The 115,343-nt window shown below is 61.5% G+C and carries 99 protein-coding genes and 4 pseudogenes (2 of these 103 cut by a window edge); 57 read left to right on the top strand and 46 right to left on the bottom strand.

What is annotated here, in order from left to right:
- The 5 genes from Thiowin_RS08965 to Thiowin_RS08945 all read right to left on the bottom strand — a co-directional run.
- On the bottom strand, nt 1–672 hold the beginning of the coding sequence (locus Thiowin_RS08965; protein WP_328987387.1) for an Hsp70 family protein. It extends 762 nt beyond the left edge of the window; 672 of the gene's 1,434 nt are visible here — the first part of the coding sequence; it begins with the start codon at nt 670–672; its stop codon lies beyond the left edge, outside the window.
- Nucleotides 673–904: 232 nt separating this feature from the next.
- Nucleotides 905–3,313, bottom strand: a complete 2,409-nt coding sequence (topA, locus tag Thiowin_RS08960; RefSeq protein ID WP_328987386.1) for a type I DNA topoisomerase — start codon at nt 3,311–3,313, stop codon at nt 905–907.
- 229 nt (nt 3,314–3,542) lie between these two features.
- Entirely contained in the window at nt 3,543–4,043 is a 501-nt protein-coding gene (locus tag Thiowin_RS08955) for a DUF494 family protein (RefSeq protein WP_328987385.1), read from the bottom strand.
- A gap of 107 nt (nt 4,044–4,150) precedes the next feature.
- Nucleotides 4,151–5,326, bottom strand: a complete 1,176-nt coding sequence (gene dprA / locus Thiowin_RS08950; RefSeq protein WP_328987384.1) for a DNA-processing protein DprA — start codon at nt 5,324–5,326, stop codon at nt 4,151–4,153.
- A gap of 33 nt (nt 5,327–5,359) precedes the next feature.
- Nucleotides 5,360–6,529: a LysM peptidoglycan-binding domain-containing protein gene (locus Thiowin_RS08945; RefSeq protein WP_328987383.1), complete on the bottom strand. Its 1,170-nt coding sequence runs from the start codon at nt 6,527–6,529 to the stop codon at nt 5,360–5,362.
- Between the two features lie 270 nt (nt 6,530–6,799).
- Here Thiowin_RS08945 and def point away from each other — a divergent pair, with 270 nt between their 5' ends.
- The 9 genes from def to egtD all read left to right on the top strand — a co-directional run bounded on the left by def (nt 6,800) and on the right by egtD (nt 17,975).
- Nucleotides 6,800–7,351 carry a peptide deformylase gene (gene def, locus Thiowin_RS08940; protein WP_328987382.1) on the top strand — a complete coding sequence of 184 codons (552 nt, stop codon included), beginning with the start codon at nt 6,800–6,802 and terminating at the stop codon, nt 7,349–7,351.
- A 72-nt stretch (nt 7,352–7,423) separates the two neighbouring features.
- Complete coding sequence (gene fmt / locus Thiowin_RS08935; protein ID WP_328987381.1) at nt 7,424–8,365, top strand: methionyl-tRNA formyltransferase; 942 nt, start codon at nt 7,424–7,426, stop codon at nt 8,363–8,365.
- The gene (gene rsmB, locus Thiowin_RS08930) at nt 8,331–9,743 is read left to right on the top strand and encodes a 16S rRNA (cytosine(967)-C(5))-methyltransferase RsmB (RefSeq protein ID WP_328987380.1); all 1,413 of its coding nucleotides are present in this window, start codon (nt 8,331–8,333) and stop codon (nt 9,741–9,743) included. The genes fmt and rsmB overlap by 35 nt, the downstream gene beginning before the upstream one ends.
- Before the next feature lie 17 nt (nt 9,744–9,760).
- Nucleotides 9,761–10,393, top strand: coding sequence for a DUF4390 domain-containing protein (locus tag Thiowin_RS08925; protein WP_328987379.1), 633 nt, complete (start codon nt 9,761–9,763; stop codon nt 10,391–10,393).
- A gap of 25 nt (nt 10,394–10,418) precedes the next feature.
- Nucleotides 10,419–12,716 carry an ATP-binding protein gene (locus Thiowin_RS08920; protein WP_328987378.1) on the top strand — a complete coding sequence of 766 codons (2,298 nt, stop codon included), beginning with the start codon at nt 10,419–10,421 and terminating at the stop codon, nt 12,714–12,716.
- Nucleotides 12,713–14,083, top strand: coding sequence for a sigma-54-dependent transcriptional regulator (locus Thiowin_RS08915; RefSeq protein WP_328987377.1), 1,371 nt, complete (start codon nt 12,713–12,715; stop codon nt 14,081–14,083). Before Thiowin_RS08920 ends, Thiowin_RS08915 begins: the two co-directional genes overlap by 4 nt.
- Nucleotides 14,080–15,453, top strand: a complete 1,374-nt coding sequence (gene trkA, locus Thiowin_RS08910; protein WP_328987376.1) for a Trk system potassium transporter TrkA — start codon at nt 14,080–14,082, stop codon at nt 15,451–15,453. The genes Thiowin_RS08915 and trkA overlap by 4 nt, the downstream gene beginning before the upstream one ends.
- A gap of 249 nt (nt 15,454–15,702) precedes the next feature.
- Nucleotides 15,703–17,022, top strand: coding sequence for an ergothioneine biosynthesis protein EgtB (egtB, locus tag Thiowin_RS08905; protein ID WP_328987375.1), 1,320 nt, complete (start codon nt 15,703–15,705; stop codon nt 17,020–17,022).
- A complete protein-coding gene (gene egtD, locus Thiowin_RS08900; protein WP_328987374.1) occupies nt 17,019–17,975 on the top strand; it encodes an L-histidine N(alpha)-methyltransferase in 957 nt (318 codons plus the stop codon). The genes egtB and egtD overlap by 4 nt, the downstream gene beginning before the upstream one ends.
- A 402-nt stretch (nt 17,976–18,377) precedes the next feature.
- Here the strand turns inward: egtD and Thiowin_RS08895 are convergent, their stop codons facing one another.
- The gene (locus Thiowin_RS08895) at nt 18,378–19,808 is read right to left on the bottom strand and encodes an integron integrase (RefSeq protein WP_328987373.1); all 1,431 of its coding nucleotides are present in this window, start codon (nt 19,806–19,808) and stop codon (nt 18,378–18,380) included.
- 172 nt (nt 19,809–19,980) lie between these two features.
- On the opposite strand from Thiowin_RS08895, the gene Thiowin_RS08890 reads away from it, so the two are divergent.
- The 3 genes from Thiowin_RS08890 to Thiowin_RS08880 all read left to right on the top strand — a co-directional run bounded on the left by Thiowin_RS08890 (nt 19,981) and on the right by Thiowin_RS08880 (nt 21,919).
- Nucleotides 19,981–20,406, top strand: a complete 426-nt coding sequence (locus Thiowin_RS08890) for a hypothetical protein (RefSeq protein WP_328987372.1) — start codon at nt 19,981–19,983, stop codon at nt 20,404–20,406.
- Between the two features lie 36 nt (nt 20,407–20,442).
- The gene (locus tag Thiowin_RS08885) at nt 20,443–20,817 is read left to right on the top strand and encodes a hypothetical protein (RefSeq protein WP_328987371.1); all 375 of its coding nucleotides are present in this window, start codon (nt 20,443–20,445) and stop codon (nt 20,815–20,817) included.
- Between the two features lie 196 nt (nt 20,818–21,013).
- Nucleotides 21,014–21,919: a hypothetical protein gene (locus Thiowin_RS08880; RefSeq protein ID WP_328987370.1), complete on the top strand. Its 906-nt coding sequence runs from the start codon at nt 21,014–21,016 to the stop codon at nt 21,917–21,919.
- A 2-nt stretch (nt 21,920–21,921) separates the two neighbouring features.
- Here the strand turns inward: Thiowin_RS08880 and Thiowin_RS08875 are convergent, their stop codons facing one another.
- Complete coding sequence (locus Thiowin_RS08875) at nt 21,922–22,212, bottom strand: hypothetical protein (protein ID WP_328987369.1); 291 nt, start codon at nt 22,210–22,212, stop codon at nt 21,922–21,924.
- Nucleotides 22,213–22,459: 247 nt separating this feature from the next.
- Here Thiowin_RS08875 and Thiowin_RS08870 point away from each other — a divergent pair, with 247 nt between their 5' ends.
- The 3 genes from Thiowin_RS08870 (at nt 22,460) to Thiowin_RS08860 (ending at nt 25,573) form a co-directional block, all read left to right on the top strand.
- Nucleotides 22,460–23,308, top strand: coding sequence for a tyrosine-type recombinase/integrase (locus Thiowin_RS08870; protein ID WP_328985567.1), 849 nt, complete (start codon nt 22,460–22,462; stop codon nt 23,306–23,308).
- Complete coding sequence (locus Thiowin_RS08865; protein WP_328987368.1) at nt 23,301–24,458, top strand: IS91 family transposase; 1,158 nt, start codon at nt 23,301–23,303, stop codon at nt 24,456–24,458. Before Thiowin_RS08870 ends, Thiowin_RS08865 begins: the two co-directional genes overlap by 8 nt.
- Nucleotides 24,459–25,288: 830 nt before the next feature.
- A complete protein-coding gene (locus Thiowin_RS08860; protein ID WP_328987367.1) occupies nt 25,289–25,573 on the top strand; it encodes a hypothetical protein in 285 nt (94 codons plus the stop codon).
- Between the two features lie 108 nt (nt 25,574–25,681).
- On the opposite strand, the pseudogene Thiowin_RS08855 reads toward Thiowin_RS08860, so the two are convergent.
- From Thiowin_RS08855 to tnpA, 3 pseudogenes are all read right to left on the bottom strand, one after another.
- Nucleotides 25,682–25,897: pseudogene (locus Thiowin_RS08855) on the bottom strand (transposase); the annotation flags it as partial.
- Between the two features lie 147 nt (nt 25,898–26,044).
- A pseudogene (locus Thiowin_RS08850) lies at nt 26,045–27,216 on the bottom strand (IS3 family transposase); the annotation flags it as partial.
- 83 nt (nt 27,217–27,299) lie between these two features.
- Nucleotides 27,300–27,521, bottom strand: a pseudogene (gene tnpA, locus Thiowin_RS08845) (IS200/IS605 family transposase); the annotation flags it as partial.
- 294 nt (nt 27,522–27,815) lie between these two features.
- Between tnpA and Thiowin_RS08840 the strand changes: the two are divergent.
- From Thiowin_RS08840 to Thiowin_RS08815, 6 genes are all read left to right on the top strand, one after another.
- Nucleotides 27,816–28,943 carry an IS110 family RNA-guided transposase gene (locus Thiowin_RS08840; protein WP_328987366.1) on the top strand — a complete coding sequence of 376 codons (1,128 nt, stop codon included), beginning with the start codon at nt 27,816–27,818 and terminating at the stop codon, nt 28,941–28,943.
- An 807-nt stretch (nt 28,944–29,750) separates the two neighbouring features.
- Nucleotides 29,751–30,167, top strand: a complete 417-nt coding sequence (locus Thiowin_RS08835; RefSeq protein ID WP_328987365.1) for a hypothetical protein — start codon at nt 29,751–29,753, stop codon at nt 30,165–30,167.
- A gap of 1,283 nt (nt 30,168–31,450) precedes the next feature.
- Nucleotides 31,451–32,479, top strand: a complete 1,029-nt coding sequence (gene bchI / locus Thiowin_RS08830; protein WP_328987364.1) for a magnesium chelatase ATPase subunit I — start codon at nt 31,451–31,453, stop codon at nt 32,477–32,479.
- Nucleotides 32,476–34,416, top strand: coding sequence for a magnesium chelatase subunit D (locus tag Thiowin_RS08825; protein ID WP_328987363.1), 1,941 nt, complete (start codon nt 32,476–32,478; stop codon nt 34,414–34,416). Before bchI ends, Thiowin_RS08825 begins: the two co-directional genes overlap by 4 nt.
- Before the next feature lie 46 nt (nt 34,417–34,462).
- Nucleotides 34,463–35,392 (top strand): alpha/beta fold hydrolase BchO, encoded by a 930-nt coding sequence (bchO, locus tag Thiowin_RS08820; RefSeq protein WP_328987362.1) that lies wholly within the window; start codon nt 34,463–34,465, stop codon nt 35,390–35,392.
- A 109-nt stretch (nt 35,393–35,501) separates the two neighbouring features.
- On the top strand, nt 35,502–36,497 hold the full coding sequence (locus tag Thiowin_RS08815; RefSeq protein WP_328987361.1) for an adenosine kinase: 996 nt from the start codon (nt 35,502–35,504) through the stop codon (nt 36,495–36,497).
- A 67-nt stretch (nt 36,498–36,564) separates the two neighbouring features.
- On the opposite strand, the gene blaOXA is transcribed toward Thiowin_RS08815, so the two are convergent.
- Complete coding sequence (gene blaOXA / locus Thiowin_RS08810) at nt 36,565–37,338, bottom strand: class D beta-lactamase (protein WP_328987360.1); 774 nt, start codon at nt 37,336–37,338, stop codon at nt 36,565–36,567.
- 267 nt (nt 37,339–37,605) lie between these two features.
- On the opposite strand from blaOXA, the gene Thiowin_RS08805 reads away from it, so the two are divergent.
- The 8 genes from Thiowin_RS08805 to rnk all read left to right on the top strand — a co-directional run bounded on the left by Thiowin_RS08805 (nt 37,606) and on the right by rnk (nt 50,974).
- Entirely contained in the window at nt 37,606–38,637 is a 1,032-nt protein-coding gene (locus Thiowin_RS08805) for an HD-GYP domain-containing protein (RefSeq protein WP_328987358.1), read from the top strand.
- 49 nt (nt 38,638–38,686) lie between these two features.
- Nucleotides 38,687–40,240 (top strand): ATP-binding response regulator, encoded by a 1,554-nt coding sequence (locus tag Thiowin_RS08800; RefSeq protein ID WP_328987357.1) that lies wholly within the window; start codon nt 38,687–38,689, stop codon nt 40,238–40,240.
- 107 nt (nt 40,241–40,347) lie between these two features.
- A complete protein-coding gene (locus tag Thiowin_RS08795; RefSeq protein ID WP_328987356.1) occupies nt 40,348–40,725 on the top strand; it encodes a response regulator in 378 nt (125 codons plus the stop codon).
- Nucleotides 40,726–40,756: 31 nt separating this feature from the next.
- The gene (locus tag Thiowin_RS08790) at nt 40,757–45,976 is read left to right on the top strand and encodes a PAS domain S-box protein (RefSeq protein WP_328987355.1); all 5,220 of its coding nucleotides are present in this window, start codon (nt 40,757–40,759) and stop codon (nt 45,974–45,976) included.
- An 85-nt stretch (nt 45,977–46,061) separates the two neighbouring features.
- Nucleotides 46,062–46,310: a hypothetical protein gene (locus Thiowin_RS08785; protein WP_328987354.1), complete on the top strand. Its 249-nt coding sequence runs from the start codon at nt 46,062–46,064 to the stop codon at nt 46,308–46,310.
- Nucleotides 46,310–46,735, top strand: coding sequence for a type II toxin-antitoxin system VapC family toxin (locus tag Thiowin_RS08780; protein ID WP_328987353.1), 426 nt, complete (start codon nt 46,310–46,312; stop codon nt 46,733–46,735). Before Thiowin_RS08785 ends, Thiowin_RS08780 begins: the two co-directional genes overlap by 1 nt.
- Complete coding sequence (locus tag Thiowin_RS08775; protein WP_328987352.1) at nt 46,695–50,564, top strand: response regulator; 3,870 nt, start codon at nt 46,695–46,697, stop codon at nt 50,562–50,564. Before Thiowin_RS08780 ends, Thiowin_RS08775 begins: the two co-directional genes overlap by 41 nt.
- Nucleotides 50,561–50,974 (top strand): nucleoside diphosphate kinase regulator, encoded by a 414-nt coding sequence (gene rnk / locus Thiowin_RS08770; RefSeq protein WP_328987351.1) that lies wholly within the window; start codon nt 50,561–50,563, stop codon nt 50,972–50,974. Before Thiowin_RS08775 ends, rnk begins: the two co-directional genes overlap by 4 nt.
- Here the strand turns inward: rnk and Thiowin_RS08765 are convergent.
- The 3 genes from Thiowin_RS08765 to Thiowin_RS08755 form a co-directional block, all read right to left on the bottom strand.
- Nucleotides 50,934–51,371 (bottom strand): PIN domain-containing protein, encoded by a 438-nt coding sequence (locus Thiowin_RS08765; RefSeq protein WP_328987350.1) that lies wholly within the window; start codon nt 51,369–51,371, stop codon nt 50,934–50,936. The genes rnk and Thiowin_RS08765 overlap by 41 nt on opposite strands.
- Nucleotides 51,349–51,576, bottom strand: coding sequence for a hypothetical protein (locus Thiowin_RS08760; protein WP_328987349.1), 228 nt, complete (start codon nt 51,574–51,576; stop codon nt 51,349–51,351). The genes Thiowin_RS08765 and Thiowin_RS08760 overlap by 23 nt, the downstream gene beginning before the upstream one ends.
- A gap of 233 nt (nt 51,577–51,809) precedes the next feature.
- Entirely contained in the window at nt 51,810–54,527 is a 2,718-nt protein-coding gene (locus Thiowin_RS08755; RefSeq protein ID WP_328987348.1) for a diguanylate cyclase, read from the bottom strand.
- Nucleotides 54,528–54,746: 219 nt separating this feature from the next.
- Between Thiowin_RS08755 and Thiowin_RS08750 the strand changes: the two genes are divergently transcribed.
- Nucleotides 54,747–55,049 (top strand): hypothetical protein, encoded by a 303-nt coding sequence (locus tag Thiowin_RS08750; RefSeq protein WP_328987347.1) that lies wholly within the window; start codon nt 54,747–54,749, stop codon nt 55,047–55,049.
- A gap of 75 nt (nt 55,050–55,124) precedes the next feature.
- On the opposite strand, the gene Thiowin_RS08745 is transcribed toward Thiowin_RS08750, so the two are convergent.
- A complete protein-coding gene (locus tag Thiowin_RS08745) occupies nt 55,125–58,616 on the bottom strand; it encodes a response regulator (RefSeq protein ID WP_328987346.1) in 3,492 nt (1,163 codons plus the stop codon).
- Nucleotides 58,617–58,996: 380 nt separating this feature from the next.
- Here Thiowin_RS08745 and Thiowin_RS08740 point away from each other — a divergent pair, with 380 nt between their 5' ends.
- Entirely contained in the window at nt 58,997–59,422 is a 426-nt protein-coding gene (locus Thiowin_RS08740) for a hypothetical protein (RefSeq protein WP_328987345.1), read from the top strand.
- A 64-nt stretch (nt 59,423–59,486) separates the two neighbouring features.
- Here the strand turns inward: Thiowin_RS08740 and Thiowin_RS08735 are convergent, their stop codons facing one another.
- Complete coding sequence (locus tag Thiowin_RS08735; RefSeq protein ID WP_328987344.1) at nt 59,487–60,317, bottom strand: secretin N-terminal domain-containing protein; 831 nt, start codon at nt 60,315–60,317, stop codon at nt 59,487–59,489.
- On the bottom strand, nt 60,314–60,886 hold the full coding sequence (locus tag Thiowin_RS08730; RefSeq protein ID WP_328987343.1) for an NUDIX hydrolase: 573 nt from the start codon (nt 60,884–60,886) through the stop codon (nt 60,314–60,316). The genes Thiowin_RS08735 and Thiowin_RS08730 overlap by 4 nt, the downstream gene beginning before the upstream one ends.
- Nucleotides 60,887–61,110: 224 nt before the next feature.
- On the opposite strand from Thiowin_RS08730, the gene Thiowin_RS08725 reads away from it, so the two are divergent.
- Genes Thiowin_RS08725 through Thiowin_RS08710 form a run of 4 tightly spaced genes read left to right on the top strand, consistent with a single transcriptional unit; the run spans nt 61,111 to nt 66,729 of the window.
- Nucleotides 61,111–62,601, top strand: coding sequence for a DUF2867 domain-containing protein (locus Thiowin_RS08725; protein WP_328987342.1), 1,491 nt, complete (start codon nt 61,111–61,113; stop codon nt 62,599–62,601).
- Nucleotides 62,602–62,645: 44 nt separating this feature from the next.
- Nucleotides 62,646–64,448, top strand: coding sequence for an AAA family ATPase (locus tag Thiowin_RS08720; RefSeq protein ID WP_328987341.1), 1,803 nt, complete (start codon nt 62,646–62,648; stop codon nt 64,446–64,448).
- 10 nt (nt 64,449–64,458) lie between these two features.
- Nucleotides 64,459–64,875, top strand: a complete 417-nt coding sequence (locus tag Thiowin_RS08715) for a hypothetical protein (protein WP_328987340.1) — start codon at nt 64,459–64,461, stop codon at nt 64,873–64,875.
- A 51-nt stretch (nt 64,876–64,926) separates the two neighbouring features.
- Nucleotides 64,927–66,729, top strand: coding sequence for an AAA family ATPase (locus Thiowin_RS08710; protein ID WP_328987339.1), 1,803 nt, complete (start codon nt 64,927–64,929; stop codon nt 66,727–66,729).
- A gap of 6 nt (nt 66,730–66,735) precedes the next feature.
- Here Thiowin_RS08710 and Thiowin_RS08705 read toward each other — a convergent pair whose 3' ends face one another.
- Nucleotides 66,736–68,034: a lytic murein transglycosylase gene (locus Thiowin_RS08705; protein WP_328987338.1), complete on the bottom strand. Its 1,299-nt coding sequence runs from the start codon at nt 68,032–68,034 to the stop codon at nt 66,736–66,738.
- Nucleotides 68,031–68,630 carry a CIA30 family protein gene (locus Thiowin_RS08700; RefSeq protein ID WP_328987337.1) on the bottom strand — a complete coding sequence of 200 codons (600 nt, stop codon included), beginning with the start codon at nt 68,628–68,630 and terminating at the stop codon, nt 68,031–68,033. The genes Thiowin_RS08705 and Thiowin_RS08700 overlap by 4 nt, the downstream gene beginning before the upstream one ends.
- Before the next feature lie 162 nt (nt 68,631–68,792).
- On the opposite strand from Thiowin_RS08700, the gene Thiowin_RS08695 reads away from it, so the two are divergent.
- The 5 genes and pseudogenes from Thiowin_RS08695 to msrB all read left to right on the top strand — a co-directional run bounded on the left by Thiowin_RS08695 (nt 68,793) and on the right by msrB (nt 73,948).
- On the top strand, nt 68,793–69,317 hold the full coding sequence (locus Thiowin_RS08695; RefSeq protein ID WP_328987336.1) for a methyltransferase family protein: 525 nt from the start codon (nt 68,793–68,795) through the stop codon (nt 69,315–69,317).
- A gap of 145 nt (nt 69,318–69,462) precedes the next feature.
- Nucleotides 69,463–72,111: a circularly permuted type 2 ATP-grasp protein gene (locus Thiowin_RS08690; RefSeq protein ID WP_328987335.1), complete on the top strand. Its 2,649-nt coding sequence runs from the start codon at nt 69,463–69,465 to the stop codon at nt 72,109–72,111.
- Nucleotides 72,108–73,001, top strand: a complete 894-nt coding sequence (locus Thiowin_RS08685) for a transglutaminase family protein (RefSeq protein ID WP_328987334.1) — start codon at nt 72,108–72,110, stop codon at nt 72,999–73,001. The genes Thiowin_RS08690 and Thiowin_RS08685 overlap by 4 nt, the downstream gene beginning before the upstream one ends.
- Nucleotides 73,001–73,375, top strand: a pseudogene (locus Thiowin_RS08680) (acyl-CoA thioesterase); the annotation flags it as partial. The gene Thiowin_RS08685 and the pseudogene Thiowin_RS08680, both read left to right, overlap by 1 nt.
- Before the next feature lie 165 nt (nt 73,376–73,540).
- A complete protein-coding gene (gene msrB / locus Thiowin_RS08675) occupies nt 73,541–73,948 on the top strand; it encodes a peptide-methionine (R)-S-oxide reductase MsrB (RefSeq protein ID WP_328988043.1) in 408 nt (135 codons plus the stop codon).
- Between the two features lie 46 nt (nt 73,949–73,994).
- On the opposite strand, the gene Thiowin_RS08670 is transcribed toward msrB, so the two are convergent.
- From Thiowin_RS08670 to Thiowin_RS08615, 12 genes are all read right to left on the bottom strand, one after another.
- Nucleotides 73,995–75,032 carry a type IV pilus twitching motility protein PilT gene (locus Thiowin_RS08670; protein ID WP_328987333.1) on the bottom strand — a complete coding sequence of 346 codons (1,038 nt, stop codon included), beginning with the start codon at nt 75,030–75,032 and terminating at the stop codon, nt 73,995–73,997.
- A gap of 97 nt (nt 75,033–75,129) precedes the next feature.
- Nucleotides 75,130–75,699: a 5-(carboxyamino)imidazole ribonucleotide mutase gene (gene purE / locus Thiowin_RS08665; RefSeq protein ID WP_328987332.1), complete on the bottom strand. Its 570-nt coding sequence runs from the start codon at nt 75,697–75,699 to the stop codon at nt 75,130–75,132.
- Nucleotides 75,696–76,856: a 5-(carboxyamino)imidazole ribonucleotide synthase gene (locus tag Thiowin_RS08660; RefSeq protein ID WP_328987331.1), complete on the bottom strand. Its 1,161-nt coding sequence runs from the start codon at nt 76,854–76,856 to the stop codon at nt 75,696–75,698. The genes purE and Thiowin_RS08660 overlap by 4 nt, the downstream gene beginning before the upstream one ends.
- Before the next feature lie 8 nt (nt 76,857–76,864).
- The gene (locus Thiowin_RS08655; RefSeq protein WP_328987330.1) at nt 76,865–77,935 is read right to left on the bottom strand and encodes a LysR family transcriptional regulator; all 1,071 of its coding nucleotides are present in this window, start codon (nt 77,933–77,935) and stop codon (nt 76,865–76,867) included.
- A 49-nt stretch (nt 77,936–77,984) separates the two neighbouring features.
- Nucleotides 77,985–78,197 (bottom strand): hypothetical protein, encoded by a 213-nt coding sequence (locus tag Thiowin_RS08650; protein WP_328987329.1) that lies wholly within the window; start codon nt 78,195–78,197, stop codon nt 77,985–77,987.
- A 115-nt stretch (nt 78,198–78,312) separates the two neighbouring features.
- Nucleotides 78,313–78,534 carry a hypothetical protein gene (locus tag Thiowin_RS08645; protein ID WP_408034182.1) on the bottom strand — a complete coding sequence of 74 codons (222 nt, stop codon included), beginning with the start codon at nt 78,532–78,534 and terminating at the stop codon, nt 78,313–78,315.
- A gap of 79 nt (nt 78,535–78,613) precedes the next feature.
- Complete coding sequence (locus Thiowin_RS08640) at nt 78,614–79,006, bottom strand: ferritin-like domain-containing protein (protein ID WP_408034181.1); 393 nt, start codon at nt 79,004–79,006, stop codon at nt 78,614–78,616.
- A 288-nt stretch (nt 79,007–79,294) separates the two neighbouring features.
- Nucleotides 79,295–79,600 (bottom strand): BMC domain-containing protein, encoded by a 306-nt coding sequence (locus Thiowin_RS08635; RefSeq protein WP_328987325.1) that lies wholly within the window; start codon nt 79,598–79,600, stop codon nt 79,295–79,297.
- A 75-nt stretch (nt 79,601–79,675) separates the two neighbouring features.
- Entirely contained in the window at nt 79,676–79,981 is a 306-nt protein-coding gene (locus tag Thiowin_RS08630) for a BMC domain-containing protein (RefSeq protein ID WP_328987324.1), read from the bottom strand.
- Nucleotides 79,982–80,037: 56 nt separating this feature from the next.
- Nucleotides 80,038–80,316, bottom strand: coding sequence for a carboxysome peptide B (locus Thiowin_RS08625; RefSeq protein ID WP_328987323.1), 279 nt, complete (start codon nt 80,314–80,316; stop codon nt 80,038–80,040).
- Nucleotides 80,317–80,345: 29 nt separating this feature from the next.
- Complete coding sequence (locus Thiowin_RS08620) at nt 80,346–80,594, bottom strand: carboxysome peptide A (RefSeq protein ID WP_328987322.1); 249 nt, start codon at nt 80,592–80,594, stop codon at nt 80,346–80,348.
- Nucleotides 80,595–80,611: 17 nt separating this feature from the next.
- On the bottom strand, nt 80,612–82,093 hold the full coding sequence (locus Thiowin_RS08615; RefSeq protein ID WP_328987321.1) for a carboxysome shell carbonic anhydrase: 1,482 nt from the start codon (nt 82,091–82,093) through the stop codon (nt 80,612–80,614).
- A 70-nt stretch (nt 82,094–82,163) separates the two neighbouring features.
- Between Thiowin_RS08615 and Thiowin_RS08610 the strand changes: the two genes are divergently transcribed.
- A complete protein-coding gene (locus Thiowin_RS08610; protein WP_328987320.1) occupies nt 82,164–82,319 on the top strand; it encodes a hypothetical protein in 156 nt (51 codons plus the stop codon).
- A gap of 222 nt (nt 82,320–82,541) precedes the next feature.
- Here Thiowin_RS08610 and Thiowin_RS08605 read toward each other — a convergent pair whose 3' ends face one another.
- The 3 genes from Thiowin_RS08605 to Thiowin_RS08595 all read right to left on the bottom strand — a co-directional run bounded on the left by Thiowin_RS08605 (nt 82,542) and on the right by Thiowin_RS08595 (nt 87,417).
- Entirely contained in the window at nt 82,542–85,217 is a 2,676-nt protein-coding gene (locus Thiowin_RS08605; protein WP_328987319.1) for a CsoS2 family carboxysome shell protein, read from the bottom strand.
- 314 nt (nt 85,218–85,531) lie between these two features.
- A complete protein-coding gene (locus Thiowin_RS08600; RefSeq protein ID WP_200280762.1) occupies nt 85,532–85,876 on the bottom strand; it encodes a ribulose bisphosphate carboxylase small subunit in 345 nt (114 codons plus the stop codon).
- Nucleotides 85,877–86,001: 125 nt separating this feature from the next.
- A complete protein-coding gene (locus Thiowin_RS08595) occupies nt 86,002–87,417 on the bottom strand; it encodes a form I ribulose bisphosphate carboxylase large subunit (RefSeq protein WP_328987318.1) in 1,416 nt (471 codons plus the stop codon).
- Between the two features lie 444 nt (nt 87,418–87,861).
- Between Thiowin_RS08595 and Thiowin_RS08590 the strand changes: the two genes are divergently transcribed.
- Together Thiowin_RS08590 and Thiowin_RS08585 are read left to right on the top strand one after the other, a co-directional pair.
- Nucleotides 87,862–88,305 carry a YajD family HNH nuclease gene (locus Thiowin_RS08590; RefSeq protein WP_328987317.1) on the top strand — a complete coding sequence of 148 codons (444 nt, stop codon included), beginning with the start codon at nt 87,862–87,864 and terminating at the stop codon, nt 88,303–88,305.
- 99 nt (nt 88,306–88,404) lie between these two features.
- Entirely contained in the window at nt 88,405–89,751 is a 1,347-nt protein-coding gene (locus Thiowin_RS08585; RefSeq protein ID WP_328987316.1) for a chloride channel protein, read from the top strand.
- Here Thiowin_RS08585 and Thiowin_RS08580 read toward each other — a convergent pair.
- Nucleotides 89,721–90,308 (bottom strand): response regulator, encoded by a 588-nt coding sequence (locus Thiowin_RS08580; RefSeq protein ID WP_328987315.1) that lies wholly within the window; start codon nt 90,306–90,308, stop codon nt 89,721–89,723. The genes Thiowin_RS08585 and Thiowin_RS08580 overlap by 31 nt on opposite strands.
- Before the next feature lie 143 nt (nt 90,309–90,451).
- Here Thiowin_RS08580 and Thiowin_RS08575 point away from each other — a divergent pair, with 143 nt between their 5' ends.
- The 3 genes from Thiowin_RS08575 to Thiowin_RS08565 all read left to right on the top strand — a co-directional run bounded on the left by Thiowin_RS08575 (nt 90,452) and on the right by Thiowin_RS08565 (nt 93,034).
- Entirely contained in the window at nt 90,452–90,688 is a 237-nt protein-coding gene (locus tag Thiowin_RS08575) for a hypothetical protein (protein WP_328987314.1), read from the top strand.
- A gap of 205 nt (nt 90,689–90,893) precedes the next feature.
- Nucleotides 90,894–91,013, top strand: a complete 120-nt coding sequence (locus Thiowin_RS08570) for a winged helix-turn-helix domain-containing protein (RefSeq protein ID WP_328987313.1) — start codon at nt 90,894–90,896, stop codon at nt 91,011–91,013.
- Nucleotides 91,014–92,083: 1,070 nt separating this feature from the next.
- Nucleotides 92,084–93,034, top strand: coding sequence for a L,D-transpeptidase (locus Thiowin_RS08565; RefSeq protein WP_328987312.1), 951 nt, complete (start codon nt 92,084–92,086; stop codon nt 93,032–93,034).
- Nucleotides 93,035–93,079: 45 nt separating this feature from the next.
- On the opposite strand, the gene Thiowin_RS08560 is transcribed toward Thiowin_RS08565, so the two are convergent.
- A complete protein-coding gene (locus Thiowin_RS08560) occupies nt 93,080–93,871 on the bottom strand; it encodes a hypothetical protein (RefSeq protein ID WP_328987311.1) in 792 nt (263 codons plus the stop codon).
- A 182-nt stretch (nt 93,872–94,053) separates the two neighbouring features.
- Between Thiowin_RS08560 and Thiowin_RS08555 the strand changes: the two genes are divergently transcribed.
- Together Thiowin_RS08555 and rlmKL are read left to right on the top strand one after the other, a co-directional pair.
- Nucleotides 94,054–95,025, top strand: coding sequence for a LysR substrate-binding domain-containing protein (locus Thiowin_RS08555; RefSeq protein ID WP_328987310.1), 972 nt, complete (start codon nt 94,054–94,056; stop codon nt 95,023–95,025).
- On the top strand, nt 95,019–97,226 hold the full coding sequence (gene rlmKL, locus Thiowin_RS08550; protein WP_328987309.1) for a bifunctional 23S rRNA (guanine(2069)-N(7))-methyltransferase RlmK/23S rRNA (guanine(2445)-N(2))-methyltransferase RlmL: 2,208 nt from the start codon (nt 95,019–95,021) through the stop codon (nt 97,224–97,226). The genes Thiowin_RS08555 and rlmKL overlap by 7 nt, the downstream gene beginning before the upstream one ends.
- A gap of 26 nt (nt 97,227–97,252) precedes the next feature.
- Here rlmKL and Thiowin_RS08545 read toward each other — a convergent pair whose 3' ends face one another.
- Nucleotides 97,253–97,876: a hypothetical protein gene (locus tag Thiowin_RS08545; RefSeq protein ID WP_328987308.1), complete on the bottom strand. Its 624-nt coding sequence runs from the start codon at nt 97,874–97,876 to the stop codon at nt 97,253–97,255.
- A gap of 291 nt (nt 97,877–98,167) precedes the next feature.
- On the bottom strand, nt 98,168–98,455 hold the full coding sequence (locus Thiowin_RS08540; protein WP_328987307.1) for an encapsulin-associated ferritin-like protein: 288 nt from the start codon (nt 98,453–98,455) through the stop codon (nt 98,168–98,170).
- A gap of 182 nt (nt 98,456–98,637) precedes the next feature.
- Here Thiowin_RS08540 and Thiowin_RS08535 point away from each other — a divergent pair, with 182 nt between their 5' ends.
- Entirely contained in the window at nt 98,638–99,885 is a 1,248-nt protein-coding gene (locus tag Thiowin_RS08535) for a cytochrome-c peroxidase (protein ID WP_328987306.1), read from the top strand.
- Nucleotides 99,886–99,949: 64 nt separating this feature from the next.
- Complete coding sequence (locus Thiowin_RS08530; protein WP_328987305.1) at nt 99,950–100,318, top strand: BolA family protein; 369 nt, start codon at nt 99,950–99,952, stop codon at nt 100,316–100,318.
- 4 nt (nt 100,319–100,322) lie between these two features.
- On the opposite strand, the gene Thiowin_RS08525 is transcribed toward Thiowin_RS08530, so the two are convergent.
- The 6 genes from Thiowin_RS08525 to Thiowin_RS08500 form a co-directional block, all read right to left on the bottom strand.
- A complete protein-coding gene (locus Thiowin_RS08525; RefSeq protein WP_328987304.1) occupies nt 100,323–101,696 on the bottom strand; it encodes an alanine/glycine:cation symporter family protein in 1,374 nt (457 codons plus the stop codon).
- A 61-nt stretch (nt 101,697–101,757) separates the two neighbouring features.
- Entirely contained in the window at nt 101,758–103,083 is a 1,326-nt protein-coding gene (locus Thiowin_RS08520) for a replication-associated recombination protein A (protein WP_328988041.1), read from the bottom strand.
- Nucleotides 103,084–103,128: 45 nt separating this feature from the next.
- Complete coding sequence (locus Thiowin_RS08515; RefSeq protein ID WP_328987303.1) at nt 103,129–103,503, bottom strand: DUF5615 family PIN-like protein; 375 nt, start codon at nt 103,501–103,503, stop codon at nt 103,129–103,131.
- A 14-nt stretch (nt 103,504–103,517) separates the two neighbouring features.
- Nucleotides 103,518–103,748: a DUF433 domain-containing protein gene (locus Thiowin_RS08510; protein ID WP_328987302.1), complete on the bottom strand. Its 231-nt coding sequence runs from the start codon at nt 103,746–103,748 to the stop codon at nt 103,518–103,520.
- A 74-nt stretch (nt 103,749–103,822) separates the two neighbouring features.
- Entirely contained in the window at nt 103,823–104,467 is a 645-nt protein-coding gene (lolA, locus tag Thiowin_RS08505; RefSeq protein WP_328987301.1) for an outer membrane lipoprotein chaperone LolA, read from the bottom strand.
- 138 nt (nt 104,468–104,605) lie between these two features.
- Nucleotides 104,606–107,098, bottom strand: coding sequence for a DNA translocase FtsK (locus tag Thiowin_RS08500; RefSeq protein ID WP_328987300.1), 2,493 nt, complete (start codon nt 107,096–107,098; stop codon nt 104,606–104,608).
- Between the two features lie 313 nt (nt 107,099–107,411).
- On the opposite strand from Thiowin_RS08500, the gene trxB reads away from it, so the two are divergent.
- The 6 genes from trxB (at nt 107,412) to infA (ending at nt 111,908) form a co-directional block, all read left to right on the top strand.
- Nucleotides 107,412–108,377 (top strand): thioredoxin-disulfide reductase, encoded by a 966-nt coding sequence (gene trxB / locus Thiowin_RS08495; RefSeq protein ID WP_328987299.1) that lies wholly within the window; start codon nt 107,412–107,414, stop codon nt 108,375–108,377.
- A gap of 20 nt (nt 108,378–108,397) precedes the next feature.
- Nucleotides 108,398–108,736, top strand: coding sequence for a hypothetical protein (locus Thiowin_RS08490; protein WP_328987298.1), 339 nt, complete (start codon nt 108,398–108,400; stop codon nt 108,734–108,736).
- A gap of 43 nt (nt 108,737–108,779) precedes the next feature.
- Nucleotides 108,780–109,922 carry a GNAT family N-acetyltransferase gene (locus tag Thiowin_RS08485; RefSeq protein ID WP_328987297.1) on the top strand — a complete coding sequence of 381 codons (1,143 nt, stop codon included), beginning with the start codon at nt 108,780–108,782 and terminating at the stop codon, nt 109,920–109,922.
- Nucleotides 109,922–110,689 (top strand): leucyl/phenylalanyl-tRNA--protein transferase, encoded by a 768-nt coding sequence (gene aat / locus Thiowin_RS08480; RefSeq protein WP_328987296.1) that lies wholly within the window; start codon nt 109,922–109,924, stop codon nt 110,687–110,689. Before Thiowin_RS08485 ends, aat begins: the two co-directional genes overlap by 1 nt.
- A complete protein-coding gene (locus Thiowin_RS08475; RefSeq protein WP_328987295.1) occupies nt 110,686–111,426 on the top strand; it encodes an arginyltransferase in 741 nt (246 codons plus the stop codon). Before aat ends, Thiowin_RS08475 begins: the two co-directional genes overlap by 4 nt.
- Before the next feature lie 263 nt (nt 111,427–111,689).
- The gene (gene infA, locus Thiowin_RS08470) at nt 111,690–111,908 is read left to right on the top strand and encodes a translation initiation factor IF-1 (RefSeq protein WP_009148344.1); all 219 of its coding nucleotides are present in this window, start codon (nt 111,690–111,692) and stop codon (nt 111,906–111,908) included.
- 128 nt (nt 111,909–112,036) lie between these two features.
- Here infA and clpA read toward each other — a convergent pair whose 3' ends face one another.
- Both clpA and clpS read right to left on the bottom strand, forming a co-directional pair.
- Nucleotides 112,037–114,301: an ATP-dependent Clp protease ATP-binding subunit ClpA gene (clpA, locus tag Thiowin_RS08465; protein ID WP_328987294.1), complete on the bottom strand. Its 2,265-nt coding sequence runs from the start codon at nt 114,299–114,301 to the stop codon at nt 112,037–112,039.
- Between the two features lie 102 nt (nt 114,302–114,403).
- On the bottom strand, nt 114,404–114,748 hold the full coding sequence (clpS, locus tag Thiowin_RS08460) for an ATP-dependent Clp protease adapter ClpS (protein WP_328987293.1): 345 nt from the start codon (nt 114,746–114,748) through the stop codon (nt 114,404–114,406).
- 566 nt (nt 114,749–115,314) lie between these two features.
- Here clpS and Thiowin_RS08455 point away from each other — a divergent pair.
- A protein-coding gene (locus Thiowin_RS08455; RefSeq protein WP_328988040.1) for a cold-shock protein crosses the window boundary here: on the top strand, nt 115,315–115,343 show its 5' portion. It continues 190 nt past the right edge of the window; only the first 29 of its 219 coding nucleotides appear in the window; the start codon lies at nt 115,315–115,317; the stop codon falls past the right edge of the window.

Genomic DNA, 115,343 nt, shown 5'->3' with positions numbered 1-115,343 from the left:
GATCGCCAGAATGGCTACCACGGTCAGTACATCAGGTTCTAGGCTCTCGGCAACCGTGTCCGTGTTACCTGTGGTTCCCGTCTTATTCCTGGTGCTTTTCCGCGCTCCCCGCGCCTTCGATGAGTTGCGTCCCGATGTGCCCGCGCCGCGGCTCTCCCAGCGCTTCAGTCGCTGTTGACGCGCCTCTTTTGCACGCCCGCGGGCATTCGCGAATAGGGTCGCCAACTGGGACGTGTTGCCGCCGCGTTGAACTTTTCCAGTATCCGGGCACACCAGACGCTCGCCGATACGCACCGCCACCAGGGCCGCGCCCATGGCGACACAGTGCTTGGGATGCATCTTGCGCAGCAGTTTGTCGGAACCGAAGAGTTCCTCCATGGCCTGCTGCACCAGGGGGACCATGCTTGAACCGCCCGCCATCAGGACATAGTCCACATCCTCGGTGTCCAGACTGGCCTCTTTGAGTGCCTTGCGGGTAAGCTCAATGGAGCGCGTGACCAGGGGTTGAATCATCGTCTCGTACAGAGCGCGCGTGACTGTCTCCTCGACATCGACGAGGTAGTCGTCGGCGTCGCGCAGCAGACCGGGAACCACGATGTGGGCGCTATCGGCGGCGCTGAGGGTTTCCTTGGCGCGCTGGGCGGCACGCTCGAGCGCGGCCTGGAAGCGCAACCGGGTTTTTCCGGCTGGGTTTTCAGATCGATACCGTATTCCCTGCCAAGGCTCTGGGTGACTTGGTTGATACGCTCCTACCACCGGATCATCTAAAGCACGCAAGACCCGCCCGATGCGGCCACCGCGAGTGCAGGATGGCCGCGTCTGCCCGCCGCGGTCTCCGACTCCAAGCCTCTCGGTCCAGCCCCTGCCCATTGGCGTGGGTTGGCTTGCGATTGGCGCCAAGCCATCAAGCCTCGGCGATCTCTTTTGCTTGTTTTGCCTCTGATGCCTCTGACGCCCCGGGGGCTGACTCGCCCGCGTGCCCTTCCAGCAGCGACTCATCCGCTGGCGCGACATAGCCGCACTCCTTTTGCGGGCAGGCGAGCTGGGCGCCCTTGGACTTGGTCACCTTGAGGGTTAGCACCGGCCAGCCGCACTGTGGGCAGGGCTGGGCCAGGGGTTCGTTCCAAACCGCGTAGTCGCACTTGGGATAGGTGGAGCAGGAGTAGAACACCTTGCCGCGCCGCGAGCGCTTTTTCTGCAGGCTGCCCTTGTTGCATTTGGGGCAGGCGACCCCGGTCTCCTCGGGTTTTTCCAACGGCTCGATGTGACGGCACTTGGGGTAGCCGCTACAGCCGATGAACTTGCCATAACGCCCGCGTTTGATCTCCAGCGGCGAGCCGCAGTCGGGGCAGCCGCGCCCTTCGACCAGTTCAGGCTCCTTGGCCGCCGCGTCGCCGTCCTGATGCAAATCCCGGGTATAGCTGCAATCCGGGTAATTGGTGCAGCCAACAAACAACCCATTGCGCCCCAGCCGCTTGGACAGCTGGCCACCGCACTCGGGGCATTGTTCGTCCATGGCCTCCTGGGTCACATCGCTGCGCTGGACGTTTTCCTGGGTATCATCCACCCGCTCCTTGAACGCCTTCCAGAACTCTTCGAGCACTGGAATCCAGTCGCCCTCCCCGCGCGAGACGGCGTCGAGCGAATCCTCCAGCCGGGCGGTAAAGTCGTAATCCACATAGGAGGTGAAGTAGGCGGTCAGGAACTTGTTCACCACCCGCCCGACATCGGTCGGCATGAAGCGCTTGCTCTCAAGGGTCACATACTCGCGATCCTGCAGGGTGGAGATAATGGATGCGTAGGTCGAGGGCCGCCCAATGCCGAATTCCTCCAGCGCCTTGACCAGGGAAGCCTCCGAATAACGCGGCGGCGGCTCGGTGAAATGCTGCTCGGGGCGGATGGCGAGCAGATCGACCAACTCGCCAGTCTCGAGCGCCGGCAACATGCGTTCCTCGTCATCCTCGGCCTGCTTACTATCATCCCGGCCCTCGAGATAGACGCGCATGAAGCCAGGCTCGGCCACGGTGGAACCCGTTGCGCGAAAGCGAATCCCGGCCCCCTCCCCCTCGGGTGGATTCGGCCCGTCGGCGCTGAGCATAATGGCCACCTGATTGATCAGCGCATGGGCCATCTGACAGGCCAGGGTGCGCTTCCAGACCAGCTCATAGAGACGAAACTGCTCCTGGCTCAGGTGTGCCCGCACCGCCTTGGGCTCGCGGAAGATGGAGGTCGGGCGCACCGCCTCGTGCGCCTCCTGGGCGTTCTTGGCCTTGGTCTTATAAAGCCGCGGCTTCTCGGGCAGATGCTTGCTGTCATAGCGCTCGGCGACATAGGCGCGGATCTCGTCCAGGGCCTCCTGCGCCAGGTTGACCGAATCGGTGCGCATGTAGGTGATTAGGCCCACGGCCTCGCCACCCAAATCCACGCCTTCATAGAGCTGCTGAGCGACGCGCATGGTGCGCTGCGCGGTAAAGCCAAGCTTGCGCGCGGCCTCCTGCTGCAGGGTGGAGGTAATGAAGGGCGGCGCCGGATTGCGCTTGCGCTGCTTGCGCTCGACCTGATCGACATGCAGCTTGCCCGCGGCCGCCTCGGCGATGCGCCGCTCGGCATCCGCCGCCTGCTCGGCGGTGACAATGCTGAACTGCTCAATCTTCTCGCCGCCAAGCTCAACGAGCTTGGCGCTGAAGGGCTTGTTCTCGGTTTCGCCGTCCTTCGCCACATCGGCATCAATGCTCCAATACTCGCGGCTGACAAAGGCCTCGATGTCGTTCTCGCGTTCGCAGATCAGTCGCAGCGCCGGGCTTTGCACCCGCCCAGCGGACAGACCGCGACGAATTTTCTTCCACAACAGCGGCGAGAGATTAAAGCCCACCAGATAATCGAGCGCGCGCCTTGCCTGCTGGGCGTTGACTAGATCGACCGACAGCTCGCGCGGATTCGCCACCGCATCCTGTACCGCGTTTTTGGTGATCTCATTGAAGACCACCCTGTAGACCGGTCGCTGGCCGATTTGGCGGCGTTTCTTCAGGAGTTCATACAGATGCCAGGAGATGGCCTCGCCTTCGCGGTCTGGGTCGGTCGCGAGATAGAGCGCCTCGGCATTCTTAAGCTTCTTGGCGATGGCCTGGACGTGCTTTTCGTTGCGCTCGATCACCTGGTACTTCATCTCGAAGCCATGCTCGGGATCGACCGCGCCCTCCTTGGGCACCAGATCGCGCACATGGCCGTAGGAGGCCAGTACCTCGAACTCTTTGCCGAGATACTTCTCGATGGTCTTGGCTTTGGCGGGGGATTCAACGATGACCAGATTCATGACGCTTTGGATACGGGCTCAGGCTGGAGCAAAAGGATAGCCGCGCGACGGCGGCTGGTCCTTATCAGGAAAGACGATGCCGGCGCGCGCGTCAAGGGAGGGAAGCAAGATTTTCCACCTTCGCGCGCGGCGCATCGGCCCAGCAACCATGACGCGGCAAGTGTGGACAATAGCGGACAATGTCGGGCAATGGCGGGCAATGGATCAGGCCGCGCCCGCAGCAGGCTGGTCAGTGCAGATAAGCTGGGGCTTCCTCGTAGACCATGTCTTCCATCTGGAAGAAGGCCTGTTCCTGACCAGGGCGATTCATCAGCACCAGCAGGACGATCCACTTGAGTTCCTCGACCGAAACCAGGGCCTGACGGATAGCCAGGGCGCGGTCAATGACCAGCTCGCGGCTGACTGGATCGAGAATGCCGTTTTGTTCAAGAAACATCAGCAGACCACAACCCTCCACATCAAGCTTGCGCTGCTCGGGCTCGGTATAGACGCGTATCGATCCGCCGCTTGCGGGAACCCCATCGCCAGAGCTCATGCGGCTGGCGAGCTCGTCCAGCCAATGCAGTGCTTGCGCAATTTCCATGGTCCCGAAGCCGGCCTGACTGAGTTCCTGTTCGAGCTCATGCTGGTCGATGGGGCCGCTCTCCTCGCCGCTCTCCCCGGCGTTTTCATCACCGGCCATGTAGTTCTCAAACAGATAAATCAGGACGTCAACCATGGTTTCTGACATGCGACCACCTCGCTAATTGGGCTGCTTGGTCATTCTACCGGGAAGGACTACCCGCGGCGACTGAAAAAACTCTGCATCCTAAGATCAATCCAATCTCAGCACCGATCTCAGCACCGGCTAAAGCGGCCCCCGGGATGGGCACTCACCAACCCCTTGAGCTCCAGCAGCAGCAGAGTTGAAGACACCTCCCGCGCCGGCATCTGACTGCGCTGAATAAGCTCATCGGGTGTCATGGGATCATAGCCGAGCAGCTCCAGCAGCCTTTGTTGTTCCGCATCGAGGTGATCGGCACCGGGCATCTGTTCGAGATGACCCGCTGCCGTCACGGGACTGGGAGAGGCGCTGGGAGAGGCATTGGCAAACTCCGTGAGTGGCTTAAGCTGTGGTAGCAATTCCTCAAGCAGCTGGTCGATGCTGTCAACCAGCTTGGCGCCGTCGCGAATGAGCGCATGGCAACCACGCGCCAGCGGATTGTGAATGGAGCCTGGAATCGCAAAGACTTCGCGTCCCTGCTCGACGGCTTGACGCGCCGTGATCAGCGAGCCGCTGCGCGGTGCCGCCTCGGTGACCAATACCCCCAGGCTCAAACCGCTGATAATGCGATTGCGCCGCGGAAAGTGACTGCTGTGCGGCCCCACGCCCGGCGCAAACTCGGTCACCAGGGCACCAGCCTCCATGATGCGGCGGGACAACTCGCGATTGCTCTGGGGGTACACTCGATCCGGCCCGGTTCCTAGCACAGCGATGGTGCGCCCAGTGGTCAACGCCCCTTGATGCGCGGCAGCGTCAATCCCCATGGCCAAGCCGCTGGTAATCACCAAACCCAAGCGGGCCAGCGCAGCCGCGAACTCGCGTGTGGTCTGGGCACCACTTGCGGTTGGATTGCGGCTGCCGACGATGCCCAGCTGGGGCTCACGCAGAAGCCTCTGATCACCGACGCCAAACAATAAAGGTGGCGCGCTGGCAATTTCAGCCAATCTGGGAGGATAAGCGGGGTCCGAGCGCCCGAGCAGCCAGGCATTTTCGGTTTCATCAGCCCAGCGAAGAATCTGATCAACTCGTTGCCAATCTGGCCGCGCGAGCTCGGCGAGGCTGTCCGCCGGCAGGCGCAGATCACGCCACAAGCGCTCACCCGCCGCCAGCGCCGCCTGGGCACTGCCGCAGCGGGACAACAACTGGCCAATGCGCCGCGGGCCAAGCCCCCGGGACTGCACCAGCGCGATCAGGGCGCGCAGCTCAGCGGCCATGGACTCCGCACTGGCGGCGCTCCTAGGCGCCGTCATGCGCAACAAGCAGGCAGCAAGGGAAGGCCGGGCCTATTGCGGCGGCGCCGAAACTGGATTGCCGACATGGATCGCCGCCTTGGCACTCATGATGAGCGCGAAACTCACCCGGGGGAAAGTTCTGAAGACCATTGCCGTTCCCACCGGCCAGAAGGGAACCACATAATCCTCTGTCTTGTTGCGTGCTTCCACATGCAAAGGCAGTGGCGCGTTGTCATCGAGCTTGTTTCGCAGCCAGCCGGTGACCTCCCAATCGCCGTACCAAAAATCCGTTGTTAACGGACTCTGGTTGCGCCAGTTCCATTCGTCCTTGCGCGATTTGACCCTGTCACGCTCGACATGGCCACCTCGGTAGACGCCAAAGACATCGCCGACTTGAACGTCATCCTGGCTGCCACGATCAACCACCACCACATCATACTGTCCAATCTGCGACACCCCATTGAGCACCGAGATAATATGCCCGCTGATCGCATCGCTGACTGGGCGCGGGAGAAAGGCGCGGATAGGCTCCTCTTCCTCGGCTGGACGCAGCCGATCCCCTGGCGTCGTCTGCAGGGCCATCCGGGTGATTTTCAGCGTGGCGGGATCACCGCTTTGCACCAGTTCCGCGCCGCCAACATAGGCGACCTCAAAGCCCAAACGCTCACCGCTTTCATAGTCGCGGAACTCCTCGGACGGGCGCAAAATCTCCCAACGGGTGCCAGGCTCGGCGAAAATACTGCGCACAAAGATGGTATCTCCGACTCCGGCCACGGCACGATCATCAGGAAAACCAACCACATAGGGCGCGGCATTGATTTGCTCCTCATCCGCCACCACAGGGCGCGACAGGAAAGGGCCGATCGCACTCACCGGAATGGTCGGAATGGCGGCATCGAGTTGTTCGGAACGCACCCGCGGCTTGAGCCGGACCACGCGCATTCCACCCTCTACCCGCACCCGCGGCGCGCCCCCATGGTAAGTGACAGTCAGCACATCTCCCGGGTAAATGAAATTCGGGTTGGCAACTCCCGGGTTTTCCTGCCAAATATCACGCCAGCGCCAAGGCGCGTCGAGATAACGCGCGGCAATGCTCCAAAGCGTATCGCCCGGCTGGACGGTATAACGCTCGGGATGATCTGGGCGCAGCTCGACCGCCATGGCGGTCGCGGTGATCGACAAGCCGGCAACCAGCAGCGCGGCTGCCGAGGCAGCCGACATTGAACCCAGTTTTGAGCCCAATCTTGAGCTCAACCCTGAGCCCAATCGGGCACCCAGCAGGGAAGAACGGACCCAAGTCAGCCCGCGATGAACCACTCGCCGAATTTCTCGCAACATGACGCCTCCTGACGCTGTTTGATCGCCCGGCCAGAATCGCGGCCGGAACCTGACTCAATGCCTCGCTTGCCCATTTTCATCATGGTGTATCATGTCGATATTAGTCATTGAGAGCCAATCTTACCAGCTATCTTAAGAAAAGAGTTCAACTCCATGGCGAAACTCGAAATCCTAACCTTTCCCGATGCCCGTTTACGACACCGCGCCGAGCCGGTCGAGCAGGTCGACGCGCGCGTGCGGCGCATTGTCGATGATATGCTCGAAACCATGTATGCCGCGCCCGGAATCGGCCTGGCCGCCATTCAGGTCGGCATTGCCAAGCGCATTGTGGTGATCGATATTTCGGAAAACCACAATCAACCCGTGGTCTTGATCAACCCAGAGATTCTCGGCCGCGAGGGCGAGGAGGAAATGGAAGAAGGCTGCCTGTCGGTGCCTGGCCAGTTCGAGACCGTGCGTCGCGCCGAGCGCGTGCGGGTACGCGCGCTCAACCGCGACGGCGAGCCCTTTGAGCTGGAAACCGGCGGGTTGCTCGCCGTCTGCATTCAGCACGAGGTGGACCACCTCGAGGGCAAGCTGTTTGTCGATTATCTCTCCAGCCTCAAACGCCAGCGCATCCGGCGCAAACTCGAGAAGGATCAGCGCGCTCCGCGCCACGCCCCACCACGCAATGCCGCCACCGCCCGCCAGCAGGCGGTCGTCTGAGCCCTGTGTGATCCCTTATGTGATCCCTCTGTGATTCATGGGCGCCGCTGGCGCCCAAAGCCTATCGACTCCATGCCCTCATCCCACCCACCCCTGCTGTTCGCCGGCACGCCGGAATTCGCCGTGCCCGCGCTCAAGGCCCTGCTTGCCGCCGGCTATCCGATCGCGGCCGTTTACACCCAGCCAGACCGCCCCGCCGGGCGCGGACGCAAGCCGCGGCCAAGCCCGGTCAAAGAGGCAGCGCTCGCTGCCGGATTGACCGTGGAGCAGCCCAGCACGCTAAAAGATCAGACTGTCCTAGAGCACCTGAGCGGCCATGGCGCCGCGCTGATGGTGGTCATTGCCTACGGCCTGCTGCTCCCCCGCGCGGTTCTCGAGGCACCCAGGCTCGGCTGTCTGAACATCCACGCATCCCTGCTGCCGCGCTGGCGCGGGGCCGCCCCCATCCAGCGCGCCATCCTCGCCGGCGACAGCCGCACCGGCGTGGAACTGATGCGGATGGATGCGGGGCTGGACACCGGCCCCATCTTCGCGCGGCGAGAAACCGCCATTGGCCCGACGGACACCGGGCGCAGTCTGCATGACCGTCTCGCCATCCTCGGCGCCGACCTCCTGATCGACAACCTGCCGGCCATTCTCGCGCAACAGCTTCAGCCCCAACCGCAACCGGAAACGGGCGCCTGCTACGCCCATAAGCTCCGCAAGGAGGAGGCGCTGATCGACTGGACCCAAAGCGCGGCTGAAATAGACCGACGCATTCGCGCCTTCAACCCCTGGCCAGTCGCCCAGACCCGCCTGGGCGAAGAGGCCATCCGACTGTGGGCAGCCACGCCAGAGGCGCAACAGGGCGCAAGGGAACCCGGCACCGTTCTAAGCGCCGACAAAACCGGCATCCTGGTGGCGACCGGCGACGGTGCCCTGCGCATCGGCGAGCTTCAGCCAGCAGGCAAGCGCGCCATGTCAGCGGCGGATTTTCTAAATGCCAGGCAGATTCATGGCGCGCGCCTTGGCTAAGCCGACAACCACCAGTACCCGTCCCCGTCGCCCACAGCATCCCGAGCCCGCAACCACCCCGGGGGCGCCAGTGCGGGCCGCGGCTGCCCAGGTCCTGACCCAGGTTCTGGCACAGGGACGCTCGCTGACCGCTGCCCTGGCAGCCCATGAGGAGCATGCGTGCGCCCAGGAGTCGCTGCCAGCGCGCGACCTGCCACTGCTGCGGGAACTCTGCTTTGGCGTCCTGCGCGCCCTGCCGCGCCTCGACGCCCTGATCGACATCCTCTTGCGACATCCGCTCAAAGCGCGCGATCAGGACCTGCGCTGCCTGCTGCGCCTTGGGCTCTATCAGCTCGACGCCCTCGCACTGCCCGAACATGCCGCGGTTTCGGCCACGGTCGGGGCCAGCGCCAACTTGGACAAGCCTTGGGCGCGCGGACTTCTCAACGCCACCCTGAGGCGCTTTGTGCGCGAACGCGCCGAGCTTTGCGCGCGCATCGAACAGGAGGAGACAGCCCGCACCCTCTTCCCCCCCTGGCTGCTCGGGCGCCTGCGCACGGCCTGGCCCGACCATTGGCGAGAGCTGGTCGCGGCCAGCAACGCCCGGGCGCCCATGTTCTTGCGCGTGAACCGCCTGCGCACCACGACGGAAAGCTATCGCGCGCACCTCCACGCGGCAGGCATCGAGGCCTCCCTGCTCGATGGCTACCCAGACGGACTCCAATTGCAGGTCCCCATGCCGGTCAGTCTATTGCCCGGCTTTCGCGAGGGGCTGGTGTCGGTGCAGGATGCCGGGGCTCAGCGAGCCGCGGCCCTGCTTGGCGCTGAACCCGGCCAAAGGGTGCTGGACGCTTGCGCGGCGCCCGGCAACAAGAGCGCGCACCTGCAAGAACTCACCGGCAATCAACTGCAACTCACCGCGCTGGAGAAGGACAAGGCGCGTCTGCAAAGCCTGGCCGCCAACCTAGGGCGCCTGCACTTGCACGCTGACATCCGCCAGGCCGACGCCACCAAGCCTTGCGGCAACTGGGCCGAACAGCGCTATGACCGCATTCTGCTCGACGCGCCCTGCTCCGGCACCGGAGTCATTCGCCGCCATCCGGATATCAAGTGGCTCAGGCGCGATCAGGATATCGCCGCATTGGCCGACACCCAGGCACGGCTGCTCGATACCCTCTGGCCGCTGCTCAAGCCCCAAGGACGGCTGCTCTATGTGACATGTTCCCTGTTACCAGAAGAAAATACGCAGCAAATCGCCGCTTTTTTGACGCGACATCCCGATGCCCGGGAAACTAAAATCCCCGCCGACTGGGGCCTGGAATGCCCATGTGGCCGCCAACTCCCGCCTAGCGCCGATGGCGGTGACGGATTCTTCTTCGCCCAACTGGTCAGGGAATGAAAGACACACAGGCACAAATGCAGACCCCTTTGGCTAGCACCCGCGCGAACCGGAATCGCGCCCGCGCTCGTGGGCAAAAGCGGCCAATCATCCACCTGCTCATCCGAGCGCTTGTCCTGCTAAGCGTCTTCTCCGCGCTCAGCGCGCCTATCCCCGCCAGCGCCGATTTCAAAGTGCTCGAGGCCAGCACCCGGCTCGAGGACGACCATTTCATGCTCGACGCCCGCATTGATTATCGGTTTAGCGACAAGGCGCTCGAAGCACTCAGCAATGGCGTGCCCCTGACCCTGGTCGTGCATGTGCGCGTGCGCCCGGACAAGGCCAGGCTCTGGACCGACAGTCTGGTCGATCAGTCTTTCCGCTACCGCATCCGCTTCAAGCCGCTGTCGGAGTCCTATCTGGTCACCCAACTGCCCGGCACCGACGGGCGCAGCTATGTCAGCCGCGACGCGGCCATTGATGCCCTGGGTGACATCCGCGATCTCCACCTGCTTGATCGCGGCCGCCTGGAGCCTGGCATCGACTACCAGGTACAGATTCGCGTCTCGCTCGATGTCGAACGCCTGCCGCTGCCACTGCGGCCCACGGCCTATCTGCATCCTGCCTGGAAGCAGGCCAGCGACTGGACGCGCTGGCCGCTGCGGCCCTGAACTGGCCGAGCACCCAGTCTCCGCCATGGCCCGCAAGCGCCCACGCCTGATTCCAACCGGCACCATCGGTATCGGCGCCCTGCTGCTGGTGCTGCTGGTGGCGCTCGACCTGATGAGCAACGCGGTCCAGAACTCCGAGAGCCTGAGCCGCATTTTCGTGCCTCTGCTGTTTCTGGTTCTAATCGGGCTCATGGTGCTGGCCGTCACCGTGGTGGTCAGCATTATCCGCTTGATCGGGGGCTATCGCCGCCAAGCCGCAGGCTCGCGTCTGACCGCGCGCATGCTGGCGCTCTTTGCCCTCATCTCCCTGCTGCCGGTCGGGGTGGTTTATTACTACTCCCTCGGCTTTCTGCTGCGCGGCATTGACAGCTGGTTCGATGTCGAGATCGACCAGGCGATGGAGAACGCCATCACGCTCAATCAAGCCTCGCTTGATCTCAACCAGCGGGTGATGATGCGCTATGCGACGCAATTACTCGCCGGCATTGAGGATCGCTCGACCACGGCGCTGACGCTGTCGCTTGGGCAATTACGCCGCCAGGCCGGCGCCCAGGAGCTGACCGTCTTTGATGCCTCGGGCAAGGTCATGGGCACCGCCAATGACGATCCGATCCAGCTGGTGCCGGATCAGCCCGAGCGCAAGCTGATGCAAAGCGTTCGCGCGGGCGAGGACTATGTCGGACTCGAGACGACCCAGGACAATCAACTCCAAATCCGCGTGCTGGTCAACGATCCCCGCGCCCGTCCCCTGATTCTGCAGGCCATTTTCCCCACCTCCGCGCGCATCAGCGAACTAGCCGCGCAGCTCGAGGACGCTTATAACCGCTACACCGAGCTGTCCTATCTGCGCAAATCGCTGAAATTCAGCTTTTCCCTGACGCTCTCCCTGGTGCTGGTGTTCGGCCTGATGGCGGCGCTGCTGGCGGCTTTTCGCACCGCGCGGCGGCTGGTGGCACCCATCGCCGATATCGCGCGTGGGACCCGGGCAGTCGCCTCGGGCGACTACGACCAGCAACTCCCCCTGCCCACGCATGATGATGAACTTGCCTTTCTGGTTTCGTCCTTCAACGCCATGACCCAAAGGGTGGCACAGGCACGCGATGCCGCCGCCCGCAGCCAACAGGAGGTGGAAGAGCAACGCGCCTATCTGCAAACTGTCTTGGGGCGCCTGTCCTCGGGCGTGCTGGCGTTCGATCAGGAACTCCGTCTCACCACCAGCAACCCGGCCGCTCGGCGGATTCTGCGCCTGGGGCCGCCGCTCGAGGACTCGCCATCGCTTGATGAGCTCGAATCCCGGCACCCCTGGCTCGGTCACTGGGCGGAGACCCTGAGACGGCAGTTCACCAAGACGGCCGATTGGCGCGAGCAAGTGACCCTCTTCGGTGGCGAGGGGCGCCAGGTGCTGATGTGCCGCGGCAGCCGGCTGCCGGTCTCTGGCACCGAGGCAAGCGGCTATGTGCTGGTGTTCGACGACATCACCGAACTCATCCGCGCCCAGCGCGATGCCGCCTGGGCCGAAGTGGCGAGACGTCTGGCTCATGAAATCAAGAATCCGCTCACCCCGATCCAGCTCTCGGCCGAGCGCCTGCGCCACAAACTGCTGAAAAAACTCGACGAACAAGATGCCCGCATCGTTGACCGCTCAACCACCACTATCGTGGCACAGGTCGAGGCCATGAAGGCCATGGTGAACGACTTCAGCAGCTACGCGCGTTCCCCAGAGATTCAGCACGAGCCCTTCGAGATCGATGCGCTCATCCGCGATGTCCTCGAACTCTATCGCGGCGGGGCCGCGCCCATTGAGGCACAACTCCAAGCAACGGGGGCGCGCATTCGCGGTGATTCCAAACGCTTGCGACAGGTCATGCACAATCTGCTCAAAAACGCGATCGAGGCACTGGAAACCACCGCGGAGCCTCGGATCATAGTGCGCTCCAGCATTCGCCATGACCTTGAGAATCCCGCCGTCATGATTGATGTCGAGGATAATGGCGAAGGATTTCACCAAGACCTGCTGGAAAACGCCTTCGAGCCCTATGTCACCAGCAAGACCAAGGGCACCGGCCTCGGACTGGCAATCGTCAAGAAGATCATCGAGGAACATGGCGGTATCATTGTGGCGCAGAATACGCCGCAAGGCGCACGAATCCGCGCCCAGATTCCAGTGTGGCGGGAGCCGGGACCGCGCGAGGCCCCGGTCTCAAACGCCAGCCCCAGCGCGGCAACATCCGCCCCCTCCACCCAAAAAGCCGCCGCGCCGGCCCAGTCACCAACACCTGCTTCAATCGCGGCACCACCGCCAACGTCCGCGGAGACACCATGAGCGCGCACCACATTTTTGTTGTCGACGACGAGCCCGATATCCGCGAGACGGTCAAGGACATTCTTGAGGATGAAGGCTTTGTCGTCATCGCCGCCGAGAATGCCGAGGCCGCCCGTCACGCGCTGCGCGAGCGCCGCCCGGACCTCATGCTGCTCGACATCTGGATGCCCGATCTCGACGGCATCAGCCTACTGAAGGAATGGGCCGAGGACGGCGATGGCCTGCCCTGCCCCATCATCATGATGTCCGGCCACGGCACCGTGGAGACGGCGGTCGAGGCCACCCGACTCGGCGCCTATGACTTCCTGGAAAAGCCGCTGTCCATGGCCAAGCTGCTACTCACCGTGGAGCGCGCGCTCGAGGCCGACAAGCTGGTCAAAGAAAACGTCGGTCTGCGCCGACGCACGCCCCTGGTGCACGAGCCTGTCGGACGCTCGGCCGTCATGCAACGCCTGCGCGAGCAGGTCAAGCGCATCGCCCAACACGACACCTGGGTACTCATCACCGGCGAGCCCGGCTCCGGGCGCGAGACCTTCGCGCGCTTCTTGCACTCCCAGAGCGGGCGCAAGGAACGCCCCTTTGTCGATTTGGGTACCTCGGCCCTCACCCGCGGCAATGCCGCGCGCGAACTCTTCGGCAGCGAGGAAAACGGGCGCATTCACTATGGCAGCCTGGAACAGGCCGCGGGTGGCACCCTGCTCCTTGACGAGGTGGCCGACATGGACCTTGAAGCCCAGGGACAGTTGCTCGGCGCGCTCGATACCGGTTCCTTTCTGCGCGTCGCCGGCAGCGAGCCGGTCCCCATCGATGTGCGCATTGTTGCCGCCACTCAACGCGATCTCAAGGAAGATGTCCAGTCCGGCCATTTTCGCGAGGATCTTTTCTATCATCTCAATGTCGTTCCACTACACATCCCACCGCTGCGCGAACATCCGGAAGACATCCCCGACCTGCTCAACCACTATGTCGATTTCTTTGCCGCGCATGAAAAACTCAGCTACCGCCGCTTTAGCGTTGGCGCGCAAAATTTTTTACGCAACTACAGCTGGCCCGGCAATATCCGCGAACTGAAAAACCTAGTTCAGCGGCTACTCATCCTCGGCGCCGGTGATGAAATCACCTTAAGCGAGGTTGAAGCCGCGCTAGGCAACACGCCCGTTGTCTCAGTCCAACCAGTCGAGGGCATGGTCTCCTTCGACCAGCCATTGCGCCAGGCACGCGAGTTGTTCGAGAAAGCCTACCTCGACTACCAACTCGAAAAGCACAACGGCAATGTCAGCAAAATGGCCAAGGAGGCCGGCATGGAGCGCACCCATCTGTACCGTAAACTGCGCTCGCTGGGCATCGAGATCAAGGAGCGGCGGTGAAAATCATCATCCTAGGCGCCGGCCAGGTCGGCAGCTCGGTCGCGGCCAATCTGGTCAACGAAGCGAACGACATCACAGTGGTCGACCTCGACCCCATCCGCCTGCGCGAACTGCAGGATCGCTTCGACCTGCGCACCCTTGAGGGTCATGGCGCCCATCCGGACGTGCTCACGCGCGCCGGCGCGGAGGATGCCGACATGATCATCGCCGTCACCAACAGCGACGAAACCAACATGGTCGCCTGCCAGGTGGCCTATACACTCTTTCACACACCCACCAAGATTGCCCGGGTGCGCGCGCCAAGTTTTTTGGAGCAGGAAAAGCTTTTCGACGGCAGCGCCTTTCCCATCGATGTGCGCATTAGCCCGGAACAGCTGGTCACTGACTATGTGATGCGCTTGATCGAACACCCGGGCGCTCTGCAGGTGACGGATTTCGCCGAGGGGCGCGTGCGCCTGGTCGCGGTACGCGCCTACTACGGAGGCCCACTGGTCGGTCACGAGCTGCGCACGCTGCGCGATCACATGCCGCATATCGAGAGCCGAGTTGCCGCCATCTACCGCCAGGACAGGGCCATTCATCCCGAAGGCGACACAGTGATCGAGGCCGATGACGAGGTCTTTTTCATCGCCGCGCCCAAGCACATCCGCTCGGTGATGAGCGAGCTCAGACGGCTGGAAAAGCCCTACAAACGCCTGATCTTTGCCGGCGGCGGGAACATTGGCACACGGCTCGCACGTGCACTCGAGCCGCACTACCGCGTCAAGGTCATTGAGCGCGACCTCGCCCGCTGCCGCCAGATTGCCGAAACACTAGAGCGCACCATTGTGCTGCATGGCGACGCGGCCGATGAAGAGCTGCTGCTGGAGGAGAACGTCGCCGATACCGATGTATTCTGCGCAGTGACCAACGACGACGAGGCCAATATCCTCTCCGCCATGCTTGCCAAGCGCCTGGGCGCGCGCAAGGCCATGGCGCTGATCAACCGCCCGGCCTATGTGGATCTGGTGCAAAGCGGCCCCATCGACATCGCCATCTCTCCGCAGCAAGCCACCATTGGCAGCCTGCTGCGCCACGTGCGCCGTGGCGACGTGGTCATGGTCCACTCGCTCCGCCGCGGGGTAGCTGAAGGCATCGAGGCCATTGCCCATGGGGACGCCAACTCAAGCAAAGTTGTCGGCCGCCCAATCGAAGACATCCGCCTACCCAAGGGCACCACCATCGGCGCCATCGTGCGCGGTAACCAGGTGCTGATTGCCCACCACGACCTAGTCATCGAATCCGACGATCACGTCATTCTGTTCATTCAGGATCGCCAGCGCGTTCCCGAGGTCGAAAAGCTGTTTCAGGTGGGCGTTACCTTTTTCTAACAGACTTGATCATACGGCGCTGTCAGCCGCGATCGTCCAGCGCAAGAGCCTCGTCTCGGAAGCCCCCCTACATCATCTGCATGACCATCAATGATGCTGGCGCCCACAAACCTGGTCAGTGTCGATTCAACACGGCCCTCGGGGTTGCTTATCGGGTAAAATGCCGCATTTTGTCCTGCTTCAACCAGTCAGCCCGCACCCTTTCGGTGGCGGTCTCTATCAATTTTCCTGGCCGATCAAGAGCTTTTCATGCACACAGTCGCCCATCCCACACGCGAGCAACTCGCGCACTCGTACCTGCTGGTCCGCTCCTTTTCCGAGCAGCTTTGCGAACCCCTGGCCATCGAGGACTACGGACTGCAAACCGCGGTCGAGGCCAGCCCACCGAAATGGCACATTGCCCATGTGTCCTGGTTCTTCGAGAACTTTCTGCTCCGTCCGCTGCTGCCCGGCTATCAGGTGTTTCATGCGCGCTTCGATCACCTGTTCAACTCCTACTACGAGCAGACCGAGAGCGGCTTCTGGCCACGCGCCAAACGCGGACTACTCTCCCGCCCGACAGTGGCGGAGGTCTATGACTATCGCAAGCACGTCGATCAAGCGATGCAAGCATTGATCACTGAGTGCGACGAGAGCGACTGGCCACTGGCGCTGGAGCGCATCCTGATCGGCCTGAATCACGAGCAGCAACATCAAGAACTGCTGCTAACGGACATCAAGCACCACCTGGCCTTAAACCCCCTTCGTCCAGCCTACCGTGCCGATCTCGACATCAGCGCGCCCGAGCAGGCGGTACCCCTGACCTTCACCACCCTCGAGGGTGGCATGACCGAGATTGGTGCCACCGGCGATGGCTTCTCTTACGACAACGAGCACCCACGCCACCAGACTTGGCTCGCGCCCTATCGGCTTGCCAATCGCCTCGTCACCAATAGCGAGTATCTCGAGTTCATCGAGGATGGCGCTTACACCAATCCCGCCATTTGGCTATCCGACGCCTGGACAGTGATCAAGCAACAGGGCTGGCAAGCACCGCTTTACTGGGAAAAAATCGACGGCGCCTGGCACGAGATGACCCTGGCTGGTCTGATATCCCTGCGCCCGGCCCTGCCCGTCTGTCATCTGAGCTACTACGAGGCCGAGGCCTATGCGCGCTGGACCGGCAAACGCCTGCCAAGCGAGGCCGAATGGGAGCATGCCGCGGCCAGCCGGCCAATCGCCGGCGAGTTTGCCGACGCCGGACGTCTGCATCCACGCGCTGCCGATGTGGGCGCGCTCAGCCAGCTCTATGGCGACTGTTGGGAATGGACCGGCTCGGCCTATCTGCCCTATCCCGGCTATCGCCCAGCCGCCGGTGCCATCGGCGAGTACAACGGCAAGTTCATGTGCAATCAGATGGTGCTGCGCGGCGGCTCCTGCGCCACCTCAGGCGATCACCTGCGCCCGAGCTATCGCAACTTTTTCTACCCCCACGAACGTTGGCAGTTCAGCAGTCTACGCCTGGCCGATGGCGTCGATGGAGGCACCACTTCGGACGATCTTGGAACAACCCAAGGAAGGTCGGCATGAATGTCAGCTTTTTCGACGACCATCCCAAACCCGCGGACATTCGCGCCGAGGTCCTGAGGGGACTTGCGCTGCCTGAAAAGCGCATTCCGCCCAAGTTCTTTTACGACGAGCCGGGCTCGCGGCTGTTCGACGCCATCTGCGAGCTGCCCGAGTATTATCCGACGCGCACCGAGATCGGCATTCTGCGCCAATACGGCGGTGAGATGGCCGAGCTGCTCGGTCATGACGTCGTCCTGATCGAGCTAGGCAGCGGCAGCAGCCTGAAAATCCGCACCTTGCTTGAGGCGCTGCGCCCGCGTGTTTACATCCCGGTCGACATCTCGCGCGAGCATCTGCTGCGCTCGGCCGAGAGCCTGGCCGCCGCCTTCCCGGAGATCGAGGTCCGCGCCGCCTGCGCCGACTATTCGCGCCCCTTCCACCTGCCGCTCAGCGAGGCAGATCAGCCGCGCGCGGCCTTCTTTCCCGGCTCCTCGGTCGGCAACTTCGAGCCCGCCGATGCCGAGGCCTTTCTGCGCCGGGTCGGTGACTTCCTGGGGCCCGGCGGTCATTTGCTGATCGGCGTCGATCTGCGCAAGTCCGAGGACATTCTTCATTCCGCCTACAATGACGCGGCCGGGGTGACCGCTGCCTTCAACCTGAATCTGCTCACCCGCATCAACCGCGAACTCGAGGGCAGCTTCGACCCCGCTGCCTTTCACCATAGCGCCTTCTTCAATCCGCACGACAGTCGCATCGAAATGCACCTGGTCAGCAACGCGCCCCAAGACGTCCTGGTCGCGGGTGAAACCTTCCGCTTCAGCGAAGGCGAGAGCATCCATACTGAGTGCTCCTACAAGTACGGCATCGATGATTTTCACGCCCTGGCAAGACGCGCCGGCTTCGAGTCAGTCCGCGTCTGGACCGATGACGCACAACTGTTCAGCGTCCACGGCCTGCGCCGACAGGAGGATTGACGAATCCGCCGCTACTCGGGCGGCACTCAGCAATCAAGCGAAAGACCCAGGATGAGAAAGACGGGCCTCCTCCAGCATGCCCCGCGTTTCAATCAAGCTGACAATCTCGGCGACACCCTTGCCGCTTTTCATATTGGAGAACACAAAAGGCTTGTCCCCACGCTTTCACTTGATGCCATTCTTCCACCCCGATCATGCGCTCGGCCTCCAGCCCCGGGCTTCGGCCAAGGCGGCAGCGCTGACACCGACCAAGAACAGCGCGAGCAGAAAAACCTGGGGCTTGATGAGATTTTTGCTCATGGGTGCGGTTCCTAAAGGACATGAATATCTTGATTGCCGCACCAGCATCATCTCCCTGGCCCCGCCCCGCGCGTGGCTGACCTGAGTTTTCGCGCAAATCCCCTAAAGCAATCCATCCAGCGGACTGCGCACCCCCTGACCACCGCGATTGAGCACATGGGTATAGATCATGGTCGTCGACACATCCGCATGCCCCAACAGCTCCTGCACGGTACGAATGTCATAGCCCGATTCCAACAGATGGGTCGCGAAAGAATGACGCAGGCAATGACAGTTCACCCGCTTCGCGATACCAGCGCGTTCGGCCGCTGCTTTGATCGCCTTCTGTAATCCGTTCTCATGCACATGATGCCGACGCATTTTGCCGCTGCGCGGGTCCACCGACAGCCGACCACTCGGAAACACATATTGCCAAATCCACTCCTTCGGTGCATTCGGCCACTTTTGCGCCAAGGCATCCGGCAAGAACACTTCACCAAAGCCTTGCACCAAATCCTGCTCGTGCAAGTCACGCACCTTCTCCAGTTGCTCCCGCAAGGGCTGCTCGAGTTTCGCCGGCAACGGCACGACTCTATCCTTCTGCCCCTTGCCATCGCGCACCAAAATCTGATGATAGGGAAAGTCAATATCCTGCACCCGCAGTCGCACGCACTCCATCAACCGCATGCCCGTGCCATAGAGCAAAGCCGCCATCAGGTGCTGGGTGCCCCCAATACCAGCCAACAATCGCGCGACCTCGGAGCGTTCCAATACAACCGGCAGCCGTTTCGGTCGCTTGGCGCGGACAAAGTCCGCCATGTCGTCCAGTGATCGCCCCAGCACCTGCTGGTAGAAAAACGCCAAGGCATTCAGCGCCTGGCTCTGCGTACTGGCCGACACATTGCCCCGCACCGCCAAATCCTCGAGGAAGGCCCGCGGGCGACCCGACCCCAGATCAGCCGGATCACGGTTATCACAGAACAGAATAAAGCGGCACACCCAAGCTTCATACGCCTGCTCGGTGCGAATCGAATATTTGCGCCGGCGAATTTCCGCGATCATGCGCTCAAGCAATGTGTGATGGCTTTCACGAACAGCATCCAAAGGCGAGGGCGCATTCTGCTTGCGTTTGAATACATAACCTGACACCTGCTGATCAGCCGTTTTGCCCGCGACCGCGGGAAGCGTCTCGCGCGCGACAGTCGGATGATCCGCGTCCAACGCCCGCGCCGAATCGCGCCAAAACGCCCAATCGACCTGCTCGGCGACAGGCGCCCGCGCCGTATCAAGCAGATTCTGTATAGCATCGACAGTCTGAACAAATTTCCAGTCCTTGAGTCTGCCTAACCGTCCTGCTTCTTCCAAGTAGCCAGTCACATCATCGACAGTGTGTTGCGCTAGTCGCTTTCCCGGAAACGCCTTCAGATAGCGCTCGGCTCGGTGAACGTGCCAGCGAATCGCCGTTTCTTTAATGCCATTTGTCCGCGCCAGATCAATGAAGCGCTCCCAGAAACGATCTTCTGCGTTTAATATTGTTGCTCGGTACTCAGGCATGTGCTAGCCTCGGATTCACAGGCAGAAAGTGTTGGATTTCAGCGTCCACCTCAGCGCTCAAGCTTTAGTCTCTGCACTAGGCCGAATCCATACTACTGGGGCTAGGCAGAATCTGTCTAGCATACCCGACCAACTTTCTGTCTAGTTAACTGTTAGCTGTCAGGAGAGAACTTTGAGTACAGTACTTTGGGCGAATCATCTCCTCAATAATGGTGAGGTAGCATCTGATGAAAGTGACAAGTGGGCGCTGTACAAGCACGCTGACAAGCTGGACAAATTGGCAAGCGTAGCCGGGTTGGAGCCGTTTTCCAGTCTGCTTGATCACACCGACATGCAATTCAACCTCGGTGATGATGAGTTACCCGATGAAATACAATCGACGAACAAATTGATGGCACGCGACGGAGTGTGGAAATCGGCTGAGGATGCGCTCGGGATTCTCAACGGACTTCTTACGGCAATCACAACCGAGAAGCCGAGGTTTGGTGTCCTGAAAAACGATTATGATGCCGTTGTAGCTGAGCTCTCTGAGAGCATTGAATATGCGAAGAAGGCAAGAAAGTTAGGTGTCAAATTCAATTTCTCCGTCGTAATGTGAATTGACAGCGAACAACGCCGAAACGGAATGTATAAAATGAACTTAAATGAAATGCTAGATTTAGCGTTTGAACAATTTATATCAAATACCCTAACTGAAGAGCTGCTCAAATCAATAAAGAGTTCTGTTACTTCAGCGGATGTCGATACACTTATCATAAAGATAGAGTCACTCGACGACCCGAGCGCTTATTGCAAGAATGATCTAGACAGCAAGACTCCTGCTGGTTTCTTTTTATTCTTAGACTTTATTAGCGCTTTGATAATCAACTTTGGCCATTCTGCGATACAAGAAACAGACAAATACAGCAACAGTAAGCATCCTTTTGTTCCTTGGGTCGTGAAGTATGCTAGCGACGAAAGATTCCATAATGAGATCATTTCGAAGTTTAGTAATCTATTTGCGAAGTAATTTTGCTAACGATGGCATCCAGCCGACGCGCGAATAGCGCGCGGCTGATGCTGGCGTTAGGCTGAAACAAGCGGACGCTGAAAACCAACGTCGCCGCAATCCCAAGTACGGATTGCGCTAGATTCATCCGCAAACCCGCAAGGCCCGCGTGCGCCGCAGTTAATGCACTCAACCTGATAGCCTTTGGCGTGCGTCGATGCAGGCTGCGTTGCAGGTCCAAGAATGCGAGTCGCACGAAATCCGCAAAACGGGCAAGCATTCGTTGCTTGTTTTGGCTTCATTACCTTTTTCCTGGTGTCGGCAAAATGGTCAAAAAGAGCCTAACGATTGCATCCAGCCGACGCTCGCTCCCGCTCGCGCGGCTGATGCTGGCGTTAGCGAGACAAAAGGTGAAAAAGACATGTCAAATTTATTCAATGAATACGATGAAATTAAAGTTTACGCCGAGGATTTACACTATGCACTTTGTGATTTGTGCGAAAAAGATGATGAAATTAATTATCTTTATCTTGGATCGCAAATCTTGTTCAGTGATTTAATAGAAAATCCAAGATTGTTGATTATTGGCTCTAATCCCGGCCCAGGATATTTTAATGACACCAGACGCAGGGTTGAGGAGTTTGAGCCACTCGGATGCCTTCAGTATATGGATCGAGATCGACAGGGACGCTTTCTGTGGGGCATAAGAAATCAGTACGCAATAGCCGAGACTACTAGGCGGTGTTTTGAAGATGCTGATCTAATTGATATTTTAGAAAATAGTGTAGTTAAAACAAATTTGTTTTACCCCGCTACTCGTAACGGCGAACTTAGCAAGCTGATTGATTGCGCGCGTAGTTATGGTATTGATATAAATGAAAATATTTCGCGTTCCGAAGATCTAATCTTGGCAATCAATCCCGATGTGATATTAGTAGAAGGAAGTTTTGCCCGTGACAATTTGCCTGGCTTACAAATAGACAGAAGCATCAGCACCAAAGACACCCAGCGTGGCCGCTATAAAGGTATCCCAACAATTGCTTATGCCCGATGGCAGAGAAGTGACGCACGGAACCCCGAAGAATTGACTTACACTTTAAAGGAAGTTTTTGATGCTTGTTAAAGTTATCCTTTAGCAAGCGAACCGCTAACAAGCTGCTTCAGCCGACCGCCCGCTTCGCTATCGCTCAGCAGGCGTCGGCTGAGCTTGTCGTTAGGCTGAAACAAGCGGACGCTGAAAACCAACGTCGCCGCAATCCCAAGTACGGATTGCGCTAGATTCATCCGCAAACCCGCAAGGCCCGCGTGCGCCGCAGTTAATGCACTCAACCTGATAGCCTTTGGCGTGCGTCGATGCAGGCTGCGTTGCAGGTCCAAGAATGCGAGTCGCACGAAATCCGCAAAACGGGCAAGCATTCGTTGCTTGTTTTGGCTTCATTACCTTTTTCCTGGTGTCGGCAAAATGGTCAAAAAGAGCCTAACGATTGCATCCAGCCGACGCTCGCTCCCGCTCGCGCGGCTGATGCTGGCGTTGAACTAATCCGCTCCGCGGAGCTTCCGGACCTACCGGCCCCCAACCCACACCTGCCACTGACAGCGCAATTGCACATTGTCGCCCACACTGAAGATGACCCAATCAGGGTCGTTGACAGAGGGTCTGACGATGACCGCATTACGCCAACGTATGATTGCCGCCATGCAGATGCATGGCTTCTCCCCGCGCACCCACCAGAGCTACCTCGCCGCGGTGCGCGATCTCGCCAAATTTACCCACCGCGCGCCTGACACCTTGATGCCGGATGATGTACAGTGCTACTTCGAGCACTTGGTGCGCGAGCGTGGGCTCGCCCCGGCAAGCGTGCGCCTGTTCTACCATGGCATCCGCTTTTTCTACCTCCAGGTGCTCAACTGGCCGGCGGTGGACCTGGCCGTCACCCTGCCCAAGCGCCCTCAACGCATACCCGAGCTGCTCACGCGCGAAGAGGTGGCGGCCATCCTGCGCGCTTGTGCGGATGTGCGCCATCACATGATGCTCAGCCTGTGCTATGGCTGCGGGCTGCGCCTGAACGAAGTGCTGGCGGTTCGCGTTGGCGATATCGATGGGGAGCGCCGACTGTTGCGCATTGAACAGGGCAAGGGCGCCAAGGACCGCATGGTCCCGCTCTCGCCGACCTTGTTGGCGCAACTGCGTGCCTACTGGCGCGCCTATCGCCCGGGCGCGTGGCTGTTTGCCGGACGCGCCGGGACGCGGCTCGCGCCCACCACGCTGCAGAAAGCCTTCACTCAGGCCAAGCAGCGCGCCGGTGTGCACAAGGTCGGCGGCATCCATGGGCTGCGCCACGCCTATGCCACCCATCAGCTGGCCGCCGGGCTGCCAGTGCAGCGCCTGCAACGCTTGCTCGGGCATCAGAGCATTCACACCACCCTGCGCTATGTGCATTGGCTGCCGAGCGCGCGTGAGGGTGAAGGCATGCTCGATGTCATTGCCCAGTTGGAGGCGGCGCATGGCTAAGTCCGCCTCCCTGCAAGTGCTGGTCAACGCGTGTCTTGACGGCTTGGTCGCGACCCAGACCTTGAGCCCACGGCAGTGGCAGGTGTGTCACCACATCCGCGATTGCCGCACCGCGGTCCTCGGCGGATTCGCCTTGCACTGTGATCAGTGCGATGCCGATGCGCTGTGTTACCACGCCTGTCGCGACCGTCACTGCCCGCGCTGCCAGCGCCAGGCCTCCGAGGCATGGTGCGCGCGTCAGCGCGCGGCCTTGCTGCCGGTGACCTATCACCATCTGGTCTTCACGCTGCCGTCCGCCCTCAATGGCTGGATCGAGGTCCATCCCAAACAGCTCTATGATCTGCTGTTCGAGACGGTCTGGGCCACATTGTCCGCCTTCGGTGCCAACCCCAAGCGCCTGGATGGACAACTGGGAATGACCGCCGTGCTCCATACCTGGGGACAGACGCTCACCCGGCATGTGCATCTGCATTGTTTGGTGCCGGGCGGGGCATTCTCCGCCACCGGTCAGTGGCATCCCGCGAAAAGCACCTACCTATTCCCGGTGCGGGCGCTCTCGCGTCACGTGCGTGGCGGCTTTGTCAGTCGTCTGCGCCAGGCCGTCGCGGCTGGCGAATTGAGCCGGTTAACCGATCCACGCGAGATCGATCGCATGCTCGATACCCTGATGGGCACCGAGTGGGTGGTCTTTTCCAAGCCCTGCCTGGCGCGCGGCGACACCGTCGTCGACTACCTCGGACGCTACAGCCACCGCACCGCGCTGAGCGACAGCCGCCTACTCAGCTTTGATGGCGAGTCCGTTGAACTCAGCTACAAGGACTACCGCGATGGCGACCAGCGCAAAGTCATGACCCTCTCCGGTGAGGAACTGTTGCGCCGCTTTCTGCTCCATGTGTTACCAAAAGGCTTCATGCGCGTGCGTCATTTCGGCTTCCTGGCCAATCGTTGTCGTGCTCAGCGCTTGCCGGCCATCCGCGCGGCGATCGGCGCGGTGCAAGCGCGTCCTGTTGCAATCATGCCAACTGAGCCGGGCACCACCGGGCATCCGCAACCTTCCAAGACCTTTGATGGTTTTCCCTGCCAGAGCTGTCGCGGCGGACGACTGCGGGTGCGCACCGCCTTGGCTCCCAAACGCCGTGATGGAGGATAGTGCGCGCCGATCACTCGTCCCCTCCCTTCACCTGCCATGAGAAACGTTTCGGCCCGATCTCGGGTCCGTGCACGCGCTCGACTCGCGCTCGAGAATCGACTAAACTCAGCGCTAATACACAGCGCATCTTCCCCCAGGGAGGCCACCAAATGACGTATTTCCCCTCCCGCTGCCGCCCGTGCCGCTGCTTCAGCGCCAACACCACCCCCGCACTCCCGGGGTCTGACCAATACAATCCCCTAAGAAGCCAGCTCTCGAGCCTCTGCGCCGGAGAGCCCGTGCCAGGATCGGATTAGTCCAACAGACATTTATCCATCGGGCGCTGAGAGTTCAGCGCATGATCGGACTCACGGCTTAGCGCCCGATGGATAAATGCTTACTAGTTGGATTCATAAAGTGTAAAACGACTCAAATAAACCTTCAAATTGTCCACCCAGACAAATGTCACTGACAAATTCCAAAATGTATGATATCAAAAGCGAAAGCGGTTTCTGGATAACAAGGAGTTAATCCAGAAACCGCTTTCGCTTTTGAGACGAAAGGCATTTTTCAGTGGCGATCCACGGGCGGACGAAAACATTAATACTGACTTTGGTATAGCAAGTCCGCAGAATCCAACGAGTCGCTGAAGCAGAAATCGCCCTCGCTCTCGCTCGGACGATTCTGCTTAGCTCTAACGTTGGGCCAAAGCCACCGCCAACCTAAATCAAGCCTTGCAGTTAATTGCAATCCCAGCTAATAACGGGCAAAGCCCGCCCCAATTCGCGGGACAAGCCTGCCCCCGCGCCGGTGAGCATAACGTTAGGCATAACATAAAAGGAGAAGAGAAAATGCAAACCGTAGAAGCATTTTTTACAAAACTAGTTGAAAATGAAGAGATAAGCGAAAGATGCAATGAGCTTATAGCACAAAAAGATAAAGCTGCTTTGCTGGCTCTTTTAAAAGAGAATGGTGTTACAGAAGAAGACCTAATAGTTGCCAATGAAAAAGTAAAACAGATCGCAAAAAATGATGAACTAAGTGACGAGGCGCTTGAACAGGTGGCAGGAGGAGGGACATTTTACGATTTTGCTAATCTATTAATCGAGACAGGTAACAATATAAACACTAGTTAGTAACAATCCCCCGGCAGAGCCGGGGGCTTTCGAATTCGTGAGCCGCTCAAAGCGGCAAGGGGGTCGCTAACGCGGCCCCTAGTTCATGAGCCGCCTATAGGCGGCCGGTCAGCGCCACAGGTTCAGCTGCTCTAGACGCTGGTCTTCACGCTCTTGATGCTGAATGTAGGCCCGAATCGTCGCCTCATCACGACCAACTGTCGAGACAAAATAGCCCCGTGCCCAAAAATGCATCCCACCAAAGTTGCGCTTTCGCTCACCATAGACTCGCGCTAAATGGATTGCGCTTTTGCCCTTGATGTACCCGACCACCTGCGAGACTGAGGTGGACCCCATGTCAAGGACAGTTTTCCCCCGAATTTAAGTTAGCGCGCCCAGTTCAGTCGCAGCGGATTGGCGCTGCCCCAGTTCTTCGCCAGCGGAGTCGTCGGCGGAGCGTAGCGGAGCCGACGACTCCGCTGGCGGGTGATCGCCAAAGTGATCAGCAACCACGACACCACCTCCTTTGCCGCTCACATGCACATCGTCCGGCGTTCGGTAGCCAAGCCCCTGGTGAGGGCGTTCACCGTTGTAGAAGGGGAAATACGCCGAGAGGCCCATGAACAGCTCTGAGAGCGTCTCATAGCCCTTGGGGTAAATGTCCTCCCATTTGACGCTGCGCCACAGACGCTCGACGAAGACGTTGTCCAGGGCTCTGCCGCGCCCATCCATGCTGATGGCCACCTCGGCGTCACGCAACACCTGGGTGAAGGCGAGGCTGGTAAACTGCGCGCCCTGGTCGGTGTTGAAGATCTCCGGGCGGCCATGGTGGCGCAGCGCATCCTCCAAGCAATCGATGCAAAAGCCCGTGTCCATTGTGTTCGACAATCTCCAAGAAAGGACTCGTCGTGAGTACCAGTCGATGATGGCCACCAGGTAGGCAAATCCATGCGCGAGTCGCACATAGGTGATGTCACTGCTCCAGACGTGGTTGGGCCGTACAATGGCCAGCCCACGCAACAAGTAGGGGTAGATTTTGTGCTCAGGATGCGGCTTGCTTGTATGAGGCCCAGGCAACATGCCGGCTAAACCTAAAACGCCCATGAGACGCTGAACGCGTTTGCGACTGACCGCATAGCCTTGTGCGCGCAGCATCACAACCATGCGTCGACTCCCATAAAATGGTCTCTTGGTGTATTCCGCATCAATCAGCCGCAACAACTTTTGATCCAGTTCGCTCGGCTCGGCAATACGATCATGGCGGTGTGCATACACTCCAGAGCGATGTACGCCAAGCAGCGCACATTGGCGACTGACCGCTAACCCGCCATCATCAAGGCCGCCCATGTCGATCCACCCGCGACGCACGCTCACAGGCTCACCCCGGACTTTTTTTTCAGCCAGTCCAGCTCCATTTTCAACCGCCCGATCTCGCTGTAGAGTCGCTCTTCGTCGCCACTGTCGTCCACTTTCTTGCGCCCGCGCCGGCCTTCGAACAGCTTGCCGGCGTCCGCCACGATGGCTTTCTTCCACTGGCCTACTTGGACCGGATGAACCCCGTGATCCTGCGCAATCTCGTTAGTCGTCTTCACTCCGCGTACCGCTTCCAAGCCTACTTTGGCCTTGAAAGCGGCACTGAAGGTCTTGCGTTGTCTCTCACTCATCTGCTCTCTCCAAGTCTTTACAAGTCTCTTCAGATGAGGCAAAACTAACTTAATTTAGTGTCCTAAAATTGGGGTCCACTATAGACAGCATACTTCGGCGGAATCGAAATCAACATGTGAACATGATCGGACATCAGATGCCCTTCGAGGATCTGACTCTCCTTGCGTTGCGCCAGCCGATGAAACACCTCCCCAAGATGCTTCCGCAGCTGCTTGTAAAGCACCTTCCGTCGATATTTCGGGATAAAAACAATGTGGTATTTGCACTCCCAACGTGAGTGACTTAGGCTCTCGAACTCGTCCATCTGGATTCTCCACAATCGTGTGCTTGGCGGCTCACGCTGCGGAGTCTCCCAGATGGACTCCAGTAAATGTCAAACTTCTGCTGTCACCCCGGCAGAGCCGGGGGATTACCCAACGGATTTAAACGTAATCTGTAGATTGCAGGGGTTTCTATAGAATTAATTAAAGGGGCCAGGTTCGATTTAATTCTGCGGCATTAAATCGTACCAACAAAATCGCCTAACAAATTAAAGAAACTATGTAGGCCATCCAAGTCTAAGCCTCGACATTAACCCCGAGCCACGAGGAGACCGAACATGACCACTGCCGCTGTCCAAACGCCGAAGACCACCCTCTATCTGGCCCTCGAGCTGAGCAACAAGACCTGGAAGCTTTGCTTCAGCAACGGCGAGAAGATCCGGATCAAGACCATCGAAGCGCGGGATCTTCCCGCGTTGCGCGAGCAGATCGAGATCGCCCAGGGGAAGCTTGGACTCAGCGCGGATTGTGTCATTGAAAGCGTTTACGAAGCCGGGCGGGATGGCTTCTGGATTCATCGCATCTTGGAATCCTGGGGGATTCACAGCCGTGTGGTCGACTCGGCCAGCATCCAGGTCAACCGCAAGAAGCGGCGCGTGAAGACCGACCGGGTCGACGTCGAAGCCCTGCTGGTGCAGCTCATGCGTTATCTTGGCGGAGAGAAAAAAGCCCTCGCGGTGGTGAACGTCCCCAGTGCCGAGGCCGAGGATCGGATGCGAGTTGATCGCGAGCGCGAGCGGCTGATCCACGAACGTGGCGCCCACAGCTCACGGATGAAATCCCTGTTCGTCGCCCAAGGACTGGTCATCGAGCGCCTCAACGACTCGCTGATCGAAAACCTCGATCACCTATGCACCGCCACCGGCGAGCCCCTCGGCGCCGACCTCAAAGAAGAGATCCGCCGCGAATATCAGCGCTATTGCTTGGCTGATGAGCAAATCCGCGCCATCGAGCAAGAACAAAAGCGCCGCGTCGAGCAAGCCACCGACGCGGCCTATGAGCAAATCGCGCGCATGCTCGAGCTCAAAGGCATCGGCTGGGTTTCGAGCTGGGTCTTGGTCATGGAATTCTTCAGCTGGCGCGGCTTTCGCAACCGCCAGCAGCTGGCCGCCTGTGCCGGGCTGACCCCCACGCCCTATGCCAGTGGTGATGACCAGCGCGACCAAGGCATCAGCAAGGCTGGCAACCGACGCATCCGTGCCCTCATGGTCGAGCTGTCCTGGCTATGGCTGCGCTACCAGCCCGACAGCGCCCTGAGTCGCTGGTACCGCGAGCGCTTTGCCAAGGGCGGCAAACGCATGCGGCGCATCGGCATCGTCGCCCTGGCGCGCAAGCTGCTCATCGCCCTGTGGCGCTATCTCGAACAGGGCGAGATCCCGGACGGCGCGGTGCTCAAAGCCGGCTAAGGCCCGCCGCCCGCGGAAGACATCCAGTCACCCCCAAACGGCCGAGCACAGCGCCAACGCCCGAGGAGAGAGCAACGCGACGGATCACGGTCAAGGTTGTCGAAAGCGCCCGACAGGCCCCTGGGCTGACCCCTGGTCATGCCGTTTTAAAAGAAGGGGCGCTTTCCTTTTCAATCGGTTTCAGCGGCGAACATCGCATGCAATTTCAGGTGACCGGGCTTCCCGGCACGGATAGAAGGTGGAGCGGATTCGCACAGAATCTGTCGGCTTTCAAACCGAGACAACCCATGGCTGTCATAACGCTCGCAATGCTCATGACACCGAGCAAAACGCGCTGACCAAACGGCCGCCATCGCCAAGGAGAACGAATAAGCTAGTGACGATTCAAAGTGAGTGATCAGGCTATTTGAAAGCGTTTGAACAGCGCCCGACGGCCTTGCCATGCACGAGCGTTTCGATAAACCACGCCCGCCCCTTCGGGGAGAGAGAAGCGCGGCATGGCGGCTGGTCTGCGCAATCATGCAATGCGATAATGAATGTAACATTCTGATTTGCGATGTTGGCGCTGAACAAAATAATCTCTCGAAAAAAGGGCTTGACAAAAACGCCTCATAGAAGGGGCCTGGCTCGGATTGTTTTGGCAAGATCGAAAACTAAACCGATTCTTGGCCCATATAATCCCATATAATCCACTCCTTGGCGAATACATTTAATCCTGAACCAATCACTCCCGGCATCACGCCCATCGCTCGTTAGCCTGATCATTCGGCACGCCAAACTCACAATACAACGCAAGAAGGTGATACCATGTCAGATATCGAAACTTTTGCAAATTTCATCCAGGAATTAGCGGACCGTGAACCTGAGGTTTTTAAGGATTTGGTCGGCGCCACTTCGGACAGGGTGGTCAAGATCGCTGACGCCCGCGGGGTTAGTGTCTCGCGAGAGACCGTTCATGAGTTCGCGCGGATGACAGTCGATCTCTTGGAGCGGCATGACCAGAGCCAGTACGAAATGTCTGATGACGCTCTGCAGCATGTGTCCGGTGGCGTTCTTTCGCTAATCGACTCGGCTGCCGGCGCTATTATCAACACGGCACTCCACACGGCCAACACGGCCCTCAATATCGTGTCAGCTAGTGCGCCCGTCACCGGACCCCTCATAAACGAGTTTGGACCAGCGATCAAGGAGGCTAAAACCTTGATCGTCAACTGGGCCACCTGATCTGATCTGCTCGTTTATCTTGCTGGACCCCAAGACAAAGGGGCACGGCTTGAATTGTTTGGCAGCTCGAAAATAAACCGACCCTGGTCGTTCGCAGTAACAACAGCTAAGTCTTGCGGGTTAAAGTCCCGTCCGAGGAGTTGTCCATACACCTTGACAGGGGGAAAACGGGGACGTACCACATTATAATTGCCTAACACGGTGCTCCAGCCGAAGCCGGTTTCGACCTCGCTCAACCGGCTCGGCTGAGCATGGCGTTGGTCAGAAAGGAAGGTCTAAAAATAAATCGCAACAATGAAACGTAGAATATATACAGACACATCAGTAATTGGTGGTTGCCTCGATGTTGAGTTCGAAGAGGGGTCTCTGTCGTTATTCGATACTTTCAAGTCAGGCTCAACGGTACTCGTTATTTCAAATCTTACAATTGCCGAACTGGAATCGGTGCCCCAAGCTGTTCGTGATGTCTTGCTTTCTGTACCCAGGATTATATCGAATTAATAGAATTTACTGAAGAAGCCAACGATCTAGCAGATACATATTTGCAAGAAGGTGTTGTGCCTAAGAAAAGCCGAGTGGATGCGCAGCACATTGCAACGGCTACAATCAGTCGTGTCGATGTTCTTGTAAGTTGGAATTTCAAGCACATCGTGAAGCTCGAAAGAATACATGGGTATAATTCTGTGAATTTAAGGCTCGGATATCAGATATTAGAGATTCGCACGCCAATAGAGGTCATAGATTATGCAGCTTAAATCTGTTGAATTAATGAGAAATATCAGAGACAGGATGTCACAAGAAACCCAAGGTATGTCATGGACACAAGAGAATGAATATCTTAAGGCGCATAGCGGCACCTTAGATGTCTTGCTTGAAAAGATGCCCAACAAGGCCATCCACCCGACCGCTACAGTCGCTGGCGCTCCTTCCGCGTCGGGTGATGGCTAACGTTCATCCTGCTCCATGCGTTGAATCACATCCGTTGCATCTCTCTCAGCGGCCAACCCTCCTCGGATCTGTGCGCTGCAACTTGACCGCGACAGCACAAGAGCGATAGGGTTTCGGGTTGTTCCGCGCGATGGCAGCGACGCCCCACGCCATTTTGCCGCTGCGCACACACACTCGCTCATCCGCCCGCTTATCGAGAGGATCACGCGCTTGACCATTGCCACCACTTCAGTCCGCGCCGGCCCACATCCGCCGCGCTCCCGCCTTGTCGCTTGTTTTGACTCCCGGCGTGATTCCGGGTTTTCCTCCCCGCTTTCTTTTAGGATGGCCTGAACATGCCTCTTGCCTTTCCGTTTTCGGCCATCGTTGCCCAGGAAGAAATGAAACTCGCGATCCTGATCGCGGCCACTGATCAAAGCATCGGCGGTGTCTTGGTGTTTGGTGATCGCGGCACCGGTAAGTCCACCGCGATTCGCGCGCTTGCTGCCCTGCTGCCGCCGATGCGGGTGATCGACAAATGCACCTATAACTGCGACCCGGAGGCAAATGACGCTGGCCTGTGCGAGTCTTGCCGCACCCGCCGCTCCAAGGATGACATCAAGGTTCGCAAGGCGCCGGTGCCGGTGGTCGATCTGCCACTCGGCGCCACCGAGGACCGCGTCATTGGCGCGCTTGACCTGGAAAGCGCCCTAACCCGCGGCGAGAAAGCCTTTGAGCCCGGCCTGCTGGCGCGCGCGCATCGCGGTTTTCTATATATCGACGAGGTCAACCTGCTGGAGGATCACCTGGTCGACTCCCTGCTCGACGTGGCCGCTTCCGGCGAGAACGTCGTCGAACGCGAGGGTCTGAGCGTGCGTCACCCGGCCAAATTCGTGCTGGTTGGCTCCGGTAACCCGGAAGAAGGCGAGTTGCGCCCGCAGTTGCTTGATCGATTCGGTCTGTCGGTCGAGGTCAAGACACCCCAGGACTTGAAAACCCGGGTTCAGGTGGTGCGCCTGCGCGATGAGTTTGAGCACGATCCCGATGCCTTTATTGCCAAGTGGAAGCGCAAGGATGGCAAGGTACGCAATCAGATTGTCAAGGCCAAGGAACGCCTGGATCAGGTCGAGGTGCCGGATGCCGCCCTGGAGCGCGCCGCCGAACTCTGCATGAAACTCGGCACCGACGGTCTGCGTGGCGAATTGACGCTAATCCGCGCCGCGCGCGCCCTGGCGGCACTGGAGGGCGATGATGCCGTGACTGACGACCACATTCGCCGCGTCGCCCCGCCGGCGCTGCGCCATCGCCTGCGACGCAATGTTCTCGACGACGCCGGCTCCACCACCCGCGTCGAACGGGCCATTCAGGAGCTGTTCGGCTCATGATGCCAACCGCGCGCTCCGAATCTGGCGCGCCCGCCGCGCACCACCCGCACCAGTCAGCGGAACAATCCGCGGCACAGCCAGCATCCCAGCCAGCGCCCCCGCAACGCCCCGATCCGTGGCAAGACGCCTGTATGGCGGCAGCCCTGTTCGCGGTCGATCCGGCAGGCGTTGTAGGGCTCTCGGTGCGCGCCCTGCCCGGCCCGGTGCGGGATCTGTGGCTGGAGATGTTGCGCGACTATCTGCCACCCGAGACACCCCTGCGCCGCATCCCTTTGCACATTGCCGACGGTCGTCTGCTCGGCGGCCTTGATCTGTCCGCCACCCTGCGCGCTGGGCGCCCCATTGCCGAGCGTGGTCTGCTCGCCGAGGTCGACGGCGGTGTCGTGCTGCTAGCCATGGCCGAACGGGTCGCGGGCTCCACCGCCGCCCATCTGTCCGCCGTGCTCGACGCCGGCGAGATTCTGCTGGAACGCGATGGCCTGACCGCGCGCACACCCACCCGCTTCGGCGTGGTGGCTCTGGATGAAGGAGCCGATGACGAAGAGCGGCTGCCCAATACGCTGATTGATCGCTTCAGTCTGCTGATCGACCTCAACCCACTCGCCTGGCGCGACGTGCAGCAACTGCCGCCAGACATGGAGCTGGCCGACATCCTGGCCGCGCGCGAACGCCTGGCGGCCGTCACTGTGGATGATGACGCGCTCGATGCCCTGTGCGGCACCGCGCTGGCGCTGGGCGTTGATTCCTTACGCCCGACGCTGGCCGCCGTGCGCGTCGCCCGCGTTGCCGCCGCGCTGGCCGGCCGCGAACAGCCCGCCCCGGAGGACGTTAGCCTGGCCGCGCGCCTGGTGCTGGCTCCGCGCGCCACGCGCCTGCCCATGCCAGAGCAGCCCGAGGACGAGATGCCGGAGGAACCGCCTCCGCCGGAAGAAAACCAGGATGACAGTGAGCAGGACAAGTCACCCGAGCAGGAGATCGACAAACCGCTCGAGGATCAGGTGCTCGAATCCGCCGAGGCGGCAATACCCGCCAATCTGCTGGCACAGTTGCAACTCGGCGCCCTGCGCGCCCGCTCGCGCACCAGCGGCAAGTCCGGCGCGACCCAGAGCGGCTCCCTGCGCGGTCGCCCGGCCGGCACCCGCCGCGGCGAACCCAGCGCGACGGCCCGCCTGAATGTGATTGAAACCCTGCGCGCCGCCGCACCCTGGCAGCGCATCCGGCGCGCCGAGCGCGAACAGGAGCGTGAGCAAAAATATCGCGCGGTCGACGCGCCAGTGGCCAAGCAATCCAGACGCAAGGGCCGCGCAAGCCCGCCTGTCGCGGCACGACCACGGGTCGAAGTCCGGCTCGACGATTTTCGCGTCACCCGCTACAAGCACCGCTCCGAGACCACGACAATATTCGTGGTCGACGCCTCCGGCTCCGCGGCCCTGCACCGCCTGGCCGAGGCCAAGGGCGCGATCGAATTGCTGCTGGCTGACTGCTATGTGCGCCGTGACCGGGTGGCCATGATCGCCTTCCGTGGCGCCACCGCCGAGGTGCTGCTGCCACCCACCCGCTCGCTGGTGCGCGCCAAGCGCAGCCTGGCCGGTTTGCCTGGCGGTGGCGGCACGCCCTTGGCCATGGCCATAGAGTCGGCGGTGGATCTTGCCGACGGTATTCAAAGGCGCGGCGGCACCCCGGTGGTGGTCTTTTTAACCGACGGTCGCGCCAATGTCGCGCGCGACGGCACCGGTGGCCGAGCACAGGCAGGCGAAGATGCCATGAGCGCCGCGCGCCTGTTCCGCGCCGCGGAACTGACCGCCGTGGTGATAGACGTCTCCCCGCGTCCGCGCACCGAGGCCGAGCAACTCGCGCGCGAGATGGCCGCCGTCTACCTGCCCTTGCCCCACGCGGACGCCAGCGCCTTGTCGAATGCTGTTAAAGCCGTCGTCTGATCCCTTACACTGGCTCCACTGCGGCTTGCAGGCGAGCCTTGATGCCATGACCTCCACTCGCGTTCTAAACGACAAACCCGACTGGGAGCGCGACGCCAAAGCCTGGCCGAATCGCCAGTGCAGCCGTTTTCTCGAAGCAGGCGGCCTGCGCTGGCATGTCCAGATAGCGGGTGAAGGGCCGGCGCTGCTATTGATTCATGGCACGGCGGCCGCCAACCATTCCTGGGGCGCGCTGCTGCCGCTGCTCGCCAAGGACTATTGCGTGATCGCGCCGGACCTGCCCGGACACGGCTTTACCTCGGCGCCTGACTCCGCGCGACTGTCCCTGCCCGGAATGGCGGCGGCCCTGAACGCCCTGCTGCTCGCCCTCCATCAGTCGCCCCAGGTGGCGGTCGGGCATTCCGCCGGCGCGGCCATTCTCGCGCGCATGTGTCTGGATGGCCTCATCAATCCTCGCTTGCTCATCAGCCTCAATGGCGCCCTGCTACCGTTGCGCGGCCTGCCCGGCAAAGTCTTTTCACCCGTGGCCAAGCTGCTGGCGCGTTCATCCTTGGTGCCGCGTATCGTCGGCCATGACGCCAAACGCCAGGGCGCCATCGAGCGCCTGGTGGACAGCACCGGCTCGCATCTGGACGCGCGCGGGGTCGCGCTCTACCGCCTGCTGGTCAGTAGTCCCGGACATGTGGCCGCGGCGCTCAACATGATGGCCAACTGGAATCTGGAGCCACTGGCCCGCGACCTGCCGCGACTGGCGTGCGATCTGCGACTGCTGGTCGGCAGCCGCGACCAAACGGTCCCCCCCTCCGAAGCCGCGCACGTCCGCGCCCTGGTGCCAAGGGCGACCATCCAGCGTCTCGAGGGACTCGGCCACCTGGCGCACGAAGAACAGGCCGAGACAGTTGCCCAGGGCATCTTTCGCGCCATCAAAGACACGTCAGCCACCAACCAACCCAAATCAAACACAAAAAACTCCTAAAACCAAGCATCAAGACAGCTTGATTTCAAACAACCAACTTCTTCACCTCTTAACTTCTTAACTTCTTAACTTCTTCTTCACCTTCAAACATCAAAAAAAGGACTCCTTCATGCCAGCCTACGATCTCTACGCCCTCGGAAACGCTCTTGTCGATATGGAATACAGTGTCACGCCCGAGGATCTGCAACGACTCGACATCGACAAAGGCGTCATGACCCTGGTCGATGAAGCCCACCAACTGCGCATCATGGAACACCTGCACGAACACGATCATCATCGCGGTTCAGGCGGTTCGGCGGCCAACTCCATCATCGCGCTGAGCCAATTCGGCGGCCAGGGATACTATTCCTGCAAGGTCGCCGATGATGAACTGGGGCACTTCTACCTGAAAGACCTGGTCAACGGCGGCATCAGTACCCGCGACGCAAGCTTTCTCGATCAGGGCGACACCGGCCGCTGCGTGGTTCTGGTCACTCCCGATAGCGACCGCACCATGTGCACCTACTTGGGAATCAGTGGCAATCTCTCGGTGCATGAACTCGACACCGACGCCCTGCGCGCATCCAAATGGTTTTACACCGAAGGCTATCTGGTCACATCGGATACGGCCCGGATCGCGGCGATCGAAGCGCGCAAAATTGCCGAGCAAGCTGGGGTGAAAACCGCACTGTCCTTGTCGGATCCAAACATGGTCAACTTCTTTAAGGATGGACTCAGGGAGATGATTGGCGAGAAGCTGGATCTGATCTTCGCCAACGAGTCCGAAGCCATGGGCATGGCCGATACCAATGATCTCAACCAAGCGGTCGATTATCTGAAATCCGTTTCCCGGGAGTTTGCCATCACCCGCGGCCCCGAGGGTGCTCTGGTCTTCGACGGCAAGGACATCATCGACATCGATCCGGTCCCGGTCAAAGCTGTCGACACCGTCGGGGCGGGAGATATGTTCGCCGGCGCCTTTCTTTATGGCCTAACCCAGGGCTGGAGCCACGCCCGCGCCGGTCGTCTGGCCTCGGCCGCCTCGGCCAAGCTAGTGACCAGCCTGGGCCCACGCATTAGCCGCGAGGAATCCCAGGCCATTCTCAAACAGGTCGACACTGCCTGAGGCTGATATCGTCCTTGTGGTGCTGAGTTCCAGCACCTCCACGACGCGTGCGCGTGGAGGGCTCGGATCATTGTATGACTCCCTTTGCATAAAGCGCCTCGCGCGTCAGCTTCTGACGTAGCGACAAATCCTCCTGATCGCGGATATCGATGTTGGTGGCAAAAAACCAAACATTATTCGGCGTTTCGACATAGCCCACATACCAACCGATTGGCGGATCGGCGCGCATGGCCCAGCCGGTCTTGGCCCAGAGTCGATAGCCAGGCCGCTCTTCGACCAGCATGATCTCGCGCAAGGTTGCATAGGCGTGCGGGCTGAAGGGAAGCTCGCGGCGATACATCTTTTGCAGAAAACGCACTTGCTCGACCGCGCTGATCTGTAGCGAACCATCGAGCCAGAATGTTGTTTCATCGAAAGGTTCATGCAATTCGCCAAAAGCGCTCGCGGCCAAATAGCGGCGATAGGTCTCGGCGCCAATGGCGCGCGCAAAATCCTGGTAACACCAAACACAGGAGACCTTGAACGCACTCTCTAGGGTTTGGTCTTGATTCCAATCCGGAAAATCATGAACCTGTCCGTCCCATTCGAGCCGGTCGTCTTTTCCACTAACGACCTTTTCCTCCAGTGCGATGAGCGTGTTGAGAATCTTGAAGGTTGACGCGCAGGGGAATCGCTGTTGGGCACGCGCCTCGTCATGAATATAGCGCTGCTTGCCATCCAGCGATGAAATGACGATAGTGCCTTGGATATCCCGTTCCGCGAAGACCTTAGCGAGACTCGGGTCTTCGGCGCGGGCTGACACGGACAACAACAGAGACGCAACGACGAGAAGATATTTCACGGTTCATCACCACCTGGTTCGTTAACAAAGCCAGATCCCCCGGCATGACCGCGACGAGCACCTGCTTGGAGGCTCGCGCAATCGACGCCTGCCGTCGCCAGGGTTGCCCACCGCCACAAGGCTAACATCTCATGCTGCCTCGGCGCCCGGCAAACGCCAAAATCCGCGGAAACTCCCCAAATCGGTCTCAGAGGCGCGTTATCATGGGCCACCGGCGTCCCGCGCCCGTCGGGCGACGCCCTCTGCTGCCGTTGCGAGAGATTTTCCATGAAACAAAGCATCCTGGTTGTCGATGACGAACCCGCCAACATCGACCTGCTTGTCGACTGTCTGAAGGACGACTACCACATGAAGGCCGCGACCCGGGGCGAGAAGGCGCTGCGCATCGCGCGCGCTTCCGAACAACCGGACATGGTGTTGCTCGACATCATGATGCCGGGCATGGACGGGCTCGAGGTCTGCCGCCAGCTCAAGGAGGACTTCACCACCCGCCACATCCCGGTGATCTTCATCACCGCGAAAATCAGCATCGAGGACGAGATTCGCGGCCTTGCGCTGGGTGCGGTGGACTATATCGTCAAACCCATCAGTCCGCCCATCGTACAGGCGCGGGTGCGCACCCAGCTCGCGCTCTATGATCAAAACCGCGAGCTTGATGCCAAGGTACGCGAGCAAACCGCGCAATTGCACGAGACCCGGCTCGAGATCATCCGCCGCCTCGGGCGCGCGGCGGAATACAAGGACAACGAGACTGGCCTGCACGTCATCCGCATGAGTCACTATGCGCACATTCTCGGGCTCGCGCTTGGCATGGACGAGCGCGATGCCGAGCTGCTGCTCAATGCCGCGCCCATGCACGATATCGGCAAAATCGGCATCCCTGATCGGATTCTGCAAAAGCCCGGCAAACTCGACGCCGAGGAATGGGCCATCATGCGCACCCACGCCCAGATCGGCGCCGATATCATTGGCGACCCGGGCGACTCCGAGTTGCTGGAGATGGCACGGGTGGTGGCCCTGACTCATCATGAGAAATGGGACGGCAGCGGTTATCCGCGCGGGCTGGCTGGCGAGGACATTCCGCGTGTCGGGCGCATCGTGGCCGTGGCGGATGTGTTCGATGCCTTGACCTCGGTACGACCCTACAAGGCCGCTTGGCCGGTGGAAAAAGCCGTGGATCTGCTAAAAAGCGAGGCTGGGCGCCATTTCGACCCGGAGTTGATCCCGCTTTTTCTTCAGGCATTGCCGGAGGTGGAGGCAATTCGCAAACGCTACGCCGAGGCGGGCATGATGGAGTGACTACCACTCACCGCACACCAGGAACTGACAGATAAAACGAATCCCGATCATGGAAAAAGCAAGCCGCATCCTTATCGTCGATGACATGACGAACATGCGCCGCACCCTGCGCTACGCGCTGGAACGCCTCGGCTATGCCGTCGCCGGCGAGGCCGCCGACGGCGTCGAGGCGCTCGGCATGCTGCGCCGCGGCAACGTCGACCTGGTGCTCAGCGACTGGAACATGCCCAACATGGATGGCTTGGCGTTACTCAAAAAGGTACGCGGCCAGCCAGCCACCGCCAGCCTGCCGCTGGTGATGGTGACCGGGGAGCTGGAACGCACCAAGGTGGCCGAGGCAATCAGGGCCGGGGTGACGGATTTCGTCGCCAAGCCCTTTACCTCCGAGACCCTGGCGCAGCGGGTGGAGAGCGCGCTCAAGGGCGCATCCGCCAGCGATACCAAGCCCTTTGCCGACCCGACCCTGGCGCGCATCCGCGTCGCGCGCAAGCGCGACCCCGAGCGGCAGCGCATTATTCTGACCGTGGATGACGAACGCGACAACATCGAAATTGTCGCCGAGGCGCTCAAGCCCGACTACATCGTCAAGGCCGCCATCAATGGTCGCACCGCGCTCAAGGCGGCGCGCGCGGAGACGCCGCCCGATCTCATTCTGCTCGACATCATGATGCCGGAGATGGACGGCATGGCGGTGCTGAAAGCGCTCAAGGCCGATCCGCGCACCACTGATATTCCGGTGATTTTCGTCACCGCCAAGACCCAGAGCGAGGACATCGCCGCCGGCCTCGACGCCGGCGCGGCGGACTATGTCACCAAACCTATCCAACCGTTGGTGCTGCGCGCGCGCATCGCCACGCAACTGCGGCTGAAGGACGCCACCGATACCCTGCGCGAGCAGCTCGACCTGACCGTGGAGCATGTGCGCTTGCAGGAAGACATCGACCGCATGGTGCGGCACGACATCCGCAATCCGCTCACCGCCATCGTCGGCTACACCGAGGAGCTGAACGATCTCGCCTACCTCTCCAGCGTGCAGCGCGATCTGGTGGACAAGATCGAGCAGGCGGCTTACACCGTCAGCGAGCTGGTGAACTTCTCCGTCGAGTTGCTGCGCATCGAGCGCGGCGACTACCAGCCCAAGCTCGCGCCGGTGGATCTCGTCGGCCTGAGCCAGCGCGTGGCGCGCGATCTGCAGCCGCTGGCGCGCAACAAAAGCGTCGACGTGGTATTGCAGGATCAGAGCGAGAAAGTCGTCGTCAAGGCCGAGCGGCTGCTGGTCTACAGCGTGCTGGCCAATCTGATTCGCAACGCCATCGAGGCCGCGCCGGCCAAAAGCAGCGTGCTGGTGCGCTTTGGCCGCGAAGATCAACAGGGCCTGATCAGCGTACTCAACAAGGGCGAGGTGCCGGCGGCCATCCGCCCGCGGCTGTTCGACAAGGGCGTCACCTTCGGCAAGGAAGGCGGCTCCGGTCTCGGCACCTACTGCGCCAAGCTGATGACCGAGGTCCAGGGCGGGCGCATCAGCTTTGTCAGCAGCGCCGAGGACGGCACCTGCTTTACGATGAAATTACCTGCCACGGTAGGGGCGAGGGGCGAGGGATGAGGGGCAAGGGGCGAGCCCTTAGCCCCGCGCCTCTTACCCCCTAACCTCTAACCCCTCGCCTCTAACCCCTAACCCCTAACCCCTAACCCCTCGCCCCTAACCGCCCCATGGATCCCAAACCCAGCATCCTCATCGTCGATGACGAGCCCGCCAACATCGACCTGCTGCGCGCTCAGCTCGGCGCGGGCTATCGCATCCGCGCCGCGACCAGCGGGGCGCGGGCGCTGGCCGCCGCGCGCAAGGCGCCACCACCGGATCTCCTGTTGCTCGACGCCATGATGCCAGAGCTGGATGGCTTCGGCCTGTGCGAACAACTGCGCGCGGACCCCACCACCGCCGCCCTGCCCGTGATTTTCATCAGTGGGTCAGCCGCGCCGGCGGACCGCGCCCGCGCCGCCGCGCTCGGCGCGCGCGACTACCTGACCAAACCGGTCGCCACCGAGACGCTGCTTGCCGCCGTGCAAGCCGCCCTCGCGCCCATTTGACCCGCGCCCCGCCTTCCCGGCACCCATGACCATGCCATCCACCTTGAGTCTGCTGTCCTGGACGCTGGCGCTGGTCGCTGGCGCGCTGCTGCTGATCGCCGCCCGCTGGAAGTGGGCGGACCAGCCGCGCGGCGTCAGCTTAGACGCCACCCCAAACGCCAAAGAGGCGCCAGCACCCGCGCCCCGCAACCGTCGCCGCCCGAATCTCATCGGCCCGGCGCTGGTCGCCCTCTTCCTCGCCCTTGCCTTAATGCTCGCCGAGCAGGGACTCAAGGCCATCGAGCGTGAACTGCGCGAGCGCCTCGGAGACACCCTGGCATCGGTCAACCAGTCGGCCGAGCAGGCCATGCAGCTGTGGATCGAGGCGCGCGTGCGCGAGGCCGCCCATGTCGCCCGGAATCCCGCGCTGCTGCCCTTACTGCGCGATCTCGAGGCGCGCACCGCGGATCCGCGCAGCGCCGCCGAGCAACTGACCAGCGCGCCAGCGCTCGCCGCGCTGCGCCAATTGCTCGCCACCCAGCGCGACCTGATCGGCAGCGATGACTTTCTGCTGCTGCGCCCCAACGGGCTGGTGCTGGCGGCCAGCACCGACAGCCCCATCGGCCAGACCCACGGACTGCCCAATTGCCAGCCGATGGCCTTTACCCGCGCCCTGGCCGGCGCGCCCGTGTTCATCTCGCCGCACAATCTCGATGGCGTCGACCTCGGCGCCGCCTGTGAGCCGGACACCCTGTTCCTGCTCGCCCCCATCAGCGACGCCCAAGGCAACATCCGCGCCCTGCTCGCGCTGCGCCTCGACCCCGCCGCCGCGCTCGCGCGCCTGACCCGCATCGGCCAGATCGGCGCCAGCGGCGAGACCTATGCCTTCGACCGCCGCGGCCAGTTGCTGACGCCGACTCGCCTCGATCCCGCCGGGCTGGAGCGCGCACAGGGTCAACCCGGCGCCCGCGTCGCCGACCCCGGCGGCAACCTGCCCGCCGGTCATCGCCCCACCCGCGCTCCGGCAGACTGGCCGCTGACACGCATGGCCCAAGCGGCCACCGCCGGCGAGAACGGCATGGATACCCAGGGCTACCGTGACTATCGCGGCGTGCCCGTCATCGGCGCCTGGACCTGGTCGCGAGAGCTAGGCCTCGGGCTGGCGACCGAGATGGATCTGGCCGAGGCGCTGGAGCCCTATCGTGCCCTGCGCGGGCCCTTGCTTGGCGCCCTGCTCGGGGTCATTGTGCTGGCGCTCGGACTGACCGGCGCTTTGCTGTCCTTCGGTCGCCGCGCGCGCGTGCGCCTCGATCAACTGATCGAAGCACGCACCCGTGACCTGCGCAAATACGTTCAGGCCGTGGAGCAAAACCCGCTGTGCATTGTGGTAACCGACCGCGACGGCGCCATCGAGCACGTCAACCCCACTTTCACCGAGATCACGGGTTTCAGCGTCGACGAGGCCCTCGGCGAGAATCCGCGCCTGCTCAAAAGCGACCGCACCCCGCGCGAAACCTACAAGGATCTCTGGGCCACCATCCTCGCCGGCGACACCTGGCACGGCGAGCTGTGCAACCGCAAGAAAAACGGCGAGCACTACTGGATCAGCCTGTCCATCGCGCCGGTCAAGGACACCCACGGGCAGATCACCCATTTCGTCGGCATCGCCCAGGATCTGACCATCACCAAGCAGGCCGAGCTGGCGCTGCGCGAGGCCGAGGTGGCGCGCAATCTGGCGCTGGACGCCGCCGCTGTCGGCTTGTGGAGCGGGGACTTGCTCACCGACACCTGGCGCTGGGACGCGCGCGTCGCCCGGCTGCTCGGTCTAAGCGAAGACGAACCGGCCTCGGTGGAGCGCTGGATCGCCACCCTACATCCGGAGGATCGCGCGCGCGTCATGGCCGCCTTCGAGCCGGCGGTGCGCGGTCTGCAAACCCTGGAGATCGAGTATCGCGTCTGCTGGCCCGATGGCAGCGAGCACTTTTTGGTGGCCCGTGGCAAAACCGTGAGCGACGACCAGGGCCAGCCACTGCGCATTGATGGCGTGGTCTATGATCGCACCGAGCTGCGCCGCGCCGAGGCCGAGATCGCCGCCGCCCGCGAGCACAACGCACTGATTCTCGACTCCGCCGGCGAGGGCATCATGGGCATCGACCCCGCCGGCAACATCAGCTTCTGCAACCGCGCCGCCGGCGAGCTGCTCGGCTACCGGCGCGACGAACTCATCGGCCAGCCGCTGCACGCGAGCATTCACGCCCAGCAGCCGGATGGGACCGAGTTCCGCGAAGCCGACTGCCCGATGACCCACACGCTGCACGACGGCCAGCGCCGTCAGATCGAGGAAGACACCCTGTGGCGCAAGGACGGCTCGCCGCTGCTGGTCGAATACATCGTGGTGCCCATGCGCAAGGGTGGCGAGCAAATCGGCGCGGTGCTGGTGTTCAAGGACATCGCCGAGCGGGTGCGCGCCCAGAACGCCTTGCTCGCCGAGCGCCAGCAGTTGCAGGAAATTCTCGATTCCAGTCCGCTGAGCGTCGCCATCACCGTGCAAGGCGTTATTCGCTTCGCCAACCCGAGCTTCCGCGAGACCTTCTCCCTCAAGGTTGGGGATCGCACGCTCCAGGTCTACGCCAACCCCGAGGAGCGCGCCGAGATGCTCGCGCGCATGGAGCGCGATGGCCGGGTCGAGAACTTCGACCTGCAAATCCGCCGCCGCGATGGCAGCCCCGGTTACATGCTCGCCAGCTTCGTCAAGCTCGACTATGAGGGCGAGTCCGGCATCCTTGGCTGGCTGCTCGATATCAGCGAGCGCCGCGCCGCCCAGGAGGCACTGGCCCAGGCGCGCGACGCCGCCGAGGAAGCCACCCGCGCGAAGTCGAACTTCCTCGCCAACATGAGCCACGAGATTCGCACCCCGATGAACGCCATCATGGGCATGTCGCATCTCGCCCTGCAAACCGAGTTGACCGAGCGGCAACGCAAGTACATCGAGATGGTCAACCGCTCCGCCGAGGCGCTGCTGGGAATCATCAACGACATTCTGGATTTCTCCAAGATCGAGGCCGGCAAGCTCGACATGGAAGCCACCAACTTCCGCCTGGAAGATGTCCTCGACAACCTCGCCAATCTGGTCGGCCTGAAAGCCGAGGAAAAAGGCTTGGAGCTGCTGTTCGAGCTACCCGCCGAGCTGCCCACGGCGCTGATTGGCGACGCTCTGCGCTTGGGGCAAATTCTGATCAATCTCGGCAACAACGCGGTCAAGTTCACCGAACCCGGTGGTGAAATCCTGGTGCGGGTCGCGGTCGCGGAAGAGGGCGCCGACACTGTGACGCTGCATTTCTCGGTGCGCGACACCGGCATTGGACTCACGCCGGAACAACAACAGCGGCTGTTTCAGTCCTTCACCCAGGCCGACAGCTCCACCACCCGCAAGTATGGCGGCAGCGGCCTGGGGCTGGCCATCAGCAAACGCCTCACCGACCTGATGGGCGGGGACATCTGGGTGGACAGCGCGCCCGGCGCCGGCAGTACCTTCCATTTCACCGCCCGCTTCGGCAAGCAACGCGGCGTGCGCTCGCAGCGGCGCATCAAGGCCGAGGCCATCGAGGCGCTGCGGGTGCTGGTGGTCGACGACAACCAAAGCGCGCGCGAGGTGCTTGAGGCCATGCTCAGTGCCTTCGGCTTCCAGGTCGCCCAAGCCGCGAACGGCGCCGCGGCCATCGCCCAACTCGAACAGGCCGATAGCGCCGCGCCCTTCGACCTGGTGCTGATGGACTGGAAAATGCCCGACATGGACGGCATCGAAACCGCCCGCAGCATTCAAAATGACCAGCTGATCGCCCACGCCCCCACCGTCATCATGGTCACCGCCTATGGCCGCGACCAGGCCCAGCGCGCCGCCGATGGTCTGGAACTCGCCGGTTTTCTCACCAAGCCGGTCACCCCATCGAGCTTGCTCGACGCCATCCTGATCGCCATGGGCCGCGAGGCGATCAGCGACACGCGCGAGGCGAATAGCGAGGGAACCGCCGCCGAGGCCCTGATCAAACTGCGCGGCGCGCACATCCTGCTGGTCGAGGACAACGCCATCAATCAGGAACTGGCGCTGGAACTCCTCACCACCAATGGCATGACCGCCGCCGTCGCCAACAACGGCCAGGAAGCGCTCGAACTCTTGCGCCAACAAGGCTTCGACGGCGTGCTGATGGACTGCCAAATGCCCATCATGGACGGCTATCAGGCCACCCGCGCCATCCGCGAGAATCCCCAATGGCGCGACCTGCCGGTGCTGGCCATGACCGCCAATGTGATGGCCGGCGATCGCGAGAAGGCCATCGCCGCCGGCATGAACGACCACATCGGCAAGCCGGTGAAGGTGCGCGAAATGCTCGCGACCATGGCGCGCTGGATTGCTGTCGAGAAGATAGAAAATAGCAAAGAGGAATTCGGAACGCGGGAAGAGGTCATCGACAAACGCGACCAGCCATTGGCAAGTCGCCATGGGCAAGAAAAAGCGCCACAGACGACCGCGGCCGCGTCTTCGCTCACCCCTCGTCCCTCGTCCCTCGCCCCTCGCCCCTCGTCCCTCGCCCCTCGCCCCTCGTCCCTTGCCTCTCTCCCCGGCATCGACACCCAAGCCGGCCTGGCCACCGCGCAGGGCAACGAGGCGCTTTACCGCCGTCTGCTCGGGCGCTTCCGCGACAGCCAGAGCGACTTCGCCGATCAATTCGCCGCCGCCCTGGCGGCGCGCGAGCAAGACCCGGACGCCGCCACCCGTTGCGCCCACACACTCAAGGGCGTGGCCGCCAACATCGGCGCCGAGGGTGTGCGCCACGCCGCCGCCGCGCTGGAGGCCGCCTGCCGCGATGGCGAGTCGCCCGCGATCATCGACAGCCAGCTCCAGGCCACCCTCGCCGCCCTCGCGCCCGTCCTCGCCGGACTCGCCCAGCTCGAACAACCCGCGTCAGCCACGGCGGGCACGGGCACCGGCACCGGCACGGAAATAGGATCACCACAGACCATCGACCCGACCGCCCTGACACCCGAGCTGACCCGCCTGCGCGCCCTGCTCGAAGACGACGACACCGAGGCCACCGAGGTCATCGCCGCCCTGTCCAACCAACTCGGCGCCCACCCCTTGGCCCAAGCCCTGCACCCCGTCGCCAAGGCCGTCGACGCCTACGACTTCGAAGCCGCGCTCGAGGCGCTGGATCAGTTGGAAAGCGCCTTGGCTGCGCGCGTGGATCAACGCGAAGAGATAAAGGCTTTGTGACACAGAAATTCGGCGCTCAATCTGGTCATGACCGACCAAAACCGACTACCATCCACAGACCAAGCAACGATTATTTGGCATAACAATGGCAATTCAAACCATCGAAGCCGCCATCGACGAGAACGGTCGTGTATTTTTTCCGCGTCCCGTGCGAATCAAAGGTGTGCACCGCGCATTGGTCACCATCCTTGACGAACCGCCACGCCCGATAAGGAAAGAAGAAGAAACGGAATCCGCCGCAACGTCGGATGCACTTTTTGGCATCTGGAAGGATCATCCCGACATCTCGGAGATCGACGACTATGTGCGCCAACTGCGCAACGGGCGCTTCTGATGCTCATTGATACCGATGTTTTGATCTGGTACATGCGTGGCGATCCAACCGCCTACCAGCGGATTGAAGCCTTACAGCCAAAAATCCAGCTCTCCGCCGTGACGCAAATGGAATTGCTCCAGGGAATGCGCGACAAAGCAGAATTGCGTGCTTTCGAGGCGACAACGCGGCGCTGGCAAGCGCGGTTGATACCGATCAGCGAGTCGATCTCTGATCGCGCCGTCCGACTTGTTCGCGATTATGCGCTCAGCCATGGAATGCGATTGGGGGATGCGTTGATCGCCGCAACGGCGCTGGCGCTGAATGAGCCCCTTCTTACAGCCAATGACAAGCACTACCGCATGATTAATGGACTGTCATTGCAGCACTTCAGAGCCAGCTCCAATGAGCAACGTGAACATCCAAGCGACATCCATCCCAAGTAGTCCCGCAGGGCATTGCAACCTGTCCCGCGCCTTGCTCGGCCTGCTACTCCTCGCCCTCCCAGCCCAGGCTCAGGACGAACGCCAAGTCCTGCGCGTGGTCGGCGACGAGAACTACCCACCCTATCTCTTTCTCGATGCCCAGGGCGAGGAGGACGGCTATCTGGTCGATGTCTGGCGGCTGTGGGAGGAAGCAACCGGCATCGGGGTCGAGCTGATCGCCACCCAGTGGGACCAGGCCCAGCGCCTGCTGCTTGATGGCGAGGCCGATGTGATCGAGAACATCTTCGCCACCCCGGGACGGGAGCCGCTGTATGACTTCTCCGCGCCCTACGCCAGCCTGCCGGTGTCCATTTATCGCGATAGCTCCATCGGCGGGCTGACGCGGGTTGAATCCCTGCATGGCTTTCAGGTTGGGGTGATGCGCGGCGATGCCTGCGTGGAATGGCTACAGACCCAGGGCATCGACACCCTGGTGCTTTATGCCGACTACAAGTCCGTGATCGAAGCGGCCAAGGCGCAGGAGATCAAGGTCTTCTGCATGGACGAGTCTCCGGCCAATTTTTATCTTTACCAGCTCGATGCCCATCGCGATCTGATCAAGGCCTTTGACCTCTACCAAGGCCAGTTTCGCCGCGCCGTGCGCGAGGGCGAGGTCGCCACCCTGCGCCTGGTCGAGCAGGGCATGGCTGCCATTCCGGCGACGGCGCTTCAGGCACTGGAGCGTAAATGGCTCAAGCCGCCGGTCGCCATCGGCGATCTCGGCCCCTATCTAGCGCGGGCGGCAGCGGTCTTGGGTGTGCTCGCGATTTTGATCGCCTTGTGGATTATCTCCTTGCGTCGCGCCCTGGCCCGGCACTCCGCCGCGCAGTCCGCCGCGCAACAGAAAATTGACGCCGAGCGAGCCAGCCATCGCCAGCAGCTCGAAACACTGGTCGCCGCGCGCACCGCGGAGCTGCAAAAGGCCAACGACGAGCTGAGCTATACCCAGTTCGCCATGGATCGCGCTGGCATTGGCAGCACCTGGAACAATGCCGAGACCGGCGCCTTCCTCTACGCCAACGACGAGGCCTGTCGTCAGCTTGGCTACACGCGTGATGAACTCATGCCGCTCAGCGTCAGCGCCATTAACCCGCTGCTGACCCCCGAGGAGTTTCAACAGATCGCCGCCAATCTGCGGGAAAGCCGCACCAGCCTGCGACTGGAAACCCAGCATCGACGCAAGGACGGCAGCACCTATCCGGCGGCGGTGACCGTCTATCTTCACCAGGTGGGCGATCAGGAATGGTTCATCGCCTTTTTCGAGGACATCAGCGAGCGCAAGGCGGCCGAGGCCGAGTTGCTGATCGCGCGCGACGCCGCCGAGGAGGCGACCCGCGCCAAGTCGGACTTCCTCGCCAACATGAGCCACGAGATCCGCACGCCGATGAACGCCATCATGGGCATGTCGCATCTCGCGCTGCAAACCAAGCTGAGCGAGCGCCAGCGCAATTACATCGAGAAGGTGCATCGCTCCGCCGAGGCGCTGCTCGGCATCATCAACGACATTCTGGATTTCTCCAAGATCGAGGCCGGCAAGCTCGACATGGAGTGCGCGGATTTTCGCCTTGAGGACGTGCTCGACAACCTCACCAATCTGGTCGGACTCAAGGCCGAGGAGAAAGGCCTGGAGCTGCTGTTGGACCTCCCACCCGATCTGCCCACGGCGCTGGTCGGTGATGCCCTGCGCCTGGGGCAAATTTTAATTAACCTCGGCAACAACGCGGTGAAGTTCACCGAGTCGGGCGGGGAGATTCTGGTGCGAGCGGGCGTGCTGGAAGACGGCACGGACGCGGTCACATTGCATTTCTCGGTGCGCGACACCGGCATCGGCCTGTCGCCCGAGCAACAACAGCGGTTATTCCAATCCTTCACCCAGGGTGATAGCTCCACCACGCGCAAATACGGCGGCAGCGGTCTCGGGCTCGCCATCAGCAAGCGCCTCACCGAGATGATGGGCGGGGACATTTGGGTCGAAAGCGCGCTCGGCGCCGGCAGCACCTTTCATTTCACCGCCCGCTTCGGCAAACAACGCGGCCTGCGCTCGCAACGCCGCCTGAGCCGAACCGGCGACTTCGATGAGCTGCAAGCCCTGCGCGTCCTGGTAGTGGACGACAACAAAACCGCGCGCGAGGTGCTCCAAGCCATGCTCGGCGCCTTCGGCTTCCAGGTCGCCCAGGCCGCCAGCGGAGCCGAGGCCATCGACCGGCTCGAACAGCCCGACGGCGACACCCCCTTCGACCTGGTGCTGATGGACTGGAAAATGCCCGGCATGGACGGCCTCGACACCGCCCGCGCCATTGCCCGCGACCGCCTGATCGTCAAGGCGCCGACGGTGATTATGGTCACCGCCTATGGCCGCGATGAGGCCCAGCGCGCCGCCGATGACCTCGACCTGGCCGGCTTCCTGACCAAGCCGGTCACGCCATCGAGCCTGCTCGACGCCATCCTCATCGCCATGGGCCGCGAAGCCATCAGCGACAGCCGCGACACTGAGCGCGAGGAAGCCACCGCCGAGGCCATCGCCCAGTTGCGCGGCGCCCACATCCTGCTGGTCGAGGACAATGCCATCAATCAAGAATTGGCCTTGGAACTCCTCACCACCAACGGCATGACCGCCGCCGTCGCCAACAACGGCCAGGAAGCGCTTGAACTGTTGCGGCAAGACGCCTTCGACGCCGTGCTCATGGACTGCCAAATGCCCATCATGGACGGCTACCAGGCCACCCACGCCATCCGCGAGAATCCCCAATGGCGCGACCTGCCGGTGCTGGCCATGACCGCCAATGTGATGACCGGCGACCGCGAGAAGGCACTGGCCGCCGGCATGAACGACCACATCGGCAAGCCGGTCAAGGTGCGCGAAATGCTGGCGACCATGGCGCGCTGGATTGCTGTCGAGAAGATAGAAGATAGCAAAGAGGAATTAGGAACGCGGGCAGAAGTCGTCGACAAGCGCGACCAGCCATTGGCAAGTCGCCATGGGCAAGAAAAAGCGCCACAGACGGCCACGACCACGGCCTCGTCTTCGCTCGCCCCTCGCCCCTCGTCCCTTGCCCCTCGCCCCTCGTCCCTCGCCCCTCGCTCCTCGTCCCTTGCCTCTCTCCCCGGCATCGATACCCAGGTCGGCCTGGCCACCGCGCAGGGCAACGAGGCGCTCTACCGCCGTCTGCTCGGACGCTTTCGCGACAGCCAGCGCGACTTCGCCGATCAATTCGCCGCCGCGCTGGCCGCGCGCGACCAAGACCCCCACGCCGCCACCCGCTGCGCCCATACGCTCAAGGGCGTGGCCGCCACCATCGGCGCCGAGGCCGTGCGCGACGCCGCCACCGCACTTGAGGCCGCCTGCCAGGATCGCCAGCCACACGAGATCATCGACGCCCATCTCCAGGCGACCCTCGACGCACTTAAACCCATCCTGACTGGACTCGCCCAGCTTGACGCGGCGGACAACCCAAGCTTGGGTGGCGACGCCGCCGGTGACACCACGGAAGCGCCCGAGCGCGCGCTACAATCAGCGCTGCCCGCTCTTGCCACCCTATCCACCGAGCTGGCCCAGCTGCGCGCCCTGCTCAGCGACGACGACACCGAAGCCGTCGGCGTCATCGCCAGTCTGACCACCCAACTCGCCGGCACTCCAGCCGCCGACGCCCTGCGCCCGGTCGCCCGCGCCATCGACACCTATGACTTCGACAGCGCGCTCGCCGCCTTGGATCATTTCGAGCAAAGCGCCACGCCGCAGCCCGATCAAGCGACGCGCGCGTCACCGCAAACACAAGAGAACCAGCCATGAACACCAGACCCAGAATCATCCTCTCCGCGCTCGACGTCGAGCGCCTCGAAACCCTGCTCGACGCCCTGCCCCATGGCGCCTTCCCCGGCAAGGAAGACCTCGAAGCCGAGCTGGCCCGGGCCGATATCGTCGAGCCTCGGGACATCCCGCCAACCGTGATCACCATGAACTCAACCGTGCGTTTTCGCGTCGAGTCCTCCGCCGATGACTTCACCCTGACCCTGGTCTACCCCAAGGACATGGACGCCAGCGGTGAGAAGATCTCCATCCTCGCCCCCGTTGGCAGCGCCCTGCTCGGGCTCTCTATTGGCGACAGCATCGAGTGGCCCAAGCCCGGCGGCGGCATCCTGCGCGTGCGCGTCGAGGAGATCACCTACCAACCGGAACGCGCCGGGGAATTTCACCGCTAGACCACGGATTCATAACGGTCAGGCGCCTCTCGAACACCTGACCGTCTTGCAAGTCCTCTGAAAAGAGCGTATCGCAACCGCTAAATAACGCTGCGGAGACTACCAAGGCATCCCAATGGCTAATCTGATAGCGCTCGCCAATGGAGATCGCCCTTTCCACAATCTGAGCTGTCAAAGAAACGACTTCACAGCGACGAAGCATAATCCGCGCGTAACGGTTGGCTCGCTCTCTTGGCACGCCTTTCTTGCTGGTTAAAACACTCAGAAACTCATTAACAATCTGGGTGCTAATGACCGGACTTTGCCGCATGATCGAGAACGCTCGTTCATGACGTCGCGGATCGGCATCCAACGCGTAGACGGCAACATTCGTATCAGCGAAGAATCTTGCGGTCATAGCACTCTTCACGCACGAATTTCCCTGACCAGAGACCAGCGCCTTCTTTGAACTCAGCCCAGTCGGCCTCGGCGTCCGCATCCGCCTCCTCGACCGCCGGACGGAGCGAGCGAGACTTTAAATAACCAACAAAATCCAACACCTCGCGTAACTCAAACTCGGGCAAGGTACGCGCTTCCTCGAGGATTCTTTCTGCTGTGATCATGATAAACATCCAGAACTAATGGCAACCATTGTGCGTGATCATACCGAAGGTCCGCCGGTTCGAGTTGACCGGCTTGTTTGGCCGGCGACGAGGACATTGACGCAAGCGGCGAGAACATCTCCATCCCAGCCAGACCGGGCATTCATCCCGTCCGCACCCTTTTCGTGCCATCGGGTTGGACCGATTGATCATCCAAGGCCCGCTGGTCATTGTGTGCTGACCAACAGACCCAGTCAGCCAGCGGCCAGAACCTCCTCCTGAACCTGGTTGCGCCCTTGATGCTTGCCGCGATAGAGCGCCTGGTCGGCGCATTCCTGCAACTGGCGCAGATCGGTCTTGACCCGGCCAGGTCCATGGGTGGCCACCCCAATGCTCAATGTCACCACCGCGGCAGCACTGGAGCGGGCATGAGGGATGGCCAGCGCCTCCACCCCGGCGCGCATCTGCTCGGCAAGATGGAGCGCGCCATTGCGTTCGGTTTCCGGCAGTAGGGCGATGAATTCCTCGCCACCGTAACGTGCCACAAGGTCGAGCGGGCGCTCGGCGCAGCGCGCGAGCGCTTGCGCGACCTGCCGTAGGCACGCATCCCCCGCGCCGTGACCATAGTGGTCGTTGTATTGTTTGAAGTGATCAATATCAATCAGCACCAGGGACAGGGGCAAACCGGTGCGCAGCACGCGCTTCCATTCCGCTTCCACACGCTGATCGAAATAGCGCCGATTGGCAATGCCCGTTAGCCCATCCTGCATGGAGAGCTGTTCGAGCAACTCGGTCTTGACCTTGAGTTCCTGTTCCACCAGTTTGCGCTCATTAATCTCTTGGGTCAGCGCGAGATTGGTTTCTTGCAAGATCGCTTCGGCATGTTTTCGTTCGGTGATGTCTTGCTCAAAGCCAAACCAACGGCTGTCGCCATTGGCAAAAAAGATGGGACTCGACTCAATGAGTACAAAGCGGACATTGCCATCGACAAGAATTTGACCCTCCCAAACAAAAGACCGGCGTTCACGGACGACCTGTTCATTGAGTTGTCTGAACGCCTCGAACTCGTCCGGATGCACGATATTCCAGGCCAACCAGGGATTTTCGAGCAAATCCTCGCGGCGGATTTGATTCATCTCACACCAGCTATCGCTGACATACTCAAATTCCATCTTGCCATTGGCCCGGTGCCAAAAGACATAAACTCCCACCGAGACACGATCCACCAGATCGTTGAACCGCCGCAAGCTCTCGCTCAAGGCCTCCTCGGCACGCTTACGATCAGTCACATCCGCAAGCACGCCCTCCCAGACCGTGGTTCCGTCAGACAGGGTTCGCGGAAAGGATTCGGCGGTAATCCAGCGCGTTTCACCCTTGACCACCACGCGCACTTCACCGAAAAACGGTTTCTTTTCGTTGAAAGTCTCTACGTTTCGCGCTACCCACGCATCAAAGTCATCCGGATGCACACAGGCAAAGCCCTTCATGGGATCGGAAGCCGCTTCCTCCCGAGTCAATCCGGTCAGTTCCAAAAACCGACTGCTCATAAAAGCAAAGCTTGCCATGCCGCCCTCGGCGGGTTGCACCATGGTATAGGTGCCAACCGGAATGTTTTCTGTTAGTTCAAAGGCGGTTTTTTCCAACCGCGCCTCGGCAATACGCAGCGCTTCCTCGGCCTGCTTTTGCGCGGTTTGGTCATACAGATAGCTGCGAACGGCCGTGATGCGACCAGCCTTGTCGCGTAGCAACAGGGTGGAATCATGAAACCACAGATACCCGCCGGATCGGGTTTGCACGCGGTAGGAGTCTTCGTATCGATCAGTCCCCTCGGCAACATGCTGTCTGAGCCGGCCAACGACCGGTTCCGCATCCTCGGGATGGATCAAGGCCGCATAAGAAAACCCCGGGGCGAGCATCTCGGCCTGGCTGTAGCCCAGAATCTGCGCGACATTCGAGGACACGCGCCTGATCGGCCAGTCACCTTGCTGCTCGGCCCCCCATTCCATGGTGAACACCGGGCCTTCGGAAAAGAGATCGCGCTCTTTCTTGAGTGCATCCCCGGCTTTGCGATTCTCGGCCAGCAGAAACACAATGATGGCGGAAAAAGCCAGAATCCCTGCCGCCGCGGCAAGATAACTCCACATCAGCGGGTCAGAAAAAGGCGAGTATCGCGTCCACCCGCCAGCGGGCGTGGCGCCCATTTGCCAATGGCCATGGGGCAGTTCAATCAACTGGGTGACCGGCTGATGATCAAAGATGCCTGGATCGCCGAGGAACACCTCGCCCTGCTCCCCGCGACCGTCCCGACCGCGGATGGCGAGGCGCAAGCCAGACTGTTCCGTGATGCCAGCAGCGGAGAAAATTGATTCCGTGTTCATCACCACCGAGGCAAAGCCCCAAAACCGCTCCTGACCCGATGCCGCGTCGGCGACACTTATCGGGATGCGGGCAATCAAGCCCTCGCCACCCTGTACCAGCGGGAGCGGACCGGCAACCACGATACGATTGAGTTTCAGTGCCTGTTGGACGGCATCGATTTGATCGGGCAAGCCCCGGTAATCCAAGCCGATCGCCCCTTCATTGCCTTCGACGGGGTAAATCAGGCGCAACACCATGTCGCGGGCGAGACCGATGTTGCGCAAATCCCGTTGCTCGCGAAACTGAATCGCCATGGCGCGACTGAAATCCTCCTGCGTCAGCTCGGGATTCATCGCCACCAGGGATTTGACCCCCGAAACGGCAAAAATATTGGCGTAAATGCGACTCTTCAGGGCGGTGGCCAGGCTATCGAGTTGCTGTTTTACCTGCTCGATCTCCCGTTGTCGGTGCCGCTCGGATTCAAAGCGGTACAAGTGCGCGCCAACTAGCACGAAAAGACCAAGGATCACCGCGAACAGCAACAGCCCCAGGGTGGCGAGATGATTTTCGCGCCGATGGCCTCCTCGGCTTGCTGACGCGGAAGACGGCGCCATTGATGGCTCATTCATGCGGCTTGACAACAGGTGCTGAAATTGACGTTCGATCCATCGGATGCGGCCACGTACCGCTTAAAAGCTTGGCCGGAACGCCAAGTCGTTCACTATAGCAAGCATTCTTGCACAATAATAGTTCAACCGCGGCGGCCAGCCATGGTGGAGAGGCTCGGCTGCCCAATCTCACGGACGGATTGCGATCCACAATGCAGTGGCAGCATGGCGAAAGAATCCGAGTGTTGTTCGCCATCGACCATTGTTAAAAGGATTTGTGACGCCCTGCGCAAGGCTTGTTGGAGCTTTGTAAAAATGCCCTGCCGTCGATACGACATTACGCTGAGCGCCGATTTTGCGACTCTGCGCGGCTTCACCCAGCAGGATCTGGAAACCCGTTTCGCGGCCTATCTCGCCGGCGTGGACCGGGACGCCCCGCGCGCGCTTACAGCGAGAAATATCGCGCCACACCCGGCCAGAGTTTGTTCGAGCTGGGGCTCATTTTCGGCAACAGGGCGCGCAACCTGATCACGGCCGATTGGCGGCGACTGGACGAATGTTTGACCAGCCGTTTGATCCGATGCTTGTCGGCCTTGCGATGATTCAGTTGCTGCCGCGCATTTCCCGAACGATGTCGAGCGCGCGCTCGTACTCGAAGCCGCGGATGCGGCGCTCGAGTCGGCGGGCGTTTTCGCCGAAGGCGGCGTGCAGACCGGCACGGGCGTTTTCGAACACCTGGTTGGATTCGGTGTCGTCGTTGGCGAGCAGGGTTTCGAGTTGTTGCAGGGTGGCGGCCAGGGCGCCGGTATCGGGGTGACCCGGGGCGTCTTCGACCGTTCTGGCCGCCGGATCGGGCTGGATGGACCCGAAGGCGGCGGTGATGGCGTCGGCGAAGCCCTCGAGTGTCACGCCAAGTTGTTCGATCGGAGCGCGCAGGCGTTCGCCGCCGAGCTCGGCGCGGGCGGCCAGTTCCACGTCGGCGGCGTGGCGGCGGATGCGCTCGGCGGCCAGGGTGGCGGCGACGCCCTTGAGACCGTGAGCGAGCGCGGCGATGCCCTCGAGGTTGTGTTCCTCGAGCATGGCGCTCATGCGGTAGGCATCCTCGCCGTGGTCGTCGACAAACTGACACAAGAGCCGTCGGTAGCGGTTGAAGTCGCCGCGCAACCGTCGCAGCCCCAGGGTAGGATTCAAGCCCGGCAGGCTGTCGAGCGCGGCCCGCGGCCCAAAATCGGCCGCCGGTGATTCCAGCCCAGAACCATTGGTGGCGGCGGTGATCTCGGCTCGACCCGGCAACCATTGACGCAGCACCTGGGCCAGGATCTCGGGCTCGATGGGCTTGCCAAGGTGGTCGTTCATGCCGGCGGCCAGGGCGGACTGGCGATCCGCGTCGAACACATTGGCGGTCATGGCAAGAATGGGCACCCGCCGCCGCCCAGGCAGGCGGCGAATCTCGCGGGTGGCGGTCAGGCCGTCCATCACCGGCATCTGGATGTCCATTAAAATCAGATCGAACTCCGAACGCCGTGCCTGGGACAAGGCTTCACGGCCGTCGGCGGCCAGAGTGACGGAGCAGCCGAAGGCCTCGAGCAGTTCGCGCGTGACCTCCTGGTTGATGGGATTGTCTTCCACCAGCAGAATGCGACCACGGGGGGCTGGTGCCGAATCTGGCCCGGCGCCAAGCGCGACACCGGTTGAGGGGACTGTCCGATCAGCGCTGGCGGAGGTCGAGCGGAAGGGGCGGTGCAGCGCCTGCTCGAGAGCGTCCCGCAGCTTGGAAGGGGTGACGGGTTTGTCCAGCACCCGGGCAATGCCAGCGCTGGCGACATCTTCCGGCGCCAGGGTGTCGCCGAAGGCGGTGACCAGAATACAGGCCGGCAAATGTTTTAGCGGCAGGGCGCGGATGCTGTGCACGGTATCGATACCGTCGAGGTCGGGCATTTTCCAGTCGACCAGCACCAGGTCGAAGGGCGCCTCGGCGCGCTCGGCCTTCAGGACCAGGGCCGCTCCCGAGGCGCCGTTGTCGGCGGTATCAAGCGCGATGTGCATGGCTTCGAGCAACTCCACCAGAGCGGCGCGATCCTCTTCCCGGTCGTCGATCACCAGGGCGCGGCGGCCGCGCAGCCCGCTGAGCACCTTGTCGGCCGCTGTCTTGCCACGTGCCGGCGCGAAGGGCAGCTCGAACCAAAAGCAACTGCCCTGGTCGGGCTCGCTGTCCACGCCAATGCGCCCACCCATGAGCTCCGTTAGCCGCTTGCTGATGGCCAGCCCCAGCCCGGTGCCGCCGTAGCGGCGGGTGGTGCTGCCGTCGGCCTGCTCGAAGGCTTGGAATAGCCGCCCGCGTTGTTCGGCGGTCATACCGATGCCAGTGTCGCGCACCTCAAAGCGCAGCCACACCGGCTCGGCCAGGAAATGGCCATTGACCATCCCGCCGCCCTCCCCCGCCGGTCGCTCGCCGCCGGTATCAAGCATGCGAGCGCGCACACCGACGCTGCCGGCATCGGTGAACTTGACCGCGTTGCTCAGCAAGTTGAGCAGAACCTGGCCGAAGCGGGTGCTGTCGCCGCGCACGCAGGTGGGCAGATGATCGAGATCGACGCGCAGATCAAGCTCCTTGTGGATCATGTTGGGCGCGATTAGGGAGCAGACGTTGTCGACGACGCGCGCAGGCTCGAAATCCTCTTCCTCCAACTCAATCTTCTCGGCCTCGATCTTGGACAGGTCGAGCACATCGTTGATGACTTGCAGCAGGTGCTGGGCCGAGTCGGAGAGCTTTTGCAGCTGTTCGGACTGACGTTGGGTAAGCGGGTCGCGCCGGATCAGATGGGCGTAGCCAATGATGGCGTTCATCGGCGTGCGGATCTCGTGGCTCATGTTGGAAAGGAAGGCGCTCTTGGCGCGGTTGGCGCCCTCGGCCGCGCTCTTGGCCGCCTCCAGCGCGGAAGTGCGCGAAACCACCAATTCCTCGAGATGCAGGCGGTATTCCTCGAGTTCGTGCGCGGTCTCGACCCGCTCGGTGACGTCTTGCACGATCCCAAGCCCGGTGATCGGCTGACCGCTGGCGTCGCGCTCGATCTGGGCACGCTCCTCCACCCAGCGCACCTGGCCGTTCACCAGGATGCGGTGTTGAAGACGATAAGTCGCGCCGGCGAGCGCCGCCTGCCAGGCGTCTTTCAGCTCGGCGAGGTCCTTGGGGTGGACACGGGCGAAGAAGTCTTCAAGCCTCAGTTCAGTCTCGGGCGGGACGCCAAAAATGCGGCAGGCCTCCTCCGACCACTGCAGGCGGTCGCCGGGAATATCCAGATACCAGTGCCCGGTCTGGGACACGGACTGGGCGCGGGTGAGGAAGTCCTGATTGCGTTTCAGCTCGGCCACCAAGGCCCGCTGCTCGCGTTCGTGTTGCTTGCGCTCGGTGATGTCCTGCCACACACCCGAGATCAGTTGGCGCCCCTGGTGCTCGATCAGCCGGAAGGTGACATAGGAGTCGAGCAGACGGCCATCCTTGGCACGATACCGGGTCTCGAAGCCGGCGATCTCGCCTGCGAGAATGGCGCGCATGTTGGCCCTGATTCGCGCCGCCTCATGCTCGGCCTCAAAATCCATCACCCGCAGCCGCAGGAACTCCTCGCGGCTGTAGCCGAGCATCTCGCAGGCGGCGTCGTTACACTGCACCACTTGGCCAGTGTCTGGGTCGACCAGCAAGATGGCATCGGTGGTTTGAGCGAACATGGTGGCGAGCAGGGACTCCTGCTCGCGCAGGCGCTGCCTGGTCTCAACATGGTCGCTGATGTCGCGTACCGTGACTAAATAGCCGGAACGGGCGGACAGTCGCCCGACGCGCGCCTCGAACAGGCGCTCGCCACCTTCCATGGGCAGGTGATATTGGAAGGAGCGCGCCGAACCCGGTCCGCGCACCTCGGCCAGCGCGGCGGCAAAGGCCGCCGCGGCCTTTTCTGGCAACACCTCCGCCGGCCGCTTGCCGAGGAAGACCTCGGGCGGGGCATAGAGGGCCGCCGCTTCAGTGCGGAAGAAATCGAGAATGGTGCCGTCGGCTTCGAGGATAAAGGCCAGATCGGCGGGCGCCAGGGTGGATTCCATGCGAAAGGGTCCAAAGCTTGATCGGCCGATAGGATAAACCGACAGTCGCTGGGTTTCGAGATTCATCTTTGCGTCAGGCTGGAGGGCCCAGCTTTGGCTTTGGCTTTGGCTTTGGCTTTGGCTTTGGCTTTGGCTTTGGCTGGGGCTGGGTCAATGCCAGATCAAAACCGGATCGATGCTAGATTGGTGCTGGATTGCTGCTGGGACATGGCTTGGGCAAGGCTGGCACAGCGGGTATAGAATGCCCGCATCACTTGGCACCAAGCGCTGGCGACCAGTGCCATTCGCCGGTCAGCAGCGACCATTCAGGAGCCCGCTTCGCCATGCCACCGAGATCCCCTTCCCTTCCCCCACCCAGATCCGCGCCCACATGGCGCATCATGCCTCCGCATTGCCGTCATTCCACCCGGTTTTGCGCGGGGGTGCTCGCCTTGGTCTTGGCGCTGCCGCTCTGGGTGCTGGCCGACCCCCTGGACGAGGCCACCCAAGCCATGTTGGTGAACGCAGTGGAGGCGGCCTTCGAGCTGGATCTCTACAACAGTCGCTGTCGTAGCGATCAGTCCGGCCGGCGCAGCGAGAATCTCAACAAGGAACTGGTCAGCCGCTACCGCTTGACGGTGCTCGACGTGCAGGACGATTACTTCCCCGAAGGCTATTATCGCGATGCCCAGGCACGTATGCAGGAGGATTTTCTCGCCCGCCTGCGCGAACTCGGTGGCTGCGCGGGGGCCAAGACCGCCCGGCTGCGCGATACCCTCGGCCAACGCCACGACGAGGCCATGGCGAAGGTGGCACGCCAGCCCTGAGCGACGCGCCCCTGCCATTGAATCCCGCATCCCGCCATCCGATCTGATCGACCAATCCTGACCTTCAATCGAGCGGCCGCACCCGCACTTGCAGGTGCCGCTCTTCGGCATGCCCGGTGGTCCAGCGTCTGCCATTGGTTGCTTCCAGTTGCTGCTGGCCGCCGATGTCCAGCCACTCCCCCAGATAGCCACGCAGCACGGTTTGCGCGGAGCCGCCGCGCAGACGGCCATTGGGCAGGGCTTGTTCGTCCTGTTGGTAAAGCTCGAGTGTCACCTGGTCGCCATGGGTGCGCGGCAGCACCTGAAAGCCGGTGTCGATGGACTGAACACCCTGCCCCAGCACCACCCCGCCACTGTAGGGATCAACCCCGGCGAAGGTTGTCACCGGTCGCCACAGCCCGGTACGAATCAACGCCGGGCGCCCGTCGAGCGTCTGCACCCGCTGTACCGAGTCATCCCGGCGCCGGGTGCGGATCTCGCGGGTACCTGCGTGAATACTGACGCTATCCTGTCCATCGCCACGCTCCCAGCCGCCGTCAAGATAGCGTCCGCCGCGCTGCCCGGCCGAGCGGTCGGCCAGACGCACTTCGATCATCAGCCGCCGCGCGGGTTGGTCGAGCCGCTCGAGCGCCTCGCTCACCGCCGCGATCTCCTCCGGCGTGCCGCGCACAATGATCTGATTGCGATGCGCCAGCACCGAGCCGCCGCCTGCCATGGGGCGCAGCACCGCGACCAAATCCTCCGCCGGCTGGGAATAGACCGGCAGGTAGGCGAAATCGCGCCCATCGGCGGCAATGGCTGCCGGAAGGATAAAGGCCATCATCAGCAGGCCAAGACACAGGCGTAACGGGCCAGGCCACAAGGACCGGCTGGGATAAGAAATACGCGGTTTCATGCTGTCTCTCCGGTTGCCATACCCTCGTCCGCGGCGACGCCCCGAGCCCGCGGAGCCTGCAGCAAAGCGGCGGCGCGAAACAGGCCGACCAGCGTCTTGGCATCGGTGATATCGCCCGAGTGACAGCGCCCAAGCGCCATCTCAAGCGGTATCCAATGCACCTCGATCAGCTCGCCATGCTCGTGGGCCAGGGCACGCGGACTAAGATCGCGCGCCAGGTAGAGATGAATGACCTCGGTCAGCACCCCGGGCGAGCTGTGCAGGCGCCCAAGCGACACCCAGTCGGCGGCTGCCATGCCCGCCTCCTCGACCAATTCCCGCTCGACCGTGGTACGCGGCGACTCGCCCGGGTCCAACTTGCCGGCGGGCAGTTCCCACAGCCAGCCAGCCGCCGCATGGCGATACTGCCGCAGCAGGCATACCCGGCCCTGATCGTCCAGCGCCACCGCCGCCGCGCCGCCAGGATGACGGACAATGTCCAGCTCCACCCGCGCATCATTGGGCAAGCGCACGCGCTCGCGATAGACATCCACCACCCGGCCCTGGTAACAAAGTCGTTGATCTGTCATTAAGTCATCCGCCATCAGGGCTACTCCAAATTGAGCTGTCGTCAGACATTGAATGTCCCCAGAACGCACGGGGCAGCAGTCCCGAGCATCAAGGCAACCATATCATCACTCAAGGCTCGCCAGCAGGTCGGCTCATCGGCAAAATACAGCCTTAGCCCCGACTACCCAAGCGCCGCGCGTCATGTCAAGGTACCAGGCACGGCCAGTGAATATGAGGATTGACCATGGTTGAACAGCGATTAGACGCAGCCTCGGAGCGCGCGGCGGAAGGAGTCGATCCGGGTCTGTGCCTGGTGTTCGGCGCCAGCGGCTATATTGGCAGCCATTTGGTACCACGCCTGCTCGCCGAGGGCATCCGCGTGCGCGCCTGCTCCCGGAATCAAGCGAGCCTCGCCGCCCACGGCTGGCAGCCGGTGGAGCTGGTTAGTGCCGATGCGCTCAAGCCAAGCACCCTACCGGCAGCCCTGGCCGGGGTGCGGGTGGCCTATTATCTGGTGCATTCCATGAGCGCGGGCAAAGCCTTCGGCCAGCTCGACCTGGAAGCCGCGCGCAATTTTGCCCAAGCCGCGGCGGATGCCGGCGTCGAGCGCATTATTTACCTGGGCGGTCTGGTGCCCGAGGATGCCGAAAGCGAGCATATCCTCTCGCGCCGCGACTCCGGCGACAGGCTGCGCCAAGGCAGCGTGCCAGTCACCGAGCTGCGCGCTGGCATCATCGTCGGCCCCGGCTCGGCGGCCTTCGAGGTGATGCGCGATCTGGTCTATCATCTGCCGGTCATGGTCACCCCGCGCTGGGTGCGGGCGAAATCTCCTCCCATCGCGCTTGAAAACCTGCTGACTTACCTGGTTGAACTTGCGCGTCACCCCGAATCCGGTGGCCAGATTTACGACGCCGCTGGTCCCGAAACCCTCAGCTATCAGGAGATGATGCGCATCCTAGCCGAGGCCGGCGGACGCAAACCGCCCCTGATCATCCCGGTGCCGGTGCTCTCGCCCAAGCTGTCGTCCTACTGGTTGCGGCTGATCACGGCGGTGCCAACGAATATTGCACGCGCGCTCATTGAGGGGCTAAAACATGATTTCACCGCCGATGACGCCGCACTGCGCCAGCTCATCCCGCAACGCCTGCTGAACTTCCGTGAGTCCGTCGATGCCGCCTTTGCCGCTGAACGCGAACATCGCATCACCACCCGCTGGGTCGAAGGAGCCTTTGCCGTGCGCAATCATCGTATCGATTATGCCTACTATGCCAAGCGCGCCGGCGGCTCGGCCGAGACCAGTGCCTCGCCAGCTGCCGTTTGGCAAGTGGTCACCGCCATCGGAGGCGAGACGGGCTATTACTATCTCAACCCACTATGGCAACTGCGCGAGCGGCTCGATTGGCTGGCCGGCGGCCCCGGTCATCGCGGCGGTCGCCGTCATCCGAGCGAACTGCGCGTCGGTGACCGCATTGATTCCTGGAAAGTCATCGGCCTGGAGCCCGAACGCCGCCTGAGCCTCGCCTTCGGCATGAAAGCCCCCGGCGCCGGTATGCTGGAGTTCGAACTCGAACCACGCGCCGATGGCGGCACCAAGCTGAATCTCACCGCGTACTGGCACCCCGCCGGCGTCTGGGGGCTCTTATATTGGTATAGCTTTGAGCCGGCACATAAAGTCATCTTCAGCGGCACCGCGCGCGCCATCTGCCAGCGGGCTGAAGCAGGCAATCTTGCATAGGCTGGCGTCAAAGCGACGTCTTCTAGCCGTGGAGCAACGCATCCATGAAATTCCCCTATGGCCTGAGCGATTTTGACACCCTGCGCCGGGAAGGCTATTGGTATCTGGATCGCACGGATCGCATTCCCGCGGTGGAAGCCGCTGGCCGACAGCTGATTTTTTTGCGCCCACGCCGCTTTGGCAAAAGCCTGCTGTTGTCAATGCTGGAGCATTATTACGATCTCAATCAGGCTGATCACTTTGAGACGCTGTTTGGCCCGCTTGCCATTGGGCAAAACCCAACCCCGTTGCACAATCAATTCTTCGTGCTGCGCTGGGATTTCTCGCTGGTCGCCTCGCATGGCGAGACTGACACTATTGAAGACTCGCTGCATCGCCATCTCAATGAATGCCTGACCAAATTCGTTGCCGATTACCAGGCCTATTGGACGCGCGCCATCCGCATCCATCCAGAAGACGCCCTGACCTCCTTTCAATCAGTGCTCGGCGCGGTGAACGCAACGCCCCACAAGCTCTACCTGCTGATCGACGAATACGACAAATTCGCCAACGAGGTACTGACCGCCCCGCGCTCCGACAGCCGGGAGCGTTATCAGACGCTGTTGCAGGGCGAGGGACTGATGAAAACCGTCTTTAAGCACATCAAAGCCGCCGCCGGCGGGCTGGGGCTGGATCGGGTGTTCATCGTCGGGGTCTCGCCGGTTGTGCTGTCGGATATGACCAGTGGCTACAATGTTGGCGAGAATCTGTTCCTGCTGCCCCAGTTCAATGACCTCTGTGGCTTTAGCGAGAGCGAAGTCGCCGCTGTGCTCAACCAACTCAAAAGCGTTGGCGGTGATTGGTCCGCCGAACAGGCGCTCGCGACCATGCGCACCTTCTACAACGGCTATCGCTTCAGCGAGGAGGCCTCGGAGAGTCTGTATAACCCGACCTTGAGCCTGTATTTTTTCAACGCCCTCGCCACCCAAGGCCACTACCCCCGGCAAATGCTTGATGAAAATCTGGCCATGGATCGCAATAAGCTGGCCTATATCGCCCAGTTGCCCCAGGGCGAGGACTTGCTGATTGAGGCGCTGAGCGGCGATGACCGGGTGCTGGTGTCGGAGTTGATGCAGCGCTTTGGCGTCGCCGATGTGCTGGCAGCGGTGAAGGATCAGCCCTTTATGGCCTCCTTGCTGTATTTCTTTGGCATTCTCACCCTGGCGGGCCAAGGCCAACTGGCCAAGCTGATTCTGCGCATCCCCAATTTGGTGGCGCGCGGCTTGTATGTTGAGCGTCTGCGCGAGCGTTGGCTGCCGGCCACGGATGTGCGCACATTAAGTACCGCCGCCGCCGAACAGCTTTACCTGCACGCCGATTTGACCCCGCTGTGTGAGCTGATCGAGCAAGGCTATTTCGCCGTGTTGGCCAATCGCGATTATCGCTGGACCAATGAACTCTTGGTGAAATTCGCTTTCCTGACGCTCTTGTTCGACGACCGGCTCTACATGGCCGTGTCCGAATTGGAGACCAAGCGAGGGTATGCGGATCTCGCGCTCATTGTGCGCCCGGACATGCGCCGCTTCCAGGCGCTCGACCTGCTGCTGGAATTTAAGTATTTGAGCTTGAGAGAGCTAGGACTGACTGGCGAGCAAGTGCGCAGCGAAGCGCGTGAAGCCTTGACCCAACACCCAACAGTCGCCGCCAAGCTTGATGAGGCCGAAGCGCAAGCGCGCGACTATGGCGCGGCCTTAATCAAGCGCCATGGGCTGAGTGATCTGCGCGCCTTCGCGGTGGTGGCCCTGGGGGTGGAGCGATTGGTATGGCGGGTTGTTGGCGAACTCGCAACAGACAATCACACAACATGAGGAGAACACCATGGCACAACTCATTTCAGGTGATCTGGCGGTCAAAACACCGGCAGAGTTTGATTATCATGGCTTACGGGGGACGCCCTATTGCGTGATTTATTGCAATCGCGGATTGAAAAAAGAACGCTTATACCTGCTTGATACTCGAGAGAAATTATACTATCCCATCGCCGAGTGGGATGATAATGACCGGGAAGCCTTTCGCAAATGGTACGACTACCTGCTTGAAATCAATGACAAGATTGGCGAGACCAGAAGACGCCTTCGCGATGAAGGCGCATCTTGGGAGGTCTTGGACCAGGTGGAACAGATTGTCCGCGACGAAGATAAACTGATCAAGAACATAAAAGACGACAGCTGGTCGTGGCTGCCGCGTTCCATGGCCGCCAATGGCGACAATACAGACGCACCCGATTCGCATTAACATTCACGCTAATTGCCAGATTTCTCTTAGTCCAGTTCATCGGACACACCCATGAAATTTCCCTATGGCCTGAGCGATTTTGACACCCTGCGCCGAGAGGGCTATTGGTATCTGGATCGCACGGATCGCATTCCCGCGGTGGAAGCCGCTGGGCGGCAGCTGATTTTTTTACGCCCCCGCCGCTTTGGCAAAAGCCTGCTGTTGTCGATGCTGGAGCATTATTACGATCTCAATCAGGCTGATCACTTTGAGACCCTGTTTGGCCCGCTTGCCATCGGGCGAGATCCAACGCCGCTGCACAATCAATACTTTATTCTGCGCTGGGATTTCTCGCTGGTCGCCTCTCATGGCGAGATTGGCGCCATTGAAGACTCGCTGCATCGCCATCTCAATGAATGCCTGACCAAATTCGTTGCCGATTATCAGGCCTATTGGACGCGCGCCATCCGCATCCATCCAGAAGACGCCCTGACCTCCTTTCAATCGGTGCTCGCTGCGGTAAACGCCACGCCCCACAAGCTCTACCTGCTGATCGACGAATACGATAACTTCGCCAACGAGGTACTGACCGCCTCGCGTCCCGACAGCCGAGCGCGTTATCAGACGCTGTTGCAGGGCGAGGGACTGATGAAAACCGTCTTTAAGCACATCAAAGCCGCCGCCGGCGGGCTGGGGCTGGATCGGGTGTTTATCGTCGGGGTCTCGCCGGTTGTCCTTTCTGACATGACCAGCGGCTACAATGTGAGCAAGGATCTGTTCCTGCTGCCCCAGTACCATGACCTCTGTGGCTTTACCGAGACCGAAGTCAGCACCGTCCTTCACCAACTTGCAAGCGACGGTGGCGACTGGTCCGCCGAACAGGCGCTCGCCACCATGCGCACCTTCTATAACGGCTATCGCTTCAGCGAGGAGGCCCCGGCGAGTCTGTATAACCCGACCTTGAGCCTGTATTTTTTCGACGCCCTCGCCACCCAGGGCCACTACCCCCGGCAGATGCTCGATGAAAATCTGGCCATGGATCGCAATAAGCTGGCCTATATCGCCCAGTTGCCCCAGGGTGAGGATTTGCTGATTGAGGCCCTGAGCGGCGATAACCGGGTGCTGGTGCCGGAGTTGATGCAGCGCTTTGGCGTCGCCGATGTGCTGGCGGCAGTGAAGGATCAGCCCTTTATGGCGTCATTGCTTTATTTCTTTGGCATCTTGACCCTGGATGGCCTGAATGCCTTTGACGAATGCCGTCTGCGCATTCCCAATTTGGTGGCGCGCGGCTTGTATGTTGAGCGTCTGCGCGAAAGCTGGCTACCGCCAACAGGTCGCGCGCACGAAGTGCGGGACGCCGCGCGGGCGCTAGGCCAGAAAGGTGATCCAACCCCGCTGTGTGAACTCATCGAGCAAAGCTATTTCGCGGCGCTATCCAATCGCGACTATCGCTGGACCAATGAGCTGTTGGTGAAATTTGCTTTTCTGACGCTCTTGTTCGACGACCGGCTTTACATGGCCGTGTCCGAATTGGAGACCGAACGCGGCTATGCCGATCTGGCGCTGATTGTGCGCCCGGACAAGCGTCGCTTTCAGGTGCTGGATATCTTGCTGGAATTTAAGTATTTGAGCTTGAGAGAGCTAGGACTGACTGGCGAGCAAGTGCGCAGCGAAGCGCGTGAAGCCTTGACCCAACACCCAACAGTTGCCGCCAAGCTTGATGAGGCCGAAGCGCAAGCGCGCGACTATGGCGCGGCCTTAATCAAGCGCCATGGGCTAAGCGATCTGCGCGCCTTTGCGGTGGTGGCACTTGGAGTGGAACGCCTGGTGTGGCGGGTTGTTGGCGGTCAACCGGCTGACCGTGGCAACACTTAAGAACATTTACAGCCTCTGAAGCAGCTCCGGCGTCGGCCAGGCATCGGCCGGGAAATCACGACGGAGTTGCTCGGCGCGCACGGCGGCGCGGGTTTTGGCACCCAGAATTCCGTCGATTTTGCCGACATCGTGGCCAAGGTCTTTAAGCTTGCGCTGGAGCTGCTTCATCTGCTCGCTTGACAGACCGGGATCCGGGGTGCGCGGATTAACCTTCTCCGCGCCGGCCAAGCGGGTTGCGAAGTAGGCGGCCGTGGTGGCGTAGGTCAGGGACTGGTTCCATTGCAGAAACACATCCATGTTCGGATAGGCCAGAAAAGCCGGGCCATGACGTCCCATGGGCAGCAGCAGCGCGGCGGGCAGTTCGGCCCTGGCGATGCCATCGGCCAACAGCGGGGAGCCATCGGCCGCGCGCACGCCGAGTTCCGCCCAGCGCTCGCGTGGCAGGCGGTTGTAGAGCCCCACCTCGGCCCAGGGCAGTTGCTCGGGGATCCGGACTTCTTCCAGCCAGAGTTCGCCGGCGCGCCAGCCGAGATCTTGCAGCAGACGCGCGGCGGTCAGAATCACATCCGCCTTGGAGGCGCGCAGATCGACTCGGCCGTCGCCATCGCCATCGGTGCCCAAGCGCAGATAATCCGACGGCAGCAGCTGAATCTGGCCGATTTCTCCCGCCCAGGCACCTTTGAGGTCGGCCGCGGCAAGATCGCCATGGTCGAGCAGCTCCAACGCCGCCAGCAGTTGCTCGCGAAACAAGGCCGAGCGGCGGCAGTCGTGCGCCAAGGTCGCCAAAGCGCGCAGGGTATCGAAATCCCCCAGCACCTGGCCATAGTCGGTCTCCAGCCCCCAGAAGGCGGTAATAACCGGACCCGGCACGCCGTATTCTTCCTTGGCCTGGGTGAAGGTGCTGGCCCAATCGCGCAGATGCTCGTGCCCAAGACGCAGGCGATAGGCATTGACCATGCGCCCGGCGAAGGTGAGCCAGTCTTGGGTGAAAACGGCCTGGGAGCGGTCATGCGCCAGCACTCTGGGATCTGGCGACAAAGACGCCAGCAGCGCTAGGGCTTGCTCGCTACGCCCCTGGGCGCGGGCTTCGGCGGCGACAGCGGCCAACCAGTCCGCGAAAGGCCCGCCACAAGAGACCAGTACAGGCGCTTGCACCCATTCCGATTCTGACTTTGGCTCCGGCTCCTGTTTCGGCTCCCGCGCTTGAGTTGGCGACAGCGAGAACAGCAGCGCCAGCGTGACGGCAAAGGGCAACAGCCGCTGGGAACTCCCGAGAGGTTTCTTTCGGGGATGCTTTACGCTCATTGACCACCTATCTTGGCGTCGCGATAAAAGCCGACCTCGGTCACGCACAGCTCGGCGGTCATCGCGCGGCCGATGGCCACCAGCCCGAGCCGCTTGAGCCGCGTGAGATCCAGGGGCTGGTCCAAACGATGGGGGACGAAATCGGCAAAGGGCAGCCGCACCAGGGTCCAGTTGGGGGTGCTCGCGAAACCGGCGCGGTAGGACTGCCAGGGCAGGCGTGTCGCGAAGGTTTTCAGATGCAGGCTGTAGTCCGCGCCATTGCCGCGCTGGATGAGCCAAACGCCGGCATGGCCACTGGCATCGAGCGGGCCATCGGCGGCCAGATCCAGATTGATTTGCGCGAAGCCGCCATTGTTCTCCAGACTGACCTCGCCTTCCAGACAGAGGGCATCGCGGCCATCGCTGTGGATGCGGTGCATGCGCGCGCTTGAAACGCCACCCATGACCTGATCGCTCACGGCACGCCAGGAGGTGCCGAGTCGCGAGTGTGTAGGATCGCGAAAATCGTCGATCAGCCAGCCATCAACCGGGCGCTCCAGCCCAGCCTCTGGCGCACCACCGGATACTCCGGCGCTCGCTCCCCGTTCATCCGCCATGACAACCTCCCACGCCAACAGGGCTACAATAAGCCAAAACCAAAGTCCAACGCTGGCAGACCTGGAGCCGGCGCGCCCTGCTCCCGACTGACAACAGCCGCTGACCAAGTCGTCATGCGCTCTCTCCTTTGCCAACCAACCCACTGAGTTCACCTCCTGATTATGTCTCAAGCTTCCACTCCCCCGTCATTGTTTCAGCGCCTGCGCCACAGCCTCAAGGGCCACCGTGGCGAGTATCTGGTGGCGATCCAATTCGCGCTGATTCTCATCTTCGCGATCATGCCAGCCTGGCGTCCGGGCGTCGATAGCGCGCTGCTCGCGACCCTGCAACCCTGGCTGCTCGTGCTGGTGATTCCCGCCAGTGTAGCGGCCGTGTTGTTCGCCGGTTTCGGCTCGCTGCACATTCGCGAGTACCTAACCCCCTTGCCCTACCCGGTTGATCACAGTCAACTGGTGCAGACGGGCGTTTACAGTATCGTGCGCCATCCGCTCTACTCGAGCCAGCTCTTTGCCGCCTTTGCCTGGACGCTCTACAATCTCAGTCTGTCGCATCTGCTGGTGCTGATCGCCGGCTTTGTCTTTTTCGATTATAAGGCGAACAAAGAGGAAGCCTGGCTTACTGAGCGCCACCCGGACTATCCCGGTTACGCCCAGCGGGTGCGGAAATTCGTGCCCTGGGTTTACTAAGCACTGAGTGCGAATCAACTCACCACACCACCGCCGGCCCTGACCGCCGCACCGCCCGGCCCTGGTCCGGCAGCCGGGCGCTGACGCCCTGGCTGACCTCCACCGCATCGCCTTCACCAAGCCGCCCCAAGGCCAGAGACTCAAGATGTCCGCAATCGATCCGGTCACCGCGACGGCCTTGGCTGCCGCATCCGGCGACGCCAGCGAGCCGTCGACCCTGCTCGATCATTACCTGCCCTTGCCGAGCAGCTTCGACGAGATGCGCGCGGGTGACGGTCGCCTGCGCCCGCACTGGCAGTATATGCTCGAATCCCTGCGCACCCTGGGACCCAACAGCATTGCCGCGCGCTCGCGGGAGGCCCGTCGGCTGGTGCGCGACAATGGCGTGACCTACAACGTCTATGGCGATCCGCGCGGCATGTCGCGCCCCTGGGAGCTGGATCCCATCCCGCTGTTGGTGCGCGGCGACGAATGGGCCGAGCTTGAGCGCGGACTCATCCAGCGCGCCGAGTTGCTGAACCAGATCCTGGTCGATCTCCACGGGCCGCGCCAGTTGGTGCGCAAGGGGTTGATCCCGCCCGAGCTGATCGATGGCTACCCGGGCTATTTGCTGCCCTGTGTCGGCGCCGAGGTTGCCGACAACCAGCCGCTGGTGCTCCATGGCGCGGACCTGACCCGCGACGGCCAGGGGCGCTGGTATGTGCTCGATGACCGTGCCCAGAGCCCCTCCGGCGCCGGCTATGCGTTGGAAAATCGCGTGGTGCTCTCGCGCGTGCTGCCAAGTCTGTTCCGTGACTCCCATGTGCATCGCCTGGCCGGCTTTTTCCGCGCCGTGCGCCGCGCGCTCGGGCGACTGGCGCCCGGGGAGCCGGACGAGGCGCGCATCGCCCTGATGACCCCGGGACCGAGCAACGAGGCCTATTTCGAGCACGCCTATCTGGCGAACTATCTCGGCTACGGCCTGGTGCAGGGCAGCGATCTGTCGGTACGCGACGGCGCGCTCTGGCTGCGCACCCTGGGACGCCTCGAACGCATCGATGCCCTCATCCGCCGGGTGGACGATCTTTGGTGCGATCCGCTCGAACTGCGCGAGGATTCCCTGCTCGGCGTGCCCGGCCTGCTGGCGGCGGTGCGCGCTGGCAATTTAACCGTGGCCAACGCCCTGGGCAGCGGCGTGCTGGAGCATCCCGGCCTGTTTTCCTTGCTGCCGCGGCTGTGCCAGCATCTGCTCGGCGAGGAACTGCTGCTGCCGCAGCGGGACACTTGGTGGTGCGGTGATCCCGAGGCACGCGAGCGGGTGATTGAGCGCATCGACCAAGTCGCCATCCGCCAGACCGGCGGTCTCGGCAGCCCGCGCGGCTGGCTGGGCAAGGAGCTGGAAGGCGCGGAGCGCGATGCGCTGATCATGGCCATTCGCGCCGAGCCCGCGTTCTTTGTCGCCCAGGAGGTGACCAAACCCTCCACCACGCCGGCCTATATCGAGGGCCGTCTGCAACCGCGGCCCTTTGTGCTGCGCTCTTTCCTGGTGGCCGATCAGGACGGCTATGTGGTCATGCCCGGGGGCCTGAGCCGGGTGGCGCTCAATCAAAGCACGCCCATTGTTTCCAACCAGCTTGGCGGTCTGGGCAAGGACACCTGGGTGCTGGCCACCGAGCCCGAACGCCAGGAGAGCCTGGTGGTGCCAGGCGAGCGCGGCAGGCCGGCCGTGGTGCAGGAAAGCGAGGTCTCGAGCCGGGTCGCCGACAATCTGTTTTGGATTGGCCGCTACACCGAGCGCGCCGAGGGGCTGGTGCGGCTGCTGCGGGTCACGCTCATCAAGCTCGGGGACAGATTCAATTTCGCGCCCGAGGTCAACAATTCCTGCTGTCTGAATCTGCTGCTGCAGGCGCTGACCTACCAAAGCCAAACCTACCCGGGCTTTGTCGGCGACGGCGCCGAGCAGCGTCTCGCCCAACCCACCGAGGAAATGCTCTCGCTCATCACCAATGCCGAGCGCGCCGGCGCCCTGCCGCAAACCCTGCAGGCCCTGGGACAGGCGGCCTGGTCGGTGCGCGATCGCCTCTCGAACGACACCTGGCGGGTGGTCAACGCTATTGAAAAAAGCCTGCACGCACTCACTGAACATCAACCCCAGGCGCTCAATGGGGTGTTGGATGTGCTCGACCCCCTGGTGACCTTCCTAGTCGCTTTCGCCGCGCTGACCAATGAGAACATGACCCACAACGAAGGCTGGCATTTTCTGGAGGCTGGTCGCCGGCTCGAGCGCGGGCGTGACATCGCCGCCCTGCTGCGCGCCACCCTGGTCGCCGTGAGCGGCGAACCGGACGAGACCCTGACCATCGAGGCCGTGCTGGGCGTGACCGACAGCCTGATCACCTACCGCCGCCGCTACCGCGCCGGCACCCGGGTTGGCGCCCTGCTGGACCTGGTCTTTCAGGACGAAACCAATCCGCGCTCCCTGGCCTATCAGCTGGTGCAATTGCAGCAGCTTGTCGATGACATGCCGCGCACCCAGAATCAGCCCCTACGCAGTCAGGCGCAAAAAATCATGCTACGCCTGGTCACTGACCTGCGCCTGGCGGAACTCGATCAACTCAGCCAGGCCGCGCCGGCGGTGGATGACGCGCCCGCGCGCCGCGAGGCGCTCAATCGCCTGCTGACCAGTATCGAGACTGGCCTAGGCGGACTCTCCAACGCGCTCACGGCGCAATACTTCCGCCACGAAGAACAGCCGCATTACCTCATTGATCCGCGCGGCAACCAGGAACCGCCCAGGCCCGGGAGCCGCGCATGAAATATCGCGTCAGTCATGTCACCCGCTATGCCTATGCGGCGCCTGTGTCCCTGTGCCATAGCGTGGCGCATCTCAAACCCAGGCCCATGAATCATCAGCGCGTGATCAATACCAGCTTGCGGGTCACGCCCTGGCCCTCGGTCACGCGCGAACATCAGGATTTTTTCGGCAACAGGGTGAGCTACTTCTCGCTGCAGCAATCCCATTCGATGCTCGAGATCAGCGCCACCAGCGAGGTGGAAGTCACCATCCCGGCGCTACCCGCCGCGGATGCCGACCCGCCCTGGGACAGCGTGCCCAAGCGCCTGCGCGAGACCCCTGATGCCAAGCATCTGGCGGCGCGCGCCTTCACCCTGCCCTCGCCCGCCATCGCCCAGCAACCGGATGCGGTTGCCTTCGCCCGCGCCAGCTTCCCGCCCGGTCGGCCGCTGTTCGACGCCACCCGCGAGCTGGTCAATCGCATCTTCAGCGACTTCGAATATGACCCGAGCTTCACCACCATCGCCACGCCCATCAGCGAGGTGCTCGCCCACCGACGCGGCGTTTGTCAGGACTTTGCCCATCTTGGCATCGCCGCGTTGCGCGGCCTGGGGCTGGCCGCGCGCTATGTCAGCGGATATCTCGAAACCCTGCCGCCGCCGGGGCAGCCCAAATTGCGCGGTGCCGACGCATCCCATGCCTGGTTCTCGCTGTTCGTGCCCGGTCATGGCTGGGTGGATTTCGACCCGACCAACGACAGCTTGATCGGCGAGCAGCACATCACCACCGCCATCGGCCGTGACTACCAGGATGTCACGCCTGTGCGCGGCGTGTTTTACGGCGGTGGCGAGCACGAACTCACGGTCGCGGTGGATGTTGATCGCATCCTGCCCGCGGACGGCGCCTGCTAATGCTTGTTTCCATCCAAGATCAACCCGAGATGTCACTCGCGAGGCATCCGTTCGAATACCAGTTTCGCGTCGCGTTACACGACACCGACGCCGCGCGGCGACTCTTTTTCGGCCATCTGTTTCGCCACCTGCACGACGCCTATGAGCTTTGGATGGAGGCACTTGGCTTTCCCATTGATACACTCATCCGACAAGGCGAGATCCTGCTGCCACTCATCCACGCCGAGGCCGACTACCGCGCGCCGATGCACCACGGCGAGCGCATCCGCGTCCAACTCACGCTGAGTCAGCGCGAAGCGACCCGTTTTACCCTCGCTTACCGGTGCCTGAACGACAGCGACATCCTTGCCGCGACGGGAATCACCCGCCACTGTTGCATTGACCCGGAGCGGCAAAAACCCACCACTTTGCCAGAGGATCTTGCACAGGCACTCACATGCGCGATGCCAGCAACCCATCGCGCACACCCGGGGTCCCGCACCCCAGACCCAGACCCAAGCCCAAGTCCCGACAAAACCAAGACCAAGGGAGCCCCTTCGATGAGCGAGCAAATCGAGAAGACTGACGACCAATGGCGGGAGGAACTGACCCCGGAGCAATTCCGGGTATGCCGGCGGCAGGGCACGGAACCGGCATTCACCGGCGCCTTCTGGGATAACAAAGACGCCGGGCGCTATGCCTGCGTCGCCTGCGGCGCGCGGCTGTTTGATTCAACACAGAAATTTGACTCAGGCACTGGCTGGCCGAGCTTTTTTGACGCCATCGACCAGGACGCGGTGGCCACACGCCAAGACCATAGCCACGGCATGCTGCGTACCGAGGTCCATTGCCGAAGTTGCGGCTCCCATCTCGGGCACCTGTTCCCGGATGGCCCGGCACCGACCGGGCTGCGTTATTGCATTAACTCGGTTTCCCTGCACTTCGAGCCGGCCAAAAAAAACCCATAGGCCAGCAGGCATCGAGGCAGCTGGCATCAAGGCCCTTGGCCAGAGGTTAGCTAAAGCTTTCCTTGTTCTGGGCTTTCGCACGTGCATCGTGCTTTTTGAGCAGTCCTTTACGGACAAGCTCTTGCAAGCACTGATCGAGCGTCTGCATGCCATGGGCTTGACCGGTCTGGATGGCCGAGTACATTTGCGCGACCTTATCCTCGCGAATCAAGTTGCGGATGGCCGGGGTGCCAATCATTATCTCGTGGGCTGCAATCCGGCCACCATTGGGCTTTTTGAGCAAGGTCTGGGAGATGACCGAGCGCAAGGATTCCGAGAGCATGGAACGCACCATGGTCTTCTCGGCAGCCGGGAAGACATCCACGATACGGTCAATCGTCTTGGCCGCCGAACTGGTGTGCAGGGTGCCAAACACCAGGTGGCCGGTTTCCGCTGCCGTCAGCGCCAGCCGAATGGTCTCGAGATCACGCATTTCGCCAACCAGAACAATGTCCGGATCCTGACGCAGGGCCGAACGCAATGCCTCGCTAAAGCCCAGGGTATCCCGATGCACTTCGCGCTGGTTGATCAGACAACGTCGGCTGGTGTGGACAAACTCAATCGGATCCTCAATGGTCAGGATATGTTCGTAGCGATTCTTGTTGAGATAATCAATCATTGCCGCGAGGGTGGTCGACTTACCTGAACCCGTCGGTCCAGTGACCAGAACCAGCCCACGTGGGACCTCGACGATTTCCTTGAAGATGGCCGGCGCGTCCAACTCCTCGAGCGTCAGCACTTGCGAGGGAATGGTGCGGAACACGGCCGCGGCCCCGCGCTTCTGGTTGTAGGCATTGACACGAAAGCGCGCCACTCCTGGAATCTCAAAGGAAAAGTCTGTTTCCAGGAACTCTTCGTAGTCCTTGCGCTGCTTGTCGTTCATGATGTCGTAGACCAACCCATGAACAGCGCGATGCTCAAGCGGTGCCACGTTGATCCGGCGCATGTCGCCATCGACGCGAATCATCGGCGGCAAACCCGCGGACAGGTGCAGGTCCGATGCTTTGTTTTTTACGCTGAATGCCAGAAGCTCGGCAATGTCCATCTGGATCTCCGCTGCTGCGCTACAAAAAACCCGGGGTGAAACAGTGCCGGCTGGCCAGACAGCACGAGACCGCGTTCAACCCATCTGCTTTTGGATTCTAGCCTGCCCGCCGCGAATCTGCCGGAGTAGATGACTGGGTTGCCGCGCGACTGTGAGCGAGTTCCCCATTTTCGAGCGCGACGGCCTTGGCAAGAACTTGCTCTTCCATGCGCCGGGCAAACTCCTCCACTTGGGCGCGAATTCCCAAATCCGCGATGCCAAGCATTTTCGCCGCCAGCAATCCGGCATTGCGCGCGCCATTGATGGCCACGGTCGCCACCGGCACGCCAGCAGGCATTTGCACAATGGAGAGTAGCGAGTCCTGTCCACTGAGTACCGAGGTTTTAACTGGAACCCCGATGACCGGCAGCGGTGTCATGGCGGCAGTCATGCCAGGGAGATGGGCTGCTCCGCCGGCACCGGCAATAATGACCTCAAGGCCACGCTGGCTTGCTGTGGTCGCGTAGTCGTACAAGCGCCGTGGAGTGCGATGCGCGGAGACGATGGTAAGCTCGAACGCAATACCAAACTCGGCGAGCAAGTCCGCCGCGGCCTGCATGACCGCCAGATCCGAATCGCTGCCCATGATGATGCCGACTCTCGGCCGGGCTGACTGAACTCCAGTCATGGATGATCCTCTCCGGTGATCTCGATGAGCTCGCGAACCCGTTTCGCCTTGCGCAGTGCCTGTTCGAGATCGGTATCCAGCACCGTCACATGACCCATTTTTCGATAGGGACGGGTCGCGGCCTTGCCATAAATATGCACTGACACGCCAGGAATGGCCAGCGCCGCCCGCAGACCTCTGATCACCGGGCGACCATGGTGCCCGGGCGCGCCGAGCAGATTCACCATGGCCGCTGGACACAGCAGATCGGTCGCGCCCAGGGGCAAGCCGGCGATGGCACGCAGATGCTGCTCGAATTGATCGGTCATGCAAGCCTCAATGGTGTAATGGCCAGAGTTATGGGTGCGGGGTGCCACTTCGTTGACCAAAAGATCGCCACTCGCGGCGAGAAACAGTTCAATGCCAAAAATCCCCACACCGTCGAGCGCCTGGACAGTGCGCACCGCTAGCTGCTGGGCCGACGCCGCGATACCGGGGTCGATCCGCGCGGGAGCTAGCAGCCAATCAAGGATGTTCTGCTCCGGGCGCACACGCATTTCCACCACCGGATAGCAGCGACAGTCGCCGTCTCGCCCACGCGCGACCATCACCGCAAGTTCCTTGATTGTTGGCACAAAGCGCTCGATCAGGGAGGGCAGAGGTAAATGACCGTCAAACTCCCCGGGCCCACGCAGCACGGCGACACCACGGCCGTCATAACCGCCACGTCTGGCCTTTTGCACCAATGGGTAGCCGAATTCAGCGCAGAGCGCGGCATCGGGCTCAGGCATGGCAAGAAAGTCCGCCACCGGGATACCAGCCGCGGCAAGCACCTCTTTTTGGCGCAGCTTGTCCTGCACCACCGCAAGCAACCGCGGGTGCGGAAAGATGGGCCGTCCCTCGCGACTGAGTTCGGTCAGGATGTCGCTATTGATATCTTCAAGATCGAAGGTGGTCAGATCGCACGACTCAGCCAGTTCCCGCAGCGCGGCGGCGTCTTGATAGTTGGCGACGATCTGATGCCCTGATACCTGCCCGGCTGGAGAATTAGGGGTGGGATCAAGCACCGTGCAGGTACAGCCAATCTGCTTGGCCGCCTTTACCAGCATGCGCCCGAGCTGGCCACCACCGATGATGCCAATGCGCGCGACCGGGTAGCGAAAGATATCCTGATCCATGGCGCCCCTCATGAGATGACTCCAGTGGGGATAGCGGAAGAGGTTGCCACGGCTGCGGGGAGTCCTGACACGCGCCTTAAGGCCGCCATTGCTTCATCGAGTTGAGCCCGGATATCGGGTTCACTGGCAATGGCGAAATCAAGAAAGGTCCGCGCAACCAGCGACAGCTCGCGTGATCGCGAATAGACGATGTGCCAACGCCGCCGAATAGGGAAACCCTCCACATCCAGCACCGCGAAGCGCCCACCGCCGCTTTCGAGCCGCACCGAGTGCAACGATAGTGCCGAGATGCCCAAGCCGCCAAGAATGGCATGCTTGATGGTTTCGCTGCTGCCAAGCTGCATACGCACACGAGGCTCGACGCCTGACCTGGCGAAGTGCCCGAGAACCGCATCACGCACACCTGAGCCGGGCTCGCGCAGCAGCAGATCCTCATCAGCCAGACGGCTCATGGGAATCCCGGGCTGTCCAACCAGCGGATGATCGCTACGCGCGATCATCACCAGCGGATTGGGTGCAAAAGGCACGGCCTCCACCTCTTGCCCGAAGTCGTGGTGTTGGCCCATGACATAGAGATCGTCATCCTGAGCACAGAGCCGCTCGAGAAGTTGATCGCGATTGGTGACATTCAGGGACACATCAATGCCGGTGTAGCGCTGGCAGAACGCCCCCAGAATCTCCGGCGCGACATAGGTCGCCGTCGTCATGACGCCCAAGCGCAACCGGCCACGCCGCAGACCTTTGAGATCCGCTAGCTTGGTTTCAAGGTTGGCGAGGCCGTTTAGGATGTCGCGGCAGGCCGCGTAAACCTCGCGTCCAGCGTCGGTTGGCTCAACTGTGCGCCCGACATGATGAAACAGTGGTGTGCCGATGGATTCCGCGAGCTTTTTGATTTGCATCGACACCGTCGGCTGTGTGAGAAACAGCTCTTCGGCGGCACGGGTAAAGCTCCCGAGCCGCACAATGGCCTCGAGCAACTGGAGTTGGCGTAGAGTGCAGTGGCGAACCAGATAATCGGCACCCGAGCTCCCCGGATCCTGATCCGACAGCCCAGCTTTGGTCGTGCATTTTAGCGCCATCAGAGACGCCACGAGCCCGTTGGCAAGCGATTGTGCACGCAAGGAAAAATCAGTCTGGCCACACCCGAGTGCTGGTACTGAAAACATCCTCGCGCATGGGATCGAGCAGCGGACCCAAGGTTGACACTGAACCGGAAGACACGCCAGTGCCGCGGGTCGACGAAGAGGATTTGCGACGCCCGCTCCCCGCGCCCGCCTTGGTCGTGCTGTTGCTTGCAGATGTATCAGTCGAGGCAGTCGGGGTCTCAGTGTTCTCGGACATGGCAAACACCTCTCAGGGCGCGGCTTGCGCTCGCGCATGGAAGGGAATCAAGATTTCACGCAGGATGGCGACCTGCTCGTTAGGCCTGATCGCGCTAAGGTCGGATAACTATCGTTCAGGACGGATCAAGCAATCGATCAATGCGCCCGGCGAATACCAGGGCATCGGGGCTCAGCGCGCCTGTGTTCTCGTCGGCAAATAGCGTCATGTTCACGTAGGTCCGACCGAAGCTGAGATTTGGGTACAGATCCATTTCCTCGGATAGACCCCCTGCCCGCTCCAAAAAAACTCTGGTCGCCTCATAGTCTGGGAACTCCAGTCGTCGCTCCAGGCGCATCGGGCGTTCCCGCCGGACCCAGCCCTCTCGACGCGGAGCCTCACTGGGTTCGCGCCCAGAACCATTCTCAAAACGGGTCTCAGAAGTAGGCGCGGTCATTCCATCCCTTTGTTTCAAATCCGCTTAAGCTTTTCAGCCATGCGTCAACTTCCTCGGCATGGGCGATTTCGTCGTTTAGCAATCCCTGAAAAAACTCGGCACTTTCACCGTCATCGATACTTTGACAAAACCGGGTTGCCTCGTCATAGAGCGCAACGATCTCGGCCTCAAGCACCGCATTTTGCCTGAGCAGACCGACCAGGTTGCCGGCCAGGGTGACTGGGCGCAACTGCGAGGAGTTCGGCACAACCCCGACACCCAGCATACGCTTGACGATGCGCTCGGCATGGCGCATCTCCTCGACCGTTTCGTGACGAAAACGATCCGCTGCCTCGCGCAGCCCCCAGACATCCGCCAGGTTGGCCTGAGTCATGTACTGCTGCACCGCTGAGTACTCCAGACTCAGTGCGCGCCCAAGATACCCGAGAGTGCGGGGGTGAACCCTTGGCTGTTGCATCATCTGTAGACTAAGGTAAATATTTGATGTGCCGAGTTAATGTGCTGGGCGGCCGGTCGCGACAAAACATCAGCGCCACCAAGCCGGAACACTCGGTAGAGTTGTCGCGCTCAGTGCGCTGGCGGGCTTATCGTCCTGAGAAGCCCGCCAGCGCAGCGGCCGAAACCAAACTCACTTTGGGCTGGCGTTGAATTCCGATGAAGATCAGGACGCCGCTGGTCCGCCAGTTGGCAGCACAGGCTCAACTTCACGATGCGGACGTGCAATGATGTGTGCCGCGACCAAACCGTCGCCGACGCGTTCGCAAGCATCGGCACCAGCACGCACGGCAGCATTCACGGCGCCGGTCTCACCACGCACCAGCACGGTCACATAGCCGCCACCAACGAATTCCCGACCGATCAGACGCACTTCCGCCGCCTTGGTCATCGCATCCGCCGCCTCAATCGCAGGAACCAGACCGCGCGTCTCGATCATGCCAAGCGCAATACCCATGGTTTCGTTCGCCATTGTGTTTCTCCGTCTATCTACGCTAAAAAAGAAAAGCAAAAAGGTTGCGGCCATCAACCGCCTATCAGCGGGCCCCTAGCGACGTTGTTGCCCGCTCGACTCCAAAACCGACTCCACCTCCGCGTGCGGACGCGCGATGATGTGAGCGGCCACCAAGCCATCGCCCACGCGCTCGCAGGCATCCGCGCCGGCGCGCACAGCGGCATTTACAGCGCCGGTCTCGCCACGCACCAGCACGGTGACATAGCCACCGCCAACAAATTCGCGCCCGATCAGCCGCACCTCGGCGGCTTTGGTCATCGCATCGGCCGCTTCGATCGCTGGCACAAGACCACGGGTCTCGATCATGCCCAGCGCGATACCGTAGTTCTCGCCTGCCATATCAATGTCTCCTCATTTCAACTCGCCCGAGGCGCGATCAGTTTCATTCGGTTTGCCTAAGACGCGACTGTCGCCGATACCGGGATCACTTCAGTTTCCCAGTCATCGATAATTCCACCGATGGTCAGATCGGTCAGAATTTTTGCGTCCCCCATCGCATAGCGACCGGCTGAGCCGTTCACTGTGAATACCCAATTCCCGGGCCGCACGCCGACCGGATCGGTCGCGACCTGTAGCTTGCCTTTGGCATCGCGCAACACCCGCAGGCTGCAATGGTCCAAACCGGACACTCGCAGCGTGCAAACTAGCGTACCGACTACCTGAAAAATATCCATGCGCCAGTCACCCAACCCGCGCCGCCGGTTCAGGTCTCCGGTTGCCAGTTATCAATGATACCGACGATGGTCAGATCGCTTGGATATTCCTTGCTGCCAGCAGCCTCGCGCGCCGCCGAACTGCCAACGCAAATGACCCAGTCGCCCGGCATGGCTCCAACCGCGTCAACCGCGACCATCTTGCTGCTGCCGTCAAGCACCACCTGCAGATGCTTGTGCTCGAAGCCCGAAATCCGATTGGTCGACACCAATGGCTTGAGAACCTGACAAATTTTCATGACAGTTCGCTCCGCGCTCAGTGCGCCGCCGCGCTCTGGGACTGAAGCGAACAGCCAACGACCTCGATTGGCGCGCCAGCATCGCAGTCACGCACGGCACGCAAACAGTGCAGCAGCCCATCGGCGCACAGCTTGGGGTAGCGCGCCTTGAGCGCGCCGGCGATGCGCTCGCAATGTTCAATGGCCCGTTCACGCGCCCCTGGCACGCCACCGTGGTAGTCGTAACGCACGATCACCGGCACTGGCAGTCCGCGGCTGACATTGAGCCCGGAGAAAATCTTGATGCCGACGTCCATATCGGCCGCGCCTTCCTCGACCGTCGCCAGATAGGCAAAATATGTCAGGTTGCGCAGTTGAATTTCCTCGAAACCGATGCCTGCACCAATGAAGCGCTCGGCATGACCGATGTCGGCATAACCACCCTGATGGTAGACGCGCACATAATCAATTTGCGACATATTGTTTTCTATCAGTCGCGCGATCAGCCGCAGCATCCCCTCGGCCGGCGACTCGCCACCGCATGCGCGCGAATGTTCGGCGGCGTGAGCACGCACCAGCTCCAAAATATGTCCTCGCGCCTGCTCCGGGGCCATGCCGCGTGTCATCTCGTAGAGCTTCTGGCCATCGACCCAACGCGTCAGGTCGATGTGACTGTCGCGGTCAGGCACATGCACGCGGATAGCGTCAGTGTCCGTGTCCAGACCAATCAAGAGCAAATCCACCGAGGCACCACAGCAATAGGTATTCTCAATCGCCTGCTGGAAAGCCTGCAGGCGTTCCAGCCCGGCGCGCGCGGCCAGTTCATCATCGGAACCATGGGCCGCGCAGCCCTGGTGCGAGGGGTCAACCGAGCTGAAGTGGTACATGACCGTCTTCAGGTATCGGGTTGGCGCATCGGCCGTGTTTGGGCGCCCCTCGCGGAAGCGCATGAGTTCAGTCTCGGCCCATTTCTGCACGGTGTTCTCGACATCGAACAGCGAGCCAGCATAGGACTTGCGTCGCACGCCCGCATAGGGCAGACGCAGCACATAGCTGATAGCATGGGCCAGGCGTCCGTCCGCGCAGGGGGTGACATCAAGCAGATGAAACCCACAGCCCTGCAGAAAAGCATCAAATCCTTGCTGATCCCGCCCCCTGAGCGGATCATGGGTGTAGAACTCATCGCTGATGCGGCGATAGGTCTTGAACACCGACATCGCGAACAGCCGCCGCATGTCCAGCCCACTCACCCAAGCGTTAGTGATCTCCTCCCGCGGCAGTTCATAACCCAGTTCCGCGCGGATCAACTCAAGCGCCCGCTCTTCGAAGCGCGGCTCGCACTGCATGGCCGCGACCTCTTTGAGCACGGGCACAATGCGATCAAAAGACTCCTTGACCCGAGATTCATAGTCGAACAAACGCGCATTGGCACTGGCATCCGTGAGCGGGTGCAGGCGCTGGTTGAACAGCTGCGCTCGCCTGTCCAGATCAGTGCCCTGATCACTCACCTGATCACTCACCAGGACCGTCCTGGCGCCGCGGCCGCGAGCCCCGGCAAAGCCACCCGGGGGCGCTGGGCGCTGACTAGTCTTGAGTTTTCGCACTGTACGCACGCTCGGCGAAGGCACCTTTGTCGCGCGCTTCACCGCCACGGACGAACGCTCGCGCGCTGATGCCGCGCGTCTGGCCGCTTCCTGTGCCGCGCGACCGCGCGGTGTCGCGCCGGCCTGTTCCACTGAGATTTGATCCCCATTGGGTTGGTCGGCGTCTACCACCGAGACTGCTCCAGCCGATAGTGGGCGAAAAGCCGAGGTTTTTTCACCTGAGCGCATGCTTCGACTGGTCCGCGTATCCGATCCCCTGCCAACGGGAGCCTTTGCTGGAGCGGCAAGCCCGAGCGAACGCGGCGATTGACGTTGGCGACCTAACATCTTGGCATGATTCCGTTAGCCTGACCCACAACCGGACTCAGCCGCGAGCTCCGCCAGAGTAGGTAATCAGCGAGCCGCGGTCGGTACTGCCGCTGCTGCCGGTGACACGACTGACAGGGACGGGGGTCTCCTCGTTACGTTTGCGCTCCGGCGGCTGCATGGCCGACATTGGACCCGGACGGGTCGGATTGCGGCCCTTTGCCCAGGCGCCTTCGGTTCCAGTGACGCGCTCGCCCCTTTCCCAGTCGTCACCAGTGATCTTCAGCCCGGCGGACTGGCCTTCCCCGGTCACTCGGTTACCGCTTGGTGTCGCCGGCTTACCCTCGGGAACAACCGCTCTAGCCTCCGCGCGCCGCCCATGACTGCCGGCGCCGAAGCGAAACTCCTCGGTGCCAGTGATCTTTCCCGTCGCCATGCCGAAGGGTCCAGTAATACGTCCGCCACCCTCGCTATTAGTGCCAGTCACGGCGCCAGTGCGAGCCGCACGCTGATGATCGGCCTGACGCGCTGGTGAATTCACACTGAATTGCTGCCAGGGCGCGCCGGTTAGCGCTTGCGGAAAGTCGGGCTCATCGGGCGTTGCCGCCAGTGCGCCAGCGCCAATCTGCATCGGGCCCCCATCCGCGCAGGCTGCTGCCTGTTGATCAGCACCGTGATAAGGCGTGCCCGTCAGAGGTTCACAGGCACCACGGCGATCACCCGTCATTGCGCCGCCAATACCAGGCCCACGGCCGGTCATGCCGGCACCGCGTCGCGCCATGGGCAGCATGCGCTCGCGCGCGGCCTGGGCCGCCGCGGGCGCGCAATACTCAGCCACTTGCTCCATGCCGGCGTAGGGCGTGCCAGTCACCGCCTTGCAAGTACCGGGCTCATCGCCTGTCACCCGCCCGGAACGGCCAGTCTGAGTGCCTGAAACGCGCTTTCCGAGCGCCGTGAGCGACTCCCCAACTTTGGACGCTTCCGGCTCCGGGCGGGTGTTGCAAAAGGTCTCGAACTGCTCGCTGGAGAGGTACTCATCACCCGTCACCGAGCGACAACTGCCAGGCTCGTCTCCAGTGACCTGAGCCGAGCGGCCGACCAGTGTGCCAGTCACCCGACCACCAGCTAGCGTGGAAGAAACAGCCACCTTTGGCGGAACCCTGGATCCGGCCTGCTGACCCATTCTCTCCGCAACAGCCTTTTTGGCCGGAACATTTCTCTGAGAGGGAGCGACCGCCGAGCGACCGCCGCCCTGATGTGCTGGAATGCCCTCGGCAATGCTCTGCACGTTGGTGTACTGAGTGCCCGTGGTTTTGACGCCGGCGCCCTGTTCGTCGCCGGTGACCCGAACCGAACTTTCAGCCGCCGAATGACCAACGTAGGGCCGACCTACCATGGTGCCAGAGACCGACTGCCCGCCCTGCGTAGCGGTCAAGCCGGTGCGACGGCCGCTGCTTCTGCTCGCATCGGATCCGCTTAAACCGGATCCGGCACGAATATCACAAAAGGCCTCGAAATGGGCCGGGGAGAGATACTCGGTTCCGGTCACACGCTCGCAGCTACCGGGTTCGTCGCCTGTCACCCGGCTGGAGCGACCGACCTCATTACCGGTGATGCGGTTGCCGAGCGCCGAGGGGCTCACACCAACCTTGGGCACATTGCGCGGCGGCTCGCTGTGGCAGAATTCACGGAAAATATCCGCGCCCATGTATTCAGTACCAGTAACAGCACGGCAGGTGCTAGGCTCGTCACCCGTTGTTTTAACACTGCGACCAACCCGGGTGCCGGTCACCGTCTGACCGGCCGCCGTCTCGCTCACGCCGACCTTCCAGTACTGATCCTCGGCACCGCGCGCCGTGGCGTTGGGCCGTATGCGACCAGCGGGCGCGGATTTGCGCTCACCCGCGCCACCACTATGACTGCGCTGCGCCCGCACCCGCTGGGATAATTCCCGACCTGACAGCTTGGGATTGGCCTGGCGCGCCAGACTGGCCGCGGACGTGGGTGCATTGGTGGCCGCCTTGCCGCGCCCGGACTGAGCCGCGCGGCGGGCGAGTGACAGCATGCGCCCGGTTGGTTTCGTGCCCAGGCCGTTGTCACGGCGGCTAAGGCGCGAGCCATTGCCCGGCTTGCTACCAAGACGAGCGCCGGCACCGATACGCGCGCTGCCGTTGCCAGGTTTGACGTCGGCTTTGGCGGACAGTTGCCCGAGGGTCTGCTCAGCGACCGAATGCCTTTGTTGCGGACTCGGCGCGGCGGATGCCCCTGCTCGTGCCGGATTGCTTGGCTGCGCGGCGGACTGTTGCGCGAGCACGTCAGCGCGCACCCGATCCCCTGCCTTGACCGCGCGTCGACCCTGTCGCGACAGGGCTTCGCGCCGGGCGCGTGCCACTGACGCCCGACCCGCTGGCGGCCTGGTGCGCGCCCCGCTTGCCCGGGGTGTCGGGTTTTGCGTTGGCCGCGACCACCCGAAACTCGGTTCCGGGATTGCCGCGGGGATTGCCGCGGGGGTTGCCGCGACAGGCGCCGCTGGCCGCCGCGCGCCACCTGCGGGGGCAGCCGAGGGAGCGACAGAGTGGGAGGCACCAGAATTGGCCCGCTGACGCGCTGAATCACCGCGACTGCGCTCGGCGGCTGCCGAATGAGCTTTCGACTTGCCGCCGGTGGAGAGTGCGCGGCGTCGGGCGAGTGCGGCCTCGCGACCGCTCGTTTTCAGGTTCGCTTTGCTAGCCATCGTGGTATCCGTTATCTGTGTCTGCGATTCCAGAGCATTCTTCGAGGCATTCTTTGAACCAAACCCTGGTCCAAACTGGAAGCCATCTTTAGATCCAGTGTGTGATCCAGTTTGGGAGCCACTGTTCGATTCAATCGTCAGGCTCAAATAAGGCCCCGACGGGCGTTCATCCGGCGTTGTCAGTACACCTCCGGCGAGGTGCTCGAACATCGGGTACGCGGAGATCGACATCGGCGGTCTTCGGGTTCCGGCGATGGCAGGGGTTTAGCACCACGTGCCACCGACCAGACCGGAACAATCCGCTGCGCGGCGGATCAGCCTCGTCCCTGGAAGACCACGAAGCAGGAGCCCTGGCTCTGGGTATAGTTGTCGTATCCGGTGAGACGCACATGATGATCCGGATAGGCCCGATGGCAGGACTCAAGCTCATTGACCACATTGGCCAGTTCGGTCTCGCCGAAGAAGGGCAGTTTCCACATGGTCCAGTAGTCCTTCATGGAGTTGCTGGGGTGGACGTGCTCGATCGCTGGTGTCCAGCCTTGGGCGATGATGTAAGCGATCTGATCGTAGATCTCGTCCTGGGTCAGGGGTGGCAGAAAACCGAAAGTCTCGAGGGTTTGTTTGGTCTGATAATCGCCTTGAACGCTCTGGAAAGGCATGGCTTGCATCCTCTGAAAAATGGGGTCAGCGGCTAAGGGTTCGCGGCCAGTGCGCGGCTACCCAAGGCCAAGAGGCCAATAAGGGAGTCCCGCGCACTGAACATCGGTGGGGCCGGGGATAAAAATCAGTTCAAATCGAGCTTGTCGACGGTATCGAACTCGAACTTGATTTCCTTCCAGGTCTCCATCGCGATTGCCAGCTCGGGGCTGTGACGCGCGGCCTCGGTCATGATCTCACGGGATTCTTTCTCCAGCTCGCGGCCCTCGTTGCGGGCCTTGACGCAAGCCTCGACAGCGACACGGTTGGCCGCGGCACCAGCCGCGTTGCCCCAGGGGTGACCCTGAGTACCACCACCGAACTGCAGCACGGAATCGTCGCCAAAAATGGTGACCAGCGCCGGCATGTGCCACACATGGATACCACCGGAGGCAACGGCGAAGACGCCCGGCATGGAGCCCCAGTCCTGATCGAAGAAGATACCGCGCGAGCGATCCTCGGGCACGAAGGATTCGCGCAGCTGGTCGACATAACCCAGGGTGGAGGCACGGTCACCCTCAAGCTTGCCGACCACTGTGCCGGTATGCAGATGGTCACCGCCAGAGAGGCGCAGGCACTTGGCCAACACGCGGAAATGGATGCCGTGCTTCGGATGGCGGTCGATGACCGCATGCATGGCGCGGTGGATGTGCAGCAGGACACCGTTCTTACGGCACCAGTGCGCCAGACCCGTATTGGCCGTGAAGCCACCGGTCAGGAAGTCGTGCATGATGATGGGGACGCCGCATTCCTTGGCGAATTCGGCGCGCTCGTACATGTCCTCGGGCGTGGCGGCGGTAACATTGAGATAATGCCCCTTTCGCTCGCCGGTCTCCTGCTGGGCGGACTGAATGGCCTCGCCGACGAATTCAAAGCGGTTCTGCCAGCGCATGAAGGGCTGGGAATTGACGTTCTCGTCGTCCTTGGTGAAGTCCAGACCGCCACGCAGGCACTCATAGACCGCACGACCGTAGTTCTTGGCCGAGAGACCGAGCTTCGGCTTGATGGTCGCGCCGAGCAGCGGGCGGCCATATTTGTTCATTTTGTCGCGCTCGACCTGGATACCGTTGGGCGGTCCCATGCAGGTCTTGACGTAGGCGATGGGGAAGCGGATATCTTCCAAGCGCAGGTGGCGCAACGCCTTGAAACCAAATACGTTACCGACCAGCGAGGTCAGCACGTTAACAATGGAGCCTTCCTCGAACAGATCGATCGGGTAGGCGATAAAGGCATAAAATGATTCGCTATCGCCTGGAACATCCTCGATGCGGTAGGCGCGACCCTTGTAATATTCCATGTCAGTCAGCAGTTCCGACCAAACGGTACTCCAGGTGCCGGTGGATGACTCGGCGGCGACGGCGGCGGCAACTTCCTCGCGCGGTACGCCGGGCTGACCGGTGCACTTGAAGCAGGCGAGAAGGTCGGTGTCGAGAGGGACGTAGTCGGGCGTCCAGTACATGTCCCGGTATTCTTTTACACCGGCGTCGTAGGTTTTTACGCTCATGCTCAGCTCCTGTGGTCTGTTTGCGTCTGCTTCGGCCTGCCGACGCCTCAAATCCGAACAATCGAAATTGGGAATCGAATCGGAACAAGGATAGCCGGCCGCTGACTTAAACGAAAATCGATTCTCCTGATGCGATCGATAGACGATTGCTGATGTCAGCAGCCGGCGGGGAATCGGTTTCAATACGGCCGGGAACTTTAACCGAATCGACACGTCCAGACAATGCTTTTCGGTCGCTGCGGCTCATCGACCCTCTGCCAGGCACGCGAATTCTTGGTTTCCGCCAACGGCTTGACAGCCCCATTTAGCCGCCGGCAAGCTTCTGCATTGGTGACCAAGAGGTGGTGACCAAGAGGCAGGTGGCAAACACCACCCGCCAGCCTGTCACCAACGCACCTGTCAAAGAGTCGTTTAGCCGCCTGATCGCGTCCCGGAGCGCCCGCCATGAGTCAAGTCCGTCACCCCAAGACCGGCAAACCCATCGACACCCAAAAGCTCGACCGCATTGTCGCCAGCGCGCGGCGCGCCAGCGACGAGCGCGCCGCCGGCTATCGCGCCCAGGCGCTCAAGCTTTACCCCTGGGTGTGCGGGCGCTGCAGCCGGGAGTTCAGTCAGCAGAACCTGCGCGAGTTGACCGTCCATCACAAGGACATGGACCACGACAACAACCCGCCCGACGGTAGCAACTGGGAGTTGCTCTGCCTTTACTGCCACGACAACGAGCATCAGAAATTCGAGGAACATCTGGCCGTGCTGGCCGCCGGCCGCTCCCCGACGCCGGGCGGAACACAAAGCAGAACACAGGGCGGAATCCAGCCGCCAAGTACCCACCGCCCCTTCGACGCATTGGCCGGCCTGCTCAAAAATCCCCAAGCAAGCGGTGATTAGGCTGGTTGCACCTCCCCCGATCAACGCGCAAACGACCAGCAGCTAGTAAGTTCTTGGCTAAACTGCGCGCAACCCCAGCAAAAGCCGTCCGGATCTTCCGTGCCCCAGAACCATTTCCACTCGCTCCGCCGTTTGCTGCTCTCCCCCCAGGCTTGGCGCATGCGCCTGGCTTTCGCCATTGGCGCCCTTCTGGTCGGCCTGGTCTCGACCGGTTTTGGCATCGCCAGCCTGCATGCCAACCAGCTGTTTTTCAAAATGGCCGAGCAGGCGCCGCTCGCACCCCTGGTCGTCACCCCACTGGGGCTGGTACTGGTGACCTGGCTCGCGCGGCGGTTTTTCCCCGGCAGCGAGGGCAGCGGCATCAATCAGATTATTGCCGCGCTGGAGATGCGCACCAAATCCCGGGTGGTCTCGCTCAAGCTCGCCGCCGGCAAAATTCTGCTAACGCTGATCGGCCAATCCTGCGGTGCATCCATCGGGCGCGAGGGGCCAACGGTGCATGTGGCCGCGTCCATCATGTATTCCATGCGCCATTTCGCGCGTTTTCCGCCCGACTACATGGCGCGCGCCATGCTTCTCGCCGGCAGCGCGGCGGGTATTTCGGCAGCCTTTAACACACCCCTGGCTGGCATCGTCTTTGCCATTGAAGAAATCTCGCGCGCCTTCAGCGCCCACATTGCCGGCATTGTCACCCTGGCGGTCATCTTCTCGGCCCTGGTCGCCATGGCACTTACCGGGCAGAACAGCTACTTCGGCACCGACAGCGTCGCCAGTGTCGATGCCTTGGGCGACTGGGCGGCGGTGCTGCTGTGCGGGACCCTGGCCGGACTGGCCGGCGGACTTTTCGCGCTGCTGGTGGTCAAGGGCTCGCGCTGGCTGGCGCCGGTGGTCGCCACCAATCCGCTGAGTGTCGCCTTTCTGTGCGGTTGCGTGCTGGTCACCACGGGCGCCATGACCGACTATCAGGTGATGGGTTCGGGCTTTGACATCGCCAAATCCCTGGTCATCGACAGCGCCGAGACCGACCCTCTCTACCCCATGTTTAAATTCATCGCCTCCCTAGCATCCTATCTCAGCGGCATTCCCGGTGGCATTTTCGCCCCGGCACTCTCGACCGGCGCCGGCATAGGAGTCGACCTGCACCGAATGATCCCAGTCTCGTCGCTCGAGCTCATGGTCCTGCTCGGCATGGTCGGCTACTTCGCCGGCGCGGTGAAGTCACCCATCACCGGCTTTGTCATTGTCATGGAAATGACCAACGACCAATACACCCTACTTGCACTCATGGCCACGGCCATGATCGGCTACGGCGCCTCCTACCTTATCAGCCCATACCCCCTGTATCACTCGCTTGCGCAGTTGTTTTTGGAAAAACAGGAGCACCAGTCTCAACAGGAGAACCAGGACCAACAGAATCAAGCCAGGCAGCGCCCTGCATCCAGCTGAAGCACAGGGATGGTCTCGGGCATGGCGTTGGCACTAACGGCGATGACCGGGATGTCGCGCAACTGGGATTGATCGCGCATCCAAAGCAAAATCTCGGTGCCGCTCATACCCGGCAGATTGATGTCCATCAGCACCAGATCTGGCCGCGTCTCGGTCAGGCGGGCCATGGCCGTTTCACCATTGATGACACTCAGTAATTCGACGCCGGAGAGCCGTTTGAACAGGTGCGCCATGATCGCCAGATTTACCCTATTGTCCTCGACATAGAGCACCCCCGTGGAGCTGCCCCTCCAGGCTCGTCTGGGGCCTTGTGACACTCGGCTGGTTCGGGCTGTGCCGGCTTCAACTCGAACCATGAACGGCTCCCCTGGCCGGCGACCGAGTCGAACATTGATGCGACCGCCCATGGCCTCGATCAGGTGTTTAGAGATGATGAGACCGATGCCCTTCCCTTCGCTCGCGGTCTTCTCGGCGCCCAGGCGCTGGGAGTGTTGAAACAGCTCACCGCGCAGCGCTTCACCGATACCCGCGCCGGTATCGCTGACACGGATCCGCACCTACTCATCCAGGGGCGCTCGTCCAGGGGCTCGTCCAGGGGCTCGACATCAATTGTGACCCGAGCGCCCACTCGGTTGTATTTGATGGCATTGGAGGTCAGGTTGAGCAGAACCTGACGCAAACGGGTGCGGTCAGCCTAGACATGGAAACCAGCATCCACGCATCGATGAATATTGATCTGTCGACCCTCGGCGACGGAACGCGACAGGGCCATGACCTCGTCAATCAGCTGATCAAGCGGCACGGCGCCAAGCTTCAATTTCCTCTATCCCGACTCGATGCGTGCCAGAACAAGAATCTCGTTGATCAATTCGAGCAGATGCTGGCCACTGTCCTGGATATGGCTCACGGCGACCTGCTGTTGCTGTACTCGCCCTGAGAAAACCTGCAATTCAACATGAGTGGCTCCCGGGTGGTCGGCAGATACCTGGGTGCGCGGCGGGCGAACAGCATCGGTTGCCCAGCTCCAGAGGAACACGAAGGAAATTAGGCAGGCGTGCGCAGCCGGTCGATCAGGCGGTCGAATGGCGGTTTGCCGACTGGCGGCTGAATGTTGCTATGCGTCAGCTTTTTCTGGCGCGCTCGTGAAGCTGACCCACGGTGAATTCGAGTTGCTGCATGCGCTACTACAGACCGATGGCGCCGTGGTATCGCGTCAGCGTCTGATGGATGCTGTTGCCGACCCGCACCGACCCGCATCCTAATACACTAAAGGTTCTACTATTGCGACCAAGGCGCAAGCTCGACGAGCCTGGCGCGATCAGTGAGTCCATCCTGGAGACCGTGCCAGGGGTCGGCTATCGTTTGCGCATTGGCGCAAGCCTGTCGCAACATGTTGCCATTCGCCACGGTTGAATCGCACCTGATCGCTGATGGTTGGCGCGCCATCAGCGCCATGACGTGACTGGCACGGACCAACGGATCTCGCCGATGTAGGAGGCAGTTATTTCAAGCCCGACCGATACGACCCAAAGGCCAGGCCAGACACGCTTGGGGCAAGGGATGCGGCCGCGGGCAGTTGCCTGCCACAACGGACAACATCACACCAAGCGCCCGCAAATCATGTCCGCCGTTCCTTGGCGCCTGAACTCATCTTCCATCCGCCACCCGATACTGCGTCTTTGTCACCAGGCTTGTGGGCTATGAACTGTGCGTTCACCCTCTATGCGCATCACCGCCCATGGACGCACTTGACGCGAGCGAGAGGGTGAATCGGACGCAACAGCAAAAACCTAAGATCGGCTAAGTCATCAAGCCTGATTGAAACGCCATCAGCCGCGATCTGGTTTTGGCTCGTACGCCACTGGAGCGGGGGCCTCTGGCGCTGGCTCGTGCTTCACAGTGCTACAAGCCGAGAGACCCAGCACCAGCAACGCAGCAATAATGTAACTTTTCGTGTTATTCATCTGTCGCGACCCATGTAGTGAAAGAGTGACATGATAAAATCCCAAGCCTTGGGATTATCAACCTGCCAAGGCCAGCACCCTGTGAACAGATCTTCTAGCCTTCCGTGTGGAACTATCCAATCTCCGCGCCTCCCTGTCAAGGCGCAAAAAGGTCCGAGCCCCGCCCTCACGCTCGCAACAGTTGCTTGGGATTGACAAGTACTTTATACAGCAATTTGAATTTGCTAGCCTCTGGCCTAGTCTTAAGTCCGACCTGATTCATATTGACCAGGTGACCGAGATTCCGCCCGATGACCGGCCCCGGTTCGATGAGATAGGCGAAGACCGAAAAATCGTACCCAATAATGGACCCAGAATCGCACCAAAATATGGTCACAACGGTCAAGCAACCCTGGATCATTAGCAGCGACGACGCCTCGGTTGCCAGCTGCCAGGCACTTGCGGCGCGTCTCCACCGGATGAGCAGCGCCGCTCCCGTGGGCAACCTGCTTGGGCGACTCAAAGGCTTCGATCCCAAGACTTTCTGCCTGACTGGGTATACTCCATCGACCCTAAGCCATAAGCAGGGGCGACTCTCGACCTGCTTGCACAAACATCTGATAAGGATGGCGCTGTACCTCGGTTTGAGTCTTTTGGGTGTCGGTTGTGTTCCACACCAGATAATGACCGGAGACAATCTCACCAACATCGCCAACCCGATGTTCGATACTGCCTATTCCGAAGACGCGGATGTCGCCTTTGTCGTGGATGCAACAACGGCTGCCGCACACAAAAGTGGCAAGGTTAACTTTCGCACGGAGAGCGCGTCACGTAGAACGCGTGATCTAGCACACTGGATTGTCAGTTCCCGCGACAATCTCAACCTGCCATTCGCGATTGTCGACAAAGTAAACGCCAAGGTCTATGTGTTTGAAATAGATGGAAAGCTTTACGGAGCGGCACCTGTGCTTCTTGGATTGGCGCGCGGCGATCACTCCATCCCTGACATTGGCAACAAACCTTTGTCACACATTCCGCCGGCGGACCGCACGACACCCGCGGGTCGTTTTGTATCAGTGATGGGCCGCAATCACAAAGGCAAAGACATTCTCTGGCTAGACTACGAGCAGGCTCTCTCCATGCACGCCGTGGTCAAGGGTCGACCTCAAGATCGCCGGGCGCACCGTCTCGCCACCCCAACACCGCTTGATAACCGCATTTCTTTTGGCTGTATCAATGTTCCAGTGGATGCCTTCAGGACGCTGATTAAAAACAAGTTTTCTGGTGCTGGCGGGGTTGTTTACATCCTCCCCGAAAACAAGACGGGCGCAAAAGCCTAACCTGAGATTGCGCGAACGACAGACCGTTGGGTCTTGGTATGCCCCTCACTGAGCGAGTAACGACTCAGTCTCCGAGGCATCAAACTGCTGCGTATGGCATAGTTCGTGAATGGAATGCGGGGTTGCATTGAGATCTCGAAAAGGCGGTTCCCAGGCTTTTTTTCCAGCGAGCCAACTTTGCAAGGGCATGACCATTGGCAGGTGGCCGTTCGGACGGAACCAGGAATCAACGCTCCAGGAAAGCCCAGTTTCAGTGTCGATGATGACAGCGGTCCAGTGAACTCCGGTCACATCGAAACGATTACGCACTTCAGGCGCCGAGACGCTCCAGCCATTCAACTCCCCGATGTCCTGCAGAATCTTCAGATACGTCGTGGTATTGCTCGAATTATCGACGCAGTCCATCCGCCCTTTGATACCCGCCTCGAAATCATTGATGGCAAGATCATTGGCCAATAACGGCTGATACTTCCGCGCCAGCAATTCCATTTGCCAGATGCCGATACGCACTTGCTGCAATCGATGGTAAAGACTTGCGCCTGAACAAATCGCCATGCGCTGTTTCAGCAGCGCCATATCGGCGGATGTAAAGTTCAACCTCCGCCTGCTTGAACACGACCAGTTGAAACAAATTCGCAGTTTGACAAAGCCTTTCTGGTCGATCAAGTACTCTGGCGGTAGCGGAAAGGAGGCCGATTCCTGACCGTCGACGGCATTGGTTTCTGATGCGGCAGCGAGCGTAAAATTGATTGTCATGAAAAGCACGGCGATAAGAATGAACATAGCGGGCCGAAGTCGACTGGCTTCGGCTTGTCCGTTGTGGTCAAAATTCCGCATTACCCCTGGTTACTCTAACGCCGTAGGCACTTTAGGATACTGTGCAAAAAATTCAGAGGATCAATTAGAATTTATGTGTTCGCATCGAAACAGGCCCGCGACTCCGCGACGGCACGAGAAAAGCGATCATTCCTAAACGAACTGGCCCAATACTCTGCTCCGCGACAGGTATAATCCCCCACATGAATCTGCGGGATCTCTCCTACATCGTCGCCGTGGCGGAAACACGGCATTTCGGCCGCGCGGCCGAGCGCTGCTTTGTCAGCCAACCCACCTTGAGCGGTCAGGTGAAAAAGCTCGAGGAAGAACTCGGCGTGACCATTTTTGAGCGCAGCAACCGCTCGGTGGACATCACCGCCGTTGGCGAGGATATTCTACGCCACGCGCGCCGACTGATGGAACAAGCCGACGCCATTGAGCAGGTCGCGCGCGCCGCGCAGGATCCACTCGCGGGGCCACTACGCGTCGGAGCCATCCCGACACTCAGCCCCTATCTGATGCCGCAATTGCTCGCGCCCCTGCGCCAGCAGTATCCGCAGCTTAAGCTCATCCTGCGCGAAGAGGTCACGGACGCCTTGCTGCTGCGGCTGCGCAGGCACGAGCTTGACGCCCTGCTGCTCGCCACGCCGGCCGAGGATGCCGATCTCGACCAGATTCCGCTGTTCGACGAGCCGTTTTGGCTTGCCCATCCGCCTGGGCATCCGCTGGCGGACAAGCCCGAAATCAGCGACACCGACCTCGAGGCGGCCGAACTGCTGCTGCTGGCCGAGGGACATTGTTTAAGCCAGCAGGTCATGCATGTGTGTCGCCTGGCCGAGCGCCCGCATACCAGCGAGGCGGCCGATCTGAGCGCCGCCAGCCTTGAGACCCTGCGCCATCTGGTGCGCGCCGGATTCGGCTGCACCCTGGTACCCGCGCTGGCGCTCGACAGCGGCTGGCAGGACACCGCGGGCATCAGCGTGCGGCCCTTGGAGCTACCGGATGCCCGACGGCATATCTCGCTGGTGCACAGGCGCAGTTTTCCACGCACGGCGGCCCTCAGGGCACTGGCCCGGGTCGTGCGCGGGGTCCTGCCTGATCTGGTCCATCCCGCGGGTGGCCCGACCATCCCGGTCAGTCTCCAGAGCACGAAAGCGGCGGCCACCAAGTGTTAGAAGCCGCCATATCCCCTGGCCCGGTGGCCCATCCGTGCCGCTTTTTCGTCACCGCCGCCCGACATCTGGAGACTCTGCTGGCCGAGGAATTAAGCGGCCTTGGCATCCCCGAGGTGCGCGAGACCCGCGCCGGCGTCGCCTGCGCCGGCACCCTGGCCGATGCCTATCGGGTCTGTCTCTGGTCGCGCGTGGCCAGCCGGGTACTGCTGCCGCTGGCGGACTGGCCGGCCGCCGATCCCGATGCGCTCTACGCCGGCGTCGCCGCCATCGACTGGTCGGCGCATCTGGGTCCGGAACAAACCCTGGCGATCCATGTCGACAGCGCCCGTTCCGCCATTGACCACAGCCATTTTGCCGCCCTGCGCATCAAGGATGCCATTGTCGATCAGTTCCGCGAACGCAGCGGCCAAAGACCCAGCGTGGATACTGCCCAGCCCGACATCCGTCTCTACTGTCGGCTGTTTCGCGATCAGGCCGCGCTCAACCTGGACCTGTCGGGCGATGCCCTGCACCGGCGCGGTTACCGAACCGAGGCGGGCGCGGCCAGCATCAAGGAGAACCTGGCCGCCGCTTTGCTGCTGCGCGCGCGCTGGCCCGCGATCGCCGCCGCCGGCGGTGCCCTGGTCGATCCCATGTGCGGCGCCGGCACTCTGGTGATTGAGGCCGCGCTCATGGCCGCCGACCGTGCACCTGGCCTAAATCGCGCCCACTGGGGCTTCAGCGCCTGGCGCGGGCACGATGCAGCGGCCTGGCAAGACTTGCACGAGGAAGCTCAAGCACGCGCGGCGGCCGGACTGGAGGGCCTGGGTCGGCTGTGCGGCTATGACCGCGATGGCGCCGCCATCCGCGTTGCCTATGCCAACCTCGAGCGCGCCGGTCTGGCCGGGCGCCTGCATTTCGAGCGCCGCGAGCTGTCCGACTGCCAGCCCCGCGGCCAGGCGCATCAGGGCCTGATCATCAGCAACCCGCCCTATGGGGAGCGCCTGGGCGCCGAGGAGAATCTGGTGCCACTGTACCGCGCGCTCGGGCGCGTCCTGCGCGAGCGTTTCGACGGCTGGCAGGGCGCGGTGCTGACCGCCAATCCCGAGCTTGGCCGCACCATGGGGCTGCGCGCGCATCGCATGCACCGGCTGTTCAACGGCCCGCTTGAATGCCAGCTGCTGCATTTTGACATCCGCAGCGAGGCCCATGTCGACGACAGCCCACGCCCGCTGCCGCCCGAGGAACGCGGCCCCGGCGCCGAGATGCTCGCTAACCGGCTGCGCAAGAATCAAAAAAGCCTGAACGCCTGGCTCAAGCAGCGGGACATCGGCTGCTACCGCCTCTACGATGCCGATTTGCCCGAATATGCCCTGGCCATCGACATCTACACGCGCACGGAGCCCGACGCCCAAGGCCAGCGCCTGGCCCATGTACAGGAATATGCCGCGCCACCCGAGATCGACCCGCGCGCGGCACGCCGGCGTCTGCGCGAGGCCATGGGAGTCATTGGCGAGACGCTCGAAATCGAGCGCCAGCATATCCTGTTTAAGGTGCGCCAGCGCCAGCGCGGCAAGGCGCAGTACGACAGGCAGGGACAAGAAGGGCAGTTCTTCGAGGTCCGGGAAGCCGGGCTGCGCTTTCTCGTCAACCTGCAAGACCATCTGGACACGGGGCTTTTTCTCGATCACCGAAAAACCCGCGAACTCATCGGCCAGCGCGCATCGGGGCGGCGGTTTTTGAATCTGTTCGGCTACACAGGCACGGCCAGCGTGCATGCGGCGGCGGGCGGTGCGACATCAACGCTCACAGTGGATCTATCGCGCACCTACTGCGACTGGGCCGAGCGCAACCTGGCGCTCAATGGGTTTTCAGCCCCCCAGCACCGGGTGGACCAGGCTGACTGTCTGCAATGGCTGCAACGCCCGCGCTGGGATCAATTCGGGCTGATTTTTCTCGACCCGCCAAGCTTTTCAACGTCCAAGCGGATGCGCGGCAGTTTTGATGTTCAGCGCGACCATGTCAGGCTGATCCAACTGGCCGCCCGACTGCTGGAGCCGGACGGCGAGCTGGTTTTTTCCACCAATCTGCGCCGCTTCAAGCTGGATACGGATGCCTTGGGTGATCTGCACTGCGAGAATCTCAAAGCCTATACCCTGCCGAGAGACTTCCAGCGCAATGCCCGCGTTCATCACTGCTGGCGCCTGCGGCGCCAGCTTTGATCCAAAGGGGGCAGCTCAAAACAGCCTTATCCCGCGGCATCCACCGCGTCGGCCTTGCCCGCATGCGCACCCTTCGCCGTTTTCTTGCCCATGAACTTAAAGCGCACAAGCAGCGTCAACACAACGGCAAAAATGGCGATGCCGCCAAGCGTGAGCTTGAGCGCGTTGTCGTCAAACCAACCAATCAGCACGCCAGTGAGAATCAGAAAAGCGCCAAACAAGCCCATTTTCCAGTCAGCATGCACGCCTGCCAACATGGCGGTCAGCCCGAGCAAAAAGATGGTGACAAAACCATCGGTCTCGGCATTGAGAAAATGCTGCAAGTCCTCCCGGAACAGGAAGTGAATCACCACCGCCAGCGCGGCCCAGTGCAGCACCTGCCGCAGCAGAAAAAGCCCACGCGAGGACATGGTCGTACCGGCATTGCCCTGCTGCCAGCCACCATAAATAGCCACCAAGGCCACGGCGGGAATAAACCAGATCCATCGGGTGGCGGCCTCGGTTGGATCGCTGTCCGTCATCGCCGCCAGCGCGACGGCCGTGACATAAAGGATGAGGTAAGGAAGCTGAGCCAGAAAAAACAGCAGTCGGCCTTTGTTTCTGGCGGACTTCTCGGCGGTCGCATCGGTCATCGCTGCGGATTCAGTCACGGATGTTCTCCTCTTGAGTTATGGATCAAACCACTACCCATCAGTTGGTAAACTTTGATTCCTGGCTCCCACGCTCCAGCGTGGGGGCAAGTGCGGACGCTCCCGCGTCCAATGGCGATTCGAGCTGCTGGCGCGGCCGCCGCCCCGCATCCCCAAGCTGGAGCTTAGGAACAATTTAAATCAAGCACTTGCGACTCTCAGCGGCCCGGAACGGCCAGGATATGGGTCATGGTATGGTGATGGATCACATGGGCACTTAGGCACACCTCCAACATGCGCTCGCGGCGGTCGCTAATGATGCCCGATGGCCTTGTCGGTGAACAGATAATCCTTTAATTCGGCATCGAACTTGCTGTCCTGACGGCGAATCCACTCAAGAAGCATGGACGCATGTTCTTTCTCCTCATCCCGGTTATGGGCCAAAATCCCTGCCAACTCCTTGTCCTGGCAGGCATCAACGCGCTGGTTGTACCAATCGACCGCTTCGAGTTCCTCCATCAGTGACTGAATGGCACGGTGCATATCGCGGGTCTCGGCACTCAATTCGTTGATGGGCTCGTGATAACCTTCGTTCGCCATGAAAACTCTCCTGGATGCGTTTGCGCGCAGTTTGCGCGCACTCGGCCCGCATTGTCCAAGCCAGCGGTCTGAAAAACAAGCCGCAAGCACGGTCGATCTTGCGCGACAGCCTTCGCGCACCCAATATAAGGCTTGGGTAAAATGCTTAAGCTTCAATCTTGGCTCGGGACGATAGGGTATTTATGCGATCTTCACCCATTGACAAAACTAGGCTGGCTTGGGTTGTAGCGCTCACGGCGGGTCTTGGCGGCGCACCGCTTTGCGCCGAGGAGGGGCTGACTCAGCTCGAGCAGCTCGGCAAGGCGCTCTTCTTCGACACCGAGCTTTCGCAACCGCCAGGCCAGGCCTGCGCGAGCTGCCACAGCCCACTCACCGGCTGGACCAGTCCGCAATCCGGCACCGACCCGGCCTCGGCCGTGCGCGAGGGCGCGGTGGCTGGGCGCTTCGGCAACCGCCGCCCACCCATGGCCGCTTATGCCTCTTTTAGCCCGCCACTGTATCTTGACCCGGAAGAGGATCATTTTGTCGGCGGCAACTTCTGGGACGGGCGCGCCACCGGCTGGTTGCTTGGCCATGCCACCGCGGAACAGGCCTTGGGGCCATTCCTCAATCCTGTCGAGCAAAACATGTCCAGCGGCGCTGAGGTGGTCCATCGGGTGTGCCATGGCGACCATGGCGAGGCCTTTCGCGCCTACTTTGGCCAGGAGGTCTGCGATAATCCAGTCGCCGGCTTCAATGCCATCGCGCGCGCCATCGCCGCGTTCGAGACCTCCGCCGAGGTGAACGCCTTCAGCTCCAAGTACGATTACTACCTCAAAGACCCCGAGCAATATCCGCTGAGCGAAGAGGAAATGCGCGGCCTGGATCTCTTTGTGCGCGAGGACAAGGGCAATTGCGCCGCCTGCCATCCGCATGAGCCCACCGCCGATGGCACACCGCCGCTCTTTACCGATTTCACCTACGACAACCTCGGCGTCGGGCGCAATCCGGACAATCCCTGGTACGCCATGGAGGACTTCAACCCAGAGGGTGCCGACTGGGTGGATCCTGGTCTGGGGGCTTTTCTCAAGACGGTCCCGCGCTTTGCGGATCGGGCCACGGAGAACATGGGCAAATACAAGGTGCCCAGCCTGCGCAATGCCGATCTGCGCCCGGCCGAGGGCTTCGTGAAACGCTTCATGCACAATGGCGCCCACGCCAGCCTGAAAGAGGTCGTGCACTTCTACAATACCCGGGACACCAAACCGGTGTGCGAGGAAATCGACGCTCCACAGCCGGGCACCAACTGCTGGCCAGCGCCCGAGATCAGCGCCAACCTTAATACCGAGGAACTCGGCGATCTGGGGCTTACCGAGGATGAGGAAGCCGCCATTGTGACCTTCATGCGTTCGCTGAACGACGGCTGGACGCCACCCGAGACCAAGCCTTGAGAACGGCTGCGGAGACGCCTTGACTCTGAGGCGAATTGACTCTAAACAGCGGAGATAAACACCGATGTCACGCCAAGAACGCATTCAGGCCCTGGTGACCCAGGAGATGCAGCCAAGGCATCTCGTGGTGACGGATGAAAGCCACATGCACGCGGTGCCGGAGGGCGCCGAATCGCATTTCAAGTTGGCGGTGGTGAGCGATGTTTTTGCCAACGAGTCGCTGATCAAACGCCATAGGCGCGTCAATGCCCTGCTCGGCGCCGAGTTCGACCAGGGGCTGCATGCCCTGGCCATTCACGCCTTCACACCTGCTGAGTGGCGTGGCAAGGGCGAGGCGGCGCCGGCCTCGCCCAAGTGTCGTGGTGGCTCCAAGGTCAAGCCCGGAGTCCAACCAGGCGCGGCACCCCATGCGGATGCCCCGGCGCCGGCCTGAGCCATCAGTCTTCTCGCGCCACCGCCGGCGGCGCGCTGACCGCTGCCCGGTCGAAATATTCCCGGGTTAACTTGAACACCACCGGGCTCAGCAAAAGCAAGGCGACTAGATTGGGAATGGCCATGAGCGCGTTCAGGGTATCGGCCACCAACCAGATGAAATCCAGGCTCAGATAGGCGCCGGCCGGGATGGCGGCCACCCAGATGATCCGGAAGGGCAGAATGGCGCGAACGCCAAACAAGTACTCGACGCAGCGCTCGCCATAGACACTCCAGCCGAGCACCGTGGTAAAGGCAAAGAGCGCCAGCCCCAGGCTGACCACATAGGCACCGGCTCCAGGCAGTTCGTTGCCGAAGGCCAGGGCCGAGAGTTCGGCGCCGCTCTCGCCACCCGTCCAGGCGCCCGAGGTGACGATCACCAAACCCGTGATGCTGCAGATGATGATGGTGTCGATGAAGGTGCCCAGCATGGCCACGGTGCCCTGGCGCACAGGGCTGTCGGTTTGCGCCGCCGCATGGGCGATGGGCGCGCTCCCCAGGCCGGCTTCATTGGAGAAAATGCCGCGCGCCACGCCCATCTGAATGGCCAGCATCACCGAGGCACCGGCAAAGCCGCCAACGCCAGCCGTGGGAGTGAAGGCCTCGCGCAGAATCGTCATGAAGGCAGCCGGAATGTCCGTCACATTCAGTCCCAGCACCACCAGGCCGGCCAGCAGGTAGGCGATGGCCATGAAGGGCACCAGCCTCCCTGCCACCTGGGCGATCCAGCGGATGCCGCCGATCAGCACCAAGCCAACCAGCACCGCCATCACCACGCCAGTCCACAGGGGCGGCACATGAAACTTCACCTCCAGCGCATGGGCGACGGAATTGGCCTGCACCGTGTTGCCGATGCCAAATCCGGCCATGGCGCCAAAAATAGCAAAAGCGACCGCAAGCCACGCCCAGCGCTTCCCGAGCCCATTACGGATGTAATACATGGGCCCGCCGACATGGTTGTTGTTTTCGTCGACCTCACGGTAACGCACCGCCAGCACCGCCTCGGCGTACTTGGTGGCCATGCCGACCAGGGCCGTCATCCACATCCAAAACAAGGCACCCGGGCCGCCAACGGCAATGGCCGTGCCAACCCCGGCGATGTTACCGGTGCCGATGGTGGCCGAAAGCGAGGTCATGAGCGCATTGAAGGAGCTGATGTCCCCTTTTCCCTCGCCGCGCCGGCCCTGCCATAGCATGCGAAAGCCATAGCCGAGCCGTCGAATCGGCATGGCTCTTAATCCAAAGGACAGATACAGGCCGGTGCCCAAAATCAGCACCAGCATGGGCGGCCCCCACAGCAAACCGTTGATCACATCGATCCAGTCCGTCACTTGTTCCATTTGCGCTTCCCCCTGTCGCGAAACGAAAGCGCGCTAGTCTAGCCCCGAGGCTTGCGGTTTGTCATGAGTCCGATGCTGGTTTTTCGGCGCCTTCCCTCGCTTCGCGGTCGCGTTCGCCCAGGCGCGCAAGCTTTTCGCCAATGCGAACTTCCAGCCCGCGCGGCACTGGCTGGTAGTAGTGGCGCGGGGCGAGCTGATCGGGAAAGTAGTTCTCGCCAGCGGCATAGGCATCGGGCTCGTCATGGGCATAGCGATAGGCCGCGCCCTTGCCCATGGTCCGCATCAGCGCCGTGGGCGCGTTGCATAGATGCGCTGGCACTGGCAACGAGCCCTGGGCGCGCGCATCGGCCAGGGCCTGCTTCCAGGCCGTGTAGACAGCGTTGCTCTTGGGCGCGCTGGCGAGATACACCGCCGCCTGCGCCAGCGCCAACTCGCCCTCGGGGCTGCCGAGGCGCTGCATGGCGTCCCATGCGTTGAGAGCGAGATCAAGCGCGCGCGGGTCGGCATTGCCGATGTCTTCGCTGGCGATGCGCACCAGGCGCCGGGCCAGATAGAGCGGATCGCAGCCGCCATCGATCATGCGCGCGAGCCAGTAGAGGGCGGCATCGGGCGCCGAGCCGCGCACCGACTTGTGCAGCGCGGATATTTGATCGTAGAAGGCATCGCCACCCTTGTCGAAGCGGCGGGCGCCTGCATCGAGCACGGCTTCGATGATGGAGGGGGTAATTTCTGGCGGGGGCATTGCTGGAACACCGCCCTGCCCTGCCCGCTCCACCCGCGCGGCGGCGAGTTCAAGCAGACTGAGCGCGCGACGCGCATCGCCATCGGCCACCCGCGCGAGTTGCCGGCAGGCATCCGGGGCGATGCCAATGCCAAATTGGCCAAGTCCGCGCTCCTGATCCCCGAGGGCGCGTTGGATCAGGGTTTCGAGCGCGCTGGTGTCCATGGGTTCGAGCACATAGACCCGAGCGCGGGAGAGCAGCGCGCTATTGAGCGCGAAGGACGGGTTCTCGGTGGTGGCGCCGATGAAAGTCAGGGTGCCGTCTTCAACATGGGGCAGAAAGGCGTCCTGCTGGGCCTTGTTGAAGCGGTGGACTTCGTCGATGAACAGCAGGGTGCCTTGCGGGGTCAGTCCCGCGCGCAGGCGTTTGGCCTCGGCGACCGCCTCGCGGACGTCCTTCACGCCAGCGAGCACGGCCGAGAGCTGGACAAAGTGTGCGTCGGCCAGGGTGGCCGCCAGCCGCGCCAGGGTGGTTTTGCCGGTGCCTGGCGGTCCCCACAGAATCATGGAATGCAGCTGCCCCGAGGCCAACGCCTGATGCAGCGGTCGGCCGGGGGCGAGCAGATGGGATTGGCCGACACAGTCCTCGAGACGCCGCGGTCGCATGCGCTCGGGCAGGGGAATGGCTGGCGCCGAGATACTCAAGCGTGCTCAGATCCCGCCAGCAAATCCAGAACGTTCAGGCAATGGCAACAACCGCAGGCGCGTGCGCAACGGATCGACCGTCAATATGGCTCCATTGGCTAGCTCTACCGACATTCGATGCAAGGCCATGATGACCTTTGGCCCGATTTGATCGGGACTGAGATCGTCGGCCCGGATTTGCACAACACTCGGCTTTCCACGTGATGTTACTGACAAAATAGCACTAAAATCGAGATCCTGGGTCAGAATGACAAAATCATGGTGACGCGCAAAATCGCATATTTCTGAATCCGCGGCATTCAACGCACCTAAAGCTGACCAATGAACCGCATCGATACCCGCGTCACCAAGAACACCCACCCAACGGGGAGACAGGTTCATATCGAGCAAAATCCTCATGCACAAGCCAGCTCGAATTCTTGCGCATTCGCCAGCCAGGCTGCGTAGCGCAATGCCTGCATGATGTCTTCACGCTCAAGGTAGGGGTAATCGACAAGCATGTCGTCGATGGTGCGCCCAGTACTGATCTGCCCGACGATCATGCCCACCGTCACACGCATTCCACGAATACATGCCTTACCTCCCATGACACCCGGCTGCTGAGTGATTCGATCCAATTGTTGCATCTTGCTGCTTCCTCGGTCTGTCAGGTCATCATTTCAACGCGACGCACGACAAGACAGGCACCACCAGGCCAGCCTCAATCGATTTGCAGGAAGTCCCCGCCGGCGGGACGATCAAATTCAAAGAGCGCGTCCGACAGCTTTGGGTTACGTTGGATGCCGGTGAAAATGAAGCGGGTCAGCTGACCGAAGCGGTCTTCCATCAGCAGGGTGTCGAGTTGTCCGTCGATGAAGGCGATTTGCAGGCGCTCGACCTGGGAATCGTCGGCCTTGGGTTCGAGTTCCACCCACAGGCGCCCGTCATCGCGACTCAGCGGACGCAAGGCAAAAAATTCCTCGACCGGCCGGTCACTGACCAGAAGCTGGGCTGGGGTGCCATCGAGCGCGGCTTGCTGGGAGCGGTGGCTGACCTGGTTAAGCTCGGTATCCCGCAGGTAGACACGCTTGCCATCGGCGACGATGAGCTGCTCGCTGGGCTTGTCGTATTCCCAGCGAAACTGCCCGGGGCGACGCAAAAACAGCCGGCCCTCGGACTCGAAGGTCTGCTCCCCGCTGGAGCCCGGCGTGAGGGTAATCTGGCGGAAATCGGCGCTCAGGCTGTTTAGGTCCTTGAGATAGTCCTTGAGGGTGGCGACCGGGTCGGGGGCGGCGTTGGCGCCGAGCGATAGAAATAAAAGACTGATGACGATCAGAAATCCGGCGAGTCGCATGCTTGGTGTCATGATTTTGTTGATCCTGTGAGCAAAATGGCGTTTCGTGCGCGCAACTTTAGCCTTTAACAGGCTGCTTTCGGTGGCCTTCTGATCCTTGGCGGGGCTGGTCAAGCGCGTGCATTCGCCCGTACAAGCCGCCAATGGTCCTCACTCCTCGGACGCCGGCGGCGGAGCCAAGACCTCGCGATTGCCGTTGGTCTCGGCCGGACCAACCAAGCCGATACGTTCCATTTCCTCGATCATGCGCGCGGCACGGTTATAGCCGATTTTCAGCCGCCGCTGCACGCCCGAGATGGAGGCGCGGCGGGTTTCGACGACAATCTGCACCGCTTCATCAAAGAGCGCGTCCTTATCCTCGACATCGCCACCGGCGCTGGGTTCCGGGTCGATGCCGGTCAGGAAGTCGGAGGACTCCTGCAGCACGGTGTCGATGAACTCGGGCGGACCGAATTGCTTGAGATGATCCACGACCTTGTGGACTTCATGATCGTCGACAAAGGCGCCATGCACCCGCTGCGGGATGCTGCTGCCGGGGGCCATGTAGAGCATGTCGCCATGGCCCAGGAGTTGCTCGGCGCCCATCTGGTCAAGAATGGTGCGGGAGTCAACCCGCGAGGAGACCTTGAACGCCAGGCGCGTTGGCACATTGGCCTTGATCAACCCGGTCAGCACGTCCACCGACGGGCGCTGGGTGGCAAGCAGCAGATGAATGCCCGAGGCACGTGCCTTTTGCGCCAGGCGCACGATGAGTTCCTCGACCTTTTTGCCCACCACCATCATCATGTCGGCCAGTTCGTCGATGATGACGACAATATAAGGCAGATGGCTCAGGGTCGGCGGGGGCAGGTCTGGATCCAGTTCACCGCCGGCGGCGGCCAGGGCGACAGGATCGATAATGGCCTCACCGGCATCACTCGCCTGCTTGATGAGTTTGTTGAAGCCGCCAATGTTGCGCACCTTGAGTTCCGACATCAGGCGATAGCGGCGTTCCATCTCGGCCACGCACCAGCGCAGGGCGTTGGCGGCTTCCTTCATGTCCGTCACCACCGGGGTGAGCAGATGCGGGATGCCATTGTAGACCGAGAGTTCGAGCATTTTCGGGTCGACCATGATCAGGCGCACGTCCTTGGGCTCGGCCTTGTACAGCAGACTCAGGATCATGGCGTTGATGGCCACCGACTTACCCGAACCCGTGGTGCCGGCGATGAGCGCATGGGGCATGGCCCCCAAATCCGCCACCACGGGCTGCCCGCCAATGTCGGTGCCAAGTCCAATGGTGAGCGCGGAGTTTTTCTTGCGATAGGCATCCGAGTTCAGCACTTCGCTCAAAACCACCATGTCCCGCGTGTCATTGGGAATCTCAAGCCCGATGACCGATTTGCCGGGAATGATCTCCACCACCCGCACACTGATTTTCGACAGCGCCCGGGCAATATCCCGGGCAAGGCCGGTGATCTTGGCCGCCTTGACCCCAGGTGCCAGTTCCAGCTCGAACAGGGCCACCACCGGACCGGGCTGGACGGCCACCACCTGGGCTTTGACGCCATAGTCAGCCAGCCGGGCTTCGACCTCGGCCGAGAGCGTCTCGAGTTGGTCCGGGGTGTAGCCGCGCCGGCCAGGGCGCGCCGGGTCGAGTAGCTCGAAGGGCGGGCACATGGGATCCCCCGGCTTGATCTTGGGCGCCAGACTGGATGACTGGGGAGTCGCGGAACGATACACCGGACGCGGCCCGGCGGATTCCTGATCCGGCATGGGTGCCTTCGCCTCCGTCGCCGTCTCCCGCAGTGGGACGGTAGCGCCGCGATCCACCTCGGGTTCCCAGGGTACCCGGCCCAGGGTCTCACTGATGACCTCGGCCTCGCCATCAATCGCATCCAAATCGCCAAAACTCGGGTCCGTATCATTTTCCGCCCGGGGTTGCCGCAAGCGCCGATAGAAGCGACCGAACCGGCCTTCCTCCGCCGGTGCATCCGCGTCCAATAGCGCTTCCGCGTCCGCGGCGGTCTCGCCCGCGCCGGGGCGTCGCCAGGCCGTCAGTGCCAGCCCCATCAGCCAAAGCGTAAACTCACCGACCGCATCAACAATCGCCAGAGGTGACATGCCCGTCATCAATGACACGCCAATGAGCAGCAGCAGGAACAAAAAGAATACTCTGCCAGTGCCACCAAAGAGACTTTGTGTCCATTCCGCGCCCAGACGCCCGAGCCCCCCGCCAAGACCGGTCGGCAACCAGCCGAGCAACGCATCGAACTGGGCGCTGGCCAGCGCGGTGGCCGCCACCAGCGTCAGCGCCACCCCCAGCCAGTGCAGCGCCAGCCGCAACAACCGGGTTTCGGGCTCCTGCTCGCGACACTGGAACAACAGCAGTGCGCTGACGACCAACATTAAAGGAATCAAATAGGCGAACAGCCCAAATAAAAACAAGGCCACATCGGCGAACCAGGCGCCGGCGCGTCCAGCCGCATTGTTGACCTGGGACTCAGGCCCAACATAAGACCAGCCGGGATCACCTGGCGCATATGTGGCCAGGGAGAGCGCCAGAAAGGCGGCCAGAGCCACCAGTGCCCAAATCCCTGCCTCACGCACAACGCGCTCAATGTAATCACTGAAAGTGAATTCGCCTGTCCGGGTTGCCTGCATAATTATCCTCCGATCATTCGATTTATTATAACCTTATCGGAGTTTATTCGTGCAGTTTCATAAAACTTTTTCTGGGACTCATGCGTCCGGATCCGCTTTACCGCCCCGCCGCGCGCCCTTAAACTGGCCGCTTTGCGGCGCCTCGCAGCCACATTCATGGCAAGGCTCGCGGCCAGGCTTGGGTGCCTGCCGACCAACCGCCGGTGAAGTTGCCATGAGTAACCAGGGAGCAACCCGGGAGCAACCCGGACCAAGCTCCGCGGGCGCCAACCGAACCCAACATTAAGGCGACTTCAAGGGAGTATGCCAAGCCATGAGCGATACCAAACACTGCCGACTGCTGGTCCTGGGTTCAGGCCCAGCCGGCTACACGGCGGCCGTCTACGCGGCGCGCGCCAACCTCAATCCGGTACTGGTCACCGGCATGGAACAAGGCGGTCAGCTGATGACCACCACGGATGTCGACAATTGGCCCGGTGACAACGAGGGCGTGCTGGGCCCGGATCTGATGGAGCGCATGCGCAAGCATGCCGAGCGCTTCGAGACCGAAATTCTGCTCGATCAGATCTCAAAGGTGGACTTCTCCAAACGACCGCTCGAACTGACCGGTGACAATGGTCTTTATACCTGCGACGCGCTCATCATCGCCACCGGCGCCAGCGCCAGATATCTTGGCCTGCCCTCGGAGCAGGCCTTTCGCGGACGCGGGGTCTCGGCCTGCGCGACCTGCGATGGCTTCTTTTACCGCAACCAGAAGGTCGCGGTCATCGGCGGTGGCAACACGGCGGTCGAAGAAGCCCTATATCTATCCAATATCGCCGCAGAGGTGGTGCTGGTGCATCGTCGCGATGCCCTGCGCGCCGAGAAAATCCTGCAGCACAAGCTGCTGGAGAAAGCCGAGAACGGCAATGTGCGCATCGAATGGAACCATGTCCTCGATGAAGTCCTGGGCGACACCAGCGGGGTGACCGGCATGCGCATCAAGGATGTACAAACCGGCGCGACCAAGGATCTTGATCCGCACGGGGTCTTCATCGCCATCGGTCATCAGCCAAACACCGAGATTTTCGCCGGCCAGCTGGAAATGACCAATGGCTACATCCGGGTGCAGGGTGGTTCGGATGGCAACGCCACCGCCACCTCGGTGCCCGGCGTCTTCGCCGCTGGCGATGTCATGGATCATGTTTATCGCCAAGCCATCACCTCGGCCGGCAGCGGCTGCATGGCGGCGCTGGATGCCGAGAAGTTTCTCGACACCCTCGAGACCCAGGGCGGCTGAATCACGGATGCCGACCGACCATGACTGACAGCCACGCATCTGGTCCGAAACCCATTGGTCCGCAACCCCTGTCCCTTGGCACAAAACGCTTTCCGGCACTCGCGCTGGCGAGTTCCGGGGTCTTGCTGCTGGCGGTGGCCGTGGGCTCCCAGCCCGGCGAGCTGGGCACCAAATTCCCACTCTTGGCCCTGCTCGGACTGTGCGAACTTGGGGTGATCATCAATCTGGCCGGCGCCTATCTTGCGTTGCGTGCCGCCCGGGAGCGGGAGTTCCGCCTGAGCGCGCTCTGGCCCTTTGCCGCCTCCTTGTTCGCCGCCGGGGTGTTCCTATGGCTCGGCTTCCGGCTATGGCCTTTGTAATCCTGGTCCGGGCGACCTCGCACGCGTCTCTACCGCGGCTGACATGATTCAGGTTCATGCCTCGCTCGCCGACATTCCGGTGGCATCCTGGAACCGGCTGGTCGGCGCCGACACGCCCTTCCTGCGCCATGAATTCCTCGCCGCCATGGAACGCCACGGCGCCGTGGGCGAACGCTTCGGCTGGATTCCACAGCATCTGGGACTCTACGACACCCAGGGCCAGCTTGTCGCCGCCGCGCCCTGCTACTTAAAATTCAATTCTTACGGCGAGTTCGTCTTCGACTGGGCCTGGGCCGATGCCTACCAGCGCGCGGGCGGGCGCTATTACCCCAAGCTGGTCATGGCCGCGCCTTACACTCCGGCCACCGGGGCACGGGTGCTCACGTCGCCCGGACCGGCGCGCGAGACCCAAGCCCAAATGCTCATTGCGGGCGCCCGACAATTGGCCGAGAAGCTCGGGCTCTCGGGGGCGCACTGGCTGTTTGGCACCGAGGAAGAGCTCGCCTGGCAGGAAGAAGGCGGATTCATGGCGCGCATGGGCTGCCAATTTCACTGGCACAACCAGGGGTACGAGCACTTCGACCATCTGCTGTCCGCTTTCTCGGCCGAAAAGCGCAAAAAGATCAAGCGCGAGCGCCGCCGCGTCAGCGATGCCGGAGTGCAGTTGCGGCGACTGCGCGGCGATGCCGTCAGCGAGGCGCAGTGGGCGGTCTTTCACCGCTTCTATGAAGACACCTTCGACAAGCGCGGCGGCATCCCAACCCTAAGCCTGGATTTTTTTCTCGACATCGCCGAGACCATGGGCGAGCAACTGCTGCTGGTGCTGGCCGACTACCAGGGTCAAAGTGTCGCCGCGGCCTTTTGCCTGGTTGGCGCACACAGTCTGTATGGGCGCCATTGGGGTTGCTCGGCCGACTTTCATAGCCTGCATTTCGAAGCCTGCTATTATCAGGGCCTTGAACATTGCATCAGCGAAGGGTTGACGCGCTTCGAGCCCGGCGCACAGGGCGAGCACAAGATCGCGCGCGGCTTCCTGCCCACCGCGACCTGGTCGGCGCACTGGATTGCCGACCCGCGCCTGCGCCAACCCATCAACGCCTTTTTGCAACACGAGCGCGCGGCCATGCGGGACTATCTTGCCGAGATGCACCAGCACAGCCCTTATAAGGACAGACCCAAGCCTTGATGCGTCGACCACGCAGACTGCCCTTTCTGCTCTCCCCCAACGATCCGAGCGGCGCTTTCCCGAGTGTCGAGAATGCCCTGTGCGATCCCAACGGGCTGCTGGCCATTGGAGGCGACCTAAGCACGCGGCGTCTGGTCAATGCCTATCGCCAGGGCATTTTTCCCTGGTACAACCAGGGCGATCCGATTCTGTGGTGGTCGCCCGATCCGCGCACTCTGTTAATTCCCAAGGAGTTGCACATTTCCCGCAGTCTGCGCAAAAGGCTGCGCCAGCGTCGTTTCGCGCTGACCATGGACCGCGACTTTCCGCGCGTGATCAACGCCTGTGCCAATATCAGCCGCCATGGCGAACAGGGCACCTGGCTGCTGCCGGAAATGATTCGCGCTTACCGCGCGCTCAACATTCACGGCATCGCCCATTCGGTTGAGGTGTGGGAGGAGGGACAAGAGCGGCTGGTGGGTGGGCTTTATGGGGTCGCCATCGGCCGCGCCTTTTTTGGTGAATCCATGTTCTCACGCGCGACTGACGCATCCAAGTTGGCGCTGGTATTCCTGAGCCAGCGGCTGGCCGCATGGGACTTTGAGCTCATCGACTGCCAGGTGGTGACCGAGCATCTGCTGCGCATGGGTGCGCGCGCGGTGCCGCGAGCACTGTTCATCGAAAAACTTCGGACCTGCCGCGATCTGCCCGGTCGCGAGGGTTCCTGGGACGACGGCGGCCGCCATTTTCCCGAGCCGCCGAGCAGCGAAGAGCGACCCGCGTCATGACCTCGCAGGTGCCCATTCATGCCAACCTGCCGCTCTATTTGACCGGGGAACATGCCTGCTCCTATCTGCCGGATCGCTCTGCACGCACGCTCTTTGTCGACCCCAATGTGCGCATCGACCGCCACCATGCAGACTGGCTCCAGCAACTGGGCTTTCGCCGCAGTGGCGATCATTTCTACCGCCCGGCCTGCCGTGGCTGCGGGCGCTGCGTGCCGCTGCGGGTGCCAGTGGCGGACTTCCGGCCCAATCGCTCGCAGCGGCGCAATCTGACCAAAAACAGCGACATCGAACTTAGAGCACGCGCACCAGTCTTCGACCAGGAACACTACGAACTCTTCCGCCGCTATCTGCTTGCGCGCCATGGCGACGGCGACATGGCGGATGACATTTCACCGACCAGCTATCGACGGTTTTTGCTTGCTCCCTGGGCGGGGCAGAGCCGCCTGCTCGAAATGCGCCATCGCGGCACGCTGATTGGCGTGGCGGTCAGCGACCTGCTGATCAGCGGGCTGTCCGCGGTCTATACTTTTTTTGATCCGGCGCAATCCGCGCGCGCGCCCGGGACATTTGCCGTTCTGAGCCAGATTCTCGAGGCCCGCGAGCTTGGACTCCATTATCTGTACCTGGGCTACTGGATCGCCGAAAGCCGCAAAATGGCCTACAAGGCTAATTTTCACCCAGTGGAGGCCTGGATTGACGGGGAATGGCACTCTCTTCGCGCGGGCGAGAGGGACTAGGGCGCTGAAGGCCTTTGCGCGATGACAGCGCGCCCGGGGGCAGCAATTCTAAATTTGGGTGTCTATTCGGTGTAGACCGGGCCAATAACCAGGCGCCGGCAAACAGACTTCGCTGTGCTATACTTGACCAGTTTTGCGGAATTGGCTTTACCGACAGGCGGCCGTGCCAACTGATCGGCCGCCCTTTCGTTGTTCTCCCGCTTTTAACACCCGTTTCTCCACCAGATTTCCCGCCCCATTAGCTGACCACCATTACCTAACCAATGGCAAAAGAAGACGTTATCCAGATGGAAGGCACGGTTGTCGAGACCCTGCCGAACACCGTATTTCGTGTCGAACTCGAGAACGGTCATGTTGTCACCGCCCATATTTCCGGCAAGATGCGCAAGCACTATATCCGCATCCTGACCGGCGACAAGGTCACGGTTGAGTTAACCCCTTACGATCTGACCAAAGGGCGTATCACCTACAGGGTCAGGTAAGCAACCCAAGGTAAGCATTCGGGCGCCAAAGAAAACATTCGGTCGAATAAATTCGACCATGAGTTCGAATCCGCGGAGAAGGCCCGACCGAACCCCCGCGGGTGATTCGGTCTTGTGTTTCGTCATGCTCAGGCGGCAACCGACTCACTGTCGAAGTTTAACGCCAGCTCGCCATCCTCACCCAGGCTCACCCGCACCCGCCCGCCGCCTGCGAGTTCGCCAAACAGCAACTCACTTGCCAACGGCTTTTTGATGTGGTTCTGGATTACCCGCGCCATGGGGCGCGCGCCCATCTGCTTGTCGTAGCCCTTCTCGGCAATCCACAGTCGCGCATCCTCATCGACCACCAGATCGACCTTCTTCTCAAGCAACTGCTGCTCAAGCTCGAAGATAAACTTATTCACCACATTGGCGACCGTCTCGGGCTCGAGATGCGCGAACTGCACCACGGCATCGAGCCGATTGCGGAACTCTGGCGAGAAGAAGCGTTTCAACGCCTCCATGCCGTCCGAGGAGTGATCCTGCTCGCTAAAGCCGATGGAGCGCCGGCTGGTTGCCTCGGCCCCAGCATTGGTGGTCATCACCAGCACGACATTGCGAAAATCCGCCTTGCGGCCATTGTTGTCCGTCAGGGTGCCATGATCCATCACCTGCAATAGCAGATTAAAGACATCCGGGTGGGCTTTTTCAATTTCATCGAGCAGCAGCACCGCATGCGGATGCTTGGTGACTTCCTCGGTCAGCAGGCCACCCTGATCGAAGCCGACATAGCCTGGAGGCGCGCCAATCAGGCGCGAGACGGTGTGGCGTTCCATGTACTCCGACATATCGAAGCGAATCAGCTCCATGCTGAGCACACGGGCGAGCTGGCGGGTCACTTCGGTCTTGCCGACGCCAGTCGGGCCGGTAAAGAGGAAGGAGCCAATGGGCTTCTCATCATTGCCTAGACCGGAGCGGTTCATGCGGATGGCCGAGGTCATCACATCGATGGCCTCATCCTGGCCGTAAACAACCATTTTCAAGTCGCGGTCGAGGTTACGCAGGGATTCCGTATCCGACAGACTGACTTTTCTCGGTGGAATACGGGCGATCTTGGCGACGATGCTCTCGATGTCGGTGACATCAATGCGCTTCTTTCGCTTGGCGGCCGGGCGCAGCTGTACATGAGCGCCGGCCTCGTCGATCACATCAATGGCTTTGTCGGGCAGATGGCGGTCATTGATAAATTTTGCTGACAGCTCGGCGGCGGCTCTCAGGGCGGTCTGGGTGTAATTGACCTGGTGATGGTCCTCGAACCTTGGCTTGAGCCCCTTAAGGATCTCAATCGTCTCCTCGACCGAGGGCTCGTTGATATCGATCTTCTGGAAGCGCCGCGCCAGGGCGCGGTCTTTTTCGAAAATGCCACGAAACTCCTGATAGGTGGTGGAACCGATGCACCGCAGATCACCCGAGGCGAGCATGGGCTTGATCAGGTTGGATGCATCCATCACGCCACCAGAGGCCGCCCCCGCGCCGATGACGGTATGGATCTCATCGATAAAGAGCACGGCGTCCGGCAGCTGCTTGAGCTCCGCCAGCACGGCTTTAAGGCGCTTCTCGAAGTCCCCGCGATACTTGGTGCCGGCCACCAAGGCACCGAGGTCCAGTGCATAAATGGTGGCATTGGCCAGCACCTCGGGCACTTCGCCATCGACCACCTTCTTGGCCAAGCCCTCGGCAATGGCGGTCTTGCCAACCCCGGCCTCGCCGACCAGCAGTGGGTTGTTCTTGCGCCGCCGACACAGAATTTGCACCGTGCGCTCCACCTCGAGCGCACGGCCTATGAGTGGATCAATGCGGCCTTGGCGCGCCAGTTCGTTGAGGTCGGTCGCGAAGCTGCGCAGCGGGCTGGCGGATTCCTTCTCGTCGCCGCGTCCGTCATCGCCCTCGGCCGCTGGCTCCTCGCTTTGATCCTCCCCTGGCACCTTGGAAATGCCGTGGGAAATAAAATTCACCACATCCAGGCGCGTGACATCCTGCTGATTGAGTAGAAACACGGCCTGGGAGTCCTGTTCGCTGAATAAGGCCACCAGCACATTGGCACCTGTCACCTCCTTCCGACCGGAGGACTGAACATGAAAGACCGCGCGCTGCAGCACCCGCTGAAAGCCCAGGGTTGGCTGGGTTTCGCGGCCATCGCGCGCGGATAGCAGCGGCGTGGTTTCCTCGATGAATAGATTGATCTCCTGGCGTAACTGTGAGGCATCGGCACCACAGGCGCGCAGCACCTTGGCCGCCGATGGATTATCGAGCAGACCAAGTAGCAGATGCTCCACGGTCATGTACTCGTGTCGCTTCTCGCGTGCCTGTCTGAAGGCGTTGTTCAGAGTGAGTTCGAGTTCTTTGCTTAACATCTGCTAGACCCGGGGCTTTGTTGCCGTTGAATTGGGAGCTTCAGCGAACTTTGAAACCTGACCGATAACCACTTGGAGAATCAGCGAAAGTCGCCACAGGGATTAGGCCTCTTCCATTGTACACATTAAAGGATGTTGATTGGCACGAGCATGCTCCTTGACCTGCGCCACTTTGGTCTCGGCGATGTCACGGGTGAAAACGCCACAGACACCAACCCCCCGCGTATGGACATGCAACATGATCTGCGTCGCTTTCTCGCGGCTCATGCCGAAAATGGCTTCAAGCACATACACGACGAATTCCATAGGGGTGAAGTCATCGTTGAGCAGCAGCACCTTGTAGCGCGGCGGCTGCTTCAACTTCGGTTTGGATTCCTGGACAGTCAGGCCGGCACCGTCGTGCGGATCCTCGCCCGAGTCCTGTTCCTTTGGGTGCCAGTCGCTCATACCAGTCATGATTGTCCCGCTTAACATCCTCTTTCAAGCATCCTCTCAGCTCTCATGCTCATGGCCCAGCCCCCAAGAAAACCCCGCAGCCATCGAGAAGAATACATCCGAAGGATTTCACACCAAGGCAGCTCAAGGTAGCGAAAGAGACGCGAGTTCTGGGACTAGCATAGCAGACCAGCAATCCGCCCTGCTCATGGCCAGTTATGGCAAATCACCGGTGCCATTGTGGATGTTGGGTTAAGAGAGAGAAAATACAGCCCCCGGTGCCTCACGTCCAGCACCCGCGACCCGCAGCGAAGCTTTGTTGATCGGCTAGGTTCGAAGATCCTGCCGATTCGCACCTTGGTACGGTTTGAACTCGAAAATCAACCCACTATACTAAGGGCGCGAAATGCGCCAAACCCTACAGACGCGCCAAGGGCAAGCAACCCATGGATGCGCTGGAAATCAGGGACACCGATGCCGTGACGCATCAGATAATAATAAGCATTTCCACGAAAAGCCTAGAGCGTTCATACCTGAGCGCCGACACCAAAGGTGACAGAAGTCGTGGAGGACACAGAATGACCAAAGGCACTGTAAAGTGGTTCAA

Source organism: Thiorhodovibrio winogradskyi (assembly GCF_036208045.1).
In the GTDB taxonomy this organism is placed as follows: Bacteria; Pseudomonadota; Gammaproteobacteria; order Chromatiales; family Chromatiaceae; genus Thiorhodovibrio; species Thiorhodovibrio winogradskyi.
Note: the sequence above shows the minus strand (reverse complement) of the source record. Positions and strands in the feature narration are given on the sequence as shown.

Excerpts from the sequence above, each read along its gene's own strand:
- Thiowin_RS08835 (WP_328987365.1), top strand. The coding sequence starts at position 29,751 with ATGTCAGATATCGAAACTTTTGCAAATTTCATCCAGGAATTAGCGGAC.
- Thiowin_RS08540 (WP_328987307.1), bottom strand. The coding sequence starts at position 98,455 with ATGGCGAACGAAGGTTATCACGAGCCCATCAACGAATTGAGTGCCGAG.
- Thiowin_RS08880 (WP_328987370.1), top strand. The coding sequence starts at position 21,014 with ATGCAGGCTGCGTTGCAGGTCCAAGAATGCGAGTCGCACGAAATCCGC.
- Thiowin_RS08600 (WP_200280762.1), bottom strand. The coding sequence starts at position 85,876 with ATGCCTTTCCAGAGCGTTCAAGGCGATTATCAGACCAAACAAACCCTC.
- Thiowin_RS08745 (WP_328987346.1), bottom strand. The coding sequence starts at position 58,616 with ATGGAATCCACCCTGGCGCCCGCCGATCTGGCCTTTATCCTCGAAGCC.
- Thiowin_RS08645 (WP_408034182.1), bottom strand. The coding sequence starts at position 78,534 with ATGCGCCTGGAGCGACGACTGGAGTTCCCAGACTATGAGGCGACCAGA.
- Thiowin_RS08795 (WP_328987356.1), top strand. The coding sequence starts at position 40,348 with ATGGATCCCAAACCCAGCATCCTCATCGTCGATGACGAGCCCGCCAAC.
- Thiowin_RS08695 (WP_328987336.1), top strand. The coding sequence starts at position 68,793 with ATGTCTCAAGCTTCCACTCCCCCGTCATTGTTTCAGCGCCTGCGCCAC.
- Thiowin_RS08785 (WP_328987354.1), top strand. The coding sequence starts at position 46,062 with ATGGCAATTCAAACCATCGAAGCCGCCATCGACGAGAACGGTCGTGTA.
- Thiowin_RS08530 (WP_328987305.1), top strand. The coding sequence starts at position 99,950 with ATGTCACGCCAAGAACGCATTCAGGCCCTGGTGACCCAGGAGATGCAG.
- Thiowin_RS08605 (WP_328987319.1), bottom strand. The coding sequence starts at position 85,217 with ATGGCTAGCAAAGCGAACCTGAAAACGAGCGGTCGCGAGGCCGCACTC.
- Thiowin_RS08860 (WP_328987367.1), top strand. The coding sequence starts at position 25,289 with ATGCAAACCGTAGAAGCATTTTTTACAAAACTAGTTGAAAATGAAGAG.
- bchO (WP_328987362.1), top strand. The coding sequence starts at position 34,463 with ATGACCTCCACTCGCGTTCTAAACGACAAACCCGACTGGGAGCGCGAC.
- Thiowin_RS08825 (WP_328987363.1), top strand. The coding sequence starts at position 32,476 with ATGATGCCAACCGCGCGCTCCGAATCTGGCGCGCCCGCCGCGCACCAC.
- Thiowin_RS08755 (WP_328987348.1), bottom strand. The coding sequence starts at position 54,527 with ATGGCGCCGTCTTCCGCGTCAGCAAGCCGAGGAGGCCATCGGCGCGAA.
- aat (WP_328987296.1), top strand. The coding sequence starts at position 109,922 with ATGCGTCGACCACGCAGACTGCCCTTTCTGCTCTCCCCCAACGATCCG.
- Thiowin_RS08740 (WP_328987345.1), top strand. The coding sequence starts at position 58,997 with ATGCCTCCGCATTGCCGTCATTCCACCCGGTTTTGCGCGGGGGTGCTC.
- Thiowin_RS08715 (WP_328987340.1), top strand. The coding sequence starts at position 64,459 with ATGGCACAACTCATTTCAGGTGATCTGGCGGTCAAAACACCGGCAGAG.
- Thiowin_RS08700 (WP_328987337.1), bottom strand. The coding sequence starts at position 68,630 with ATGGCGGATGAACGGGGAGCGAGCGCCGGAGTATCCGGTGGTGCGCCA.
- Thiowin_RS08800 (WP_328987357.1), top strand. The coding sequence starts at position 38,687 with ATGGAAAAAGCAAGCCGCATCCTTATCGTCGATGACATGACGAACATG.
- topA (WP_328987386.1), bottom strand. The coding sequence starts at position 3,313 with ATGAATCTGGTCATCGTTGAATCCCCCGCCAAAGCCAAGACCATCGAG.
- Thiowin_RS08920 (WP_328987378.1), top strand. The coding sequence starts at position 10,419 with ATGGCCCGCAAGCGCCCACGCCTGATTCCAACCGGCACCATCGGTATC.
- egtD (WP_328987374.1), top strand. The coding sequence starts at position 17,019 with ATGAATGTCAGCTTTTTCGACGACCATCCCAAACCCGCGGACATTCGC.
- Thiowin_RS08500 (WP_328987300.1), bottom strand. The coding sequence starts at position 107,098 with ATGCAGGCAACCCGGACAGGCGAATTCACTTTCAGTGATTACATTGAG.
- Thiowin_RS08735 (WP_328987344.1), bottom strand. The coding sequence starts at position 60,317 with ATGAAACCGCGTATTTCTTATCCCAGCCGGTCCTTGTGGCCTGGCCCG.
- Thiowin_RS08475 (WP_328987295.1), top strand. The coding sequence starts at position 110,686 with ATGACCTCGCAGGTGCCCATTCATGCCAACCTGCCGCTCTATTTGACC.
- lolA (WP_328987301.1), bottom strand. The coding sequence starts at position 104,467 with ATGACACCAAGCATGCGACTCGCCGGATTTCTGATCGTCATCAGTCTT.
- dprA (WP_328987384.1), bottom strand. The coding sequence starts at position 5,326 with ATGACGGCGCCTAGGAGCGCCGCCAGTGCGGAGTCCATGGCCGCTGAG.
- Thiowin_RS08630 (WP_328987324.1), bottom strand. The coding sequence starts at position 79,981 with ATGGCAGGCGAGAACTACGGTATCGCGCTGGGCATGATCGAGACCCGT.
- Thiowin_RS08690 (WP_328987335.1), top strand. The coding sequence starts at position 69,463 with ATGTCCGCAATCGATCCGGTCACCGCGACGGCCTTGGCTGCCGCATCC.
- Thiowin_RS08925 (WP_328987379.1), top strand. The coding sequence starts at position 9,761 with ATGCAGACCCCTTTGGCTAGCACCCGCGCGAACCGGAATCGCGCCCGC.
- Thiowin_RS08660 (WP_328987331.1), bottom strand. The coding sequence starts at position 76,856 with ATGGATCAGGATATCTTTCGCTACCCGGTCGCGCGCATTGGCATCATC.
- egtB (WP_328987375.1), top strand. The coding sequence starts at position 15,703 with ATGCACACAGTCGCCCATCCCACACGCGAGCAACTCGCGCACTCGTAC.
- Thiowin_RS08640 (WP_408034181.1), bottom strand. The coding sequence starts at position 79,006 with ATGACTCAGGCCAACCTGGCGGATGTCTGGGGGCTGCGCGAGGCAGCG.
- Thiowin_RS08815 (WP_328987361.1), top strand. The coding sequence starts at position 35,502 with ATGCCAGCCTACGATCTCTACGCCCTCGGAAACGCTCTTGTCGATATG.
- Thiowin_RS08895 (WP_328987373.1), bottom strand. The coding sequence starts at position 19,808 with ATGCCTGAGTACCGAGCAACAATATTAAACGCAGAAGATCGTTTCTGG.
- Thiowin_RS08525 (WP_328987304.1), bottom strand. The coding sequence starts at position 101,696 with ATGGAACAAGTGACGGACTGGATCGATGTGATCAACGGTTTGCTGTGG.
- Thiowin_RS08510 (WP_328987302.1), bottom strand. The coding sequence starts at position 103,748 with ATGCAACAATTGGATCGAATCACTCAGCAGCCGGGTGTCATGGGAGGT.
- purE (WP_328987332.1), bottom strand. The coding sequence starts at position 75,699 with ATGACTGGAGTTCAGTCAGCCCGGCCGAGAGTCGGCATCATCATGGGC.
- bchI (WP_328987364.1), top strand. The coding sequence starts at position 31,451 with ATGCCTCTTGCCTTTCCGTTTTCGGCCATCGTTGCCCAGGAAGAAATG.
- Thiowin_RS08595 (WP_328987318.1), bottom strand. The coding sequence starts at position 87,417 with ATGAGCGTAAAAACCTACGACGCCGGTGTAAAAGAATACCGGGACATG.
- Thiowin_RS08865 (WP_328987368.1), top strand. The coding sequence starts at position 23,301 with ATGGCTAAGTCCGCCTCCCTGCAAGTGCTGGTCAACGCGTGTCTTGAC.
- infA (WP_009148344.1), top strand. The coding sequence starts at position 111,690 with ATGGCAAAAGAAGACGTTATCCAGATGGAAGGCACGGTTGTCGAGACC.
- Thiowin_RS08575 (WP_328987314.1), top strand. The coding sequence starts at position 90,452 with ATGGAAACCAGCATCCACGCATCGATGAATATTGATCTGTCGACCCTC.
- Thiowin_RS08650 (WP_328987329.1), bottom strand. The coding sequence starts at position 78,197 with ATGTCCGAGAACACTGAGACCCCGACTGCCTCGACTGATACATCTGCA.
- Thiowin_RS08840 (WP_328987366.1), top strand. The coding sequence starts at position 27,816 with ATGACCACTGCCGCTGTCCAAACGCCGAAGACCACCCTCTATCTGGCC.
- Thiowin_RS08750 (WP_328987347.1), top strand. The coding sequence starts at position 54,747 with ATGGCGAAAGAATCCGAGTGTTGTTCGCCATCGACCATTGTTAAAAGG.
- Thiowin_RS08875 (WP_328987369.1), bottom strand. The coding sequence starts at position 22,212 with ATGCTTGCCCGTTTTGCGGATTTCGTGCGACTCGCATTCTTGGACCTG.
- Thiowin_RS08885 (WP_328987371.1), top strand. The coding sequence starts at position 20,443 with ATGAACTTAAATGAAATGCTAGATTTAGCGTTTGAACAATTTATATCA.
- Thiowin_RS08535 (WP_328987306.1), top strand. The coding sequence starts at position 98,638 with ATGCGATCTTCACCCATTGACAAAACTAGGCTGGCTTGGGTTGTAGCG.
- Thiowin_RS08720 (WP_328987341.1), top strand. The coding sequence starts at position 62,646 with ATGAAATTCCCCTATGGCCTGAGCGATTTTGACACCCTGCGCCGGGAA.
- Thiowin_RS08765 (WP_328987350.1), bottom strand. The coding sequence starts at position 51,371 with ATGACCGCAAGATTCTTCGCTGATACGAATGTTGCCGTCTACGCGTTG.
- Thiowin_RS08670 (WP_328987333.1), bottom strand. The coding sequence starts at position 75,032 with ATGGACATTGCCGAGCTTCTGGCATTCAGCGTAAAAAACAAAGCATCG.
- Thiowin_RS08955 (WP_328987385.1), bottom strand. The coding sequence starts at position 4,043 with ATGTCAGAAACCATGGTTGACGTCCTGATTTATCTGTTTGAGAACTAC.
- Thiowin_RS08780 (WP_328987353.1), top strand. The coding sequence starts at position 46,310 with ATGCTCATTGATACCGATGTTTTGATCTGGTACATGCGTGGCGATCCA.
- Thiowin_RS08485 (WP_328987297.1), top strand. The coding sequence starts at position 108,780 with ATGATTCAGGTTCATGCCTCGCTCGCCGACATTCCGGTGGCATCCTGG.
- Thiowin_RS08515 (WP_328987303.1), bottom strand. The coding sequence starts at position 103,503 with ATGAACCTGTCTCCCCGTTGGGTGGGTGTTCTTGGTGACGCGGGTATC.
- fmt (WP_328987381.1), top strand. The coding sequence starts at position 7,424 with ATGCCCTCATCCCACCCACCCCTGCTGTTCGCCGGCACGCCGGAATTC.
- Thiowin_RS08725 (WP_328987342.1), top strand. The coding sequence starts at position 61,111 with ATGGTTGAACAGCGATTAGACGCAGCCTCGGAGCGCGCGGCGGAAGGA.
- Thiowin_RS08635 (WP_328987325.1), bottom strand. The coding sequence starts at position 79,600 with ATGGCGAACGAAACCATGGGTATTGCGCTTGGCATGATCGAGACGCGC.
- Thiowin_RS08915 (WP_328987377.1), top strand. The coding sequence starts at position 12,713 with ATGAGCGCGCACCACATTTTTGTTGTCGACGACGAGCCCGATATCCGC.
- rnk (WP_328987351.1), top strand. The coding sequence starts at position 50,561 with ATGAACACCAGACCCAGAATCATCCTCTCCGCGCTCGACGTCGAGCGC.
- rsmB (WP_328987380.1), top strand. The coding sequence starts at position 8,331 with ATGCCAGGCAGATTCATGGCGCGCGCCTTGGCTAAGCCGACAACCACC.
- Thiowin_RS08655 (WP_328987330.1), bottom strand. The coding sequence starts at position 77,935 with ATGGCGCTAAAATGCACGACCAAAGCTGGGCTGTCGGATCAGGATCCG.
- trxB (WP_328987299.1), top strand. The coding sequence starts at position 107,412 with ATGAGCGATACCAAACACTGCCGACTGCTGGTCCTGGGTTCAGGCCCA.
- Thiowin_RS08710 (WP_328987339.1), top strand. The coding sequence starts at position 64,927 with ATGAAATTTCCCTATGGCCTGAGCGATTTTGACACCCTGCGCCGAGAG.
- Thiowin_RS08685 (WP_328987334.1), top strand. The coding sequence starts at position 72,108 with ATGAAATATCGCGTCAGTCATGTCACCCGCTATGCCTATGCGGCGCCT.
- Thiowin_RS08730 (WP_328987343.1), bottom strand. The coding sequence starts at position 60,886 with ATGACAGATCAACGACTTTGTTACCAGGGCCGGGTGGTGGATGTCTAT.
- Thiowin_RS08620 (WP_328987322.1), bottom strand. The coding sequence starts at position 80,594 with ATGAAAATTTGTCAGGTTCTCAAGCCATTGGTGTCGACCAATCGGATT.
- Thiowin_RS08625 (WP_328987323.1), bottom strand. The coding sequence starts at position 80,316 with ATGGATATTTTTCAGGTAGTCGGTACGCTAGTTTGCACGCTGCGAGTG.
- clpS (WP_328987293.1), bottom strand. The coding sequence starts at position 114,748 with ATGAGCGACTGGCACCCAAAGGAACAGGACTCGGGCGAGGATCCGCAC.
- msrB (WP_328988043.1), top strand. The coding sequence starts at position 73,541 with ATGAGCGAGCAAATCGAGAAGACTGACGACCAATGGCGGGAGGAACTG.
- Thiowin_RS08805 (WP_328987358.1), top strand. The coding sequence starts at position 37,606 with ATGAAACAAAGCATCCTGGTTGTCGATGACGAACCCGCCAACATCGAC.
- Thiowin_RS08945 (WP_328987383.1), bottom strand. The coding sequence starts at position 6,529 with ATGTCGGCTGCCTCGGCAGCCGCGCTGCTGGTTGCCGGCTTGTCGATC.
- Thiowin_RS08565 (WP_328987312.1), top strand. The coding sequence starts at position 92,084 with ATGGTCACAACGGTCAAGCAACCCTGGATCATTAGCAGCGACGACGCC.
- Thiowin_RS08520 (WP_328988041.1), bottom strand. The coding sequence starts at position 103,083 with ATGCGACCGCGGCGTCTCGAGGACTGTGTCGGCCAATCCCATCTGCTC.
- Thiowin_RS08490 (WP_328987298.1), top strand. The coding sequence starts at position 108,398 with ATGACTGACAGCCACGCATCTGGTCCGAAACCCATTGGTCCGCAACCC.
- Thiowin_RS08560 (WP_328987311.1), bottom strand. The coding sequence starts at position 93,871 with ATGCGGAATTTTGACCACAACGGACAAGCCGAAGCCAGTCGACTTCGG.
- Thiowin_RS08760 (WP_328987349.1), bottom strand. The coding sequence starts at position 51,576 with ATGATCACAGCAGAAAGAATCCTCGAGGAAGCGCGTACCTTGCCCGAG.
- Thiowin_RS08790 (WP_328987355.1), top strand. The coding sequence starts at position 40,757 with ATGCCATCCACCTTGAGTCTGCTGTCCTGGACGCTGGCGCTGGTCGCT.
- Thiowin_RS08590 (WP_328987317.1), top strand. The coding sequence starts at position 87,862 with ATGAGTCAAGTCCGTCACCCCAAGACCGGCAAACCCATCGACACCCAA.
- def (WP_328987382.1), top strand. The coding sequence starts at position 6,800 with ATGGCGAAACTCGAAATCCTAACCTTTCCCGATGCCCGTTTACGACAC.
- Thiowin_RS08705 (WP_328987338.1), bottom strand. The coding sequence starts at position 68,034 with ATGAGCGTAAAGCATCCCCGAAAGAAACCTCTCGGGAGTTCCCAGCGG.
- Thiowin_RS08555 (WP_328987310.1), top strand. The coding sequence starts at position 94,054 with ATGAATCTGCGGGATCTCTCCTACATCGTCGCCGTGGCGGAAACACGG.
- Thiowin_RS08775 (WP_328987352.1), top strand. The coding sequence starts at position 46,695 with ATGAGCAACGTGAACATCCAAGCGACATCCATCCCAAGTAGTCCCGCA.
- Thiowin_RS08870 (WP_328985567.1), top strand. The coding sequence starts at position 22,460 with ATGACCGCATTACGCCAACGTATGATTGCCGCCATGCAGATGCATGGC.
- clpA (WP_328987294.1), bottom strand. The coding sequence starts at position 114,301 with ATGTTAAGCAAAGAACTCGAACTCACTCTGAACAACGCCTTCAGACAG.